The 115,343-nt window shown below is 66.8% G+C and carries 88 protein-coding genes and 1 pseudogene (1 of these 89 running past the window's edge); 47 read left to right on the forward strand and 42 right to left on the reverse strand.

Going from position 1 to position 115,343, the window contains the following annotated elements:
• Positions 1–84 precede the first annotated feature (84 nt).
• Genes IE191_RS13135 through purU form a run of 3 tightly spaced genes read right to left on the reverse strand, consistent with a single transcriptional unit; the run spans position 85 to position 2,815 of the window.
• A complete protein-coding gene (locus IE191_RS13135) occupies positions 85–1,461 on the reverse strand; it encodes an L-serine ammonia-lyase (RefSeq protein ID WP_308432908.1) in 1,377 nt (458 codons plus the stop codon).
• On the reverse strand, positions 1,458–1,955 hold the full coding sequence (locus IE191_RS13140; protein WP_191324830.1) for a prolyl-tRNA synthetase associated domain-containing protein: 498 nt from the start codon (positions 1,953–1,955) through the stop codon (positions 1,458–1,460). The genes IE191_RS13135 and IE191_RS13140 overlap by 4 nt, the downstream gene beginning before the upstream one ends.
• An 8-nt stretch (positions 1,956–1,963) precedes the next feature.
• Positions 1,964–2,815 (reverse strand): formyltetrahydrofolate deformylase, encoded by an 852-nt coding sequence (gene purU, locus IE191_RS13145; RefSeq protein WP_229815369.1) that lies wholly within the window; start codon positions 2,813–2,815, stop codon positions 1,964–1,966.
• A gap of 201 nt (positions 2,816–3,016) precedes the next feature.
• Here purU and IE191_RS13150 point away from each other — a divergent pair, with 201 nt between their 5' ends.
• Positions 3,017–3,967 carry a LysR family transcriptional regulator gene (locus IE191_RS13150; RefSeq protein ID WP_191324832.1) on the forward strand — a complete coding sequence of 317 codons (951 nt, stop codon included), beginning with the start codon at positions 3,017–3,019 and terminating at the stop codon, positions 3,965–3,967.
• Positions 3,968–4,107: 140 nt separating this feature from the next.
• On the forward strand, positions 4,108–5,100 hold the full coding sequence (locus IE191_RS13155) for a PAS domain-containing protein (protein ID WP_191324833.1): 993 nt from the start codon (positions 4,108–4,110) through the stop codon (positions 5,098–5,100).
• A 6-nt stretch (positions 5,101–5,106) separates the two neighbouring features.
• On the opposite strand, the gene IE191_RS13160 is transcribed toward IE191_RS13155, so the two are convergent.
• Genes IE191_RS13160 through IE191_RS13185 form a run of 6 tightly spaced genes read right to left on the reverse strand, consistent with a single transcriptional unit; the run spans position 5,107 to position 13,807 of the window.
• Positions 5,107–5,637, reverse strand: a complete 531-nt coding sequence (locus IE191_RS13160) for a sarcosine oxidase subunit gamma (RefSeq protein WP_191324834.1) — start codon at positions 5,635–5,637, stop codon at positions 5,107–5,109.
• Positions 5,630–8,512, reverse strand: coding sequence for a 2Fe-2S iron-sulfur cluster-binding protein (locus IE191_RS13165; RefSeq protein WP_191324835.1), 2,883 nt, complete (start codon positions 8,510–8,512; stop codon positions 5,630–5,632). The genes IE191_RS13160 and IE191_RS13165 overlap by 8 nt, the downstream gene beginning before the upstream one ends.
• Entirely contained in the window at positions 8,509–8,781 is a 273-nt protein-coding gene (locus IE191_RS13170; protein WP_191324836.1) for a sarcosine oxidase subunit delta, read from the reverse strand. The genes IE191_RS13165 and IE191_RS13170 overlap by 4 nt, the downstream gene beginning before the upstream one ends.
• Positions 8,782–8,803: 22 nt before the next feature.
• Complete coding sequence (locus IE191_RS13175; RefSeq protein WP_191324837.1) at positions 8,804–10,057, reverse strand: sarcosine oxidase subunit beta family protein; 1,254 nt, start codon at positions 10,055–10,057, stop codon at positions 8,804–8,806.
• A 1-nt stretch (position 10,058) separates the two neighbouring features.
• Positions 10,059–11,294, reverse strand: a complete 1,236-nt coding sequence (locus IE191_RS13180) for an aromatic ring-hydroxylating oxygenase subunit alpha (protein ID WP_191324838.1) — start codon at positions 11,292–11,294, stop codon at positions 10,059–10,061.
• 5 nt (positions 11,295–11,299) lie between these two features.
• Positions 11,300–13,807 (reverse strand): GcvT family protein, encoded by a 2,508-nt coding sequence (locus tag IE191_RS13185; protein ID WP_191324839.1) that lies wholly within the window; start codon positions 13,805–13,807, stop codon positions 11,300–11,302.
• Positions 13,808–14,260: 453 nt separating this feature from the next.
• On the opposite strand from IE191_RS13185, the gene IE191_RS13190 reads away from it, so the two are divergent.
• The 4 genes from IE191_RS13190 (at position 14,261) to IE191_RS13205 (ending at position 22,467) form a co-directional block, all read left to right on the forward strand.
• On the forward strand, positions 14,261–16,780 hold the full coding sequence (locus IE191_RS13190; protein ID WP_229815351.1) for a TonB-dependent receptor: 2,520 nt from the start codon (positions 14,261–14,263) through the stop codon (positions 16,778–16,780).
• 79 nt (positions 16,781–16,859) lie between these two features.
• Positions 16,860–19,049: a PQQ-dependent dehydrogenase, methanol/ethanol family gene (locus IE191_RS13195; RefSeq protein ID WP_191324840.1), complete on the forward strand. Its 2,190-nt coding sequence runs from the start codon at positions 16,860–16,862 to the stop codon at positions 19,047–19,049.
• A gap of 2 nt (positions 19,050–19,051) precedes the next feature.
• On the forward strand, positions 19,052–20,419 hold the full coding sequence (locus IE191_RS13200; protein ID WP_191324841.1) for an amino acid permease: 1,368 nt from the start codon (positions 19,052–19,054) through the stop codon (positions 20,417–20,419).
• Between the two features lie 206 nt (positions 20,420–20,625).
• A complete protein-coding gene (locus tag IE191_RS13205; RefSeq protein ID WP_191324842.1) occupies positions 20,626–22,467 on the forward strand; it encodes a DUF885 domain-containing protein in 1,842 nt (613 codons plus the stop codon).
• A 117-nt stretch (positions 22,468–22,584) separates the two neighbouring features.
• On the opposite strand, the gene IE191_RS13210 is transcribed toward IE191_RS13205, so the two are convergent.
• Genes IE191_RS13210 through IE191_RS13225 form a run of 4 tightly spaced genes read right to left on the reverse strand, consistent with a single transcriptional unit; the run spans position 22,585 to position 26,234 of the window.
• Positions 22,585–23,487, reverse strand: a complete 903-nt coding sequence (locus IE191_RS13210; RefSeq protein WP_191324843.1) for an MBL fold metallo-hydrolase — start codon at positions 23,485–23,487, stop codon at positions 22,585–22,587.
• A 13-nt stretch (positions 23,488–23,500) separates the two neighbouring features.
• Complete coding sequence (locus tag IE191_RS13215) at positions 23,501–24,250, reverse strand: SDR family NAD(P)-dependent oxidoreductase (protein WP_191324844.1); 750 nt, start codon at positions 24,248–24,250, stop codon at positions 23,501–23,503.
• On the reverse strand, positions 24,250–25,875 hold the full coding sequence (locus IE191_RS13220; RefSeq protein WP_191324845.1) for an FAD-binding oxidoreductase: 1,626 nt from the start codon (positions 25,873–25,875) through the stop codon (positions 24,250–24,252). The genes IE191_RS13215 and IE191_RS13220 overlap by 1 nt, the downstream gene beginning before the upstream one ends.
• On the reverse strand, positions 25,872–26,234 hold the full coding sequence (locus IE191_RS13225) for a c-type cytochrome (protein WP_229815352.1): 363 nt from the start codon (positions 26,232–26,234) through the stop codon (positions 25,872–25,874). Before IE191_RS13225 ends, IE191_RS13220 begins: the two co-directional genes overlap by 4 nt.
• A gap of 197 nt (positions 26,235–26,431) precedes the next feature.
• Between IE191_RS13225 and IE191_RS13230 the strand changes: the two genes are divergently transcribed.
• The 8 genes from IE191_RS13230 (at position 26,432) to IE191_RS13265 (ending at position 34,226) form a co-directional block, all read left to right on the forward strand.
• On the forward strand, positions 26,432–27,340 hold the full coding sequence (locus IE191_RS13230) for a LysR family transcriptional regulator (protein WP_191324846.1): 909 nt from the start codon (positions 26,432–26,434) through the stop codon (positions 27,338–27,340).
• A 103-nt stretch (positions 27,341–27,443) separates the two neighbouring features.
• Positions 27,444–28,559 (forward strand): FAD-dependent oxidoreductase, encoded by a 1,116-nt coding sequence (locus IE191_RS13235; protein WP_191324847.1) that lies wholly within the window; start codon positions 27,444–27,446, stop codon positions 28,557–28,559.
• A gap of 29 nt (positions 28,560–28,588) precedes the next feature.
• Positions 28,589–29,491 (forward strand): VOC family protein, encoded by a 903-nt coding sequence (locus IE191_RS13240; RefSeq protein WP_191324848.1) that lies wholly within the window; start codon positions 28,589–28,591, stop codon positions 29,489–29,491.
• Between the two features lie 5 nt (positions 29,492–29,496).
• Positions 29,497–30,654 carry an alpha/beta hydrolase family protein gene (locus IE191_RS13245; protein WP_191324849.1) on the forward strand — a complete coding sequence of 386 codons (1,158 nt, stop codon included), beginning with the start codon at positions 29,497–29,499 and terminating at the stop codon, positions 30,652–30,654.
• Between the two features lie 94 nt (positions 30,655–30,748).
• The gene (locus IE191_RS13250; protein ID WP_191324850.1) at positions 30,749–31,528 is read left to right on the forward strand and encodes a cyclase family protein; all 780 of its coding nucleotides are present in this window, start codon (positions 30,749–30,751) and stop codon (positions 31,526–31,528) included.
• Positions 31,529–31,533: 5 nt separating this feature from the next.
• The gene (locus IE191_RS13255) at positions 31,534–32,502 is read left to right on the forward strand and encodes a fumarylacetoacetate hydrolase family protein (protein WP_191324851.1); all 969 of its coding nucleotides are present in this window, start codon (positions 31,534–31,536) and stop codon (positions 32,500–32,502) included.
• A gap of 267 nt (positions 32,503–32,769) precedes the next feature.
• A complete protein-coding gene (locus IE191_RS13260) occupies positions 32,770–33,132 on the forward strand; it encodes a WYL domain-containing protein (RefSeq protein ID WP_229815353.1) in 363 nt (120 codons plus the stop codon).
• A 179-nt stretch (positions 33,133–33,311) separates the two neighbouring features.
• Positions 33,312–34,226: an SDR family oxidoreductase gene (locus IE191_RS13265; RefSeq protein WP_191324852.1), complete on the forward strand. Its 915-nt coding sequence runs from the start codon at positions 33,312–33,314 to the stop codon at positions 34,224–34,226.
• Between the two features lie 62 nt (positions 34,227–34,288).
• Here the strand turns inward: IE191_RS13265 and IE191_RS13270 are convergent, their stop codons facing one another.
• Positions 34,289–34,522 (reverse strand): hypothetical protein, encoded by a 234-nt coding sequence (locus tag IE191_RS13270; protein WP_191324853.1) that lies wholly within the window; start codon positions 34,520–34,522, stop codon positions 34,289–34,291.
• Positions 34,523–34,718: 196 nt separating this feature from the next.
• Between IE191_RS13270 and IE191_RS13275 the strand changes: the two genes are divergently transcribed.
• The 5 genes from IE191_RS13275 to IE191_RS13295 all read left to right on the forward strand — a co-directional run bounded on the left by IE191_RS13275 (position 34,719) and on the right by IE191_RS13295 (position 44,739).
• Positions 34,719–35,471 (forward strand): Crp/Fnr family transcriptional regulator, encoded by a 753-nt coding sequence (locus tag IE191_RS13275; RefSeq protein WP_191324854.1) that lies wholly within the window; start codon positions 34,719–34,721, stop codon positions 35,469–35,471.
• Positions 35,472–35,631: 160 nt separating this feature from the next.
• Positions 35,632–36,915, forward strand: a complete 1,284-nt coding sequence (locus IE191_RS13280) for an efflux RND transporter periplasmic adaptor subunit (RefSeq protein WP_191324855.1) — start codon at positions 35,632–35,634, stop codon at positions 36,913–36,915.
• Positions 36,912–40,064 (forward strand): efflux RND transporter permease subunit, encoded by a 3,153-nt coding sequence (locus IE191_RS13285; protein ID WP_191324856.1) that lies wholly within the window; start codon positions 36,912–36,914, stop codon positions 40,062–40,064. The genes IE191_RS13280 and IE191_RS13285 overlap by 4 nt, the downstream gene beginning before the upstream one ends.
• Positions 40,061–43,252 carry an efflux RND transporter permease subunit gene (locus tag IE191_RS13290; RefSeq protein ID WP_191324857.1) on the forward strand — a complete coding sequence of 1,064 codons (3,192 nt, stop codon included), beginning with the start codon at positions 40,061–40,063 and terminating at the stop codon, positions 43,250–43,252. The genes IE191_RS13285 and IE191_RS13290 overlap by 4 nt, the downstream gene beginning before the upstream one ends.
• On the forward strand, positions 43,252–44,739 hold the full coding sequence (locus IE191_RS13295; protein WP_191324858.1) for an efflux transporter outer membrane subunit: 1,488 nt from the start codon (positions 43,252–43,254) through the stop codon (positions 44,737–44,739). Before IE191_RS13290 ends, IE191_RS13295 begins: the two co-directional genes overlap by 1 nt.
• Here IE191_RS13295 and IE191_RS13300 read toward each other — a convergent pair.
• The gene (locus IE191_RS13300; protein WP_191324859.1) at positions 44,682–46,316 is read right to left on the reverse strand and encodes a tannase/feruloyl esterase family alpha/beta hydrolase; all 1,635 of its coding nucleotides are present in this window, start codon (positions 46,314–46,316) and stop codon (positions 44,682–44,684) included. The two genes, IE191_RS13295 and IE191_RS13300, sit on opposite strands and share 58 nt — an antisense overlap.
• Positions 46,317–46,607: 291 nt before the next feature.
• Between IE191_RS13300 and IE191_RS13305 the strand changes: the two genes are divergently transcribed.
• On the forward strand, positions 46,608–46,901 hold the full coding sequence (locus IE191_RS13305) for a hypothetical protein (protein WP_191324860.1): 294 nt from the start codon (positions 46,608–46,610) through the stop codon (positions 46,899–46,901).
• Here the strand turns inward: IE191_RS13305 and maiA are convergent.
• From maiA to IE191_RS13345, 8 genes are all read right to left on the reverse strand, one after another.
• The gene (maiA, locus tag IE191_RS13310; RefSeq protein ID WP_191324861.1) at positions 46,892–47,545 is read right to left on the reverse strand and encodes a maleylacetoacetate isomerase; all 654 of its coding nucleotides are present in this window, start codon (positions 47,543–47,545) and stop codon (positions 46,892–46,894) included. The two genes, IE191_RS13305 and maiA, sit on opposite strands and share 10 nt — an antisense overlap.
• Complete coding sequence (fahA, locus tag IE191_RS13315) at positions 47,536–48,831, reverse strand: fumarylacetoacetase (protein WP_191324862.1); 1,296 nt, start codon at positions 48,829–48,831, stop codon at positions 47,536–47,538. The genes maiA and fahA overlap by 10 nt, the downstream gene beginning before the upstream one ends.
• Positions 48,828–49,382: a VOC family protein gene (locus IE191_RS13320; RefSeq protein ID WP_191324863.1), complete on the reverse strand. Its 555-nt coding sequence runs from the start codon at positions 49,380–49,382 to the stop codon at positions 48,828–48,830. Before IE191_RS13320 ends, fahA begins: the two co-directional genes overlap by 4 nt.
• A complete protein-coding gene (hppD, locus tag IE191_RS13325; RefSeq protein WP_191324920.1) occupies positions 49,382–50,488 on the reverse strand; it encodes a 4-hydroxyphenylpyruvate dioxygenase in 1,107 nt (368 codons plus the stop codon). Before hppD ends, IE191_RS13320 begins: the two co-directional genes overlap by 1 nt.
• A 154-nt stretch (positions 50,489–50,642) precedes the next feature.
• Positions 50,643–51,110: an Lrp/AsnC family transcriptional regulator gene (locus IE191_RS13330; RefSeq protein WP_191324864.1), complete on the reverse strand. Its 468-nt coding sequence runs from the start codon at positions 51,108–51,110 to the stop codon at positions 50,643–50,645.
• A 202-nt stretch (positions 51,111–51,312) separates the two neighbouring features.
• Positions 51,313–52,047 carry a histidine utilization transcriptional repressor HutC gene (hutC, locus tag IE191_RS13335; RefSeq protein ID WP_191324865.1) on the reverse strand — a complete coding sequence of 245 codons (735 nt, stop codon included), beginning with the start codon at positions 52,045–52,047 and terminating at the stop codon, positions 51,313–51,315.
• Positions 52,048–52,105: 58 nt separating this feature from the next.
• The gene (locus tag IE191_RS13340; RefSeq protein WP_229815354.1) at positions 52,106–53,197 is read right to left on the reverse strand and encodes an HPP family protein; all 1,092 of its coding nucleotides are present in this window, start codon (positions 53,195–53,197) and stop codon (positions 52,106–52,108) included.
• Positions 53,198–53,249: 52 nt separating this feature from the next.
• Entirely contained in the window at positions 53,250–54,632 is a 1,383-nt protein-coding gene (locus IE191_RS13345; RefSeq protein WP_191324866.1) for a glycoside hydrolase family 130 protein, read from the reverse strand.
• 178 nt (positions 54,633–54,810) lie between these two features.
• Between IE191_RS13345 and tkt the strand changes: the two genes are divergently transcribed.
• The 4 genes from tkt (at position 54,811) to pncB (ending at position 61,011) form a co-directional block, all read left to right on the forward strand.
• A complete protein-coding gene (gene tkt, locus IE191_RS13350; protein WP_191324922.1) occupies positions 54,811–56,889 on the forward strand; it encodes a transketolase in 2,079 nt (692 codons plus the stop codon).
• Positions 56,890–56,950: 61 nt separating this feature from the next.
• Entirely contained in the window at positions 56,951–57,928 is a 978-nt protein-coding gene (gnd, locus tag IE191_RS13355) for a phosphogluconate dehydrogenase (NAD(+)-dependent, decarboxylating) (RefSeq protein ID WP_191324867.1), read from the forward strand.
• 150 nt (positions 57,929–58,078) lie between these two features.
• On the forward strand, positions 58,079–59,632 hold the full coding sequence (locus IE191_RS13360) for an aldehyde dehydrogenase (NADP(+)) (protein ID WP_191324868.1): 1,554 nt from the start codon (positions 58,079–58,081) through the stop codon (positions 59,630–59,632).
• Between the two features lie 74 nt (positions 59,633–59,706).
• Positions 59,707–61,011 (forward strand): nicotinate phosphoribosyltransferase, encoded by a 1,305-nt coding sequence (gene pncB / locus IE191_RS13365; RefSeq protein ID WP_191324869.1) that lies wholly within the window; start codon positions 59,707–59,709, stop codon positions 61,009–61,011.
• On the opposite strand, the gene IE191_RS13370 is transcribed toward pncB, so the two are convergent.
• Complete coding sequence (locus IE191_RS13370; RefSeq protein WP_191324870.1) at positions 61,001–62,389, reverse strand: nicotinate phosphoribosyltransferase; 1,389 nt, start codon at positions 62,387–62,389, stop codon at positions 61,001–61,003. The two genes, pncB and IE191_RS13370, sit on opposite strands and share 11 nt — an antisense overlap.
• Before the next feature lie 52 nt (positions 62,390–62,441).
• Complete coding sequence (locus IE191_RS13375) at positions 62,442–63,830, reverse strand: aminotransferase-like domain-containing protein (RefSeq protein ID WP_191324871.1); 1,389 nt, start codon at positions 63,828–63,830, stop codon at positions 62,442–62,444.
• A 122-nt stretch (positions 63,831–63,952) separates the two neighbouring features.
• On the opposite strand from IE191_RS13375, the gene IE191_RS13380 reads away from it, so the two are divergent.
• The 5 genes from IE191_RS13380 (at position 63,953) to IE191_RS13400 (ending at position 69,760) form a co-directional block, all read left to right on the forward strand.
• Positions 63,953–64,816: a DMT family transporter gene (locus tag IE191_RS13380; protein ID WP_191324872.1), complete on the forward strand. Its 864-nt coding sequence runs from the start codon at positions 63,953–63,955 to the stop codon at positions 64,814–64,816.
• Between the two features lie 96 nt (positions 64,817–64,912).
• Positions 64,913–65,449, forward strand: a complete 537-nt coding sequence (locus tag IE191_RS13385; protein WP_191324873.1) for a 2Fe-2S iron-sulfur cluster-binding protein — start codon at positions 64,913–64,915, stop codon at positions 65,447–65,449.
• The gene (locus IE191_RS13390; RefSeq protein WP_191324874.1) at positions 65,446–66,417 is read left to right on the forward strand and encodes an FAD binding domain-containing protein; all 972 of its coding nucleotides are present in this window, start codon (positions 65,446–65,448) and stop codon (positions 66,415–66,417) included. Before IE191_RS13385 ends, IE191_RS13390 begins: the two co-directional genes overlap by 4 nt.
• Before the next feature lie 5 nt (positions 66,418–66,422).
• Positions 66,423–68,660, forward strand: a complete 2,238-nt coding sequence (locus IE191_RS13395) for a xanthine dehydrogenase family protein molybdopterin-binding subunit (protein ID WP_191324875.1) — start codon at positions 66,423–66,425, stop codon at positions 68,658–68,660.
• Positions 68,661–68,674: 14 nt separating this feature from the next.
• Positions 68,675–69,760: a catalase family protein gene (locus IE191_RS13400; RefSeq protein ID WP_191324876.1), complete on the forward strand. Its 1,086-nt coding sequence runs from the start codon at positions 68,675–68,677 to the stop codon at positions 69,758–69,760.
• 61 nt (positions 69,761–69,821) lie between these two features.
• Here the strand turns inward: IE191_RS13400 and IE191_RS13405 are convergent, their stop codons facing one another.
• The 4 genes from IE191_RS13405 to IE191_RS13420 form a co-directional block, all read right to left on the reverse strand.
• The gene (locus IE191_RS13405; protein ID WP_191324877.1) at positions 69,822–72,101 is read right to left on the reverse strand and encodes an FdhF/YdeP family oxidoreductase; all 2,280 of its coding nucleotides are present in this window, start codon (positions 72,099–72,101) and stop codon (positions 69,822–69,824) included.
• Between the two features lie 185 nt (positions 72,102–72,286).
• A complete protein-coding gene (locus IE191_RS13410; protein WP_191324878.1) occupies positions 72,287–74,446 on the reverse strand; it encodes a catalase in 2,160 nt (719 codons plus the stop codon).
• Positions 74,447–74,599: 153 nt separating this feature from the next.
• Positions 74,600–74,791: a hypothetical protein gene (locus tag IE191_RS13415; RefSeq protein WP_229815355.1), complete on the reverse strand. Its 192-nt coding sequence runs from the start codon at positions 74,789–74,791 to the stop codon at positions 74,600–74,602.
• Between the two features lie 147 nt (positions 74,792–74,938).
• Entirely contained in the window at positions 74,939–75,520 is a 582-nt protein-coding gene (locus IE191_RS13420; protein WP_229815356.1) for a hypothetical protein, read from the reverse strand.
• Positions 75,521–75,718: 198 nt separating this feature from the next.
• Here IE191_RS13420 and IE191_RS13425 point away from each other — a divergent pair, with 198 nt between their 5' ends.
• Together IE191_RS13425 and dmeF are read left to right on the forward strand one after the other, a co-directional pair.
• The gene (locus tag IE191_RS13425; RefSeq protein ID WP_191324880.1) at positions 75,719–75,994 is read left to right on the forward strand and encodes a metal-sensing transcriptional repressor; all 276 of its coding nucleotides are present in this window, start codon (positions 75,719–75,721) and stop codon (positions 75,992–75,994) included.
• A gap of 18 nt (positions 75,995–76,012) precedes the next feature.
• Entirely contained in the window at positions 76,013–76,978 is a 966-nt protein-coding gene (dmeF, locus tag IE191_RS13430) for a CDF family Co(II)/Ni(II) efflux transporter DmeF (protein WP_191324881.1), read from the forward strand.
• Here dmeF and IE191_RS13435 read toward each other — a convergent pair.
• From IE191_RS13435 to IE191_RS13460, 6 genes are all read right to left on the reverse strand, one after another.
• Complete coding sequence (locus IE191_RS13435) at positions 76,959–77,747, reverse strand: HoxN/HupN/NixA family nickel/cobalt transporter (protein WP_229815357.1); 789 nt, start codon at positions 77,745–77,747, stop codon at positions 76,959–76,961. The genes dmeF and IE191_RS13435 overlap by 20 nt on opposite strands.
• Positions 77,744–77,938 carry a DUF1289 domain-containing protein gene (locus IE191_RS13440; protein ID WP_191324882.1) on the reverse strand — a complete coding sequence of 65 codons (195 nt, stop codon included), beginning with the start codon at positions 77,936–77,938 and terminating at the stop codon, positions 77,744–77,746. Before IE191_RS13440 ends, IE191_RS13435 begins: the two co-directional genes overlap by 4 nt.
• A gap of 151 nt (positions 77,939–78,089) precedes the next feature.
• Complete coding sequence (locus tag IE191_RS13445; protein WP_191324883.1) at positions 78,090–80,462, reverse strand: TonB-dependent receptor; 2,373 nt, start codon at positions 80,460–80,462, stop codon at positions 78,090–78,092.
• 93 nt (positions 80,463–80,555) lie between these two features.
• Positions 80,556–81,743: an MFS transporter gene (locus tag IE191_RS13450; RefSeq protein WP_191324884.1), complete on the reverse strand. Its 1,188-nt coding sequence runs from the start codon at positions 81,741–81,743 to the stop codon at positions 80,556–80,558.
• A gap of 101 nt (positions 81,744–81,844) precedes the next feature.
• On the reverse strand, positions 81,845–82,753 hold the full coding sequence (locus tag IE191_RS13455) for a LysR family transcriptional regulator (protein WP_191324885.1): 909 nt from the start codon (positions 82,751–82,753) through the stop codon (positions 81,845–81,847).
• Between the two features lie 128 nt (positions 82,754–82,881).
• Positions 82,882–84,045 (reverse strand): M20 aminoacylase family protein, encoded by a 1,164-nt coding sequence (locus tag IE191_RS13460; RefSeq protein ID WP_191324886.1) that lies wholly within the window; start codon positions 84,043–84,045, stop codon positions 82,882–82,884.
• Between the two features lie 208 nt (positions 84,046–84,253).
• On the opposite strand from IE191_RS13460, the gene IE191_RS13465 reads away from it, so the two are divergent.
• From IE191_RS13465 to IE191_RS13490, 6 genes are all read left to right on the forward strand, one after another.
• Positions 84,254–84,856 carry an RNA polymerase sigma factor gene (locus IE191_RS13465; protein WP_229815359.1) on the forward strand — a complete coding sequence of 201 codons (603 nt, stop codon included), beginning with the start codon at positions 84,254–84,256 and terminating at the stop codon, positions 84,854–84,856.
• Between the two features lie 2 nt (positions 84,857–84,858).
• Positions 84,859–85,857 (forward strand): FecR family protein, encoded by a 999-nt coding sequence (locus IE191_RS13470; RefSeq protein WP_191324926.1) that lies wholly within the window; start codon positions 84,859–84,861, stop codon positions 85,855–85,857.
• A 153-nt stretch (positions 85,858–86,010) separates the two neighbouring features.
• Complete coding sequence (locus tag IE191_RS13475; protein WP_229815361.1) at positions 86,011–89,127, forward strand: TonB-dependent receptor; 3,117 nt, start codon at positions 86,011–86,013, stop codon at positions 89,125–89,127.
• A gap of 111 nt (positions 89,128–89,238) precedes the next feature.
• Entirely contained in the window at positions 89,239–90,801 is a 1,563-nt protein-coding gene (locus IE191_RS13480) for a tryptophan halogenase family protein (RefSeq protein ID WP_191324887.1), read from the forward strand.
• A 23-nt stretch (positions 90,802–90,824) separates the two neighbouring features.
• Positions 90,825–91,541, forward strand: coding sequence for a SapC family protein (locus IE191_RS13485; RefSeq protein WP_191324888.1), 717 nt, complete (start codon positions 90,825–90,827; stop codon positions 91,539–91,541).
• Between the two features lie 22 nt (positions 91,542–91,563).
• Positions 91,564–92,208 carry a DUF6445 family protein gene (locus tag IE191_RS13490; RefSeq protein WP_191324889.1) on the forward strand — a complete coding sequence of 215 codons (645 nt, stop codon included), beginning with the start codon at positions 91,564–91,566 and terminating at the stop codon, positions 92,206–92,208.
• Here IE191_RS13490 and IE191_RS13495 read toward each other — a convergent pair.
• Positions 92,183–93,097, reverse strand: coding sequence for a LysR family transcriptional regulator (locus IE191_RS13495; protein WP_191324890.1), 915 nt, complete (start codon positions 93,095–93,097; stop codon positions 92,183–92,185). The two genes, IE191_RS13490 and IE191_RS13495, sit on opposite strands and share 26 nt — an antisense overlap.
• A gap of 155 nt (positions 93,098–93,252) precedes the next feature.
• On the opposite strand from IE191_RS13495, the gene IE191_RS13500 reads away from it, so the two are divergent.
• The gene (locus IE191_RS13500) at positions 93,253–94,692 is read left to right on the forward strand and encodes a carotenoid oxygenase family protein (RefSeq protein WP_191324891.1); all 1,440 of its coding nucleotides are present in this window, start codon (positions 93,253–93,255) and stop codon (positions 94,690–94,692) included.
• A 128-nt stretch (positions 94,693–94,820) separates the two neighbouring features.
• Entirely contained in the window at positions 94,821–96,152 is a 1,332-nt protein-coding gene (locus IE191_RS13505; RefSeq protein ID WP_308432910.1) for an FAD/NAD(P)-binding protein, read from the forward strand.
• Positions 96,153–96,155: 3 nt separating this feature from the next.
• Here the strand turns inward: IE191_RS13505 and IE191_RS13510 are convergent, their stop codons facing one another.
• The 3 genes from IE191_RS13510 to IE191_RS13520 all read right to left on the reverse strand — a co-directional run bounded on the left by IE191_RS13510 (position 96,156) and on the right by IE191_RS13520 (position 102,356).
• Positions 96,156–98,099 (reverse strand): methyl-accepting chemotaxis protein, encoded by a 1,944-nt coding sequence (locus IE191_RS13510; protein ID WP_191324893.1) that lies wholly within the window; start codon positions 98,097–98,099, stop codon positions 96,156–96,158.
• Positions 98,100–98,267: 168 nt separating this feature from the next.
• Positions 98,268–98,543: a hypothetical protein gene (locus tag IE191_RS13515; RefSeq protein WP_191324894.1), complete on the reverse strand. Its 276-nt coding sequence runs from the start codon at positions 98,541–98,543 to the stop codon at positions 98,268–98,270.
• 225 nt (positions 98,544–98,768) lie between these two features.
• Complete coding sequence (locus tag IE191_RS13520) at positions 98,769–102,356, reverse strand: hydantoinase B/oxoprolinase family protein (RefSeq protein ID WP_229815365.1); 3,588 nt, start codon at positions 102,354–102,356, stop codon at positions 98,769–98,771.
• A gap of 100 nt (positions 102,357–102,456) precedes the next feature.
• Between IE191_RS13520 and IE191_RS13525 the strand changes: the two genes are divergently transcribed.
• Genes IE191_RS13525 through IE191_RS13545 form a run of 5 tightly spaced genes read left to right on the forward strand, consistent with a single transcriptional unit; the run spans position 102,457 to position 106,045 of the window.
• Positions 102,457–103,002, forward strand: a complete 546-nt coding sequence (locus tag IE191_RS13525; RefSeq protein WP_191324896.1) for a winged helix DNA-binding protein — start codon at positions 102,457–102,459, stop codon at positions 103,000–103,002.
• Positions 103,003–103,013: 11 nt separating this feature from the next.
• Positions 103,014–103,673: a 5-oxoproline transporter, DUF969 family subunit gene (locus IE191_RS13530; RefSeq protein WP_191324897.1), complete on the forward strand. Its 660-nt coding sequence runs from the start codon at positions 103,014–103,016 to the stop codon at positions 103,671–103,673.
• Positions 103,670–104,632 carry a 5-oxoproline transporter, DUF979 family subunit gene (locus IE191_RS13535; protein ID WP_191324898.1) on the forward strand — a complete coding sequence of 321 codons (963 nt, stop codon included), beginning with the start codon at positions 103,670–103,672 and terminating at the stop codon, positions 104,630–104,632. Before IE191_RS13530 ends, IE191_RS13535 begins: the two co-directional genes overlap by 4 nt.
• On the forward strand, positions 104,629–105,630 hold the full coding sequence (locus IE191_RS13540) for a DUF2891 domain-containing protein (RefSeq protein WP_191324899.1): 1,002 nt from the start codon (positions 104,629–104,631) through the stop codon (positions 105,628–105,630). The genes IE191_RS13535 and IE191_RS13540 overlap by 4 nt, the downstream gene beginning before the upstream one ends.
• A gap of 13 nt (positions 105,631–105,643) precedes the next feature.
• Entirely contained in the window at positions 105,644–106,045 is a 402-nt protein-coding gene (locus IE191_RS13545; RefSeq protein WP_191324900.1) for a VOC family protein, read from the forward strand.
• A 4-nt stretch (positions 106,046–106,049) separates the two neighbouring features.
• On the opposite strand, the gene IE191_RS13550 is transcribed toward IE191_RS13545, so the two are convergent.
• Together IE191_RS13550 and IE191_RS13555 are read right to left on the reverse strand one after the other, a co-directional pair.
• Positions 106,050–108,758 carry a glycoside hydrolase family 2 TIM barrel-domain containing protein gene (locus IE191_RS13550; RefSeq protein ID WP_191324901.1) on the reverse strand — a complete coding sequence of 903 codons (2,709 nt, stop codon included), beginning with the start codon at positions 108,756–108,758 and terminating at the stop codon, positions 106,050–106,052.
• Positions 108,759–108,853: 95 nt separating this feature from the next.
• Positions 108,854–111,223 carry a TonB-dependent receptor gene (locus IE191_RS13555; protein ID WP_191324902.1) on the reverse strand — a complete coding sequence of 790 codons (2,370 nt, stop codon included), beginning with the start codon at positions 111,221–111,223 and terminating at the stop codon, positions 108,854–108,856.
• A 525-nt stretch (positions 111,224–111,748) separates the two neighbouring features.
• On the opposite strand from IE191_RS13555, the pseudogene IE191_RS21355 reads away from it, so the two are divergent.
• A pseudogene (locus tag IE191_RS21355) lies at positions 111,749–112,026 on the forward strand (family 1 glycosylhydrolase); the annotation flags it as partial.
• A 63-nt stretch (positions 112,027–112,089) separates the two neighbouring features.
• Here the strand turns inward: IE191_RS21355 and IE191_RS13565 are convergent.
• Positions 112,090–112,686: a TetR/AcrR family transcriptional regulator gene (locus tag IE191_RS13565; RefSeq protein WP_191324903.1), complete on the reverse strand. Its 597-nt coding sequence runs from the start codon at positions 112,684–112,686 to the stop codon at positions 112,090–112,092.
• Positions 112,687–112,789: 103 nt separating this feature from the next.
• On the opposite strand from IE191_RS13565, the gene IE191_RS13570 reads away from it, so the two are divergent.
• Together IE191_RS13570 and IE191_RS13575 are read left to right on the forward strand one after the other, a co-directional pair.
• Positions 112,790–114,313, forward strand: coding sequence for an efflux transporter outer membrane subunit (locus IE191_RS13570; RefSeq protein WP_191324904.1), 1,524 nt, complete (start codon positions 112,790–112,792; stop codon positions 114,311–114,313).
• A 22-nt stretch (positions 114,314–114,335) separates the two neighbouring features.
• A protein-coding gene (locus IE191_RS13575) for an HlyD family secretion protein (protein WP_191324929.1) crosses the window boundary here: on the forward strand, positions 114,336–115,343 show its 5' portion. The gene runs 156 nt beyond the window's last position; the window shows 1,008 of its 1,164 coding nt (coding positions 1–1,008); its start codon is at positions 114,336–114,338; its stop codon lies beyond the right edge, outside the window.

Here is a 115,343-nt window from a genome sequence, read left to right on the forward strand (position 1 = left end):
CTTCACACGCGGCTTCACGTTGTAGTCGATCACCCGCTTCACGCAGACCAGGGCTTTCATCGATTGTGTCTCCTCAGAACTCGCTCAGCATGCCACGACGTTGACCGCGAGGCCGCCTTGCGAGGTTTCCTTGTACTTGTCACGCATGTCTGCGCCGGTTTGGCGCATGGTTTCGATCACCTTGTCAAGGCTCACCATGTGCTGCCCATCGCCCAGCATGGCCAGGCGCGAGGCGTCGATCGCCTTGACCGCGCCCATCGCGTTGCGCTCGATGCAGGGGATCTGCACGAGGCCACCAACCGGATCGCAGGTCAGCCCCAGATTGTGTTCCATGCCGATTTCGGCAGCATTCTCGATCTGGGCGTTGTTGCCGCCCAACGCCGCCGTCAATCCGCCCGCCGCCATCGAGCAGGCCACGCCCACTTCGCCCTGGCAACCCACTTCCGCGCCGGAAATCGAGGCATTGCGCTTGTAGAGCGCGCCGATCGCCGCCGCCGTCAGCAGGAACGTGCGCCGCCCGGCCTTGTCACCGCGATAGCAGCGTTCGTAATAGCGCAGCACGGCCGGAATGATCCCCGCCGCGCCGTTGGTCGGCGCGGTCACCACGCGCCCACCGGCGGCATTTTCCTCGTTCACCGCCATGGCCCAGAGGTTGATCCAGTCGAGCACGGCGAGCGGTTCGGACAGCGACATCTGCTGGCGGTGCTGCAATTCCTGCGCCAGCGCAGCGGCGCGGCGGCGCACCTTGAGCCCGCCGGGTAAAGTGCCGCCCTGGGCGCAGCCGCGATCGATGCAGGCGGCCATGGTATCGGCCAGCAGATCGAGTCCGGCCTCCACTTCCGACGGGCTGCGCCAGGCCAGTTCGTTGGCCAGCATGATCTGCGCGATGGAGAGGCCAGTCCTCTCGCCAATCTCGATCAATTCGCCAGCAGAGGCAAAGGGATAAGGCGGCGCCGGCAGATCCAGAGCCGGCGCATTGCGGATCACTTCGTCCTCGTCCAGCACGAAGCCGCCACCCACCGAATAGAACAACCGGCGGGTGAGCATCTCGCCTGCCGCGTCGAACGCCGCCAGGGCCATGGCATTGCTGTGATAGGCCTGCCGCTCGCGCTGGAGAAAGCGCATGTCCTGCGCCGGGGCAAAGGCCACCTCGTGGCGCCCGAGCAGGGCCACGCGGCCCGACTGTTCCACGGCCGCGACGATGCCGGGCACGGCATCAGGATCGGTCGTGGCGGGAATTTCCCCGGCCAGCCCCAGGATCACCGCCACGTCGGTGGCATGGCCCTTGCCGGTCAAGGCCAATGACCCATAGAGATCGACCGAAACCCGCGCAGTGCGGGTCAGCAGGCCCGCAGCCTCCAGCGCTTCGGTAAAGCGCCGGGCCGCCACCATCGGCCCCACGGTGTGGGAACTCGACGGGCCGATGCCGATCTTGAACAGGTCAAAGGTGCTGACGATCATGGCCGCTCCGGAATGCCCGCAATCATCGCGGGGTGGTTCCAGCTTGCCAGAGCGCGCAACAAATCACCACCGGAAAGACCGATCGTTGCGGTATTGCGCAAGGGATGAACGTGGACCTGCGCCGCGTCGGCCAGGTCGGTGTCGATCACCACGCGCACCGCGCCATCGGCATCGTTGATCGCCGCCAGCGGCGTGACCGCGCCGGGCGTCACGCCGAGCAGGCGCTCCATGTCTTCGGCCTTGCCAAAGCTGAACTTCTTGGCGCCCACCGCCCCGGCCAGGGCTTTCAGGTCCACCCGCTTGGCGTGATCGACTGTCACCAGCCAGAAGCTGCCATCGGCGTTCTTGAGGAACAGATTCTTGGTATGCGCGCCGGGCAGCGCGGCGTGGATCGCCTCGCTTTCCTCCACAGTGAACACCGCCTCGTGCTCCAGGCTGGTCCAGGCAATGCCCAGCGCCTCGAGATCGGCATAAAGCCGCGTTTCGCTCATCATCCCGGCCCTTACTTGAACACGATCGTGCGATGGCCATTGAGCATCACACGATGCTCGCAATGGGCCTTGACCGCACGGGTCAGCACGCGGCTTTCGGTTTCCTGACCCTGGGCGATCAGGTCATCGACAGTGTCGGCATGGTCCACCATCGAGACATCCTGCGCGATGATCGGGCCTTCATCCAGATCGGGTGTCACGTAGTGGGCGGTCGCGCCCACCATCTTCACGCCACGCTCATAGGCGCGGTGATAGGGCATGGCGCCCTTGAACGCGGGCAGCGAAGAGTGGTGGATGTTGATCACCCGGCCTTCCAGCACGCGGCAGGTGGCATCGGACAGCACCTGCATGTAGCGCGCCAGGATCACCAGATCGACCCGCTGCTCCTCGATCAGGGCCAGCAGGCGGGCCTCCTGCTCGGCCTTGGTCTCGGGCGTGATCGGCAGGTGGTGGAACGGGATGCCTTCGTGCTCCACCCGGCGCTGCCAGGTGGTGTGGTTGGACACCACGCTGGTCACTTCCATCGGCAGATAGCGCGTGGCGGTGCGATAGAGCAGATCGTTGAGGCAATGGCCGCCCTTGGAGACCATGACCAGCGCCCGGACCTTGACCGACAGGTCGAACACTTTCCAGTCGATGCCATAGGCACTGCCGACCGACAGGAACGCCTCGTCGAAGCGTTCCACCGTCATCCCCGGCGGCGCAGTGAAGGCCACGCGCATGAAGAAGCGGCCGGTCACTGCATCGTCGAACTGCGCGCTTTCGACGATGTTGCAGTCCTGCGCCGAAATCGACGTGGCGATGGCCGCGACGAGGCCCTTGCGATCGACGCACGAGACCAGCAGCACGAAATCGGGTTTCAAAAGCGCCACGTCAGTTCCCTTTTGCTGGTTGTCGTTGCGGATGGCCCCGCCCTGATGAACTGCCTGATAAAGCGAATGCCGGGCAACCGGAACGGGCCAGCTTCCACAATAAGCAGATATAATCTGGTAGTTCAGGCATCATGATGGCACAAGAGTGTCTGACCGCGGCGCGGGAGGGTGCGCCGCGCAAGGATCATGCCCATGCGCCTGCCCGCCGAATTCGATCTGCACGGCTTGGAAGTGTTTGTCCTGACAGTGGAACTGGGCGGGATGACGGCCTGCGCCCAGCAATTGCGGATCACCCAGTCGGCCGTTTCGCAAACCATCACGCGGCTGGAACAGGGCATCGGCGCGCCGCTGTTCGATCGCTCGCTGCGGCCACTGGGCCTGACCCCCTCGGGCCGCGCCCTGCACGAACGCGCGCGCAAGCTGCTGGCCAATGCGCGCACCGCCTATGACGAAGTGCGCGAAGGGGCGCAGCAGCCGATCGACCAGTTGACCGTGGGCATGAGCGAAAGCCTGGCCAACCTGCTCACCGCCCCGCTGCTCCGCCGCCACGGCATGCGCGTCGGCTCGTGGCGGGTGCGCTCGGGCATATCGCTGCGCCAGCAACAGGAATTCCTGGCCCGGCGTTGCGACATGCTGGTAACGGGCAGCAATACGCTGGAAAAGCATCCCGGCATCGAGCACCACGACGTGATCGACGATCCTTTCGTGATGATCTTTCCGGCCGATCACAATGGCAGCATCGATCCCGCCGACGTGGCCGAGCGCATGCCGTTCGTGCGCTATTCGCTCGACACCGGCATGGGCCAGCGGATCGAAAGCCAGCTCACCCGCATGAAGCTGCGGCTGCCCAACGTGATCGAGGTGGAGATCATCCACCAGCAATTGACCACCGTGGGCATGGGCATCGGCTGGAGCATCACCTCGCTGCTGTGCCTGGCCGCCCTGCCCCAGTTGATGCCGCAACTGCGGGTAGAGCCGCTGCCGCGCGGCCGCTTTGCCCGCCGCATCCAGGTGGTGGCGCGCATGGGCGAGCTTGGCGATCTCCCCGGCCAGACCGCTGCGCTGGCGCGCGAAACCCTGCTAGACCAGGTGCTGCCCCCGCTGATCACCACGTTGCCCTGGGCGGGGCCGCTGTTGGGCTGAGGACAGGCGGAGAATTACGAAATTTAGTTTATCTATCCGTTTTGAAGGGAACCATCGCCCGGCATGGCGATTGTGCCGACAACGCGATGGTGCGCGTGGGGCACGCCTGACCGGGTGTTTTGGGGAACTCCGGCCAAATCATGACGAATATTCCACTTTCCAGGCAGGTTGCCGGGATTTCCCATGTTTCGCTGGCCGCCGCGATCGATCAGAGCGTCGATTGCGTCAAGGTGGTCAATCTGGACGGCACCGTTGCCTACATGAATCCCAACGGCCTCTGCGCCATGGAGGTGGATGATCCGGCGCAAGTGCTGGGCAAGCCATGGGCCTTGTTCTGGCCTGAGGACAGCCGGGACCGGATCGAAGGTGGCTATGCCGTGGCCCAGGCTGGCGGCATCTCGCGCTTTCGCGCGTTCTGCCCCACCGCCAAGGGCAGCCCTCGCTGGTGGGACGTGAGCGTGTCCGGCCTGCGCGACGACAGTGGGAAGCTGAGCAGCTACCTGGCCGTCTCGCGCGACGTGACCGAGGCGGAACTGGCGCGCCAGGTGCTGGAAACCGCCACGCGCGAATTGCACCACCGGCTCAAGAACACCTATACGATCATATCGAGCCTGATCCGCAGCTTCGCGCGCGGTGACACGCACAACAGCGCCTTTGCCGCGCATATGGCCGAGCGCCTGCTGGCGATGGGCCGCGCGCAGGCGCTGTTCACCAGCCAGGACGTGCCGTGCAGCCTGGTCGATCTGATCGACGCGCTTACCGCGCCTTTCAGCACGGAGTTCTGCCCGGTCGAGACAACCGAGGTGGCCGACATGCCGATCGCCCGCGCCCTGGCCGACACGATCGCCCTGGTCGTGGGGGAACTGGCGGTCAATTCGTCCAAGCATGGCGCCATCGCCCATGGCGGCCGCATCACGCTATCCAGCCAGTTGGACGGTGGCGACATCATCCTGGTCTGGCATGAGATTTCGAAGCGCGCGGTTCAGGCCACCACGCGCGAGGGCGGGCAGGGCCTCAATCTGATCAACCGCATCGTGCTGTTGCGCGATGGGGCGATCGACCTGGACTGGCAGGCCGACGGCCTCACCGCCACGCTGCGCTTCAAGGACGCCGCCCCCGCCCCTATTGACTGACGGTCGTCAGGCGCGCTCGCAGGCTTTCAAAGCGTGCCACAGCCAAGGGGCAAAGCTGCGCCAGACGAACACGCGGAAGGCGGTTTCGCTTTCGCGCCACAGGATCACTTCGACGGTTTCATAGACGGTGCGTGTGGCCCGGCCCACGGCAAACCGCTCCACATCGAGTGGACAGCCCGACGCCACGGTGCGCGCCGCGCCGGCGCCTTCCACCCGGATCACCACCCCGCGCGCGGAAATGTCCACCACGCTGACCGGCTGCCCGGCGCCATCGGGCAGCACGGTGCCGGCGGGCAGGTCCGCCAGCCATTCGTCCGGACCCAGGCAGGCCAGCCCATCCCGCGTTTCGCCGATCCGCGCTGGCACGGGGCGGCCGATCACGGCGGCCAGCGCGTCGGCCGTGCGCGCACGCAACGACCAGCGGCTTGCCGGCGGCTCCAGCGTGAGCGCCACGCCCGCAGCGGTCGTGGCCTGGCTTTCGAGCGCCAGATCGGTGCCGGCCACCGCCAGCGCAGGGATCGCAATGGCTTCAGACATCAAGGCGGCTCCCTTCGGGATCATAGAACACGGTGCTGGCGGTCACCCGCGCGCGGATCGTGCGCCCCGGCATCGGCACGTGGATCACCTGCCCATCGCGCGCGCGGCCATCGGCAATCACCGCCATGGCGATCGAGCGGCCCAGCGTGGCGCTGTGGTAAGACGAAGTGACATGGCCCAGCATCGTCATCGGCACCGGCTGGTCGGGATCGGCCACGATCTGCGCGCCTTCCTCCAGCACGTCCTGCGGGTCTTCGGTCAAGAGGCCGACGAGCTGCTTGCGGCCCGGCGCGGCCATGTCTGGCCGGGAGAGCGAGCGCTTGCCGACGAAATCGGGCTTCTTGGTGCCCACTGCCCAGGCCATGCCGGCGTCATCGGGCGTGAGCGTGCCATCGGTATCCTGACCGACGATGACATAGCCCTTTTCGGCGCGGAGCACGTGCATCGTCTCGGTGCCATAGGGGGTGATGCCATGGGCCTGCCCGGCGGCGTGGATCGCCTGCCACACCATGCGCCCGTGCTCGGCCGGGACGTTGACTTCAAAGCCGAGTTCGCCGGTAAAGCTCACGCGGAACAGACGGGTGGGAACGCCGCAGATGCGCCCTTCGCGAATGGCCATGTGGGGGAACGCCGATGGGCTCAGGTCGATGCCTTCCACGAGCGGGGCGATCACGGCGCGGGCCAGCGGGCCTTGCACCGCAATCACCGCCCACTGTTCGGTCGTGCTGGTCAGCCAGACGTCGAGATCGCTCCATTCGGTCTGGAGATAGTCTTCCATCATCGCCAGCACGCGCGCCGCGCCGCCGGTGGTGGTTGTCAGGTGAAAGCGATCGGGCGCCAGGCGCGCAGAAACGCCATCATCGGTGATGAACCCATCCTCGCGCAGCAGCAGGCCATAGCGGCAGCGGCCCGGCTGCAAGGCTTTCCACGGGTTGGTGTACATGCGGTTGAGGAATTCGGCGGCATCGGGGCCGACCACTTCGATCTTGCCGAGGGTGGAAGCGTCGAACATCCCCACCCGCTCGCGCACGGCCAGGCATTCCCGCGCCACGGCGGCGTGCATGTCTTCGCTCCCTTGCGGGAAATAGCGCGCGCGGCGCCACTGCGCCACGTTCTCGAACACCGCGCCATGGTCGGCGGCCCAGCCATCGATCACCGTCTTGCGGATCGGCTGGAACAGCGCATCCTTATGGTGCCCCATCAAGGCGCCAAAGGTCTGCGGCGTATAGGGCGGGCGGAACGTGGTGAGGCCGATATCGGTGACCGGCTTCGCCAGGCTGCCCGAGGCGATCTGCAAACCGTTGAGATTGCTGGTCTTGCCCTGGTCGGTCGCCATGCCGTTGGTGGTATAGCGCTTGATGTGCTCGATCGAGCGCATGCCCTCGCGCACGGCCAGGTCGATGTCGCGCGCCTTCACGTCGTTCTGGAAATCGACGAAGGCCTTGGTCTGCCAGATCGGCTTGGGGCCGGGCAGCGTGCCGAGCGCCAGGCCCGATCCCATGTCCCAGGCCCCTGCCCCGGCGCCCACGGCGCGGCAGTTTTCCTGCGCCACATCGGGCAGATAGGCCCCCCAATCGGCGTCCCAGCGCAGGCTGCCCTTGGCGTGGCTCCACAAGTGCACGGTCGGCGTCCAGCCGCCGGCCATCAGCAGGGCATCCACCGCCAGTTGCTGGGCATGGCCGGTGCCGTTGGCGGCAAAGGTCACGCCGCTCACCCCATGGCGCCCGGAAACGCTGGTGACGGCATGGCCGAGGTGCAAGGCAATCCCCGCCGCGCGCGCCGCCGCAACCAGATCGGGCGCCACATCGCTGCGCAGGTCGATCACGGCGACCACGCCCACGCCCGCCGCCTTCATCGCCATGGCATCGCGCCAGCCGCTGTCGTGCACCGCCATCACCGCCACGGCGCGGCCCACCGCCACGCCATAGCGCACAGCCAGGGTGCGCCCGGCGCTGCTCAGCATCACGCCCGGCACATCATTCCCATCGAACACCAGCGGGCGTTCGATCGCGCCCTGGGCCAACACGACTTCGCCCGCGCGGATACGCCACAGGCGTTCGCGCGCACCCTTGGCCTGTTCCGGCGCGAGGTGGTCGGTCAACTGCTCCACCGCGCCCACGAAGTTCTGGTGGTAATAGCCGAACGCCGTGGTGCGGGTAAGCACGGTGACATTGCCGAGCCGGCGCAGCGCCATGGTCTTGTCGGCCAGTTCGCCCCACAAGGCGCGGTCAGCCAGGGCGCCGCCACCCAGTTCGTCCTGCTCGTCGATCAGGATCACCCGGCCGCCGTCTTGCGCCGCCGACAGCGCTGCCTCGATGCCGGCCAAGCCGCCGCCCACCACCAGCACTTCGCAATGGGCATAGGTGGCATCGTAGTGATCGGGATCGCGCGTCGTCGGGCTGGCCCCTAGCCCGGCCATGCGACGGATCGCCGGCTCATAGAGCTTTTCCCAGGCCGAGCGCGGCCACATGAAGGTCTTGTTGTAGAACCCGGCGGGAAACAGCGCGCCCAGCCGATCGTTGACCGCGCCCAGATCGAACCTGAGCGAGGGGAAGCGGTTCTGGCTCTGTGCGTTGAGCCCCTGATAGAGCGCAACCGACGGCGCGCGCAGATTGGGCGTGGCGCGGCCCCAGCCCGGTGCCGTTGCGCCGCGATCAACCGTGACCAGCGCATTGGGCTCTTCCGTGCCCATGCCGAGAATCCCGCGCGGGCGGTGATACTTGAACGAACGGCCGAACAGCATCTGGCCCGACGCGACCAGCGCGGAAGCCAGATTGTCGCCGGCAAAGCCGCGATAGGCGCGGCCATCGAAGGTGAAATCCAGCGGTGCGGCGCGGTCGATCCGCCCGCCGGCAGGAAGACGATAGCCGCTCATCTGCGCGGTTCTCCGGCCTTGTAGGTCTGCTCGAAACGGTCGCTCACGGTATCGCGCACCGCGTTGAAAAAGCGGCCGCAGCCATGGGTGTGGCGCCAGCGTTCATGGTGGCGCCCGCGCGGGTTGCGGCGGATATAGAGGTAATGCTCCCAGTCCTCATCGCTCAGCGCGGCAGGATCGAGCGGGCGGGCGATATGCGCCTCTCCGCCATAGACGAATTCCACCTCGGGGCGGTCTTCCTCGCAATAGGGGCAATGAATCAACAGCATGGCTTGGTTCCCTGCGCCTTGCTCAGTGGGCCACGGCGGCGGCCGCCGCCTCGTCGATCATCCGCCCGTTGCGGAACCGGTCGAGATTGAATGGTGCGTTGATCGCATGCGGCGCATCGTGGGCGATGGTATGGGCCAGAAGGTCTGCCGCGCCCGGCGTCGCCTTGAACCCGCCGGTGCCCCAGCCGCAGTTGGCATAAAGGCCCGGCACCGGGGTCTTGCCGAGGATGGGGGAGCGGTCGGGCGTCACGTCCACGATCCCGCCCCAGGTGCGCAGCATGCGCATGCGGGTGAAGATCGGGAATATCTCGCAGATCGCCGCCAGCGTGTGCTCGATGATGTGGAACGCGCCGCGCTGCGAATACGAGGTATATTGGTCCGTCCCCGCGCCGATCACCAGCTCGCCCTTGTCGGACTGGCTGATATAGGCATGCACGGTGTTGGACATGACCACACAGGGGAAGATCGGCTTCACCGGCTCCGACACCAGCGCCTGGAGCGGATAGCTTTCCAGCGGAAATTCCAGCCCCGCCATGTTCATCACCACCGACGTGTTGCCGGCCGCCGAAACGCCGATCTTCTTGGCGCCGATGAAGCCGCGCTCGGTCTCCACCCCCAGCACCGCGCCATCCGCGCCACGGCGAATGCCGGTGACGGCGCAATTCTGGATGATGTCTACGCCCAGCGCCGTCGCCTTGCGGGCATAGCCCCAGGCCACGCTGTCGTGCCGCGCGGTGCCGCCGCGCCGCTGCAATGCCCCGCCCAGCACCGGATGGCGCGCGTTGGGCGAGATATCGAGCGGCGGGCAATAGGCCTGGCACTCTTCCGGGCTGAGCCATTCGTTGTCCACGCCGTTCAACCGGTTGGCGTGGATGTGGCGCTTGAAGCTCTGGATATCGTGCACGTTGTGCGCGAGCATCAGCACGCCACGCTTGGAATACATCACGTTGTAGTTGAGCTCCTGGCTCAACCCGTCCCACAGCTTGACCGCGTGGTCATAGAGATGGGCGCTTTCATCGTAGAGGTAGTTGGAGCGGATGATCGTGGTGTTGCGCCCGGTGTTGCCGCCGCCCAGCCAGCCTTTCTCGATCACCGCCACATTGGTGATCCCATACTTGGCCGCCAGATAATAGGCCGCGCCCAGCCCGTGCCCACCGGCGCCCACGATGATCACATCGTAAGACGCCTTGGGAGCCTTGTCCGGCCATTGCTCCGGCCAGGCCTGATGCCCGGAAAAAGCCTGCGCGATGAGATTGAGCCCGGAAAAGCGCATCATCTTATGGCCGTCCTGCCGCTTCCAGCGCAGCCTTGCCGCGCTCCACGTAAAAGGTCTTGAACGCATCGACGAGGTTTTCTTCCAGGGCGTACATGCCTGGGCGATAACCATCGGTGGCGATGCCGGCGTGGTTGATTTCGGCCAGGTGCCGGTCCTGCCGGTTGGTCGCCTTCCACACGCGGGTGAGGTTCTCGACCGTGTAGTCCTCGCCCTCCACCGCATCCTCGTGCACCAGCCAAGACGTGCGGACAAGGGTGCGGCCCGGCGCCACCGGCATCACGCTGAACGTCACGACATGGTCGCAGCAGAAATGGTGCCAGGAATTGGGATGGGTCCACACCGAAACGCTGGTCGGCTCGGCATGGTCGATCGGCCAGATCAGCTTCTTCGAGGCCGGCTGCCCGTCGATGGTCTGCGACAGAGCACCGTTGGCCAGGCCCAGCCGGCCCACGCGGTGCCAGCCCTTGTCGGGAAACTCCACCAGGTCCTGCCAGATGCCCATGGCCTGCCAGCGCTTGCGCTCGGCATCCACGTCCGCCTCGGCACTGGCCACGCCGTCTTCGGGATTGCCCCGGCCAAAGCCCGATCCGCTCAGCGACTGGAGCAGTTCGGGATGGTTGCTTTCGCAGTGATAGCATTCGCGGTTGTTTTCCATGACGAGCTTCCAGTTGGCCTCGTCATGAAGATCCTCGGTCGCCGCCACTTTCAGCTTGTCGAGGTTGTAGAGCGCAATGCCGGCGGCAATGTCCGCCTTGGCGCGGTCGATCGGCGGCGGATTTTCGGCAAAGCACACGAACAGCAGCCCGCCGCAGTTTTCCAGCGCCACCTCGCGCAGGTTGTGCGCGCTCTTGTCGAACGCCTCGGGCATGCCGCGCGCGGCGATCAGCTTGCCATCCAGGCCGAACGTCCAGAAGTGATAGGGGCACATCACGCGCGGCATCGTGCCGCTCTGCGCCTCGCACAGCCGCGACCCGCGATGGGTGCAGGTGTTGTAGAACGCGCGGACCACGCCATCCTTGCCGCGCAGGATCACGACCGAATTGTTGGCCATCTCGAACACGTAGAAGTCACCGGGGTTCTTCACGTGCGCCACGGTGCAGGCATAGAGCCACACCGACTTGAGCATGACTTGCGTATCGAAGGCGAACGCCTCCTCGCTGGTGTAGAGGCGTTGCGGCAGGGTGTAGCCGGGGCGATCCTGGTTCAGCAGTTCGGCAATCGGTGCGAAATCGTGCATGGGGACTAGCTCCGCAGTGCAGTGTTTTCCGGGTCGAAGGGCGAGTCTGGGATCACCACGGCCTTGTGCGGGGCGCCGAGGATGGAAATTTCCAGCTCGGTGCCGATTTCTGCGTGCTCAGGTGCGATCATCGCCAGTGCCAACGACTTGGCCACACGCCAACCATAGCCGCCCGACGTGGCTCGGCCAACCAGTTGGCCGTCGCGATAGATCGCTTCGGAACCGCGCGCGTCCGCATCGCTGACGCCCAGCACTTCCAAAGTCACGAGTTTCCAGGAAAGCCCGGCTTCCTGCTTCGCCAGCAGCCCGTCACGGCCGACGAATTCGGGCTTCTTCATGGATATGAAGCGTTCAAGCCCGCTTTCCAGGGCATTGTATTCCACGGAAAGTTCACGCGGGATCAGCTTGTAGCTCTTTTCCAGCGCCATCGAGGTCATCGCGCGGATGCCGAAGGGCTTGATGTCGAATTCCGCGCCGGCGGCCATCAGCTTGTCGAAGATGTAGTTCTGCATCTCGATCGGGTGGTGGAATTCCCAGCCCAGTTCGCCGATGAAATTCACCCGCAGCGCATCGCAGGGCGCAGCACCGATGGAGATGCGCTTGCCGGTCAGCCAGGGGAACGCCTCGTTGGACAAGTCTGTATGCGTCACCTTGGCCAGCACGTCGCGCGCACGGGGGCCGGCCAGGACCAGCACGCCCATCGCCGTGGTCAGCCGCTCGAACTTCACCGAGCCATCGGCGGGCAGCGCCTTGACCAGGTAATCATGGTCGTGCGCTTCCAACGCGCCGGCGGAAACCAGATAATAGCTTTGCGGCCCGCGCTTGTAGACGGTGAATTCGCTGCGCACGCCGCCCGCAGGGGTCAGCAGGTAAGACAGCGAGACACGGCCGATCTTCTTCGGCACGGCATTGGACAGGAGCTTGCCCAGCCATTCTTCCGCACCGGGGCCGGAAATGAGGCACTTGGCAAAGGCACTCATGTCCTGGATACCAACCTTTTCCGTCACATGGCGGCATTCGTTGCCAACATGCTCGAAGTAGTTGGAGCGACGGAACGACCACTTTTCGCGGATCGGCGCACCGGGCACATCGGGATGGTTGTGGTTGAGCAGCGTCTCGGGCTTGTCGAGATCGGCCTCGCTCAGTTCATAGCCTTCGGGCGCGAACCAGTTGGGGCGTTCCCAGCCGAACACGCTGCCAAACACCGCGCCCAGCGCCTTCATGCGATCGTAGCACGGCGTCTGGCGCAGCGGCCGCGCGGCCTCGCGCTCTTCGTCCGGGTAGTGGACGGTAAACACCTTGGCATAGGCTTCCTCATTCTTTTCGATGAGATAGCCTTCGTCGGCATAAGTACCGAAGCGGCGCGGATCGACGCCCATCATGTCGATGGTGGGTTCGCCGTCCACGATCCAGTGGGCAAGCTGCCAACCCGCGCCGCCGGCTGCGGTGATGCCGAAGCTGTGGCCTTCGTTGAGCCAGAAGTTCTTCAGCCCCGGCGCAGGACCGACGATGGGCGACCCGTCGGGCGTGTAGGCAATGGCGCCGTTGTAGACTTTCTTGATGCCCAGTTCGCCGAAGGCGGGCACGCGCTCGATGGCCGAGAGAATGTAGGGCTCCAGGCGTTCGAGCGCATCGGGGAACAGTTCGTATTCGCTGTTGGCTGCCGGCCCCTTCACATAGCAGGCCGGCGCGCCGACTTCGTAAGGGCCAAGCAGCAGGCCACCGGCTTCCTCGCGCATGTACCAGCTCGAGTCGCTTTCGCGCAGCACGCCCATTTCGGGCAGGCCCTTGGCGCGGCGCTCCATGATCGCAGGATGCTGCTCGGTAACGATGTACTGGTGCTCGACCGGGATCACCGGCACGTCGAGCCCGACCATGGCGCCGGTCTGGCGGGCAAAGCTGCCGCTGGCCGAGACCACGTGCTCGCAGGTGATCTCGCCCTGGTCGGTTGCCACGACCCATTCGCCATTGGCCTTCTGGGTGATGCCGGTGACCGTGGTGTTGCGCAGGATCGTGGCGCCACGCTGGCGCGCGCCCTTGGCCAGGGCCTGGGTCAGGTCGGCGGGCTGGATATAGCCATCGGCCGGGTGCTGGATCGCGCCGAGCACGCCATCCATCTGCGCCAGCGGCCAGATTTCATGCACTTGCTCGGGCGTGAGGAAATTCACCTCGACGCCAATGGTCTTGGCCACGCCCGCGTAATAGCGGTATTCGTCCATGCGGTCCGGGCTGTTGGCCAGGCGGATGTTGGACACGCGCGAGAAGCCGACATTGAGATCGGTTTCGGCTTCCAGGCTGGGATAGAGATCCACCGAATACTGGTGCAGCTTGCCCACCGAATAGGACAGGTTGAACAGCGGCAGCAGCCCGGCGGCATGCCAGGTGGAACCCGACGTCAGTTCCTTGCGCTCGATCAGCACGACATCGGACCAGCCCATCTTGGCCAGGTGATACAACGTGCTGACGCCAACGACGCCGCCACCAATCACCACAACGCGCGCACTCGTCTTCATGTCATGCCTCGGCTTTGCTTGGCTGCCTATGAACCGAAGGGCTATGTCACTGCGGGAAGCTTCGCAATCACGCCGCAGCACCATTCCATAAACTTATGCAAGTGATTAGAAATAATGCTTCCCGAAAGGACAAGCGCGCTTTCGTCGCGAGTCCTTTTCCGGGCCGATCCGGGCTGCGCCGATGCGACCGCACGGCCGCTGGCGCGCGCCCTGCACGGCATTAGGCAAGTTAATGGGAATAGTAAGTAGGCATTATTCGTACAACGCCGTGAGCGGAGAATATAAATTAACGAATATCAGATACTTGCCCAAATTCCTCGAACCCGCCAACTGCTTATCGCCCCATCTTTCCGCGTGTTTCCTAAGTCTTGCTGCATCTGCGTTCCTGATGCACGATCCGGGTGCAGGTTATTGTGCCCCCGCAACGAGGGGCCGGCTTGGAGGGAAGCTGTCATGCGTCACCTGGTGCACTCGGGCCTTGGCCTGGATCAACAAATCCATCTCAACACGCGCAATCCCCGCTCGCACGCCGTCGGCCGGTTGAAGGCACTGGCGCTGAACGCCACTGCCCTGACCGCAACGATGCTGATGCCGGGCCTGGCCCACGCGCAAGCCGCCCCGGCCGATGCCGCGACCGTCGCGCCCCAGGGCGAAACCGGCACCGGCGATATCGTGGTGACCGCGCAGCGCCGCGAACAGAAGCTCAACGACGTGGGCATCGCCGTCTCGGTCATTTCGGCCAAGGACTTGCGCGCGCTCAACATCAACAACGCCACCGATATCGTGCGCGCCATCCCCAACCTGAAATACAACGCCTATGGCTCCAGCCAGGTGGTGTTCAACATTCGCGGCGTGTCGCAGAACGACTATGGCGACCAGCAGGAACCCCCGGTCGCGGTCTATCAGGACGACAGCTACGCCGCCTCGATCACCACGGCGAGCTTCCCGATCTTCGACCTGGCGCGCACCGAGGCGCTGCGCGGGCCGCAGGGCACGCTGTTCGGCCGCAATGCCACGGGCGGCGCGGTGCAGTTCATTTCCAACCAGCCGAGCCACGAATTCGGCGGCTATGTCTCGGCCACGACCGGCAGCTTCAACCAGTCGGTATTCGAAGGCGCGATGACCGGCGGGCTGACCGACACGCTCGCGGCGCGCATTTCCGGCGTCTATGATCGCGACTCCGGCTATATCAAGAACCTGCTGCCGGGTGGCGCAGACCTGGGGGCCAACAACCACTGGGCCACGCGCGGCATCCTGCAATGGGATCCGACCAGCGATTTCCACGCGCGCCTGACCGTGCGTTATTCCCAGGCCGACCATGAGCGCCAGGCCGGTGTCTATTCGCTCACCCCGGCCTGCCCCAACGCCCAGTACCAGGGCGAATTCCTCGCCGCCAACCAGGTCTGCGATTACTGGAACAACTACGGCGGCGTATCCTACAACGGCGGCGTGCCGGGCTCGGTCGCCAATGGCTATGCCAACCCGGCGATCGCCGCCAGCCAGGGCGGCAATCCGTGGCAGACCTATAGCGCCGGCGAAAACTACGTGAACCGCAAGACCTTTGCCGCCACGCTGCGGCTGGAAGGCAAGCTGGGCGCGTTCGATGTGACCTCGATCACCGATTACCAGAACCTCGCCAAGTTCTATATCGAGAGCGACGATGGCGTGCCGGGCCTGCCCTATGTGGAAGGCGCCGCGCTGCCGCCCTTCACCACCGGCCCTTGCGCCAGCGCGCCGACGATCACCTGCTATGCCTCGGGCACGGTGTTCTACCAGCGCGCCCGCACCCAGCAACTGACCCAGGAACTGCGCGCCGCCGCGCGCTTCGGCGCCAACTATCTGACGTTCGGCGCCTTCGGCATGCTGCTCACCGGCAATTACGGCGCAAAATATGCCACCCCGTTCGACCAGTACGATCCCACCGTCAACTTCTACCAGCGCACCAAGTCTTTCGCGGTCTTCGCGCAGGACGAATACAAGTTCGACGATCACTGGAAGCTGATCGTGGGTGCACGCTACTGGCGTGACAGCAAGCTGGCCTGGTATCACGCGGTCGAGAACATTTCCGGCCTCACCGTGAACTGGGGACCGAGCGGGATCAATTTCTACGATCCCACCGGCGCGGCCGATGCCGCCGGGATTACCGTCACGCCGGCGGCCGCCTCGCCCACCTATGACGGCGTCACCGCACGCGCCGAGCTGGATTACAAGCCGGGGCCGGACACGCTGCTCTATGCCAGCTACAACCGTGGTTCCAAGTCGGGCGGGTTCACGTTCTCCACCGGCACGCCCTATCCGGGCCAGGCGCTGATCGACACGATCAACAACATTCCCTACCGGCCGGAAACGCTCAACGACTATGAAGTCGGTCTCAAGACCAAGATCGGCCGCAACGTGCAGTTCAATCTTGCTGCATTCTACTATGATTACAAGAACTACCAGGCCTATGTTCAGGTCGGTTATACGCAGTTGGTGCGCAACCTGCCGGCCACGATCAAGGGCGTGGAAGCCGAGCTGACCGCGCACCCGATCGAGGGCTTCACGCTCCAGGCCTCCGCCGCCGTGCAGGACAGCAAGGTCAAGAACGTGCTGCTGCCCGATGGCGTCACGCTGGTGAATCACGACCTGCCGCAGGCGCCGGGTTTCTCCGGCAATGCGCTGGTCCGCTATGAATTCGGCATGGGCGGGGCGCGCGTCTCGCTCCAGGGCGATGCGCTCTACACCGGCAAGTTCTGCTTCTCGGTGCTTTGCGCGCCGGTCGAGCGGGAGAGCGCCTATCACGTGGAAAACCTGCGCGTCGGCGTGATCCCGGCAGGCGGCAAGCTGGAACTGGCGTTCTTCGTCAACAACGTGTTCAACCGGGTCTACCGCTCCTACACCTTCGACGGGTCGCTCTATTGGGGCGATGCGCTCAGCGTCTATGGCAAGCCGCGCACCTGGGGCCTGACCGCCCGCGTGAACTTCGGCAACTGACCTTTCAGCGGGACGATTGCAGCGCCGCCAAAACTGTGATCCAAGATACTGCAATCGTCCCACGGAAAGAGCCGAACCGATGAAACGCATGCGCCAGGCTGTTCCCTTGCTGCTCGCTTGCGCCGCCCTGGGCGCCAGCGCGGTGCTGCCTCGACCGCAAGCCTACGCCGATGTGCCGAACGATCGCGCCGCCGCGCCCGTGGCCGGGGCGGAATGGCCGCTGACCGGGGGCGATACCGCCGGCACCTGGTTCTCCTCGCTGGCCGATATCAATGAAACCAACGCGGCCGATCTGGGCTTTGCCTGGTCCTATGACATGGGCACCGAGCGCGGGCAGGAAGCCACGCCGCTGGTTGTCGACGGGGTGATGTATACCTCGGGCATCTGGGGCAACGTCTACGCGCTCAATGCCGCGAGTGGCGAACTGCTGTGGCAATACGATCCGCAGGTCGATGGCCAGTGGGGCCGCAATGCCTGCTGCGACGTGGTCAACCGGGGCGTTGCCTATCGGGACGGCGTGGTCTTCGTCGCGTCGGAAGACGGCCGGCTCCACGCCATCGATGCCAAGACCGGCCAGGCGCGCTGGATCGCCGACACGATCGTCAACCACAAGCAGCCCTATGCCTCCACCGGGGCCGTGATCCTGACCAAGGACAGCGTGGTGATCGGCAATGCCGGAGCCGACATCGGCGATGGCGACTTGCGCGGCTATATCTCTGCCTGGGACATCAGGACCGGTGCGTTCAAGTGGCGCTTCTTCACCGTGCCGCCGGCGCCGGGCCAGCCCTTCGAGCATCCCGAACTGGAACTGGCCGCCAAATCCTGGGGGCCGAACCGCGACGGTCGCACCCAGAACGGCGGCACGGTGTGGGACGGGCTGTCCTACGACCCCGTGACCGACCAGATCGTGTTCGGCACGGGCAATGCCTCCCCCTACCTCCGCTCGGCCGATGGCGTGCGCCACGACGATCTGTTCAACGCCTCAATCATCGCGGTCAACGCGCAGAACGGGCGGATGAACTGGTACTACCAGACCACGCCGGGCGACGAGTGGGACTATGACGCGGTCCAGAAGTTCGTCTTCGCGAACCTGCCCGTGGATGGCCAGCCCCGCCGCGTGGTGATGCAGGCGTGCAAGAACGGTTTTTTCTACACGCTGGACCTGAAAACCGGCAAACTGCTGGCCGCCGATCCGTTCACATACGTGAACTGGGCCAAGGGCGTGGACCTTGCTACCGGCCGCCCGCTGGTGACCGCGCAGGCCGACTACGCGCGCGAGCCCAAGAACGTCTATCCCTCGTGGGCCGGTGGGCACACCTGGAACCCGATGTCGTTCAGCCCGCAGACCGGCCTAGTCTACATCCCCGCAATCGATGCCGGCAATGTGCTGCTCAACATGAAGGCCAATGGCGGCTCGCTCACCCACCTTGAAGGGTTCTTCTCGTCGGACGGGATTTTCCCGGACGATCTCTATGATCCCGCCGCGCTCAAGCGGGTGTTCGGGCCGCTGCCGGCCAAGGACGCCTTGCAGAAGGAGCGCCCTGGCGTGAAGCTGGTGCGCGAAGTGCTGCGCGCCTGGGATCCAGTGGTGAAAAAGGTGGTGTGGGAACACGTTACCTCGCAAGGCGTGCGCGGCTATGACGGCGGGGTGCTGAGCACGGCGGGCAACCTGGTGTTCCAGGGGCGCGGCGATGGCAGCTTGTGGATCTACAACGCCCGCACCGGCGCGCCGATCAAGACGATCCAGACCGGCAGCCACATCATGGCCGCGCCGATGACCTACAAGGTGAACGGCGTGCAATATGTCGCCGTGCAGGCCGGCTATGGCGGATCGGGCATCACCTTCCCGATCCCGCCGTCGAGCGCGGCCTATGCCCATCGCAACGCCAACCGCATCCTGGTGTTCAAGCTGGGCGGCGGCGCGGTGCCGGCGCCCGACAAACGGGAGGTTCCGCCCTACCTGCCCCCGCCCCCGTTCAAGGCCACGCCCGCCCTGATCGCGCGTGGGGAGGACAAGTTCACCGAGAACTGCTCGCGCTGCCATGTGCTCGGCTCGCCCGGCGTGACGCCCGACCTGTCGCGCCTGCCGCCCGAGGTCCACGCCATGTTCAATGACATCGTCTTGAAAGGCGCGCTGGCACCGATGGGCATGGCACGGTTCGATGATGTGGTGACAAAAGCCGATGTGGAGGCCATCCATGCCTACCTCATCGACCAGCAGCGCCAGGGGTACCGGGCGCAGCAGTCTGCCAGGAAAGCGAGCCACTGATCATGTCTGCAACCCCGCCGGGCGAAGCGCTTGCCCATTCGCTCAAGCCCCGCCACGTTGCCATGATCTCGATCGGGGGGATCATCGGCGCGGGCATTTTCGTAGGGTCGAGCGCTGCGATCCATATCGCCGGTCCGGCCGTGCTGCTGACTTATGCGCTGTGCGGCACGCTGGTCTTCGTGATCATGCGCATGCTGGGTGAAATGGCCATGGCGCGGCCCGGTGTCGGCTCGTTCACCGGCTATGCCGCGCTGGGCCTGGGGCCTTGGGCCGGGTTCACCACGGCCTGGCTCTATTACTATTTCTGGGTGATCACCATCGCGGTGGAGGCCATTGCCGGGGCGCAGATGCTGATGCCGTTCGTGCAGCTACCGATGTGGGCACTGGCCGCGCTGCTGATCGCGGCGATGACGCTGGTCAACCTGTTCTCGGTCAAGACTTATGGCGAGTTCGAGTTCTGGTTCGCCTCGCTCAAGGTGATCACCATCGTCGGCTTCATGGCCCTGGGCCTTGGCTACATCTTCGGCTTTGGCCCGGGACTGGCGCGGCTTTCGGCCAATTTTGCCGGGCATGGCGGGGCCTTCCCGGCCGGGGTGGGCGCGATCTTCACCGCGATTCCGGTGGTGATCTTCTCGATGATGGGTTCGGAAGTGGCGACCATTGCCGCGGTCGAGACCGAAGACCCGGCGCGCAACATCGTGCGCGCGGCGCGCACGGTCACCTTGCGCATCATGTTCTTCTATATCGGTTCGATCGCGGTGATCCTGGCGATCCTGCCGTGGGACCGCGTGGTTTCTGGGCAATCCCCGTTCGTCGCCGCGCTGTCCATCATCAAGGTGCCGGGCGCGCAGGCGCTGATCGGCGCGGTGATCTTCACGGCGATCGTCTCGTGCCTCAATTCGGCGATCTACGTCACTTCGCGCATGCTGTTTGAAATGGCGCAGCGCGGGGATGCGCCCGCCGCGTTCGGCCGGGTTTCCGCGCGGCGCGTTCCGGCGCTCGGGATCGTGGTCTCGGGCCTGGCCGGCTTTGCCGTTGTGCTCAGTTCGGTGTTCTCGCCCGACGGGCTGTTCACGTTCCTGCTGCAATCGTCGGGCGCGACGATCCTGTGCGTCTATCTGCTGATCTCGCTCAGCCAGATCGCGCTGCGGCGCCGGCTGGAAGCGGGGGGCGAGCGCCTGACGGTGAAGGTCTGGGCCTTTCCGCTGGTCTCGTGGACAGCGGTGGGCGGCATTCTCGCCGTGCTGGTGATGATGACCCTGATGCCCGACCAGCGCCTGCAAGTGGCGCTGAGCCTGGCGGTGTTCGCCGCCTGCGTCGGCGCGCATTTCCTGCGCAAGCAGCAGGCCCGCAACGCGCAAGTGGCCTGATCGACTGTTGTAGGCAACCATCCGCCACGGTTCTGCAAACGACATGCTGGCATCGACCAGCGTCTTTGCTTTCATTGGAAACCATCGGCTAACGCACGGGCGTGGCTGCCGTGCCCTGGCAGCCCTCCCCCGCTGCCGCGCCCGGTGCCCCCCCCTCAATGCGGGCGCGGCAGCCCCCCTGGAATGCACTTGCGATGGATACGCCGATGAACCGCCGTCACATCCTCAAGGCCGGCGCTGCCGGCGCAGGGCTGGCCGCCCTTTCCACCCTGGGCAGCGCCCGCGCCGCCGCCACTGCACCGGGTGCCGCGCCCGCTGTCGGCAGCGCAGAAGACCAGCGCCTCAACGCCCTGTTCGAGACGATGCTGGCCGATCAGCTTGCCCATTCGCCGGAAATGGCCACCAGCCTGGGCGTGGACAGTGGCGCCCATGCCGGGGCCAAGGCGCGGCTCGATGATCGGTCGCTGCATGCCTGGGAAAATGCCAAGGCCCGCACCGCGCGCGATCTGGCCGCCCTGCGCAAGATCGACGCTGCCAAGCTGACCGGAAACAACCGCTGGAACCTTGCCAGCATTCTCTATTCCACCCAACTCAACGACACGATGAACCGCTCGTTCGCCACCGTCGGTTCGCCCTATGTCGTCAGCCAGCTCACCGGCTGCTATCAGCAGATCCCCGATTTCCTCGATAGCCAGCACACCATCGCCGATGCGGCCGATGCCGATGCCTATCTGTCGCGTCTCGATGCCTTTGCCACCGCGATCGACCAGGACAGCGCCGCCGTGCGCCACGACGTGGCCGCCGGGGTCATTCCGCCCGATTTCATCCTCGCCAAGGCGCTCACGCAGTTGAAAGCGCTGCGCAACGTGCCCGCCGCGCAGTCCAACATGGTCGCCTCGATCACCCACCGTACCGCTGCGCAGCACATTGCCGGCGCCTGGGACAAGCGCGCCGAAACCATCGTGGCGCGCCGCGTGCAGCCCGCACTCGATCGCCAGATCGCCCTGCTCGAAAGCCTGCTGCCCAAGGCGGTCCACACCGCCGGGGTTGCCCGCCTGCCCAAGGGCGAGGAACTCTATCGCCTGTCGCTGCAAAGCTATACCACCAGCGACATGGCGCCCGACGAGATCCATCGCACCGGGCTGGACCTGATCGCCCAGCAGAGCGCGCAGGCCGACGCCATTCTCAAGGCGCAGGGGTACACCCAGGGCACCGTCGGGCAGCGCCTGCGCGCGCTCTATGACGATCCCAAGTTCCGCTATCCCAATACCGACGAAGGCAAGGACAAGCTGCTGGCCGACCTCAACCGCCAGGTCGAGGCGATGGAAGCGCGCCTGCCGCAGTATTTCGGCACTCTGCCCAAGACCAAGCTCGACATCCGCCGCGTGCCCAAGGCCACCGAAGCGGGCGCGCCGGGCGGCTATTACCAGAACGGCTCGCTCGACGGCACGCGCCCCGGCGCCTATTACATCAACCTGCGCGACACCGCCGAAGTGCCGAGCTGGACGCTGCCCACGCTGACCTATCACGAAGGCGTGCCGGGCCATCACCTGCAACTCTCGCTGGCGCAGGAAGCGGGCCTGCCGACGCTGCGCAAGATCCAGTTCTTCTCCGGCTATGGCGAAGGCTGGGCGCTCTATGCCGAACAGCTTGCGGTGGAAATGGGCGTCTATGAAAACGACCCGCTGGGCCATGTCGGCCAGTTGCACGACAGCATCTTCCGCGCCGTGCGCCTGGTGGTGGACAGCGGCATGCACGCCAAGGGCTGGAGCCGCGAACAGGCGGTGAAGTTCTACACCGATACCATCGGCGATCCCGAGACCATGGCGATCACCGAAGTGGAACGCTATTGCGTGTGGCCGGGCCAGGCATGCAGCTACATGCTGGGCAAGCTGGACTGGCTGCGCCTGCGCGACAAGGCGCGCGCGGCGCTGGGCAGCAAGTTCGACATCCGCAAGTTCCACGATGCCGGCCTGCTGCCGGGCGCGATGCCGCTGCCGGTGCTGGACCAGTGCATCGACGGCTATATCGCTGCGGCGATGGCTTGATCGAGCGGGTGGCTTGAGGCGTAGCGGAGGGCCCCGGATCAAGTCCGGGGCGACGCCCTCGCTTCAGTAATTTTCGTCGCCCGGGGCTTGACCCGGGGCCCCACGCGCCGTTTCGGTTCACTCATCCCACGGCGGAATTTCACCCGCGCCCACTTTGCTCGACGTGCCGAGCAGGAAGCCGCCATAGACCTCGGTGGCGTCGGGATAGGCCTTGTTCATGGCCGCCGCGATCTCTGCCGAGGAATGGCTGGCAGCGCGCGCGGCGACGAACGTCTTGATGTAATCGCGCGTCCAGCCGATCGCGCCATTGTCGTTGGCCACGCCGGGATGGCGATGGCCGGCCACCACGGTGACCGGGTGCAGCGCGTCTAGGCGGTCGAGCGTGGCCAGCCACGCGGCATAGCGTTCCGGCGTGTGCTCGCCCAGCCAGACATGGACGCCGTTGTAGAGGACGTCGCCCGCCACCAGCGTGTGGCTCTGCGCATCCCACACCACGGTGGAATCGACATGGTCGCCCTGCATCGGGCCGAGCACCTGCAAGCGATGCCCTTCCAGATCGATGCTGTCGCCGGTCATCGCCTGGGGCTGCACCGGGCGGCGCGGGGCATTGGTACCCAGTTGCCCGCTCCAGCGCTTGAACTTGATCGGGATGGAGCGCGCCATGTCGCGCGCAGCCACTGGGTTGGCCACGATCCTGGCATCGGGAAAGGCATCGGCCAGCACGTCCAGCCCGAAGAAATGATCGGGATGATCATGGGTGATCACGATGGTCTGGAGGTGCTTGCCGCTGTCGAGCACGGCGGCGGCCACGCGATAGGCGTCAGACCGGGCAAAGGGCACGTCGACCAGCACCGCCTCCTTCTCGCCCTTGATCAGGGTGACATTGGCAAACATGCTGATGGGGCCGGTGGGAATGACTTCGTATTCCAGCGGCCCAGTGGCGGACTGGGTGGCGGATTGGGCCAGGGCCGGACTGCTCGCCAGCAGCGCTAACGCCAGCGCCATGAAACGCATTTTCATTGCACGGTCTCCCTCAATGCGCGGTCTGGCCGCCGTCGATCACGAACAGTGCGCCGTTGCAGAAGCTGGCGGCGTCGGAACACAAGTGCAGCACGGTGCCCGCCACTTCCTCTGGCGCCCCGGCGCGGCCGGAAACGTTGTGGGCAAAGAACGCGGCCTTGAAATCCTCGCTGTCGAGCCAGGCCTGGGTCATCGGCGTGGCGATGAAGCCCGGGGCGATGGCGTTGATGCGGATGCCGCGCGCGGAATATTCCACGGCCGCTGCCTTGGTCAGGCCCACCACGGCGTGCTTGGCGGCCACATAGTGCGACATGTTGGGATCGGCGACCAGGCCCGCAACCGACGCGGTATTGACGATGGCCCCGCCGCCCACGCGCAGGAAATGACGGATCTGCGCCTGCATGGCATAGAACACGCCCTTGATATCGACGTCGAAGATCAGGTCGAGGTTTTCGGGCGGCACTTCGTGCAACGGCAGTGGCGGCGGCAGGACGCCGGCGTTGTTGAACGCCATGTCGAGCGAGCCATAGGTATCGAGCGACAGGGCGACGAGATCGGCGTGGCTGGCGGGATCGCGCACGTCGGCCTTGTGGAACGTGGCCCGGCCCCCGGCTTCGGCAATGGCGCGGGCAACGTGGGCGGCCTCCTCGTTCCAGTCACCGATCACCACGGCGGCGCCTTCGCGGGCGAATGCCATGGCGGTGGCCGCGCCGATGCCGGTGGCGCCGCCGGTCATGACCACGGTCTTGTTGGAAAAGCGCATCAGATGATCCCCGATTTGCCCGGCGACAGAATCCCGTTGGGATCGATCGCGTGCTTGAGCGTGGCGTTGAAGCGGCGGTTCACCTCGCCATATTGCCGGGCCACCAGGTCCATCGAATTGACCCCGGTGCGATAGCTGGCCCAGCCCTGCGCGCCAAAGCGCACGACGAGATCCTTGTAGCAGGCATCGGCTCGCGCATGTTCGGCGGCGTCGGCCTTGTCGAACAGCAGGGCGATGATGTGGTGCAGGTCACGCCAGCCGATCGCGTAGGCAGCCGTATAGTCGAAGCCATGGCTTTCGACGATCTGGCGCGCCAGCGCAGTCTGCCGCTCCGCCTCCACCCCGCGCGCGGCGGCGACCGGAGCGAACCAGGCCAGTCCGCCTCCCGATCCACGCCAGCGCAGAAGGCCGATCTCGTCGAGATTGAGGCCGCCCTGCATCAGCGTCTGGTGGTGATGGAACCAGGGATTGTCGCCCATTTCGGCGGCGGTAAGCACTTCCCCGCCGCTGGCGGAGAGGCTGGCGCGGATGATCGGCTCCACCCCGGCGATGGTCTCGTCGGTGCCATAGAGCGCGAAATAGGTGTTCCACATGCCCAGGCCATTGGCCTTGGCCGCCTTCTTCACGCTGGCATCATCAAGCGGGGCGCCATCGGGCACGATCTCGTTGCGCCGCTTGAACATGGCGAGCTGATAGCTCGCGCTCATCATCAGGTTGCAGTTGGCCACCAGGTTCGACACGCGCAGCGGGCGCATCGCCTCGATGATGCGGGGCACGTCGGCCATCTCGCCGTGCCGCACCATGAACGGCTTGTAGACCGGCGGCCGGGGCATCAGCCACAGGCCCATCTTGGTGACGATGCCGAAGTTCGACTGGGTGAACAGCCCGTCGAGATAGGGGCCATAGCCCCACTTGAACGCCTGCCACGCCGTGCTGCCCTTGATGCTGCCCATGCCGGTGCGCATCACCTCACCGCTGGGCAGCACCACTTCCATGCCGCACTGGAACATGAAATGCTCGCCATAGGGCGTGTAGCCCACCCCGCGATCGAGCGTGTTGCCAACCGGCGAGGCAATCGGGCCAACCGTTGGCACGTCGATCCACAGCGGGATCCTGTTCTCGTCGAGATAGTCCTTGAGCTGCTGATAGGTAACGCCTGGCTCCAGCAGGCAGGTGCCAAGCTCGGCATCAACCTCAAGAATGCGGTTCATCCGCTTGAGATCAAGCACGACCTGCCCCGGCGTGGCCGGAGACGTCATGCCATAGCCCATGTTCTTGCCGGTGGAGACGGTCCACAGCGGCTGACGATACTGGTTGGCGATGCGCACGATCGCCTGGACTTCCTCCAGCGATTGCGGGCAGACCGCGCCCACCGGTTTGTAGCGGTGCGCCGGATCGGGGATATAGGCCTTGTCGTAGGGAGCGACGGCCTCTTCATCGCCGAATACCCATTCCGCGCCGACGACGCCGCGAAACGCTTTCATCGCGCCCGCAAAGTCCGCCATGCTGCGCCCCGGCGCAAGCGGCGCCGGGCTGGCGGCGCTCGCGCCCGTGCCAAGACCGATGCTGGCAGCACCGGCCAGGCCCGCGCCGAGCAGGCCACGGCGATCGAGATCGAGGCTCATTGTCCGTGCTCCTCCTTGCGGGCCGGGCTTTGCGAGACCCATGGCGACAGGGCATCGAGTTCGGCCGGAGTGATTTCGGTGGGCCGGAACGCCGGCATCGCGTTTTGCCCGTGGCGCACGATGTAGTGGACCGCTTCGGCCGGCAGGCCCCGCCCGAGGATGATCGGGCCGACGTTGCGGCCATGGCAATAACCGCAAACCTTGGCATAGACCTGCTCTGGGCTGCGCTTGGGCAGAACCTGGCCCAATGCCTGGTGCACGGGTGTGGCCACGGCCGGAGCGCCTCCCTGCTGGGCAAGCGCGGGCATCGCCGGCAGCGGCAGGGCAGCCGCCAGCATGATCAGCATGGACCTTGTCATCATCCCCTCTTGTCTGCCGGGCCGTGCGGTTCTGTCGGCGCGTGCCCTTGCCCTTCAGGGTGTATCCCCCACCCTGCCCACGCGCCACGACCACCGGCGCCCTGCGTTTCACGCGGTGAAAACGGCGCGAAGAGGCAGACAGGCCCATCAATCCACTCTATGGATCGATATTCCACCTAACGATCGACGAATGGCAGATGCGCTTCAAAGGTCTCGATCTCAACCTGCTGGCCGCGTTCGATGTGCTGCTGGAAAGCCGCAGCGTTTCGGCCGCCGCCCGGCAAATGAACCTGAGCCAGCCGGCAATGAGCGCCGCACTGACCCGGCTGCGCGACTATTTCGCCGACGATCTGCTCGTGGCCCAGGGCAAGCGCATGTATCCCACCGCCTTTGCCGAGGCGCTGGTGCCGCAAGTGCGCGAGACCCTGCGCACGGTGGAAGCGATGCTGGCGACCACCAGCCGGTTCGATCCCGCCGCCACGCAGCGCACGTTTCGCCTGGTCGCGTCGGACTATGTCGTCACAGCCGTGCTCGCGCCGGTACTCCAAGCCCTGCCGCGCCTGGCCCCGGGGCTGCGCATCGAACTGGTGCTGCCGAGCGACGCCGCCCAATCGGATCTGCGCGACGGCCGCGCCGATCTGCTGATCGCACCGGAGCAATTCATCCTGTCGGACCACCCCAGCGAACTGCTGTGCGAGGAACGCCACGTCGTCGTCGGCTGGGCGGACAATCCCGCGTTTGCCGCCGGTGGGCCGAATCTCGACGCTTTCCTCGCCGCCGGCCATGTTTCGGTGCGGATCGGCGCCTCGCGCGATCATGCCTTTGCTGATCGCCAACTCAACCAGATGGGCATTGTCCGCCGCGTGGAAATCGAAGCGCCCTCGTTCAGCACGATCCCGTGGATGCTGATGAGCACGCAGCGCATGGCCGTGATGCAGGAACGCCTGGCGCGCCGGCTGATGGCAGCCTTTCCACTGGCGATGGCGCCCTTGCCGTTCGCGTTCCAGCCCATGCGCGAGATGGTGCAATACCATCGCACCCGCACCAGCGACGAAGGGTTGCGCTGGCTGATGGCACGCCTGCGCGAAGCGGCCTACCGCAGTTGATCCATTCCATGGATGGATCATGATAAAAACAATCTAGTATCCAAATTCCTGTTCCGCCTTACGGTGTCTCCGCAAGAACCAACCCTTCCGGGAGAGACCTGACGTGCAAGACTTGCCCATTCTGGTGGTGGGTGCCGGTATCGGCGGCCTATCGGCCGCGATCGCGCTGCGACGCGCCGGCCACCGCGTGACCATCATCGAAAAGGATCCGACCTGGTCGGTCTATGGCGTGGGCATCATCCAGCAATCCAACGTGATCCGGGCGATGGACCAGTTAGGCGTCCTCGATGCCTTTCTGGACGCCGCCTGCGGCTTTGACGCGGTGGAAATCTACATTCCCGATGGCACCCGCGTGGCGCGCGTGCCCACGCCCTCGCTGGTCGAAGGCCGCCCGTCCAACGTCGGCATCGGCCGCCGCGCGCTTCAGCGCGTGCTGGGCGACAGCGCCAGGGAACTGGGCGCGGACATCCGGCTGGGCCTGACCGTGGCTGCGCTGGACGAGGATGCCGATGGCGTCACCGTCACGTTCTCGGACGGCAGCACCGATCGCTTTGCCGTGGTGGTGGGCGCCGACGGCGTCTATTCACAGCTTCGCCAGATGATCCTGCCCGACGCGGAAAAGCCGCAGTTCACCGGCCAGGCGGTGTGGCGCTACAACTTTCCGCGCCCGGCCGATCTGGATGCACTGCACGTTTACAACGGACGCACCGGCGTGGGGCTGGTGCCGATCTCGGCCGAAACGATGTACATGTACGTCACCACGCCCGAGCCGGACAATCCGCGCTATCCCACGGAAGGTCTCGCGGCGGCCATGCGCGGCAAGCTGGCCGGCACCGCGCCGCAGATCCAGGCGCTCGCCAGCCAGATCACCGACGACGAAGGCGTAGTCTATCGTCCGCTGGAAGGCATGATGCTGCATGGCCCGTGGCACAAGGGCCGCGTCGTGCTGCTGGGCGATGCCGTGCATGCCACCACGCCGCACCTCGGCCAGGGCGCCGGCATGGCGATCGAGGATGCGCTGGTCCTGGCCGAGGAACTGACCGCCGCGGGCAGCGTGGACGAAGCCTTCACCGCCTATCGCGCGCGCCGCTACGAACGCTGCCGCTATATCGTCGAAAGCTCGCTGGCGATCTGCATGGGCCAGTTGGGCAAAGGCCCGCAGATCGACAACCACAAGGCCACGGCCGAGATGTTTGCCATGGTCGCGCAGCCCATCTGACCCCGATTTATCTGCAAGGATTCAAAACAATGAGCCGAGTGACCGAAATCCGCTATGTCGGCTATGGCGTCGACAACTTCGACGCCGAACGCGCCTTTTACGCCAACGACTGGGGCCTGACCGAAGTGGCCGCCACCGACGACATGGCATGGTTCAAGGCGCAGGGCCATGACGAGCACCACGTGGTGCGCCTGCACAAGGCCGAAGTGAACCATGTGGAAGTGATCGCCTTTGCCGCCGATAGCGCGGCCGATGTCGACGCGCTGCACGACAAGGTGGCCCAGGCCGGGTGCAAGATCATCCATGCGCCGGCCACGCTCGATGCGCCCGGCGGCGGCTATGGCTTCCGTTTCTTCTCGCCCGATGGCCTGCCGTTCGAGATTTCGGCCGATGTCGCGCGCGGCGACCAGCGCACGCTGGAGCGCTGGGAAGGCGTGCCGGTGAAGATCAGCCACATCGTGATGCACTCGCCCGATCACCAGGCGCTGGTGACGTTCTTCACCGACGTGCTGGGCTTCAAGGTTTCCGACTGGCTGGGCGATTTCATGTGCTTCCTGCGCTGCAACGAAGCGCACCACCGCGTCGCCATCCTGCCTGGGCCGCCGTGCCTCAACCACGTGGCCTATGACATGCTGACGGTGGATGACATGATGCGCGGCGCCAGCCGCCTGAAGAAGCGCGGCACCGACTTGCGCTGGGGTCCGGGTCGCCACACCGCCGGCAACAACACCTTCAGCTATTTCACCACGCCCGCCGGCTTTGCCGTGGAATACACCGCCGATCTCGAAGTGGTCGATTTCGAGACCCACGAAGCCAAGGTTCACGCGCCCGCGCCGACGATCATGGACCAGTGGGGCATCGGCGTGGGTGGCCCGCAGACCATGCCGCATCCCGCGCCTGACGCGCGCCTGTTCCAGCCGGCCGGAGTCTGATCACCATGGCGCTGTTTGAATATTTCCCGAACTATATCTGGAACCTGTCGGTCGCCATTGCCATGGAATCGGGCGGCAAGATCGGCGAGATCGTCGACATGTGCCAGCCGATCAAGGATGCGGCGGCCAACGGTTCCGACGCCGGCACGCCGCAGTTCATGAAGGCCTGGGCAGCCATGGGCGAAAAGCTGCTGGAACTGGCCGGCGAAGACGAAGCCAAGGGCCGGCTGTTTTCCGCGTCGAACAAGCTGGAGCGGGCCTCGCTCTATCTGTTCACGGCCGAGCGGATGCAGGGCCACGGCGCGCCCGGCCGCAAGGAAACCTATGCCAAGGCGCGGGCCGCGTTCGACAAGTCCACGCAACTGGGCAAGATCAACCGCGAGCGGGTGGAAATCCCGCTGGACAACGGCACGATGCCGGCGCTGTTCACCCGTGCTCCGGGGAACGGGCCTAAGCCGGTCGTGGTGTTCTGCAATGGCCTCGATAGCTGCAAGGAACTGCTCTATTGGACCAACCTTCCGGTGGAACTGGCGCGGCGCGGCATTTCCACCCTCTGCGTCGACCAGCCCGGTTCGGGCGAGACCCTGCGTCTGCAAGGCCTGCCCGTCGATCCCCATTCGGAAAGCTGGGCATCCAGGGCGGTCGATTGGCTTGAGCAGCAACCCGAGGTCGATCCCAAGGCGATCGGCATGACCGGCATCTCGCTGGGCGGCCACTTTGCCCCGCGCGCGGTGGCCTATGAACCGCGCTTTGCCAGCGGCGCGGTGTGGGGCGCCAACCACAACTGGCGCGAAGTGCAGGACAAGCGCATGCAGCGCGAGGGCGAAAACCCCGTGCCGCACTATTGGGCGCACGTGCATTGGGCGTTCGGCGCCACCGATCAGGACGATTTCCTCGCCAAGTCGGAAGCAATGAACCTCAATGGCCACATGGACCGCATCCGCGTGCCGTTCCTGGTGACGCATGGCGCCAACGACCGCCAGATCAGCGTGGCCTATGCCGACGATCTCTATGACCAGCTCGTCAACTCACCGCGCCGCGAAAAGGTGATCTTCACCCCGCGCGAAGGCGGCGTGGAGCATGTCGGCGCGGACAACATGTCTTATGGCAGGGACTTGCTGGCCGACTGGTTTGCCGAGACACTGGGCGGCCAAACCGCCTGACGAGAACGCACCGCCTGACATAATGCAACCGATGCCGGCCGGTCCGGGCGCCAAGGCGCCGGGCCGGCCGCTTCGCCAAGAGAGGATCCCCCCGATGGCCCGCCGTTTCATCGACCTGTCGATCACCCTGTGCAACGATGTGGTGAGCGACCCGCCGTTCATGCGGCCCGAGATCACCTATCAGACCCACCCCGAAACCGTGGGCGAACTCGGCCATTTCTTTCCCGGCGTGACGCAGGAAGATACCATTGATGGCGCCGGCTTTGCCGCGGCCGAATGGGTCAAGCTGACCACCCACAACGGCACCCACCTGGATGCACCGTGGCATTTCCACCCCACCATGGACGGCGGCAAGCGGGCCATCACCATCGACGAAGTGCCGCTGGAATGGTGTTTCCAGCAGGGCGTGAAGCTCGATTTCCGCCACTTTCCCAATGGCTATGTCGTCACCGCGCAGGACGTGGAAGACGAGCTGGCGCGCATCGGCCACGATCTCCAGCCGCTCGATATCGTGCTGGTCAACACCGCCGCCGGCGCCGCGCTGGGCCGGCCCGATTTCGTCAACGTGGGCTGCGGCATGGGCTATGAAGCGACCATGTACCTGACCACGCGCGGCGTTCGCGTCACCGGCACCGACGCCTGGAGCTGGGACGCACCGTTCAGCTATACCGCGCAAAAGGTGAAGGAAACCGGGGATACCTCGCTGATCTGGGAAGGCCACAAGGCCGGGCGCGACATCGGCTATTGCCACCTCGAAAAGCTGCACAACCTGGAAAGCCTGCCAGCCAACGGCTTCATCGTCAGTTGCTTCCCGCACAAGATCCAGGGCGCTTCGGCAGGCTGGACCCGTGCCGTGGCGATCATCGAGGAGTGATGCCGATGCGTCTGGCAACCTTGCGCGACGGCACGCCCGATGGCCGGCTCGTGGTCATTTCGGCCGACGCCACCCGCTATCTGGCGGGCGGGCCGGCCCTGCCCAATCTGCTGGCAGCGATCGAGAACTGGGCTGTGGCCGAACCCGCGCTGGCCGCACTGGCCGATGAACTGGCCACCGGCGCGGGCGAGCTACTCGATCCCGCCCTGCTCGCCGCGCCGCTGCCGCGCACCTGGCAGTGGCTCGATGGCTCGGCTTTCGGCACCCATGGCGAACTGATGCAGATCGCATTCAACATGCCGCCGATCGAGACCGACCTGCCGCTGATGTATCAGGGCATGTCCGATCGCTTCTATGGCCCGGCCGACCCTGTGCCGTTCGGCGACACCGCCCACGGCATCGATTTCGAAGGCGAGTTCGGCGTGATCGTCGACGCCGTGCCGATGGGCACCAGCGCGCAGGATGCCGCCGCGCACATCAAGCTGGTGGTACAGATCAACGATTGGTCGCTGCGCACCCTCGCCCCGATCGAGATGAAGACCGGGTTTGGCTGGATTCAGGCCAAGCCAGCGTGCAGCATGGCGCCCTTTGCCGTCACGCCGGCGGAGCTGGGCCAAGGCTGGAAGGATGACCGCGTCGCGCTGGACCTCGTGATCGATTGGAACGGCCAGCGCTTCGGCCAGGCCAATGGCCGGGCGATGGATTTCAGCTTTGTCGAGCTGGTGGCCCATGCCGCCCGCACCCGCGACCTGGTGGCCGGCACCGTGATCGGATCGGGCACGGTGTCCAACCCGGAATATGCCACGGTCGGTTCAAGCTGCATTTCCGAACGCCGCGCAATCGAGATCATCGCCGATGGCAAGCCGACCACCGCGTTCATGGCCTTTGGCGACACCGTGCGGATGGAAGCGCGTGGGCAGGACGGCACCACGCCGTTCGGGGCGATCGCGCAACAGGTTGTGCAGGCCGGCTGACCCGGTACGAGAATGGACGGAAAAAAATGGCGGGGCGAAGTGCGGCGCCCCGCCAAAGGTTCAGGGAGATCAGGATGGCAGCCAGCCATCCGCAAGCGGGCGGGAGGGTTCGGCCCGTTGCTTCCCTCCCTTTATTGATAATGGATCGCATTTGCAAGCGATAAAGCGCAGCGTGATGCGGCCTGTTTTGTTGTGCGCGCAATCGCGTCTCGGCCTTTTCCCCTCGCCATGATTGCCCTGTCGCGTCGATTCGCCTAGAATGTTGCGATGCAGCAGAATCAGACTTCTTCCGGCAACCCTGGACAGGCGGATAGCGCGCCCGATATCGAACAGTCCGTCCACATGCTGGGCTTTGCCATTGCCAACAAGCTGTGCGTGCGCGCCGTCTACAATCGCGGCGACGTGACGCTGGCCCCGCACGCCCTGTTCGAGCGGCACGGCGCACCCCATGTCGATGCCGTGGTCCACGAACGCGACGGCGTGGCGCCGGCCGAGGAAAAGCTCGGCACGTTCCGCCTTTCCGGCCTGCGCGACGTGGTGCTCACGTCCGAGCCGGCGCGCGTCTTTGCCGGCTTCGACCCCAACGACGAACGCTATGGGGAAAAGCTGCTGGCCGCGATCGCCGTCTGATCCGCCCGATCTTCAAGCCAAGGGGCTGGCTCCGAAAGGGGCCGGCCCCTTTTTTTCGTTCTGGCGCGGATCCGCGCCAACTTATGTAAGGCACTGACACTTTTTGCCGTTTGGCGGGTTTGCAAGGCATTCCCGGTGGGCACATCGCGCCCGCCATCGCAGGCCAAGGAACCCCTGTCATGAACGATCTGCACCACGCCAGTCTTGGCAAGACCGGCGAAACCCACACCGAGCACGCGGCCAAGCAGGCCGACGCCAATCAGAGCGAGAAGGGCAAAACCAGCGGCCAGGAACAGGCCCTGACCAGAGAGCCCAAGTGGCAGCCGGTCTATCCCGGATCGGGTCGCCTCGCCGGCAAGGTCGCCATCGTTACCGGCGGCGACAGTGGCATCGGCCGCGCCGTGGCTGCGCTGTTCGCGCGCGAAGGGGCCGACGTGGCGATCGTCTATCGCCACGACACGCAGGATGCCCAGGCGACTGCTGCCATTATCGCGCAGGAAGGCAGCCGCGCCCTGCTGCTGCAAGGGGATGTCGGCGATCCGGACTTCTGCCGTCATGCGGTGGCGACCACCATCGACCGCTTCGACCGCATCGACGTGCTGGTCAACAATGCGGGCGAGCAGCACCCGGCCGAGGATATTCGCGATATCACGCCAGCCCAGCTCGACGCCACGTTCCGCACCAATATCTTCGGCATGTTTCACATGGTGCAGGCCGCGCTCGATCACCTGGAACGCGGCAGCGCGATCATCAACTGCACCAGCGTGACGATGTACAAGGGCGCGCCGCAACTGCTCGATTACAGCGCCACCAAGGGCGCGATCACGGCGTTCACCCGTTCGCTCAGCCAGAACCTGGTGGACAAGGGCATTCGCGTCAACGCGGTCGCCCCCGGACCGATCTGGACCCCGCTCAATCCCATGGGCGGCGCCGATCCCGAAAAGGTCCGCCATTTCGGGGAGGATACCCCGATGGGCCGTCCGGGCGAACCCAACGAAGTCGCCCCCTCGTTCCTGTTCCTGGCCTGCGCCGACGGCAGCTACATGACCGGACAAGTGCTCCATCCCAACGGCGGCATCGTCGTCAACGGCTGATGGCGAGATGGCGCTCCCGAACCAGGCCTTGCTTGGCCCTGTCCGGGAGCGCCCCGCTTGCCTCAACGCTCTGCGGTCTGATCCTCACCGCGGCTTCCCGGCGGGTAGCGGACCGGATCGGGCACAGGCTCGTCGATCGGTGTTGGATCGGGTGGCGGCGCCCCCATACCGCCGGTGCCGCCCGTCGTCTGGCCGGGATTGTCACGCTCTTCCGCGCGGGAGGCCTGCTGGCCATCAGGCGTGGCGCGCACCGGGCGCAGCGGGATCGGTGGTTGCGCAGACGGGGTATCGGACATGGTCGGGCTCCTCCAGCTTGGGCTTGCGTTCGGTGCCAACGGACCGCAACGCCGGATGGTTGCAGATTGCAGCTTGTATCAAGGCCGGGAACCATCGCGGGGCTTGTGTGTTTGTCCCGCAGCCAGAGAGCCGGGGAGCACTGCGCCTGGCTTCATGGTCATGCTCCGCAGCCCACTCCCTTGCCATCAGGCGATGATGAACCCGCTCAAGGCCAAATTCGAACGCTATGTCGCGCTGGAGCAGGCCGAACACGATCTGCTCGACCATCTCGTTCGCACCGATGCCCGCGTAGTGCCCGCCGGCAGCGATCTCATCCGCGAAGGAGAGGGCATCCATTTCGTCAAGCTGGTGCTGGATGGCTGGGGCTGTCGCTACAAGTTGCTGGAGGATGGCCGTCGGCAGATCGTGGCATTCCTGCTGCCGGGAGACTTGTGCAATCCCGATGCGCTCGCCGTGGGCGAAATGGACCATTCGATCGGCGCGATCAACGAGCTGCATTGCGCCCTGATCCAGCCCGAGCTGTTCGACCAGGCCTGCATCGAGTCTCACCGCCTGCGTCAGGCCATGGCCTATGATGCTGGCGCCATGCTCGGCATGCAGCGCGAATGGACGCTCAATCTCGCGGCGCGGCCGGCTTTCGGGCGTATCGCGCACATGTTGTGCGAGTTGCACTATCGCCTCGCCGCGATCGGCCTGGCCGTGGATGGCAGCTTTTTCGCGCCGATCACCCAGATCACCCTGGCCGAGGCGACCGGCCTCACCCCGGTTCACGTCAACCGCGTGGTCCAGGACCTGCGCGGGCGGGGGTTGTTGAGCTGGCGGGGGCGCCAGATCACGCTGCATGATCCCACTCGCCTGGCTCTGCTCAGCGGTTTTTCCCCGCGCTATCTGCACCTGCCGCGCTTTGCCCTGGGCGCCACGCCGGCCAGCCAGCAATTGCCGGCGTGAACAGGTATTTGCCCCTTCCCGTCAAGGCCCATAGGCAGGCTGCGACGTTCTGATACACATCGAGAGACAACGCGGCTTGCACCCTTTCAGACCTTGGCCGACAAACCGGGGCGCTCGATCCGGGACTGTCGAGTCGCACAGTCATGCAAGGGTTTCGTAGATGAGCGCTGACGAAGCGAGTACCCCCGTTTCCCCGGATCACCAGCCCTATGCACCGCCCCCGCGCAGCCGCAAGCGCACGCTGCTGATCGCACTGGCGATCATCGCGGTGTTCGTGCTGGTGGCGCTGGGCGCGCGCTGGATCGCCAAGAGCGGCGGGGACAAGCGCGGCGGTCGTCCGCCCGCAGCGGTGAACATCGCTCCGGCAACCAAGGCCGACATGCCGGTAACGGTGGCCGCGCTGGGGACCGTTCAGCCGATCGTCACCGCCACGGTGCGCACCCAGCTTTCCGGCGTGCTGTTCAAGATCCTGTTCCAGGAAGGGCAGATGGTCCGCCAAGGCCAGGTGCTCGCGCAGATCGACCCGCGCCCCTACAAGCTGGCGCTGGACCAGGCCCGTGCCAACCTCGCGCGCGATGAAGCACAGCTCGTCTCGGCCCGGCTCGATCTCAACCGCTACCAGACCCTGCTCAAGCAGGATTCGATCGCCAGCCAGCAAGTGGACACCCAGCGCGCCACCGTGGGCCAGCTCGTCGGCACCGTGGCCGCCGATCGCGCCGCCATCGGCACGGCGATGCTCAATCTCGATTACACCGCGATTAAGGCGCCGATTTCCGGCCGCGTCGGCATTCGCCAGGTGGATATCGGCAATTACCTCACCCCGTCGGACACCAATGGCGTGGTGGTGATCACCCAGGTCGATCCGATCGACGTCAGCTTTGCCGTACCGCAGGCGCAGCTTGCCGCCATCGGCCAGAGCGCCGGCGCCGGCCAGGGCCTGCCGGTGGACGCCAAGGACCAGAGCAACGCCACGCGCCTGGCCACGGGCCGCTTCCTCACGTTCGACAACCAGGTTGACGCCACCACCGGCACAGTCAAGGCCAAGGCGCGTTTTGCTAATGCCGGCAACGTCCTGTTCCCCGGTGCCTTCGTCAACGTGTCGATGCTGGTGCAGACGCTGCACGATGTGGTCACCGTGCCGGTCAGCGCGGTGCGCCATGGCAGCCAGGGCGATTTCGTGTTCGTGGTCAAGCCCGACAACACGGTCAAGCTCACCGTGGTGAAGACCGGCCCCTCGTCGGGCGATCGCATTGCCGTGCTGTCAGGCCTCGATGCCGGCGCGCCGGTGGTGATCGAGGGCGCAGACGGCCTGGAAGACGGCGCCAGCATCAACAAGGGCGGCAACCGTGGCGGCAAGGGCGGCCGTGGTGGTCAGGCTCAGGGCCAGGGTGGTGAAGCCGGCGGCCGGCACCACCGCCGCAGCGACACCGGCAACGCGGGATGAGCACGTCCGCGCCCGAAGCGCCTGCCCCTGCCCAGCCCGGCGGGCCATCCCGGCTGTTCATCCTGCGTCCGGTGGCTACCACGCTGCTGATGATCGCCATCCTGCTGGCTGGCCTGGTCGCCTATCGCGTGCTGCCACTTTCGGCCCTGCCGGAAGTGGATTACCCGACGATCCAGGTGACCACACTCTATCCCGGCGCCAGCCCGGACGTGATGGCGCTGACCGTCACGTCGCCGCTGGAGCGGCAGTTCGGCCAGATGCCGGGGCTAACGCGCATGACTTCGGCTTCGTCGGCCGGGGCATCGGTCATCACCATGCAGTTCCGGCTCGACCTGTCGCTCGACATTGCGGAGCAGGAAGTCCAGGCGGCGATCAACGCGGCCAACACCCTGCTGCCCACCGACCTGCCCGCGCCGCCGATCTATGCCAAGGTCAACCCGGCCGACGCGCCGATCCTGACGCTGGGCATCACCTCGAAAAGCCGCCCGCTGGGCGAAGTGCAGGGCATTGTCGAGCGCCAGTTCAGCAACAAGATCGCGCAGGTTTCCGGGGTCGGCCTCGTCTCGATGTCGGGCGGACAGCGGCCGGCGGTGCGTATCCAGGCCAATGTGCCGGCGCTCGCCGCGCGCGGCCTGTCGCTGGAATCGATCCGCAGCGCGATTGCCAATGCCAACGCCAATGCCGCCAAGGGCAGCTTCGACGGGCCGACCAAGAGCTGGACGATCGACGCCAACGACCAGCTTTCCGACGTGGCCAGCTATCGCAACCTGGTCATTGCCTTTGCCAATGGCGCCCCGGTGCGCCTGTCGGATGTCGCCCAGGTAGTCCAGGCCACCGAAAACACCCGCATCGCCTCGTGGATGAACGGCGAACCGGCGGTGGTGCTCGATGTGCAGCGCCAACCCGGCGCCAACGTCATCGGCACAGTGGACGCAATCAAGGCCTCCCTGCCCGAACTGGAAGCGCAATTGCCGGCCGACGTGAACGTGACGGTGCTGACCGACCGCACCGCCGGCATCCGCGCCTCGGTGTCTGACGTGCGGATGGAACTGGTGCTGGCCGTCGTGCTCGTCACGCTGGTGATCTTCCTGTTCCTGGGCTCGCTGCGCGCCACGGTGGTGGCCAGCATTGCCGTGCCGCTCTCGCTGGTCGGCGCGTTTGCGGCGATGTATTTCCTCGATTTCTCGATCAACAACCTGACGTTGATGGCGCTGACCATCGCCTCGGGCTTCGTGGTGGACGATGCCATCGTCGTGCTGGAAAACATCGCGCGACACATTGAGGATGGCATGAAGCCGTTCGAGGCGGCGCTGAAAGGCGCAAGCGAGATCGGCTTTACCATCATCTCGCTCACCGTCTCGCTGATCGCGGTGCTGATCCCGCTGCTGTTCATGGGCGACGTGGTCGGCCGCCTGTTCCGCGAATTCGCCGTGACGCTCGCCGTCACCATCCTGATTTCCGCGCTGGTTGCGCTGACTCTGGTGCCGATGCTTTCGGCCCGCTGGTTGAAACCCGAGCACGAGGAACGGCAATATCGCGTGACCCGCGCCACGCGCGACTGGTTCGATGGCCTCGCCCGCCGCTACATGTCCGCGCTCGATTGGGTCATGGCGCGCAGCGGGCTGACCATGCTGGTCTTTGCCGCCACCCTGGTGATCACCGCGCTGCTGTTCTGGATCATTCCCAAGGACTTGTTCCCAGAGCAGGACACTGGGCAGATCGCCGTGACGACCGTGGCCGGGCAGGACATCGGCTATACCCGCATGACGCAGTTGCAGAACCAGGTGGCGCAGGCGCTGCTGGCCGATCCGGCGGTGGACAGCCTCAGTTCCTCGGTCGGCGTCGACGGGCAGAACCCCACGCTTTCGCAAGGGCGCATGGTCGTCAATCTCAAGAGCGAGGGCGATCGCGGCAATCTGCAACAGGTGATCGACAGCCTGACCCAGGCGACCAGCGGCATCGTGGGCGTGAAAACCTATTTCCGCCCGGTGCAGGACCTGACCATCGACACCTCCACCGGAGTCAATGCCTATCGCTTCTCGCTGCAAGGCGCTGACGAAGCGCTGGTCAACCAGTGGGGCGAAAGGCTGGCCGCCGCGCTCAAGGACGATCCGCACCTGCAAAACGTCACGTCCAACGTGATGGGCGGCGGGCAGGCGGTGACCGTGGATATCAACCGCGACATCGCCGGGCGCCTCGGCTTGTCGGTGCTGACCATCGACAACGCGCTCTACGATGCCTTTGGCCAGCGCATCGTTTCCACGATCTACACCCAGTCGAGCCAGAACCGCGTGATCCTGGAGGCGCAGCCCGGCTCCGTCACCAGCCCGCAGGCGCTGGGCGACTTGCGCATTCCCCTGCCCGGCGGCACCACTGTGCCGCTGTCCACCGTGGCCACGATCCGCACCGGGCCGACCGCGCTGGTCGTCAGCCGCGAGGCGCAGTTCCCGGCCGCCACGATCGGCTTCGACCTGGCCCCGGGCGTGTCGCTGGGCAAGGCGGTTTCGGCCATCGAGCAGACCGAGCAGGGCATCGGCATGCCCGCCGCGGTCAGCACCAATTTCGCTGGTGCCGCCTCGGCCTTCAAGTCTTCGCTGTCCAACGAACTCTGGCTGATCCTGGCCGCGATCGTGGTGGTCTATATCGTGCTGGGCGTGCTCTATGAAAGCTTCGTCCACCCGATCACGATCCTCTCCACCCTGCCTTCGGCGGGGATCGGCGCGCTGCTCGGCCTGTGGCTGACGGGATCGGGCCTGGGGGTGATCGGCATCATCGGCATCGTGCTGCTGATCGGCATCGTCAAGAAGAACGCGATCATGATGATCGACTTTGCGCTGGAAGCCATGCGCGAAGAAGGCGCCGATCCGGCGCAGGCCATCCGCCAGGCGGCGCACTTGCGCTTCCGCCCGATCATGATGACCACGTTTGCCGCACTGTTCGCCGCGCTGCCGCTGATCTTTGGCGGCGGCATGGGCCACGAATTGCGCCAGCCGCTGGGCATCGCCATTGCCGGGGGCCTGATCTTCAGCCAGGTGCTGACGCTGTTCACCACGCCGGTGATCTTCCTGGGGCTGGAACGCTGGCGCGAGCGGCGTGAGGCGCAGCGTCGGGACCGGCCGACGCCCACCGCAGAGCCGGGCCAGGCATGAACATTTCCGGGCCTTTCATCCGGCGCCCGGTCGGCACGCTGCTGCTGACGATCGGGCTGATGCTGGCGGGCGTGGCGGCGTTCTTCAACCTGCCGGTGGCGCCGCTGCCGGCGGTTGATTTCCCCACGATCATGGTGCAGGCCAACCTGCCCGGCGCCAGCCCGTCGACCATGGCGTCGAGCGTCGCCGCCCCGCTCGAACGCCATCTCGGCACGATCGCGGGGGTCAACGAAATGACCTCCCGCTCGGGCGTGGGGTCCACCCAGATCACCCTGCAATTCGATCTGTCGCGCAATATCGATGGTGCTGCGCGCGATGTGCAGGCCGCGATCAACGCCTCGCGCGCCGATTTGCCGGCCACGCTCAAGGCCAATCCCAGCTATCGCAAGGCCAACCCGGCCGAAGCCCCCGTGCTGATCCTCGCCCTCACCTCGGACACGCGCAGCCCTTCGGAAATCTATGATGCGGTGTCCAACGTGGTGCAGCAGAAACTGCTCCAGGTGCAGGGCGTGGGCAACGTGGAACTGGGTGGGGCCGCGCTGCCTTCCGTGCGGATCGAGGTCAACCCGCTGGCGCTGTCGCGCGCCGGCATCGCGCTGGAAGACGTGCGCACCGCGCTGCAATCGGAAAGCGCCAACCGCCCGCGCGGTGTGCTCGATACCGGCAACGGCAGTTTCCAGGTCTATTCCAACCAGGCCGGGCGCCACGCCGCCGATTATCGCGACACCGTGATCGCCTGGCGCAACGGCGCGGCGGTGCGCCTGTCGGATATCGCCACCGTCATCGACGGGCCGGAAGACATCCGCACCATCGGTCTGTTCAACGGCAAGCGTGCCGTGCCGATCCTGATCAGCCGCCAGCCCGGCGCCAACATCGTCGAGACCGTCGACGCGCTCAAGGCGCAACTGCCCGCGCTGCAAGCCGCGCTGCCGCCCGACATTCACCTCTCGATCGGGTCAGACCGCACCGCCACGATCCGCGCCTCGCTGCACGAAGTGGAAGTCACCCTGCTGATCGCCACGTTGCTGGTGGTTCTGGTGGTCGGGCTGTTCCTGCAATCCTGGCGGGCCACGCTGATCCCGGCAGCGGCAGTGATTGCCTCGCTGCTCGGCACGCTGGGCGTGATGTACCTGGCCGGCTTTTCGCTCGACAACCTCTCGCTGATGGCGCTGACCGTCGCCACCGGCTTCGTGGTGGACGATGCCATCGTGGTGGTCGAAAACATCAGTCGGCACGTGGAAGAAGGCATGGCGCCGATCCCTGCCGCGCTGCGCGGGGCGCGCGAAGTGGGCTTTACCGTGATGTCCATCTCGGTCAGCCTGGTGGCGGTGTTCGTGCCGCTGATCTTCATGGGCGGCCTGGTCGGGCGCCTGTTCCGTGAATTCGCCCTTACCATGTCGGTCGCCGTGGCGATCAGCCTGGTCGTCTCGCTCACCACCACGCCGATGCTGGCGGCGCGCCTGCTCGATGGTCAGGAAAGCCAGAGCTGGATCATGCGCAAGGCGCGGCGCGCAGTCGAATGGTCGGAAGCGCGCTATGCCCGCAATCTCGATTGGGCGCTGGCCCATCGCGGGCTGGTCATGCTCGTGCTGCTGCTCACCGTGGCGCTCAACATCTGGCTGATCGCCATCGCGCCCAAGGGCTTTTTCCCGCAGCAGGATACCGGCGGACTGATGGGCGGCGTGCGCGCCGACCAGTCGATCTCGTTCGCCGATTTGCAGGACAAGCTCACCCGCATCACCCGCATCGTCAAATCCGATCCGGCGGTCGATACCGTGGTCTCGTTTGCCGGCGGTTCGCGCGCGGGCGGCGGTTTCCTGTTCGCCACGCTGAAGGATCGCTCGCAGCGCCCGCCCGCCACCGAAGTGATCGGCCGGTTGCGGCCCAAGCTTGCCCGCGTGCGCGGGGTCAGCCTGTTCCTCAATCCGGTGCAGGATCTCCAGGCGGGCGGCCGACAGACCAACAGCACCTATCAATACGTGCTCAAGGCCGATCACGCCGACGTGCTCCAGGCCGCTGGGCAAAAGCTGGTCGATGCGCTCAAAACCCATCCCGATCTGATCACCGATGTCGATATCGACCAGCAGGACGCGGGCGCCGACGCCTTTGTCGAAGTGGACCGCGACGCCGCCGCACGGCTGGGCATTCCGATGCAGACGGTCGATGCCACGCTCTATGATGCCTTCGGCCAGCGCCAGGTGGCCAACATCTACTCCGGGCTCAACCAGTATCACGTGGTGATGGAAGCCGATCGCCAGTTCAACGGTTCGCCCGAAGCGCTGAACAACATCTACCTGCCCGTCGCCGGTACGATCAGTTCGGCCAGTTCCACCGCCAATCTGACTGGCTCGGGCGGCGCGGCGGCGGGCGGATCGCTGGTCGCCAGCGGCAGCGCGGTCAGCACCACGGCCCGCACGATGACCCCGCTTTCGGCCATCGCCCGCTGGAACACCGGCTCTACCGACGCCTCGGTCAGCCATTCCGATGGCGAGCCTTCGGCCACGATCTCGTTCAACCTGCCGCAGGGCGTTTCGCTGGGCCAGGCATCGGCGCTGATCGCGCAAGTGCAGGCCAGCCTGGCCCTGCCCGCCACCGTCCACGGCGAATTCGGCGGCACGGCCAAGGTCTTTGCCCAGTCCACCTCCAGCATGCCGCTGCTGATCGTGGCGGCGCTGGTGGCGATCTATATCGTACTCGGCATTCTCTATGAAAGCGCGATCCACCCGCTCACCGCGCTCTCCACCATTCCCTCGGCCGGGGTGGGCGCGATGATCGCGCTGATCGCCAGTGGCGGCCAGTTCGATATCATTGCCCTGATCGGCATCATCCTGCTGATCGGCATCGTGAAGAAGAACGCGATCATGATCATCGATTTCGCACTGGAGGCGGAACGCAACGAAGGCCTGTCTCCGGTCGAGGCGGTGCGCGAGGCCTGCCTCAAGCGCTTTCGCCCGATCCTGATGACCACGCTGGCGGCCGCACTGGGCGCCCTGCCGCTGGCGATCGGCTTTGGCGATGGCGCCGAACTGCGCCGCCCGCTGGGCATCGCCATCTTCGGCGGCCTGGTCGCCAGCCAGGTGCTGACGCTGATGACCACCCCGGTGGTCTATCTCGCGCTCGACCGTTTCCGCAGCCGCCGGCGCCGCCGCGCTGCCCCGCCGCCCCCCGTTCAAGGAGTACCCGCCTGATGCGCGCGCCCTCTTCCCGCCTTCTCGCGCTCGCACTGCCGGCCTTTGCGCTGTCCGCCTGCTCGATGGCGCCGGCCTATCGCGTGCCGACCACGGTGGCGATCCCTGCGCAGTTCAAGGAGGAACCCGGCTGGGCGGCGGCGAGCCCGTCGGACGCAGTGGCGCGCGGTGCCTGGTGGGACTTGTTCCGCGATCCCGTGCTGGACGATCTGGAGCGCCGCGTCGAGGTGACCAACCAGAACGTTGCCAGCTATCGCGCGGCATATCTCGCGGCGCGCGGTCTGGTGCAGGTGCAACGCTCGGGGCTGTTTCCCACGCTGGATCTGTCGGCCAGCGGCACCCATTCCAAGACATTCGAGGGGCAGACCGTTTCGGGCGGCACCGGCGCCACGACCACGACAACCGGGGCGGCGGTCTCGCGCTATTCGCTGTCGATCGGCGCGAGCTGGGAGCCGGACCTGTGGGGCCGCCTCGGCAACACGCTGAGCCAGGCCAAGGCCAATGCCCAGGCCAGCGCGGGCGACCTTGCCAATGCCACCCTCTCGGCGCAGGGCGAACTGGCCACCAACTATGTCCAGTTGCGCGGTATCGACGCGCAGCGCGTGTTGCTCGATCGCACGGTGGTGGACTATACCCGCGCCCTGGCGATCACGACCAACAAGTATCACGCCGGCACGGTTTCCCGCGCCGACGTGTTCGAGGCGCAGACCAATCTCAGCAACGCCCAGGCGACCCGCGCCGATCTCGATCGCCAGCGCGCGGTGCTGGAGCATGCGATCGCGGTGCTGGTCGGCGAAAATCCCTCGACTTTCGCGCTGGCGCCGGTGGATTGGCAGCCAGTGGTGCCCGATATCCCCGCGCAAGTGCCCGCTGCCCTGCTCCAGCGCCGGCCCGACATCGCCGCCGCGGAGCGCCGCGTTGCGGCCGCCAACGCCAATATCGGCATTCAGAAGGCCGCCTATTTCCCAGACGTGACGCTTTCGGGCAGCGTGGGCACCAACAGCAGCGTGCTCAACCAGTTGTTCCAGGCCGCTACCAGCCTGTGGTCGCTGGGCGTAAGCGGAGCGATGACGCTGCTCGACTTCGGCGCCCGCCACGGCGCCGTGGTCCAGGCGCGCGCGCAATATGACCAGACCGTGGCGACCTATCGCCAGACCGTGCTGACCGCGTTCCAGCAGGTGGAAGACAACCTGGCCGGCACCCGCGTGCTGGCCCAGGTGGCGCAACGCCGCACCGAGGCGACAGCCGCCGCGACGCAGGCCGAAACCATTGCCAACAACCAGTATCGCAACGGCATCGTCGATTACACCTCGGTAATCACCGCGCAGACGGCTGCGCTCTCCGCCCGGCAGACCGAGATCCAGTCGGTAATCGATCGCCAGACCGCCGCCATCGCCCTGGCCCAGGCCGTGGGCGGGCGCTGGACGGATCAGCCCCCCGCGCCCGGAGCGACTGCTCCTGCATCAGGCGCACCGGCGCAGGAATAACTGGCCGCCACGGCAGGATCGCCGCCGTTGTAGCGGGCATAGGCCGGCCAGGGGCATAGCGGGCGGGCCACCCCGCCCTGCGCGCGGTGGGCAACGATCGCGTCTGGCGCCTTGTCCCGCTCCACCCAGGCGACCACGGCATCGAGCAGATCGAAGCGATCGAACGCATCGCCGCCACGGCAATGGGCCATGCCCGGCACCATGTAGAACCGGCTGGACTGGCCCCAGGCGGTGCCATTGGCCTGGCCCGCCCGCTGCCAGTAATCCAGCGTGTCGAGCGCGGAAAACCAGGGATCGCTGACGCCGTGATAGAACAGCACCTTGCCGTGGTGCCCCAGGAACGTGCCGAGATCGGTCCAGCCATCGGTGTCGGTCAAGGCCTGCATCCAGTCTGCGCGGATCGCGGCCGCGCGGGCGTCCAGGTCGATCGCCAGGTCGCGGTTGGGCGGCCCGAGGATATCGGCCCGGCCATCGACGATGTAGCCGGAAATCGGCCCGTCCGTCGCCACCACGCCGGTATCGAACGGCACCGGCGCATAGAGCGCGTGGCCCGCCGCATCGCGCGGACCGGCAAAGGCCCGGGTCAGCGCATCGACCTGCGCCGCATTCAGGCATCCGCTGTGCTGTCCTTCGCGGCATTGCAGCGTGGCCGGGCGGAACCGGCACTGCGCCACGGCCATGACCATGCCGTCGGCCAGGCCATCCAGCGCATCGCACTGCGCCAGCAAGCCATCGCGGATGGTCTTGCGATCGGCCGCTGAAAAGGCCTTGTCCGGCATCGGCTGCCCTTCCCCATCGCGCGGCGCGGCCTGGTTGAACATGACCTTGGCATAGGCCGTGCCCAAGTTGGAGAAGCCGGTGCGCATCGCCGGTGCGCCGATCACCAGTCCATCGAACAGAGCGGGGTAGCGCTCCATCGCCAGCATCGTCTCGCGCCCGCCGGTCGAGCATCCAGCCATGTAGCTGTGGGCCGGCGCGCGGCCATAGAACCGCGCGGCAATGGCCTTGCCGACCTGCGCCACGGCCGGCACCGCAGCCTGGGCAAAATCGAGCGTGGCCTGCTGATCGCTGCGGAACGAGGCATCGAACACGGCCCCTTGATGGCCGCTGTCGTGGCTCGCCACGGCAAAGCCCTGCGCCAACGCAGGCCTATCGCCCGCAGCAACATCGCCCAGGGCGGGCCGCACACTGCCATTCAGCCCGCCACCACCCTGCAACAGGAAGCGGCCGTTCCATGCCAACGGCAGGTTCACTTCAAAGCGGATGCCATAGGGGCGCCCATCCTTCCCCTGGCGCGGATCGATCACACCAGCGACCTGGCAATGCGCCGGCAGGGCGGCGGCGCCCCCTGTGCCCGCAGGGCTTGCCGCGATTACCTTGGCGCTCAGGATCCGCACAGGGCGGGCGCCATCAGCCGGGGCAAACGCAGCGCTGGCCAGACGCGGGCATTGCTGCACCAGCGACACCGGCGTGACCTGCCTGGCATGGGCCGTGCCGGACCAAGGCAGCACCGCGCCCAACGCAACACCCGCCATGGCCGTGCCCGTCGCTCGGCAAAGCTGCGCTCCCTTTGTCATCCCTGCTCTCCCGCAATACCCCAATCATCACGATTGTTAAGGTATGTGCTTGCGTCATTCCACGAATGACCTTGCTCTTCAAGCCCATGAGGGAGCACAGGCCCGAAACCCTGGACTGCTTGTTAGCGGAGGGGCCATTTCGCCGCAGTGCAGCAAGAGTTGCACAGTCAGTGTGTCTCAACTCGTCGCAAAGTTTGCATTATTCCCCGAAACGACTAAGCTTTGCGACGGGACCATTTATTTTGCCGCGCAGAAAGTTTCATTTGGCACCGCAATAACACGGGGGCAGTCATGATGATTGACTGGACGCAACGTGCCTGGCTGGAATGGTCCGCTTCGACCGGCGAAGCCGATCGCGATCCCAAGCCATTCGAAAGAGTGGAAAGTGTCAGGCCAGAACCGCTGGCCAAGATCGTCCGGCTGATGCTGCGCTGGAACCTGGACACCCGCCGCAGCTTTCGCATCGTCACCGAAAAAGGCCTGGTCCTCGATGCCAGCGCGCTGGAACAGACCGTGCAGGATGGGCGATTCCCGTTCCCCCTGGCCGTGCCCGATGCGGCTCCCCCGGCCGACGACTACGCCTGATCCGCATCGGCTTGCGCTGCCGGATGGGCGGCCGCAAAAGCCGACAACATCGCGCAGCGCGCATCGATCTCGACCAGGCGCGGCCAGGCCTCCAGGCCCACGCCAAAGCGGCGCGCGGCATAGAGTTGCGGGACGAGGCAGCATTCCACCAGCCCCGGTGCATCGCCATAGGCAAAGCCTTGGCCCCAGCGCGCCACCATGGTTTCGAGCGCGGCCAGCCCCTCCCCCATCCAGCGTGCCAGCCAGGCGTGGACCTGCGCGTCGTCCGCACCAAGATCGCCTTTCAGCGCCTGGAGCACGCGCAGGTTGCCCAAGGGGTGGACGTCACAGGCGATCACCTGCGCCATGGCCCGCACCCGCGCACGGCCCAGCGCGTCGCCAGGCAGCAGCGCGGGCGCCGGGTGGGTTTCCTCCAGCCACTCGATGATCGCCAGCGACTGGGTCAGCGGCGCCTCTCCCGCCATGCCCGGATCGAGCGCGGGCACCAGGCCCTGCGGGTTGAGCCGGCGATAGTCGGCATCGCGCTGTGCCCCGCTGCGCAAGTCGTGCGAGCACGCATCATGGGCCAGCCCCTTCAGCGCCAGCGCGATCCGCACCCGCCACGCGGCGCCGGAGCGCCAATAGCCGTGAAGGGTCAGGCCCATTCCGGCCGCGCGGGCGCGATACGGCCCAAACAGGGGCCAAAGCCGATGCTGGCAAAGCCTTCGCGCTCGGCACGGGCATGCAGCGCCAGTTCGTCGCCATCGGCCAGGAACGTGCGGGTTTCCCCGCCCGGCAGCGTGATTGGCGCCTTGCCCCCCTGGCTCAGTTCCATCAGGCTGCCCGCGCTTTCCGGCGTGGGGCCAGACAGCGTGCCGGTGCCGAGCAGGTCACCGGCATGCAGATCGCAGCCGTTGCTGGCGTGGTGGGCCACGATCTGCGCCGCCGTCCAATACATCGCCTCGCGCGCGTTGCCATGGCTCAGGCGATGGGGTGGCAGGCCGGCCTCGCGCATCGCGGCGGTGCGCAGCGTGGTTTCCAGCGTGATTGCCAGCGCGCCGTCACCGCTTTCGCGCAAATAGGGCATGGGCGCCGGATCGCCATCCGGACGCTGCGGCGGCGCAAGGCGGAACGGGGCGAGCGCCTGCGCCGTGATCACCCAGGGCGAGACCGTGGTGGCAAAGTTCTTGGCCAGGAACGGCCCGAGCGGCTGATATTCCCAGGCCTGGATATCGCGCGCGGACCAGTCGTTGAGCAGGCACAGCCCGCCGATCCGGCTCCACGCATCGGCAATCGGCACCGGCTGGCCCAGGTCGTTGTCGCCAGCGATCCACAGCCCGAGTTCCAGCTCATGGTCCAGCCGCCGGCACGGCGCATGCTCGGGCGCGGCGGCATCGGGCGCCTTGAGCTGGCCCCACGGCCGCGTGACCGGTGTTCCCGAAACCCGCACGGACGAGGCGCGGCCATGATAGCCGATCGGCACATGCTTGTAGTTGGGCAGCAGCGGATTGTCCGGCCGGAACAGCTTGCCGATCGCCGTGGCATGATGGATGCCGACATAGAAATCGGTGTAATCGCCGATCGCGAAGGACAAGTGCAGCGTGACAGCGTCGCTGGCATGCAGGTGCGGCGTCACTTTCAACCGGCAGCGTTCGCTCGACAGCAGCGCGAACAGCGCGTGGCGCAGCGCGATGCGGTCTGCCTCGGGCAGGCGGAACAGCGCGTTGAGCGTGGGCTGCGCCAGCGCGGCAGACAGCCCCTGCGGCAAGGCGCCATCCTCTGCCAGCCCCGCCAGATCGAGCACATGGTCACCGATCGCGGTGGCGATGCGCCGCGCCCCATCGCCCCGCGAAAACACGCCGAGCGGCAGGTTCTGTACCGGGAAATCGGCATGGCCGGCGGCGCCTTCCACCCAGCTTTGCGCGCGCGGGTCGTGGGTATGGTCGATCACGCCTGCGGCTCCTTATGCAGCCAGGCGGCATGGCGTGGGGCGCGGCGGGTCTGCGCCCATTCCTCCAGCATCGCCGGGGCCACGGCACGCGCCTGCTCCACCTGCTCGCTGGTGCCGATGTCGCAGGCCAGTTCCAGCCGGTGGCCATTGGGATCGAAGAAATAGATCGACTTGAACAGGCCGTGCCAGGTGGGGCCAAGCACGTCGATGCCCTGCGCCTCGATATGGGCCTTGGCGCTCAGCAGCGCGGCTTCGTCGGCCACCTTGAACGCCAGGTGCTGCACCCAGGCCGGCGTTGCCGGATCGCGGCCCATCTCAGGCTGGTTGGGCAGCTCGAAAAACGCCAGCACGTTGCCGCCCCCGGCATCGAGGAACACGTGCATGTAGGGATCGAACGCCCCGGTGGAGGGCACATGATCCTCGGCAAAGGCCGTGGTATAGGCCATGCCCAGCACGCGGCCATACCATTCCACGGTTTCCTTCGCGTCCTTGCAGCGATAGGCCACATGGTGCACCCCGCCCAGCAGCGGCGCGGTGGTTGCCATTGCCATCAGGCGTCCTCCCCCACTTTCAGCACGCCCCGGCGAAGCTGGTCACGCTCCATGCTCTCGAACAGGGCGGTGAAATTGCCTTCGCCAAAGCCTTCATCCTTCTTGCGCTGGATGAATTCAAAGAACACAGGGCCGATCTGCGTTTCCGAAAAGATCTGGAGCAGCAGGCGCGGATCGCCTTCCACGGTCGATCCATCGAGCAGGATGCCGCGCTGTTGCAGTTCGTCCACCGGCTCGCCATGGCCGGGCAGGCGTTCTTCCAGCATTTCGTAATAGGTGGCAGGCGGCGCGCTCATGAACGGGGTGCCGCTGGCCTTGAGCGTGTCCCACCCGGCGATCAGGTCATCACAGGCAAAGGCGATGTGCTGGATGCCCTCGCCATTGTAGGCACGCAGGAATTCCTCGATCTGGCCGCCGCCCTTCTGCGATTCCTCGTTGAGCGGGATGCGGATCTTGCCATCGGGCGCGGTCATCGCCCGGCTGGTGAGGCCGGTATATTCGCCCTTGATGTCGAAATAGCGGATCTCGCGGAAGCCGAACACACGCTCGTAGAAGCTGGCCCAATGCGCCATGCGCCCGCCATAGACGTTGTGCGTCAGGTGATCGATGGTGTGGAACCCCGCGCCCTTGGGCTGGCGGTCCACGCCGGGGAGGTAGACGAAATCGATGTCGTAGATCGACAGGTCACCAAACTGCCCGCCGTGATAGCGATCGACCAGATAGATGATCGATCCGCCGATGCCGCGAATGGCGGGAATACGCAGTTCCATCGGCCCGGTCTTCACGTCGACCGGCTCGGCCCCACGCTCCAGCGCGGCGGCATAGGCCTTGGCTGCATCATGCACGCGCCAGCCCATGCCGCAGGCCGAAGGGCCATGCTCGGCGGCGAACCAGGCCGCCGGGCACGCGGGCTGGTAATTGGCGATCAGGTTGATGCCGCCCTGGCGCCACAGCTCCACATCCTTGCTGCGATGGTTGGCGATATGGGTGAACCCCATGCGCGCGAACACCGGCCCCAGGCTGCCGCGCTCGGCGCTGGCGAACTCGATGAATTCAAAGCCATCCAGGCCCAGAGGATTGTCAAACAGATCGGTCGATGCGGCCATGGCGCGTGTCTCTCCAGCAGCACGGGTGCCGGCCTTCTTTCCGGCCGACTTCATGGCCGCAGTCTAGCGCAAAGACGATGCACGATCCGCGCGAAGTTTGGGCGAAAAGCCCCTATTTCCACGTCACTGTTGCACGAAAAACGCCATTGGCGCGTCAACCATGCGGCGCTGGCAATGGCAGGGCCGTAGTGCGCTTGATCCGGTCGAGCACGATCGAGGAGCGCAGGCTGGCCACGTCGCCATGGCCCAGGATTTCGTCATTGAGCATGCGGGTGAACGCGGCGAGATCGACCGCGACGATGCGCAGCAGGTAATCGGCGTCTCCGGTCAGGGCGCAGCAATCGACCACCGCCGGCAGTCCGGCAATGCGCTCGTGAAAGCCGCCGACCACCTCGCGCGCATAAGAGGCCATCGTCACGGTGACATAGGCTTCCACCCCCAGGCCCAGCGCCGCTTCGTCAAGCAGGGCCACCTGGCCGCGGATCACCCCGGTCTCGCGCAGCCGCGCAATCCGGCGCGAACACTGCGAAGGGGACAAGTGCACCGCCTCTGCCAGATCGGCGTGGCTGGCCGACGCATCGGCCTGAAGATGCGCGAGTATGCGAAGGTCCGTACGATCCATGCGTGAAACTTGCGGCAAAAGCGCAGGATATGCAACTCTTCGCCAGTATTCCCCTTCGTCACCCCGGACTTGATCCGGGGTCCAGCTTGAAGCCCTCTCCCCAGTTGCGAGCATGAGCCGGTTGGGCGGGACAGGGGGACGGCTGGCCCCCGGACCAAGTCCGGGGTGACGAGTGGGAAAATTCCGACGACGTCACCAACCGCTACCGCGCCGGTCCAAACCGCGCGACCAGTTCATAGGCACCGGCCACGAAGACCTGGCGCACGAACGTCACGCTGTCAGCTCCACGCCAGGTGTGCCGCGCCACTTCGAGGCAGGCGGCGCCCGCCGCAACGCCAAGCGCGCGGGCCTGCACGCGGCTGGCGGCCACCGCGCCGATGCGGTTTTCCGCCTCCGTCCAGGGAATGTGCCGCAAAAGCCACCCCCCCGGCGGATCGGCGGTGAAATCGACATCGGCAATGCCGGGCACCAGCGCCAGGTTGATCACGCGCTCTTCCAGGGCCAGCGGCGCACCATCGGCCAGATGCAGGCCGGACAGGCGCAGGATTGGACCAACCTGGCCCAGCTCGACCGCTGCCTCGGCATCGCTGGCCGTGTCACCCACCTGCCGCGCCAGCAGGCGAAAGCCATAGGCCTGCCCGCGCCCCTGCACTTCCTGTGCCAGATCGGGAATGTCGAGCACCATCGACACCGTGCGCGGCCGCGCCACGAACGTGCCCGCCCGCTTGCGCCGGTCGAGCAAGCCACTGGCGGCCAGCCGCGACAGCGCCTTGTTCACTGTCATCCGCGAACAGCCGTAATGCGCCATCAGTTCCAGTTCCGACGGGATGCGCTCCCCAGGGCGCAGTTCGCCAAACAGGATGCGCCCCTCGATGTCCTGGCGGATGCGCTCGTGCATCGGCAGGGCGGGCGGCGATGGATCGTGCGATGCGGTCATTGCCCCAGCACTGCGGGCGCGGGGGCAATCCTGTCAAGCGCGCGCAACAGGCGCCGCATCACCCCGCATGGTGCGCAATCTGTTCGGCAATGTGCCCGCGCCACAAGGCGGCAAGCAAGTCGGTCTGGGCAATCAGGCCCAGGAACTGCCCCTGGCCATCGACCACCACCGCCTCGCGATAGAGTCCGCCCGAAAGGATAGGCAGCAGTTCGTCGATCGCCGTGTCGGCCGCTGCCAGGCAGGGGGAGCCATCCATCACCGTGGCCACCGTGGCCGGCGTGCCATCGGCCAGGGCCAGGCGATCGGCCCGCAGCAGGCCCTCGACATGGCCATCGGCGTCCACCACCGGCAGGCTTTCACCATGAACGGCGAGCGCCTGGCGCGCCTCGTCCAGCGTGGCCTCGGGCGCGATCGTGGTGGCATCGGTGCGCATGATCTGGCCGCAGCGGATCACCCCGTGCAAGCGGCGATAGGCGCGTCCTTCCACCTGGCGGAACAGCGTGTCGAGGTCTTCGCTGCTCACGTCGAGCAGTTCGTCATATTGTGCCAGCACCGCTTCCAGATCGGCGATGGTATAGCCTGCCGCCGGGGCCGTGGCCGGCGCGGTGAAATGCTTGGCGTGGTGCGGATAATTGCCCCGGCTGGCGGCGTTGTAGAGCCAACCCGCGCCCACCAGCAGCAGGCAGTTGAGCGCCACCGGCATCACTGCAAAGCTCCAGCCTGCCGCCACGATCGCCGGGCCGCCGATCACCGCCGTCAAGGCCACGGCCCCGCCTGGCGGATGCAGGCAGCGCAGCAGGCTCATCATCACGATCGCGCTGGCCACGGCCAGCCCGGCGGCATAGGCCGGGTCACCCAGCACCCGCATCCAGAATACGCCGCACAGCGCCGAAACGGTGTTGCCGCCGATGATTGCCCAGGGCTGCGCCAATGGGCTGGCCGGAACGCCGAACAGCAGCACGGCCGATGCGCCCATCGGCGCCACCAGCAGCGGCACCGAAACCGGCTGCCCCGCCGCCCAGCGATGCATGACGAACCCGGTCATGAAAATGCCGAACACTGCCCCGATGAAGGCATGGACCATGCGCCCCATCGCTGGGCGCGGCTGCACCCCGGCCCAGGCGGCCACCCCGCGCAAACGCTCGATCATCCCCATCCTCTCACCGGCAGCCCCACGGCCCTGCCCCGCCGCGAGCCGCGCGTCAACCAAGGTGCGCGAGCAGCCGGTCGAGATCGCCACTGACGAAGCTCGCGAAATTGTCGGCAATGCCATAGGGCACCAGAAGGCGGCGCCCCAACGCCAGGCTGCCGCAGCTATAGACCACATTGGGCACATAGCCGTCGCGCTGTTCCGGGCCGGGACGCAGCAGCGGCAGCGTGGCGCGGGCGAGCACGCGCGCGGGATCGTCGCGATCGAGCAGCACGGCGCCGATCGTGTAGTTGCGCACGGGGCCAACGCCGTGGGTCATCACCAGCCAGCCCTCGTCGATCTCTATCGGCGATCCGCAGTTGCCCATCTGCACGAATTCCCAGACGTGGCGCGGGCAGACGATCTTCTCCGCCTCGTCCCAGTGCCACAGGCTGTCAGACCGCATGAGCCAGAGGTTCTCGTTGTCCTGCCGTCCGATCATGGCGTAGCGGCCGCCCACTTTGCGCGGAAACAGGGCCATGCCCTTGTTCACCGCCACCCGCCCGGTGAGAGTGCGGATATCAAAGCGGCGGAAATCGTGGGTGGAGAGCATCTGCGCCCGCCCGGTCACGCCATCGAAGGCGGTGAACGTGCCGTGGTAGCACTGGGCGCCATCGTCCTGCGTGAACTGCACCAGGCGCAAGTCTTCCAGCCCGCGCGCCTGGGCGGCGGTCATCGGAAACAGCACGGCTTCCGACACGTCCTGCGCGGCATCGAAGTGCAGGCGCAGGGCGTTGCCATCTTCATCCTGCATGTCGATGCGCGGAGAAGCGGCGAGCCCGGCCGGCGGATCGATCGTGACGCCGGCGTCCCCGTCCCAGCAGCCGGTGCGGAACGTGATCGACGAGACATGGCCCTCGCCAATGCCGCGCAGGGCGCAGATGAAGCGCATGCCCCCGGCCGGCGCATCGGCCTGGTCGGGCGCCGGCACGATCGAGGGATTGAACAGCGCCGCCGCCTCGAACGCATATTCCTGAAGGAACATGCCGCCCACCAACATGCGGCGATCGAGGCCCAGCCGCGCGGCGTCGGGCGCGATCGTGGCGATTTCGGCTGCGCGCCGCTCCACCGTGGCCACCACGTCGCGATGCCGCGCGTCGAGCAGTTCCTTCATGTAGGCCAGCGCCTGGGTCACGCCATCGTCGTCCAGCGCGGCGACCCGCGCCACGATCGCCCGCACCCGCTCCCCCGGCTCGGTGGCATAGCCTTCGGGATAGGACAGGTCGAACGGGCGCAGCACCGTGCGGGTCGCATCGGGCTTGAGCTGCACATGCGCGCGGCGCCAGAATTCCACGATCGGCGGCGGCAGCACGGCGGCATCCACGCGGGCGCGCAGGGCGTCTGCATCCGTGGCGTCGGCAGGGTGGTGCGAGGAACGGGGCTCGGCATCAGACATCTGGGGCATCCTTTCGGCGTGAAGCCATGCCGCACCAAACGCCGCTGGGGTGGCTAAGGCTCCTGCACAAAAAGGCAAAAAAGGCTCGCCCCGGCGATCCGGGCGAAACCGCGCCGGGCCTCGTCCGTTGCTTCTCGCACAATCCTCCTCCCCGCGCCGCGCCATCGAAAGCCAGTTCATGCCCCACCATGATGCCCCCGCCGCCGATCAGCCCCCCGCCGACCAACAGCGCCTGGCGATCGACACCATCCGCACCCTGGCGATGGACGCCGTGCAAAAGGCCAACTCGGGCCACCCCGGCACGCCGATGGCGCTGGCACCGGTCGCCTATGCCCTGTGGCACGATGTCTTGCGCACCGATCCCGCCTGCCCGGATTGGCCCAACCGCGATCGCTTCGTGCTGTCGGTGGGCCATGCCTCGATGCTGCTCTATGCCGTGCTGCACCTGGCCGGGGTGGAGGAAATCGACGCCGATGGCCGCAAGACCGGGCAGCCGGCGGTCAGCCTGGCTGATATCGAGCAGTTCCGCCAGCTTGGCAGCAAGACTCCGGGCCACCCCGAATATCGCATGACCACCGGGGTGGAGACCACCACCGGCCCGCTTGGGCAGGGCGTGGCCAACGCGGTGGGCATGGCCATGGCAGAGCAGGCCCTGGCCGCCCACTTCAACCGCGACGGTTTCCCGCTGTTCGATCACGCCGTCTATGCGCTGTGCGGCGATGGCGACATGATGGAGGGCATTTCCGGCGAAGCGGCCTCGCTCGCCGGGCACCTCGCGCTGTCGAACCTGTGCTGGATCTATGACAGCAACACGATCTCGATCGAAGGCTCGACCCAGATCGCCTTTACCGAGGATGTCGGCGCACGGTTCCAGGCCTATGGCTGGCAGGTGCTGCACGTGGACGATGCCAACGACCTTGCCGCGCTGCGCACCGCCTTCGACCGCTTCCGCGCCACCACCGACAAGCCCACGCTGATCGTGGTGCGCTCCGTCATCGGCTGGGGCAGCCCCCGCGCCGGCAGCGCCAAGGCCCACGGCGAGCCGCTGGGCGAAGACGGCGTGCGCGCCACCAAGCAAGCCTATGGCTGGCCGCAGGACAAGAGCTTCTACGTGCCCGACGGCGTGAAGGAGGCCTTTTCGCAGGCGGTCGCCACGCGGGGCCGCCCCTTGCGCGAAGCCTGGGAGGCGCTGCTGGCGCGCTATCGTGCCGTCTACCCCACCCTGGCTGCGGAACTGGATCAGTTGCGCAGCGGCCACCTCCCGCAGGGCTGGCAGGATGCGCTGCCCACCTTCGCGCCCGATGCCAAGGGTCTGGCCTCGCGCGAGGCGGGCGGCAAAGTGCTCAACGCCGTGGCGCCGCACCTGCCCAGCCTGATCGGCGGGGCGGCCGACCTTTCGCCTTCGACCAAGACCGAGATCACCGGTGCGCCATCATTCGGACCAGGCGAGCGTAGCGGGCGCAACCTGCATTTCGGCGTGCGCGAACATGCCATGGGCGCGATCGCCAATGGCCTGGCGCTGTCCTATCTGCGCCCCTACACCGCCACGTTCCTGGTCTTTGCCGACTATATGCGCGCGCCAATCCGCCTTGCCGCGATCATGGAACTACCCACGATCTTCGTGTTCACGCACGATTCGATCGGGGTGGGCGAAGACGGGCCGACGCATCAGCCGATCGAGCACCTCGCCACGCTGCGCGCCATTCCCGGCCTCGACACGATCCGCCCCGGCGATGCCAACGAAGTGGCGGTGGCCTGGCGCCTGGCACTGGAAAGCACCCACACGCCCACCGCCCTGATCCTCTCCCGCCAGGCCATCCCCACGCTTGACCGGGCCGAGCTGGCATCGGCGCAAGGCGTCGCGCGCGGCGCCTATGTGCTGGGCGATTGCGAGGGCACGCCGGAGCTTATCCTGATCGGCACCGGCTCGGAATTGCCTTTGGTGGTGGAGGCTTGGCGCGATCTTGCGGCACAGGGCATACGCGCCCGCGTCGTTTCGATGCCAAGCTGGCACCGCTTCGAATTGCAGGATGCGGCCTATCGTGAAAGCGTGCTGCCGCGCAGCGTGCGTGCCCGCATCGCGGTGGAACAGGGCGGATCGCTGGGTTGGGACCGCTATGTCGGCCTCGACGGCGCCACGGTGACCATGTCCACGTTCGGGGCATCGGCACCGCTCGCCAAACTTCAGGAAAAGTTTGGCTTCACCCGTGACAACGTGATCAAGCTGGCGCACGAGGCACTCGCGAAAAGCCGCTGAACACCGTTGCCCCAAGGCCGGATCGCGGCCGGACAGACAAGATCGACAGGAGATAACCCAGATGCGTGTTGCCATCATCGGCCTCGGCCGCATGGGCGCCGGGATCGCCCGCCGCCTGATGCGGGCCGGCCATGACGTGATTGCCTATGATGTGTCGGAAGAGGCCGTGGCCAGGCTGGTGGAACAAGGCGGGATGGGCGCCGGCTCGCTGGAAGAGGCTGCCAGCAGGTTCACGGGCCAGAAGGTGTTCTGGGTCATGCTGCCGGCGGGCGAGATCACCGAGACGACGATTGCCAGGCTGGCCGATCTGGCCGCACCGGGCGATATCGTGATCGACGGCGGCAACTCGTTCTACAAGGACGATATCCGCCGTGCCAAGGCCTTGGCGGCCAAGGACATCGCCTATGTCGATGTCGGCACTTCGGGCGGGGTCTGGGGCCTTGACCGTGGCTTCAGCATGATGGTCGGCGGGCCGGACGATGCCGTGGCGACGATCGATCCCATCCTCGATGCCCTGGCTCCGGGTCTCGGCACGATCGAGCGCACCGCAGACCGCGCCGCCGATGCCGATCCGCGCCCGGAAAAGGGCTATATCCACGCCGGCCCGGCCGGTGCGGGCCACTTCGTGAAGATGGTCCACAACGGCATCGAATACGGCATGATGGCCGCCTTTGCCGAAGGGTTTGATATCCTCAAAAGCAAGGCGTCGGACAAGCTGCCCGAAGACGAACGCTTCGATCTCAACCTGCCCGACATTGCCGAGGCATGGCGCCGGGGCAGCGTCGTCTCGTCGTGGCTGCTGGACCTGACCGCCGAGGCGCTCGCCCGCGACCATGCGCTCGATGGCTTTGCCGGCAACGTGGCGGATTCGGGCGAAGGCCGCTGGACGGTGGAAGCCGCGATGGAAGAAGCCGTGCCGGCCTATGTGCTGTCTGCCGCGCTCTATGCCCGCTATCGCAGCCGCAGCGAAACCACGTTTGGCGACAAGGTGCTTTCGGCCATGCGCTTTGGCTTTGGCGGCCACGTGGAAGGCAAGTAAGCTGCCCCGAATTCTCCGGCGGGAAAACGCGCTCAACGTGTTTTATCGCCGGAGCGCGATATTGATGATAGCGCAACCACCGGCAATTTCCTATCTGGCAGGCCACACCCGCGCGGGGATCCGCGCGCAACGGCAAAGGAGCATGCGCCCATGAACGGTGCCTATCTGATCGGCGGCGAAAACCGCACCAGCAGCGAAACCTTCGGCGGGATCGAAGCCGCCACCGGCCAGCCGCTCGACGGCGCGTTCTCGATCACCCCGCAGGGCGATATCGCCCAGGCCTGCGCTCTCGCCGCCGCCGCGTTCGACGCCTATCGCGAAACCACGCCCGCAGCGCGCGCCGCGTTTCTGGAAGCCATCGCCACCGCGCTCGAAGCCCGTGCCGAGGCGATCATCGCGCGCGCCATGCTGGAAACCGGCCTGCCGCAGGGCCGCCTTGCCGGCGAACTGGGCCGCACCACCGGCCAACTCCGCCTGTTCGCCACGGTCGTGCGCGAAGGCGCCTGGGCCGGCGCAGTGATCGAGGCGGCGCTGCCCGATCGCCAGCCGCTGCCCCGCCCGGCACTGGCCTCGCGCACCATCCCGCTCGGGCCGGTGGCCGTGTTCGGTGCTTCCAACTTCCCCCTCGCGTTCAGCGTTGCGGGCGGCGACACCGCCTCGGCCCTCGCCGCCGGCTGCCCGGTGGTGGTCAAGGCGCATCCCGCGCACCCCGGCACCTCGCGCCTGGCCGGTGAAGCGATTGCCGAAGCGGTGGCCCAGTGCGGCCTGCCCGGCGGCGTGTTCAGCCTGGTCCAGGGGCCGGGCAACGACATCGGCACCGCGCTGGTGGCCGATCCGGCGATCAAGGCGGTCGGCTTCACTGGGTCGCGCCGGGGTGGCGTGGCGCTGATGGCCGTGGCCGCCGCCCGGCCCGAACCGATCCCGGTCTATGCCGAAATGTCGTCGATCAACCCGGTGCTGCTGTTCCCCGGCGCCCTGGCAGACCGCGCGGAAGACCTGGGCAAGGCCTATGTCGGCTCGCTCAGCCTGTTCGCCGGGCAGTTCTGCACCAATCCGGGCCTGGTCATCGCGCTCGACAGCCCCGATCTCGATCGCTTCCTCGCCGCTGCCGCGCAGGCGCTGGCGGGCGTGGCGCCGCAGGTGATGCTGACCGGCGCGATTGCCGCCGCCTATGCCAAGGGTATCGCAACCCTTACGGCGGGCGAAGGCGTGTCGATCGTCGCCGCCGGGCCTGACGGCAACGCGCAGAGCGGCGCCGCGCGCCTGCTCACCGTCGATGCCGCGCATCTGCTGGCCAACCCGGCGCTGACCGAAGAAGTCTTCGGCCCCTCCTCACTGGTCGTGCGGGCCAAGAGCACGGACGAAATCGCCGCGCTGCTCGAAGGGCTGGAAGGCCAACTCACCGCCACGCTGCATATCACGGACGCCGACCATGCCCTGGCCGCGCCGCTGATCCCGGTGCTGGAACGCAAGGTTGGCCGCATCCTCGCCAATGGCTGGCCCACCGGCGTGGAAGTGAGCCGCTCGATGGTCCATGGCGGGCCGTTCCCCGCCACCAGCGACGGGCGCTCCACCTCAGTCGGGGCGATGGCGATCCACCGCTTCCTGCGCCCGGTCTGCTATCAGGCGCTGCCCGACGCGCTGTTGCCGCAAGCGCTCCAGGCCGCCAATCCGCAAGGCCTGCCGCGCCAGACTTTTGCCTGACACCCGCGCGCCCGCCGGCTCTCCTGCCGGCGGGCGCATCTTTCCATTCGCGAACAATGGCGTATGGACGGGGCATGACGTTTACCGACATCGCCCGGCGCACGTATGATCACAATTTCCGGCTCGATCCGATCGTGCGCAGCCTGCTCGACACGGATTTCTACAAGCTGTTGATGTTGCAGATGATCCGGCATGTGCACCCGGATGTTGCGACCACCTTTTCGCTGATCAACCGCACCACCAGCGTGCGCCTGGCCGATGTGATCGACGAAGCCGAACTGCGCGCGCAGCTCGATCACGCGCGCACCGTGCGCTTTACCAAGAAAGAGCTGATCTGGCTGGCCGGCAACAGCTTTTATGGGCGCCAGCAGATGTTTGGCCCCGATTTCCTGGCCTGGCTCGCCGATTTCCGCCTGCCCGAATACGAGTTGCACCGCCGCGACGGGCAATACGAACTGCATTTCGCCGGCCCCTGGACTCACACCACGATGTGGGAAATCCCGGCCCTCGCAATCATCAACGAACTGCGCTCGCGCGCCGCGCTGCGCGACAAGGGCAAGTTCGCGCTCGATGTCACGTTCGCCCGCGCCAAGGCCAAGCTGTGGAACAAGGTGGAGCGGCTGCGCGCCCTGCCCGATCTGGTGCTGTCGGATTTCGGCACGCGCCGCCGCCATGGCTTCCTGTGGCAGCGCTGGTGCGTGGAGGCGCTGAAGGAAGGGCTGGGCGATCGCTTCATCGGCACGTCCAACGTGCTGCTGGCGATGGACGCCGATCTGGAAGCGATCGGCACCAATGCCCATGAATTGCCGATGGTGGCCGCCGCGCTTTCCCGCAATGATGCCGAACTGGCCGCTGCGCCCTATCGCGTGCTGGAGGAATGGCGCCAGCACTACAACGGCAACCTGCTGATTGCCCTGCCCGACGCATTCGGCACCGCCGCGTTCCTGCGCAATGCCCCCGATTGGCTGGCGGGCTGGACCGGCTTCCGCCCCGACAGCGCCCCGCCGATCCCCGCCGGGGAACAGATCATCGCGTGGTGGCAGGCCCATGGCGTCGATCCGCGCCAGCGCCTGCTGATCTTTTCCGATGGCATGGACGTGGATTCGATCGAGCGGACCTATCACCACTTCCACGGCCGCGTGCGGCTCAGCTTTGGCTGGGGCACCAACCTGACCAACGATTTCCGCGATTGCGCGCCCGATGGCGATAGCGCGCTCGAACCAATCTCGCTGGTCTGCAAAGTCACCAGCGCCAATGGCCACCCGGCGGTCAAGCTGTCGGACAATCCGGCCAAGGCCACCGGCGACCCGGCCGAAATCGCCCGCTACTTGCGCGTATTCGGCCGCGAAGGGCTGGCCCCGGCGCCAGTCACGGTCTAGCCGCCGCCCGCGCGCGCACCTGTGCAAAGGTGTGGCGCACCAGCATCTGGCCATTGCGCCATACCGGCCGCATCAGGTCTTCGTCTGCCGCCACCGTATCGCGCCGCGCGGCGACCATGGCGCCATCGCGCAAGACCACGGCCTGGCGCCCGGCCTTGCTCGCCTTGGCTGGATCGGTCGCGGGGCTTTTGAACACATCGTGCCACACCCCGTCGGCGTCGCGCATGGCATTGGCTTTCATGGCAAAGCGCAAGGTGTCGCGGTTCACTTTCTGGAGCAGCCCAGCGCCCATGCCGAAAGCGATGTTGTCGATGGCAAAGCCCGTCTCGACCAGCCGATCGATCAGGCGGCCGATGGTCTCCAGCGTCATCCCGTCGCCCTGGATCACCCGCACGTGCGGATCGAGCACGCGAAAGCCCTTCGCATTGACCGAGCCGCCAAACGCCTCCCACAGCGCGGCGATCGTGCGCAGCGGCGTTTCGATCGGGTCGCCGCTGTCGGGCCGCACCACCAGCGTGCCCTGGCGGCCCAGCACTTGCGCGCGCAAGCTGCCGCCCCAGATATCGCGCACTGCCGCATCCAGGTCATAGCTGTCGGACACCACCGCCACCAGCCGCCCCTGGCCATCGAAAGCGTCGAGCATCGTGCGATAGGCCTCCGCCTCGCGCGCGCGGCCCCAACTGGTGATCGTGCTGTGTTCGGCGGCGGGGATCGAGAAGCCGGCAATATCGGCATCGTAATAGCGGCGCGCCGCCAGCAGCGCTTCCATCGTGTCGGTGCCCTGGAAATTGACGAGGTGGGCCATCCCGCCCAGCCCGGCGCTTTCCGCACTGCTCACCCCGCGCGCGCCGAAATCGTGCAGTTTGAACGGCAACTGGCCTTGCGGATCGTCGCTGGTACGTTCCAGCCCGGCCAGGATCACCTGGCGGCATTGCCAGCTCATCGTCGCCACCGTGCTGGGATACCACACCGCGCGCAGCAGCGCCGTTTCCACGAAAGTGGTCAGCCAGGGCATGCGCGGATCGGTGTTTTCCACCTGCACCAGCGGCACGCCGGCGGGCACCACCATGCCTTCGGGCAAGGCGCGGATCTCCAACGGCAGGTGCCCGCCATGATCGGCCACGATCGTGCTCCACCCGGCGCGGTTGAACGGCACGCCATGCGCCGCGCAAAGTGCCTCTGCCTCGTCCACATCGGCGCGCGTCACCGGCCGTCCGAGATAGTCGATCAGATAGGGTTGCAGGCCCAGGAACAGCACCTGGTCGCTGGCCCCGCCCGGCCGCGCCTCGACATAGGCGCTGATCATCTCCGCTTCGGGCGGATATTGGCGGAAATGGCTCTGCTTGTAGCTGTCGGTGGCCAGGATCGGATTGGTCATGATCCCCCTCCCTCACACGCCGCGCGCCCTGCGGCAAGACTCAAGGGCGGCGCTATCCGGCGCTTTCGGCCGCCATCGCCTTGGCTAGGGCATCCAGCGCCGCCGGGCTGGTCTGCGCCACGTTCCAGCGCAGGAACGGCGCGGCGCTCTGGCTGGGGCTGAACACGTTGCCGGGCGCCAGGATTACGCCATGGGCGAGGCAGCGCTGCGCCAGGGCGGCGCTGTCCAGCCCGGCCGGCAGGCGGCACCACAGCGTAAAGCCCGCCCCGTCTGCCCCGCTGACGGTCAACCCCAGGCTCGCCAGCGCCTGCGCGCTGTGCCGCCGGGCGCGGTCCAGCTTGCGGCGCAATTGCTCCATGTGGCGGCGATAGGCGCCCTGGCCCAGCACATGCCCGATTGCGGCACTTGCCAGCGGGCTCGGCCCACCAAAGCCGGTGGCAAGCTGCAAGTCGGCCAGGGCATCGATCCATTCCGGCCGCGCCGCGATATAGCCACAGCGCACGGCGGCGGAGATCGTCTTGGAAAAGCTGCCGATGCGGATCACGCCGGACAGGCCATCGAGCGCTGCCATGGTGGGGCGCCCAGGTGCGAAATCGGCGAAGATATCGTCCTCCACGATCACCATGCCGTGCGCCGCCGCCAGCCCCGGCAGGCGATGCGCGGTGGGCAGCGCCAGTGCGCCGCCGGTGGGGTTGTGCACGCCGGAATTGGTAAGATAGAGGCGCGGCCGCTCTGCCGCGACAACGGCGGCAAACACCGCCGGATCCGGGCCACTCGGGCCGAAAGGCACGCTCACCGCGCGCGCGGCATGGGCCGCCACCAGCGCCTGGTAATTGAAATAGCACGGATCATCGAGCAGCACCGTGTCGCCGGGGCGCAGCAGCAGGCGGCAGATCAGGTCTGCCGCTGCCGAACCAGATGCCGTCAGCAGGATGCGATCGGGATCGCAGACCAACCCCTCTCCGGCAAAGCGCAGGGCAATCTGCCGGCGCAACGCGGGATCGCCGGCAGTCGAACCATAGTGCAGCAGGTTGGCCGGATCGCGCATCGCTTCACGCAGACCGCGTTGCAGCGCCGCCTGCGGCATCCAGTCCGCCGGCAGCCAGCCGCAGCCCGGCATCGCCACCGCGCCGCTCTCGTCCAGCGACTGGCGCGAAACCCAGAACGGATCGATCGCATGGTCGCGGCGGGGGGCGTTGGCCGCCGGGCCGGCCGGGGCGCTGGCCAGGTGGCTAACGAAAAAGCCCGATCGCGGCACGGCTTGGATCACCCCGTCGGCCACCAGCCGGTCATAGGCCTCCACCACCGTCGCCGGCGACACGCCAAAGCGCGCTGCGCTCTGCCGCACCGAGGGCAAGCGATCACCGGCGCAGAGCAGGCGCGCGGCAATGCGGCTGCGAATGCCGTCGATCACCTGTTGCGTGCGGGGTGCCGTTGCCACCTGTATTGCCTTCAGAACCGATACAGAAAGGCATAACTGTATAGCTCTGTCTCTGGCATGGCTACCCTCTTCGCGGCAAGGCGCTGCTTCCAGCAAAGCAATCACGGAAGGAAGCGGGAACCATGCAGGCGCGCCACAAGGGCTGGGCGAACGGATTGACGGCAGTGGTGTTGTTCGGCGGATCGATGCCGGCCACGCGCCTGGCCATCACCGGCCTGGCGCCACTGCTGCTGACCAGCGCGCGCGCTCTTATTGCCGGGCTGCTGGGGTGCGCGCTGCTCGCGCTGGGTCGCCAGCCCTTGCCGCGCGGCCGGCAGTGGCGCGCCCTGGCGATTGTCGCAGGCGGCTGCGTGCTGGGCTTTCCGCTGCTCTCGGCGCTGGCGCTCCAGCACATCTCGGCCACGCGCTCGCTGGTCTTTACCGGGCTGCTGCCACTCAGCACCGCCAGTTTTGCCGTGCTGCGCGGCAAGGAACGCCCCTCCCCCGCGTTCTGGGCCTTTGCCGCACTGGGCGCGGCGGCGGTGGCCGGATTTGCCCTGGCGCGCAGCAGCGGCGGCTCGCTGGCCGGCGATGCGCTGATGCTGCTGGCCGTGGCTGTCTGTGGCTTGGGCTATGCCGAAGGCGCCGTGCTGACCCGCGCGCTGGGCGGCTGGCAAGTGATCTGCTGGGCGCTGGTGCTGTGCCTGCCCGCCGCGCTCATCGGCACGCTGCTGCTGCGCCCGGCCACCGGCCTTGCCGCTATCGGCTGGGCAAGCTGGGCGGGGCTTGCCTATGTCTCGATCATCTCGATGCTCGTCGGCTTCATCTTCTGGTATCGCGGGCTGGACCTGGGCGGGATCGCCAGCGTCGGGCAGTTGCAATTGCTCCAGCCTTTCGTCGGCCTCGTCCTCGCCGGCCTGGTGCTGGGGGAAGCCGTCAGCCCGGCGACGCTGCCGGTCATGGCCCTGGTCGCCGCCAGCGCGCTCGGCGCGCGGCGCTTTGCCTGACGGCGCCATTCAGCACTTTCGGCCGTACTCAGGATCATTGCGGCCCATTGCGCGTTCCCACCGGACCTTCCCCCCAAACGAGGATTGCATCCGGCCATGGCCTCCCTTCCGCCGACCGCGCATGTCAACGGCCTGCCGCAGGCTTTGCCAGACGATCCCCGCCGCACCCTGCTCGACTGGCTGCGCCATGACCTGGGCCTGACCGGCACCAAGAAAGGCTGTGACCACGGCCAATGCGGCGCCTGCACCGTGCTGGTCGATGGCCGGCGCATCAATTCCTGCCTGTCGCTCGCGGCGCTGCACGATGGCGACCACATCGAAACGATCGAGGGCATCGGCCAGCCCGAAGCACTGGCGCCGTTGCAGCGCGCCTTCGTGACCCACGACGGCTTCCAGTGCGGCTATTGCACGCCCGGCCAGATCTGCTCGGCCACGGCGCTGATGGCGGAACTGAAGGCGGGCTGGCCCAGCGCGGTCAGCGCCGATGTCGCCGCCCGCCCCAACCCCACCCGCGAGGAACTGCGCGAGCGGATGAGCGGCAATCTCTGCCGCTGCGGCGCCTATTCCAACATCATCGCGGCGCTCGAAGAGGTGATCGCGAACGAGACCACCGAGACGGGAGCCCCGGCATGAAGCCCTTCGCGCTTGATCATGCCGCCAGCCCCGACGCCGCGCTTGCCGCGCTGGGCAAAGGCGCCACGGCGATTGCCGGCGGCACCAACCTGATCGATCTGATGAAGCTTCAGATCGCCACGCCGGAACGGCTGGTTTCGATCCGCCGCACCGGGCTCGACCGGATTGCGCCGGATGGCGATGGGCTGCGCATCGGCGCGCTGGTCACCAATGCCGATTGTGCAGCCGATCCCCGTGTGCGGCAGGACTGGCCGCTGCTGTCCCAAGCCATCCTGGCCGGCGCCAGCCCGCAATTGCGCAACCGCGCCACCACCGGCGGCAACCTCTGCCAGCGCACCCGCTGCGGTTATTTCTACGACACCACGCAGGCCTGCAACAAGCGCGAGGCCGGTTCGGGTTGCGCCGCGCGCGATGGGTTCAACCGCATCCATGCCGTGCTCGGCACCAGCGACGCCTGCATCGCCACCTATCCCGGAGACATGGCCGTGGCGCTGCTGGCGCTTGATGCCGTGGTGCTGACGCAAGGCCCCTACGGCCCGCGCCAGATTCCGCTCGCCATGTTCCACCGCGAGCCGGGCGATGATCCGACGCGCGACAACGTGCTGCAACCGGGCGAATTGATCACCGCGGTGCGCCTGCCCGCGCCCACTGGCGGGCGCCAGATCTATCGCAAGGTGCGCGATCGCGCTTCCTATGCCTTCGCGCTCGTCTCGGTGGCGGTGGACCTGACCATGGAGGAAGGCCGCATCGCCCGCTGCGCGCTGGCGTTCGGCAGCCTGGGCACCGTGCCTTGGCGCGATCCTGCGGTGGAAGAGGTGCTGATCGGGCAAGAGCCTTCCCCCGCGCTGTTTGCCCGCGCCGCCGAGGTGCTGCTGCACCACGCGCGCGGCTTTGGCGCCAACGATTTCAAGATTCCCCTTGCCGCGCGCGCCCTGGCCGCGACGCTGGCGCAAGCGACGAAGGTTTGACCGCGATGCACCTTCCCCTCTCCGAAATGTACAACGAGCCCGACGATCGCAACGTGCTCGATCGCATGCGCCAGGGCGTGATCGGCCAGCCGCTGGATCGCCCGGAAGGCGCGCTCAAAGTGAGCGGCCAGGCGACATACGCTGCCGAATGGCGGATCGATGGCTGCGTCGAAGGCGTGCTGGTCCTGGCCGAAATTGCGCAAGGGCAGGTTACCGCGATCGACCGCGATGCGGCGCTGGCGCGTGACGGCGTACTGGCGGTGATTGCCGATCCGGCGATGACCCGCCGCTCCGCACAGGGCATGGCGGCCAAGGCGCCGCAGCAGGATGCGGCCAAGGTGGAATACTTCGGCCAACCCGTCGCGCTTGTCGTCGCCCGGACCTTTGAACAGGCCCGCGATGCTGCTGTGGCGCTGCGCGTGGACTATGCCGATGCCGCAGAGCCCGTGCCGTTCGACCCGCATGCGCCGGACGTGAAGGTTGAGGCGCCGTCAAGCAGCAAGCCGGTGGAAGGCGGCGACCTGGACCAAGCCATGCGCGACGCCGCGTTCAGCGTGGACGTAGAATACGATACCCCCGGCCACGCCAGCGCCGCGATGGAACCCCACGCCACCATCGCGCAGTGGCAGGGCGATAGCCTGATCCTCCACGGCAGCTACCAGATGCTGGCCTACAACGTGAAGGAAATCGCCGATTGCCTGGGTATCTCGCCCGACAAGGTGCGGATCATCGCGCCCTATGTCGGCGGTGGCTTCGGCTCCAAGCTGGGCATCACCCATGAAGCCGTGGCCGCTGCGCTGGCCGCCCGCGAGCTGGGCCGCCCGGTGCGCGTGGTGATGAGCCGTCAGCAGGTGTTCCAGACGGTGATGCGCCGTTCCGAAACGCGCCAGCGCGTGCGCCTGGCGGCCGATGCCGGCGGCCGGTTGATCGGCCTGGGGCACGAGGCGCTGGTTTCCAATCTGCCGGGCGAAAAGTTTGCCGAGCCGGTCACCCAGGCGACCGAGTTCCTCTACGGCGGCGAAAACCGTTTGCTCAAGGTGGAGGTGGCGCGGATCAGCCGGCTCACCGCCGGATCGGTGCGCGCGCCGGGCGAAGCGGTGGGCATGCAGGTGCTCGAAGCCGCGATGGACGAACTGGCCGAAAAGATCGGCATCGATCCGATCGAACTGCGCAAGCGCAACCTGCCCGCCACGGTGCCGGTGCAGGGCACGCCCTACTCCTCCCGCATGCTGACCCAGGCGCTGGAGCAGGGTGCGCAAGCCTTTGGCTGGAGCGCGCGCCAAGACCGGCCGTGCCAGACCCGCGATGGCGACTGGTGGGTCGGCATGGGCGTGGCCAGCGCGGCCCGCGTCAACATGATGGTGCCGGCGCAGGCCCGCGTCACGCTGCGCGCCGATGGCAGCGCACTGGTCGAAACCGACCAGACCGATATCGGCACCGGCTCTTACGCCATCCTTGGCCAGATCGCCGGCGAAATGCTGGGCCTGCCGATGGCGCGGGTGGACGTGAAGCTGGGTGACAGCGCCCTGCCCCCCGGCGCTGGGTCGGGCGGCAGCTTCGGCGCGATATCCACCGGTTCGGCGGTACTCTACGCCTGCGAGGAAATCCGGAAGCGGCTGGCCAAGATCCTGGGCTGCGCCGCCGAAGAGCTGGTGCTCAAGGACGGCACCGCCAGCCATGGCGATGCCGCGCCGCGCCCGCTGCGCGACGTGCTGGGCGGCGAAGACCTGACCACGACCGGCAAGATCAAGCCGGGCAAGACCGCCAAGGCCTTTTCCCAGGCCAGCTATGGCGCGTTTTTTGCCGAAGTGGGCGTGCATGCGTTCACCGGCGAAGTGCGCGTGCGGCGGATGACCGGCGTGTTCGGCTTTGGGCGTGTGCTCAACGCCAAGACGGCGCGCTCGCAGTGCCTGGGCGGCATGGTTTGGGGCATCGGCAGTGCCCTGACCGAGGAACTGGCCTTCGACACCCGCGACGGTCACCTGGTCAACCACGACCTCGCCGAATATCACGTGCCGGTCCATGCCGACGTGCCGGCGATCGAGGTGATCCTGCTGGAAGAACGCGATGCGGCGGCCAGCCCGCTCCAGGCCAAAGGCGTGGGCGAACTGGGCATCTGCGGCGCGGCCGGCGCCATTGCCAACGCGGTCTACAATGCCTGCGGCGTGCGCGTGCGCAGCTTCCCCCTCACGCTCGACAAGATCGTGCCCTCGCTGCCCGATCCGTTTGCCCAGACGCTTTGAAAGGACGCCCTTCGATGTTGCAGCCCCCCGTGCGCTACACGCCCGATCTGGAACAACCCCAAGCCGACGAGGCCGAAACCGACGCCTCGCTGGAAAAATCGTTCGATCATATCCTGGAAACCACGGCCAAGGATTACGGTCGCCCGGTGCGCGCGGTCCATGCCAAGGCCCATGGCCTGTTCGAGGGCACGCTGACGGTCGATGCGCACTTGCCGCCGGAACTGGCGCAGGGCCTGTTCGCGCAGGCCGGGCGCTATGCTGCGGCGCTGCGCGTCTCGACCAATCCGGGCGACATCCTCGACGACAACGTCGTGCTGCCGCGCGGCATGGCGCTGAAAGTGGAAGGCGTGAGCGGCGATTTCCTGCCCGAGGCGGAAGGCGGCGCGCAGGATTTCCTGTTCGTCAACAGCCCGGTCTTCGCCACGGCGAGCGCCAGCCAGTTTGCCAGCAAGCTCAAGCTGCTGGCCGCAACCACCGATCGCGCGCCGGGCGCCAAAGTGGCGCTGTCCACCGTGCTGGGCTTCATCAACAGCGCGCTGGGCAAGGTCGGGCTTGAGTCGGGTGCGCTCTCCGCGATGGGCGGAGCGCCGCAAGTCCATCCGCTGGGCGAAACCTATTTCTCGACCACCCCGTTCCGCTATGGCGAGCACGTCGCCAAGTTCCGCCTGCGCCCACTGTCTCCGGCGCTGACCGCGCTCACCGGCCAGGTGATCGACACCAGCGGGCGCCCCGATGGCCTGCGCGAAACCCTGCGCGAGGATGCCGCAAACCTGACCGGCGAATGGGCATTCGAGGTGCAATTGCTGCGCAACATGGACAAGCAGCCGGTCGAAGACGCGAGCGTCGAATGGCCCGAGGATGTCTCGCCGTTCGTGCAGGTCGGCACGCTGCGCATCGAGCCGCAGGATAGCTGGAGCGCCGACAAGGTGCAGCGGATCGACGAGACACTGCACTTCTCGCCGTGGAATGCCCTGGCCGCGCACCGCCCGCTCGGCGGCATCAACCGTGCCCGGCGCCGCGCCTATCGCCATTCCGCCGATTTCCGCGTGGCGATGCAGCAGGGCTGCCCGGTGGCCCACGCGGAGGAAACGGCTCCATAATTCGGTCGTCGCCCCGGGCTTGACCCGGGGCCCCGCACAACTTGGCGGGTGGAGGTCGGACTTAGGCCTCCACGCGCACCGGCACCCCCTTCGAGGCCGGCGTGTCGGACAGCTTCTCGCGCAGGCTCAGCGGCACCAGCGCATTGAGTTCAGGGAAATAGCCGGCCACTGTGCCGGCAGGCAGATCATAGGCCACCACTTTCAGCCCTTCCACCGCGCGCCGGGTCTCCGGCTCTGCTGCGGTTACCAAGGTGATGCGCTGCCCTTCGGCCAGACCCAGGCGCGCGATCTCCGCAGGCGCCATCAGCGCCACGGTGCGCTCGCCCGAGAGCCCGCGCAGCCGGTCGTTCATGCCATAGATCGTGGTGTTGAACTGGTCGTTGGAGCGCAGCGTGATCAGGCGCAGCGTATCGGCGGCTTCATCCTGCGGCCCGGCGTTGAGGACGCTGGGGTCGGTGAATTCGGCCTTGCCGCTCTGCGTGTGCCACACCCGGCGCCGCGCGTCGTTGCCGCGAAAAAACCCGCCCGGCTCGTGCATCCGGCGGTCCATGTCGTGGAATTCCTTGGGATAGGTCTGTGCGATCAGATCGCGGATGCGCGCATAGTCGCCGCGCCATTCGTCCCAGCGCCAGCGCGGGTTGGCCGGCAGGCTGGCCTTGGCCAGTTCGCACAGGATCGCGGTTTCGCTCAGCAGGTGCTCGCTGGCCGGCTTGCGCCGCCCCATCGAGCTGTAGATGTGGCTGAAGCTGTCCTCGATGCTGACGAACTGGTTGCCGCTGCCCTGGATGTCTTCCTCCGACCGTACCAGGCAGGGCAGGATCCAGCTTTCCTTGCCCGGCAGCAGATGCGTGTGGTTGAGCCGCGTGGCAATATGGACGGTCAGGTCCATCCCGCGCCATGCCGGATGCACGCGGCTGTGGTCGGGCACCGCCATGGCCAGGTTGCCACCAAGCCCCACGTAGACGCGGTTGCGGCCTTCCAGCAGCGCCTCCAGGAACTGAGCGGTGTTGTGGCCATCCTCCGGCGGCGTTTCCAGCCCGAGCACCTCGCGGTATTTATCCACCGGCGCCAGCGCGACTTTCTCGGTGATACCCACGGTACGTTGCCCCTGCACGTTGGAGTGGCCACGGATGGGCGAGCAACCAGCGCCGGGCCGGCCGATATTGCCGCGCAGCAAGAGCAGGTTGACCAGCAGGCCGATCGCCTCGCTGCCGTGGACCTGCTGCGTCAGGCCCATGCCATAGATGCCGATGACTGCCTTGGCCTCGGCGTAGACATCGCCGGCCGCTTCCATTTCGGCGCGGGTGACGCCGCTTGCCGCTTCCAGCGCGTCCCACCCGGTCGCGTCCAGCTTGGCGCAAAAGGCAGCGAAGCCGTCGGTATGCTGCGCAATAAAATCCTGGTCGAGCAGGCCTTCCTCGCGCCCGGCGCGGGCCAGCACATGCTTGCAAACGCCCATCAGTGCGGCAATGTCGCCGCCCGGGCGCACTTGCAGGTAAAGGTGGCTGAGCCGGGTCGCCTTGCCGGTCAGCATTTCCAGCGGGCTTTGCGGGTTGACGAATTCGACCAGCCCCGCTTCCTTGAGCGGGTTGAAGGTCACGATCTTGCAGCCGCGTTTCACCGCCTGTTGCAGCGGGTGCAGGATGCGCGGCGAGTTGGTGCCAGGGTTCTGCCCCAGGTAGAAGATCGCGTCGCACTGCTCCAGGTCTTCAAGCTGGCACGTGCCGACCGGCGAGCCGATCACTTTCTTCAGGCCCACCGAGGTGGTCTCGTGGCACATGTTGGAGCTGTCGGGCAGGTTGTTGTGCCCCAGCGCCCGCGCCCATACCGCATAGAGATAGCTCGGCTCCAACGCCGCCTTGCCACTGGCGTAGAATGTCATCGCCTTGGCCGGAATGGCTTTCAGCTTGCTGCCGATCGCGGCAAATGCCTCGTCCCAGGTGGCGCGCACATAACGGTCCGTCGCCGGATCATAGCGCAGCGGCTCGATCAGCCGGCCTTCCCGCTCCAGTTCGTTGGCGCTCAGGTGCCACAGCTCGCTGACCGTGTGCGCCTCGAAAAAGGCGGGCGTGCACCGCGCGCTGGTCAAGTCCCACAGCGTGGCCTTGGCCCCGTTCTCGCAAAACTCGAAAGCCGCCGGATTGGGCGGCTTGATCCAGGCGCACGAGGTGCAGGCCGTGCCATCGGGCTTGTTGAGGTGCCGCAGCGTTTCCAGCGCGCCCGGCCCGGCGCGCTGCGACAGTTCGGTGGCGGCAATGCCTTCCAGCGATCCCCAGCCCCCGGCCGCTTCGGGCACCTCGATCGCGCGTGCCTCTGCTTCCGGGGTCTGGCGGTCGGTCATGGTCGGGTCGTCCTGTGTCAGGGGTTGGGCGGCGCACCTAAAGTTACAGGCACAAAACTGTCGTCACCCCGGACTTGATCCGGGGTGACGCTAATTTTCTTTCCCGGCCCACGACAAGACGCGTAACCGGGAGCTAGCCCAGGTTACGATGATGGAAGGTGGACGCCAGCGCCCACCCCCAACCATCACGCCAAGGCGCGGACCTTCGGCTCGCGGGCGAAGTGGCGAACCGGGCCGACCTTGAGCAGGTCCGCGTTCGGCACCACGCCGTCGTCCTTTTCCACGCCGGCCTTGTCCAGGATCACTTGCGTGCCGGGGCAATGCGCGATGGTCTTGCAGTGGCCATAGGCATCCATGAACCACTGCACCGCCGCGCCCTGCTGCGCCAGCTTGGCCGCTTCATCGGGCATGAGCACCGAGGCCACGGCATCGAACATTACCGAAGGCGAGCCGTCGAGCTGCCCATCGGCCTTGAGCGTGCCGCCCTTTACCGCGATGCCGCCAACCTTGGGCGCCACCAGGAACGCCGTGCCGCCGGCCTTTTCGATGCCCTGCCTGAGCTCGTCGATCGTGGCCTTGTCCGATCCTTGTGCAAACAGGATGCCCACCTTGCGGCCGGCAAACGTGGCCTTGGCCTGCTTCTGGATGGACAGCGCATCGGACGGCTTCATCTTCACCAGCTTGCGCGCCGCCGGGGCCTTTTCCGGCAGGTCCATCGCCAGCCCGTCGGCCACGCGCGCAGCCAGGCTTTCATCCACATTGCGCAGGCGCGACAGCACGCGGGCACGCACGTGTTCGAGGCTCACTTTCGACAGCTCGAAGACCAGCGCCGAGGCCATGTGCGCCTGCTCGCTCTCTGTCTGCGAGTGGAAGAACAGCGCCGCCTGGCTGTAGTGATCGGCAAACAGGTCGGCGCGCACGCGGACCTTCTCGGTGGGATCGTTGCGCTCGCCGTTTTCGCGGAACGAGGTGAAGCCGGTGTCCTGGCTGGCACGAGGGCCGCTGTCCTCGCCCGCTTCGTCCAGCGAGTTCGGCTCGTAGTTGGCGCGGCCCTTGGGCACCAGCGTTTGCATCAGCCCGTCACGCTGCATGTTGTGGAACGGACACTTGGGCGCGTTGATCGGGATTTGGTGGAAATTGGTGGTGCCCAGGCGCGATTTCTGCGTGTCGAGATAGGAAAACAGGCGTCCCTGGAGCAGCGGATCGTTGCTGAAATCGATGCCGGGGATCACATTGGAAGGCAGGAACGCCACCTGCTCGGTCTCGGCAAAGAAATTGTCGACATTGCGGTTGAGCGTCATGCGCCCCACGATCTCCACCGGCACATCTTCTTCGGGGATCAGCTTGGTGGCATCGAGCACGTCATAGGGCTGCTTGGCCGCCCATGCCTCGTCGAACACCTGCACGCCCAGATCCCACGCGGGGAACGCGCCGCTCGCGATGGATTCATGCAGGTCGCGGCGGTGGAAATCGGGATCGGCCCCGGCGATCTTGACCGCTTCGTCCCAGATCAGCGACTCCATGCCCTGCACCGGCTTCCAGTGGAACTTGACGAAACGCCCTTCGCCCTCGGCATTGACCAGGCGGAAGGTGTGGACGCCAAAGCCTTCCATCATGCGCAGCGTGCGCGGAATGGCGCGGTCGCTCATCGCCCACATGATCATGTGCATCGATTCCGGCATCAGGCCGACGAAATCCCAGAACGTGTCGTGCGCGCTGGCCGCCTGGGGATAGCCGCGATCGGCCTCCATCTTCACGGAGTGGATCAGGTCGGGAAACTTGATCGCATCCTGGATGAAGAACACCGGAATGTTGTTGCCGACCAGATCCCAGTTGCCTTCGTCGGTGTAGAACTTGACGGCAAAGCCGCGCACGTCGCGAGGGGTATCGACCGATCCGGCACCCCCGGCAACGGTCGAAAAGCGGGCAAACACCGGGCAGGTCTTGCCCGCTTCCTGGAACAGGCCGGCCTTGGTCAGTTCGGGGATGGCCTTGGTCACTTCAAACACGCCATGTGCGCCCGAACCGCGCGCGTGGACGATGCGCTCGGGAATGCGCTCGTGGTCGAAGTGGAAGATCTTCTCGCGCAGGACGAAATCCTCGAGCAACGCTGGCCCGCGCGCCCCGGCCTTGAGGCTGTTCTGGTTGTCGGCCAGGCGGTGCCCGAAGTTGTCGGTCAGATAGGCTTCTGCTGGCGCGCCCGTCGGCGCATCCTGATGGGTTTCCCCGCCGTTGCCGGCCGTGGTGGCATAGGCCGCGTGGCCCGCGCCGGGCTGGTGATCGTGCAGCGCGTGGTCGAGGGCCGGCGCAGTCTTGCCGGCAGTGTGCTTGGGAGGCTTGGCCATCAGGTAAAATCCTCTTGGGAACGGCGCGCACGGCCTTTCGCCTGGCGAGACGCGACGTCCCCGCACAGTGCGCTGGATAAATGAAACGAATGCGTTCAATAACGCAGAAGCCCCCGCGCCGCTTGGGACACGGGGGCTCTTAGTGAATGTTTGTCAGTACACCGTGCCCTGCTGGCGAGCTTGGCGCTTGGCCATGTAGCGGGTCGCGAGCCAGCCGCCAGTTGCGGCCGCGACAAAGCCCACAGCGCCCATGCGGCGCAGCACGGTGGCGGCCGCCACGCCAAGCAGCGCGCCGCCGCCTTCGCTCATGCCGGGGGTGCGCTCGGCAATCTTCTTGCCGACCATTGCGGATACGATCTTGCCAATCACGAGGCGCCCTTTCGCTCGATGGAAATCAAGGGCGTAAACGTTCGCAGCAAGGCATCGTTCCAGAATTCGCAGGCAGCGGCACCGGAGCGGACAACGCCTGAGCCCGCCCCGGCGCCGGCACGATCAAACCTTCTGGCCCACGCTCGGTGCCGGCGCGGCCGGGGCATCGGCCTTGGCAGGCACGGCCTGGGCGTTGGGCTTGACCGCGCTACAGGCATCCGAGGCGGCCTGCGTCACGCGCGGCGCTTCCGCTGTGCCGCCTTCGGAACTGTAGGAGATCGTGCGCGTGCATCCCGATGCGTCGGTCGTTGACGAAACATAGGTCATGTGCACACCCTTGGGCAGGTTGCGCATGTCTGCCACGGTCACGCCGGGCGCGCCATTGCCTGCGGCAGCCTGGGCCATCGCCGCGCGCTGCATCAGTGCGGCCTGCTGCATCATCGCCTGAGCCTGCTGGTCCATCATGGCCGAGAACATTGCCATGTGCGCAAATGGATCGGTTGCAGGATCGTCCGCGACCGGCTGGATGGCGATGCGCGGAGGCACTGCGCCCCGATACTGCACTTGCGCCACCGAACCATCGGGCAGGCTGACCAGCATGGTGTGAAGGTCCGCCGTCGCGGCCTGGGCAGCGCAGGCCCCGGCCACCGACAGCGCGGCGGCGCCGATCACGAACTTTGCCACAAACTTGGGAAATCCGGGCATGGATAGAGCTCCTTCTGCTTGTCCGCCGCAGAAATTTCCGCCGCCTGGCTGAACGCCCGATGAAGCCGATCGTCAGGTGCGACAAAGCGCGAGCGGCCCGCCGCAACCGGTCGTTGGATGAGACAACGCCGCGCAAGGTCAGCCCCTGCCAACGCATGTCGGTTGACTGGCTGGCCATATAGGATAGGGGGGTATCCTATGGGACATCTCAGCACGGACAATGACGCGCTCATCAAGCGGGTGCGGCGGCTTATCGGACAGCTCCAGGCGATCGAGCGCGCCCTGGCCGGTGGAGACGACTGCACCACCACCCTTCACCTGGCCGCGGCGGCGCGCGGGGCCATGGGCGGATTGATCGAGGAACTGATCGAATCCCACCTCAAGGCCCACGTTTCCGCCCCCGGCCTTTCCGCGCAGGAACGCGATGAGGGGGCGCAGGCGCTGATCGCCGCAATCCGCCGCTATGCCAAGTAAGCGCCAGGAACCGACACCATGACCACGCCCCTTTCCCACGATGCCGCTGGCCAGATGGCGCACGATCACGATTTCCTTGGCGCCACACACGATGCCAATGCGCGCCGCACGCGGCTGGTCGTGCTGCTGACCGCCACGATGATGGTGGGCGAAATCATTGCCGGCTATGCCACCGGATCGATGGCGCTGCTGGCCGATGGCTTTCACATGGCGACCCACGCCGGCGCGCTGGGCGTGGCCGCGCTGGCCTATGCCTATGCCCGCCGCCACAGCCACAATCCCGCCTTCAGCTTCGGCACCGGCAAGGTCGGTGACCTGGCGGGCTTTGCTTCCGCCCTCGTCCTGGCGCTGATTGCGCTGGCGATCGGCGTGGAGTCGCTGCTGCGCCTGTTCAGCCCGGCCAAAGTGGCGTTTGGCGAAGCCACCGTCATCGCCGCGATCGGGCTGGCCGTGAACCTGGCGAGCGCCGCGCTGCTGGGCCATGGCCACGATCATCATCACCATGGGCATCACCATGACCACGATCACGCCCATGGGCACGAGCATGACCATGGCCACCACCATGGGCACGGCGACAACAACCTGCGCTCGGCCTATGTCCATGTGCTGGCCGATGCGCTGACCTCGGTCATGGCCATCGTGGCCTTGCTCGCCGGGCGCTATCTCGGCTGGGTCTGGCTCGATCCGGTGATGGGCATCGTTGGCGGGATCGTCATCGCGCGCTGGGCCTGGACGCTGATGCAGGACACGGCTGCCGTGCTGCTGGACCGCACCGACGCGGGCATTGCCAAGGCGGTGAAGACCGCCATTGCCGCGCCGGGCGACGTGCACCTGACCGACCTGCACGTCTGGCGCATCGGGCCAGAGGCGCATGCCGCCATCGTCAGTGTGCGCCCGCTGGGCGAACCGCTCGACATCCAGGCGCTGCGCCATCGGCTGGCCGGGATTGCACCGCTGCGCCACGTCACGATCGAATTGCATTGATCCGGGCGGTTGCCAGCAGGGTGACGATGGCCAGGGCCGTGCCCGCACCCAGCGCGGTCAAGGCGGTCTCTGACAGCAGCAGTGGCCGCCCCAGCATTTCCGCCACGGCCAGCGCCGCCGAACCAAAGCTGAGCGTCACGACCAGCCAGCCGACCGCCCGGCGATAGCGCCGCACCTGGCCCGTGCGGCGGGCGGCCCCGCGCAGCAGGCGGCCCACGATCTGGCTGTCAAGCGTATCGGCCAGGACCATGCCCGTGGCAAAAGCAGCAGCAATCGCCAGCACGGCCGGCACGCCACCCCGCACAGTGGCCGCCGCACCCCAGGCCGCAGCCTGGGTGGCCGTATCGAACACCAGGCCAAAGATCAGGCCGATGGCGATGATCGCGGCGGGGTGCGTACTCTCCCGCAAGGGCCTGGGGATCAGCGCCGAACGCCAGCCCACCGGGACATAGTCGGCGCGGACAAGCAGCGCGCGCAGGTTCATGCTGCCCACCAGCAACAGCAGGGCAACCACCAAGCCATCGACCAGCGGCCCCGTCCAGGCCGGGATCGCCAAAGCCTTTGCCGCCAGGGCCATGGCCAGCGCCACCACCGCCACCGACAAGCTGTGCCCGCAGGCAAACAGCGTGCCGGTCCACAGCGCCAGGCGCGGCCGCGTCTCCGCAGTGCGAAACACGATGCTGTCGATCACGGCGATATGGTCGGGATCGAGCGCATGGCGCACGCCCATCACGAACATCAGCCAGAGCGCGGCGGTTTCCAGCATCATGGCTCTTCCCCCAGCCGCAGCCCGCGCGTTTCGAGACGCGCGAGGCGATCGGGCAAGGCCCGCGCGATCGCCAGGCGGCGCGGACGCGGCGCTTTCTTCCATTCGCGGCATTCGTCCAGCGTGCGGCCGCAAGCGCGGCACCAGCCGGAGCGCGCGTCGAAACGGCAGAGGCCAAGGCACGGGCTTTTCATGCCGGCAGCGGGGAACTGGAAACGGATGTCATGCAGATTTATGTAACGTTATATTATATCATTACAAGCTTGAAAATAGCCCCGCGAAACTTTGCCACGGGGATGCGACCGGAGCGGAAACGGCCAGTGCCGCCCCGCCCCGGCAGACCAATCAGAACCGCGCGCTCATCTCGATCCCGTACATGCGCGGTTCGCCCGCGATATAGGTGGGATCGCCAAAGCTGCCGCCGGTATTGCCGGCATCGAGCAGGTAGTGCCGGTTGAACAGGTTGCGGACATAGCCGCCAACCATATAGCGCGCTTCCGGCCCGAACTCGAAGCCGGCGCGCAGGTTGGTGAGCGAATAGGCCTGCTGGCTGATCGCTTCCTTGTTGGGCATTTCGAAATAGACCTTGGACCGCGTATTCCAGTTGGGCGCGAAGTAGAACAGCCGGTCCTGGCCCAGCGGCACCCGCAGGTTGACCGCCAGCGCCGCGCTGAAATCGGGCTGGAGGCGGAAGTGGTTGCCGGCATAGGCGGTCAGCGCATTGTTCCCATCGATGCGGCCATGCAGCCAGGCGGCCATGCCACTGATCGACAGGATCGGGCTGACCTGCCAGTTGCCTTCGAATTCCACGCCGGGGTTGTGCGCGCTGCCGGCAGACTGGGTGGTGGTCACCCCGTTGCTGGTTACCGTCACCTGGAACCCGCTGTAGACCTGGTAGAACGCCGAGAGGCCGCCGCTGAACGGCCCCACCCGGCCCTTGATCCCCGCTTCGTAGTTCCACAGCTTTTCTGCCGGGATCGGCAGCACGTTGGGCGTGGTGGCTGTCTTGGCAGTCACCTGCACCACCGGCGAATAGCGGCCTTCGCTGATCGTGGCATAGAGGTTGAGATCGTTGCTGAGGCGATAGAGCAGGTTCACGCGCGGCAGGATCGCGCTGTAGTCGCGGTCGGCCATGACCACGCCGCCATTGGTGCTGACCACGCCGAGCAGGCTGGTGTTGACGCCATAGGCGGCCAAAATCGCCGAATTGGGCTGGACCGAGCTGTATTCCGACTTGCGATGTTCGATCAGCACGCGCGCGCCGGCGGTGATTTCCAGCCGCGGCGTGGGCATGAACGTGGCATCGGCAAACAGCGAATAGGTCTTGTTGACGCCCTTGTTCACATAGCTGGAGGCATAGGGCACACTCGTGGCCTTACCGCCGGTTAGGATGTAGCTGGCGGTCTGCCCGGCCGCATTGGTGGCCACGCCATTGGCGTTGACGCAGCCAGTGCCCGTGCCCACGCCATAGCCGGACAGCACCTTTTGAAACGCGGCGAAGCTGCTGATCGCGGCGCAGGCCAGGTAGGTGCCTTCGTCTGTCGAAAACGGCACTTTCTGGAAGCTGTTCTCGACAAAGGCGTTCCACCCGAACGTGGCGCGCCAATGCGTGCTGTCGTAGTTGAAGCGCCCTTCGTGGCTATACTGTTCGCCCTGCGCATCCTCGGCGAATTCGAGGTAGAAGGCGCGGCTGCCGTCGGCATCGAACACTTCGTGCGAATGGAACGTGCGGAAACCATTGACCGTGGTGAACGTCAACCCCGGCGCGAGCTGGACGGTGCCGGTCAGGTTCACGTCGTGCACGTCGCGGGCAATGCCCAGCTTGGCCGCGCCCAGCACCGAGGCGCTATAGGGCGAGCCGGACAACTGCACCGTGCCAAACGGATCGGACGGCCCTTGCGTGGTGGGATAGACCAGGCTGGTGAAGCCGGTGCCGGGATCGCGCTGCCGATCGTAGGTATAGACGAGGTCGACCTTGACCGTGCTGGACGGCGTCCAGCGCAACGAGGCCCGCGCGCCCCAGTCGTTTTCGCCGTTCAGGTCATCCTGACCGGGCTGGATATTGGTGGTATAGCCGTGGCGATACTTGTGGGAGAACGCGACGCGCGCGGCGAGCGTATCGTTGCCGGCATTGACGAAGCCCGAGAGCCGCGTGCTGTTGTAGTTGCCGTAGGACGCATTGATGCCAGCGGCATAGCCCGGCTGCGGGCGGGCCGAGATCATCGAGACCGCGCCCACTTCGGCGGCCGTGCCAAACAGCGTGGCCTGCGGCCCCTTGACCACTTCCACGCGCTCCATGTCGAACAGGTCTTGCCAGGCGCCGCGCGCGCGGCTGATGTCCACGCCGTTGTAATAGACCGAAACGCGCGAGCCGGCCTGGGCCGAGCCGCTGTCTGACGTGATGCCGCGAATCACGAAGCCGGGGTTGTTGGCGCTCTGCTTCTGGATCTGGAGGCCAGGCACATAGGCGGCCATTTCGCCGAGTTCCGACACGCCAAGCTGGCTGAGCTTGTCCTGGGTCACCACCGATACGGTCAGCGGCACGTCCTTGAGCTTCTGCTCGCGCTTTTGCGCGGTCACGACGATATCGCTCTGCGCCGTATCGACGCCGGCAGAAGCATCGGGCGCGGGTGCAGCCGCTTCCGCAGCATGGGCCGTACCCTGGACGAGCGAAAACAGGCTGGCCGTGGCCAGCAGCGAGACAGCACGAAGACGCATGAGACCCCCCTTGTCGCCCGGCCCTACGCCAGGCCTTCGGTGGGCGCCTTCCCGCCATGCTCACGTGACATCTTGATGAAAGGGCAGGTTATTTCACTTCCTTTCAGCAGGCGCGCGCGGCACGCTGGCCCAGCCGAGCACGCCCGATGCCACCAGGAGCGCAGCAGCGGCGGCAAAGGCTGCGGGATAGCCCCAGCGATCGAACAGGCCGCCGCCCAGCGCCGCGCCCAGCGTGATCGCCAGTTGGATCACTGCCACCATCAGCCCGCCACCGGCCTCTGCATCATCCGGCAGCGCACGGGCAAGCCAGGTCCACCAGGCAACCGGGGCGGCCGTGCCGATCGCGCCCCACAGCGCGAGCAGCACGCCGGTGGCGAGTGGCACCCGGCCCCACGCCACAAGCCCCAGCGCGATCAAGGCCATCGCCACCGGCATGGCGAGCAACGCGCCGCGCAGCGAAGCCGCCACCGCGCGCCCGACCAGCGCGTTGCCGACCAGGCCGGCAAGGCCCAATCCGAGCAACATCGCCGAAAGCGTGGAGACCGACACGGCGGTTGCCTGCTCCAGGAACGGCCGGAAATAGGTGAAGGCGGCAAATTGCCCCATGAACAGCAACCCGCTGGCCAACAGGCCCAAGGCCACCTTGGGGCGCGTCAACACCCGCCACACCGCGCTTCGTGCGCTGTCCCGCGGCGGGGCGAGCGTGGGCAGGCTGTGCCACATCCATGCAAAGGTCACCACCGCAAGCGGCACGACCAGCAGGAACGCCCCTCGCCAACCGATATACTGGCCCAGGAAACTGCCCAGCGGCGCCGCGACCGTCGTGGCCAGCGCGTTGCCTCCGTTCAGCACGGCAAGCGCGCGCGGTACGTCTGCCGGCGGCACCAGGCGCATGACAGTGGCCGCTGACATCGACCAGAACCCGCCGATCACCACGCCCAGCATCGCCCGCCCAGCCATCAGCACGGTGAAATCCCCGGCACAGGCGACCACCGCGCCAGACAGGCCCATCAGGGCGACAAGGCCCAGCAGCAGATGGCGCCGGTCGAGCCGCGCCGCGATGCGCGCCACGCCCAGGCTGGTCACCACCGCGAACACGCCGGACACGGCAATCGCCTGGCCGGCCGTGCCCTCGCTCAGGTGCAAGTCGCGCGCCAGCGGCGTGAGCAGGCTGACGGGCAGGAACTCTGACGCGATCAGTGTGGAGACGCACAGGGTGAGCGCATAGACCGCGCTCCATGCGGGCAGCGCCTGGTGCGCCGGCGCCGGATCGGCGTGCATGGGAAAACCTCGGGATCGGGAATGGATACCTGCCCCTAGCCCGCCGACCATGCGCGTGGCACCACGCGCGTGGTTCATGCGGCGATGAGCCGGGCTCAGCGTCAGAACCCGAGGGGGCGCATTTCCCGGATCAGGTCGATCAGCAGGCGCAAGCCCAGCGGCAGATTGCGGCGCCCGGGATAATAGATGTGCAGCGCCGGGCCGGGGCTGACCCAGTCGGAGAGCACGGCCTGCAAGGCGCCGCTGGCCAGATGGGGGGCCACGCTGGCAGTCGGCAGGTAGACCAGCCCGGCCCCGCGCAGGGCCATGGCCGTGGCAAAGGCGGAATTGTTGTGGGTGATCGTGCCGGGCACGGCCAGGGCCAGGCTTTCCGCTTCGCGCTCGAACTCCCAGCGATAGGTGCGATCGTCCCCCAGCCGCACTTGCAGGCAACGGTGGCCGGCCAAGTCATGCGGATGGAACGGCACCCCATGCTGCGCGAGATAGGCGGGTGAGCCCGCAATGGTCCAGCCCACCTCGGCACTCAGGCGCTGTGCGATCATGTCGTCAGGCACGGTGCCGCCAAAGCGAACCCCGGCATCGAAACCTTCGTCGAACACATCGAGCAGGCGGTTGTCGACATAGATGTCCAGCTCGATTTCCGGCCAACGCCGCTGGAATTCGGGCAGGACCGGGGCCAGAAGGTGTTCGGCCACCATATCGGGCACGTTGACGCGAACCCGCCCGCGCGGGCTGTCGCGATGGCGGTTGAGCACGTCCTCTGCGGCGAGGACGGCCGCAAGCGGATCGCCCAGCGTGCGGAGCAGGTCTTCCCCGGCCGCCGTCAGCGTGACCGAGCGGTTCGTGCGGTTGAGCAGCTTGACCCCAAGCCGCTCCTCCAGCCCCTTGAGCGCATGGCTGAGCGCCGAGGCGCTGACGCCCAGCTCCACGCCCGCCTGGCGAAAATTGCGGTGCCGGGCAATCGCCGCGAATGCGGCAAGATCGGCGAGATCGGATCGGGCAAAGGCCATGGCGCGCAGTCAGGTTCCAGGGCAGCAGGCAGAGCAGCCGTCTCTATGCCACGCCGCGATCGAACGGGAAATGAGGGGCGCTCATTGCAGCCATGAAATCCGTTCAGGACACCAGGCGCGACGCGAGATCAGGCCAGCCAGTGGCGCGCCAGGGCACAGTGCAGGCGGATGCCGGTTTCCAGCACGTCGTCATTGAAATCATAGTGCGGATTGTGCAGCGGAGCGGGCCGTTCGCCCACGCCCTGGCCCAGCCAGATATAGGCGCCGGGCCACTGTTGCAGCATGAACGAGAAATCTTCGGAGGTGGCGGCCGGCTCTGGCGCGAGCTCGGCCTGGGCCACCGTGGCGGCCACGGCCAGGGCATCGGCCGCAGCGGCGGGATCGTTGATCGTGGCCGGGTAATAGCGATCGTATTGCACGTGCCCGCGCACTTCGAAGGCCGTGCCGATGCCTTCGACCATGGCGCGGATGCGCGCCTCGATCCGCTCCTGCACTTGCGGATCGAACGTGCGCACGGTGCCGATCACGGTCACTTCGGCCGGGATCACGTTGTGTGCCTCCCCGCCATGGATCTCGGTGACCGAAAGCACCGCCGCCTGGCTCGGCGGCACGGCACGGGCGACGATAGTGTTGAGCTGCTGCACCAGCGCGGCGGCGGCGAGAATGGCGTCGGGCGTATCCTGCGGGATCGCGGCATGGCCACCCTTGCCCGCGATCACGATGCGGAACTTGTCGGCCGCGCCCATGATCGGGCCGGGGCGCGTGGCAATGGTTCCGGCGGGCAGGCTGGGCCAATTGTGCAGGGCATAGACGCGGTCGCAGGGAAAGCGATCGAACAGCCCGTCCTCGATCATCGCGCTGGCACCGCCCTGCCCTTCCTCGGCCGGCTGGAAGATGAAATGGACCGTGCCGGCAAAGTCGGGATCGGCCGCCAGCACGCGCGCCGCGCCCAGCAGCATGGCGACGTGGCCATCGTGCCCGCAGCCGTGGAACGTGCCGGGGGTGCGGCTGGCCCAGGCCAGGTTGGTCTGCTCGGTGATCGGCAGCGCGTCCATGTCCGCGCGCAGACCCACCGTGCGCGTTCCTCCCGCCCGGACATTGGGCCGCCGGCCCTGCAACACGCCGACCACGCCCGTGCCGCCGATCCCTTCGTGCACCGCCAAGCCCAGCGCGCGCAGTTCCTGCGCCACGCGCGCGGCCGTGCGGTGCTCGCAAAAGCCCAGTTCGGGATGCTGGTGAATGTCGCGGCGCAGCGCGACGAGATCGGGGAGGATGGCGGCAAGATCGGTCATGGCGGCGCTTTCCGGCGAGCAAGTGATACCGGGCTACCCTAGGCCAAGCGTGGCGCCTGGCCATAGTCCCTTTCGCGCAGGGCCTGTGGAGCAATAAATTGCAACCATCGCGGCCGTCTGGCTTCCTTGCAGAAAATTTTTGGCGCAAGCGGAAGGAAAGCGTGCGCCCCGGTCTCTAGGGGCAGGAAAGAGGGAAAACCCAAAGCCGATGGAGGATGGGACGGGACCGGATCTGCGAGCGCAACTCGAGCGCCGCCGCGCCTTGGCGCAGTGGGTGGCGCGCGAGATCATGCCGCACGAACCGCGCCTGCGGGCCTGGTTCGTGAAGCGGCGGATCGCGCCCGATGTAGTGGATGAACTCATGCAGGACGCCTATTGCCGCATCGCCATGCTCGACACGGTCGACCATATCGACTGCGGGCATGCCTATTTCTTCTCGATCTGCCGCAATCTTCTGGCGCGGCGGCTCAAGCGCCAGACGGTCGCGCCGTTCGAGGCGATCAGCGAGATCGAAAGCTATCGCGACAGTGGCACCCCCACGCCCGAGGAACAGGTCGCCGCGCGCATGGCGTTCGAGCGGGTGCGCGCGCTGCTGGGCCAGTTGCCCGAACGCTGCCGCCGCATCGTGGAACTGCGCAAGATCGAAGGCTGGTCGCAAAAGGAAATCGCTGCGCACATGGGCATCACCGAAAAGGCGGTGGAGAAGCAGGTGTGGGTGGGCGTGCGCGCCATCCGCGAAGGCTGGGACCGCCTGGAACGCGAGGCCGATGGACTGACAACGCCGTTGCCGGCCGGGCGGAGGGCATCGTGACCATGGCCACCCCCCTGCCCCCGGCCGATCGTGATGCTGCCGCCGTCTGGGTGGCGCGCATGGACGATGCCGAGGCCTGGACCATGGCCGACGAGGCCGCGCTGCAAGCCTGGCTCGCGGCAGACCCGCGCCGCCATGGCCTGCTGCTGCAAGCCCAGGCTGCCTGGGAATTGCCCGGCGCAATCGCGGCTCCGGCGCAGATACCGGAAGCAGTGGACGAGCCGATAGCCGAACCGGCCCGTGACCGACGCCGCTGGGCGCGGCGCGGGGTGCTGGGCGGCATGGTGGCGGCCGGTGTCGCGGCCGTTGCCGCCACGCGCTATGTCCTGGCCAGCGGCGCCGAATATGTCACCCGGCTGGGTGAAATCCGCCGCGTGCCGCTCGACGACGGCTCGGTCATGACGATCAATTCCGACACCGCGCTGAAAGTCAACCTGACCAGCCACGCGCGCGAAGTGGAACTGGCGCAGGGCGAGGCCTGGTTCGAGGTCGCCAAGGATGCGCAGCGGCCGTTCGTGGTTGCGTCGGGCGCAGTGCGCGCCCAGGCCATCGGCACCGCCTTTTCGGTACGCAAGCGCGAGGATGGGGTGGAAGTGCTGGTGACCGAAGGCGTGGTGGAAACCTGGACTGCCGCCGATGCCAGCCAGCGCCTGCGCGTGCTGGCGGGAGAGCGCGCGATGGTCAATGCCCGCGCCCTGGTGCATTATCAGGCCAGCGAGACGGCACCGGTAGACCGCGCGCTCGCCTGGCGCAACGGCATGATCGATCTCAACGGCACCACGCTGCGCGAGGCAGCCGAGGAGTTCAACCGCTACAACAAGCGGCAGATCGTGATCGCCGATCCCGACGTGGCGGGCGAGCAGTTCGACGGCCTGTTCCGCATCGGCGATCCCGAAGGCTTTGCCGAAACGCTCAAGGCTACCCTCTCCGTGTCGATCGACAGCAGCGATCCGCGCATCATCCGTATCGAGCGGGGAGCCGAAAACAGCGCCATGAAATAATTTTCCGCAATCCAAGAAGGAAAATCGCCGGAGCATGTCTCTAGGCGGATACAGACCGAAACGGCCTGATACGTAATGAAATCCTGATGGGAGGGATATATGATGACGACCACATTGCGTGGCGTTCTATTTGCGTCGACCAGCGTTGCCTGCATGGCGACCATGCCGGTTGCCGCCCAGGCCAACACCGAACTGCGCCAGTTTTCCATTCCGGCCCAATCGGCTGAAACCGCCATCGGCCTGCTCGGCCATCAGGCCAATGTCCAGATCATCGCCTCGCGCAAGGTGACCCATGCGGTGCGCACCAACGAAGTGCGCGGCCGCCTGACCGTTTCCGACGCATTGGACCGCATGTTTGCCGGCACCGGCCTGGCCGCGCGGCAGACCGGCCCCGCCACCTTTGCCGTGATCGCCCGCCCGCTTTCGGCGCGCCCGCCGCTCGTCGCGGCCACGGTGGCCATGGCCAGCCAGGCCGCTGCCGCCGAACCGGCCGCCGCACGCCCCGCGCCCGAAGCGCCTGCCGTTGCCGAAGCGGAACCGCAAGCGATCGTGGTGACCGGCCTGCGCGCCAGCCTCGACAACGCGCGCGGGATCAAGCGCGCCTCGTCCGGCATCGTCGATGCCATTTCCACCAAGGATATCGGCAAGCTGCCCGACGCCAACTTGGCCGAATCCCTCCAGCGCATCACCGGCGTTTCGATCGACCGCTCCGGCGGCGAAGGCGCCTTCATCACGGTTCGCGGCTTTGGCCCGGAATTCAACACGGTTCTGGTCAATGGCCGCCAGGTGGCCACCCCTACCGACCCGAGCCAGGCCTCGGGTCGGGCCTTTTCGTTCGACACGCTGGCGTCGGAACTGGTTTCCGGGGTGGAAGTCTACAAGTCCTCGACCGCGCGCTATCAGTCCGGCGGCGTGGGTTCGACTGTCAACATCAAGACCGCGCGCCCTTTCGACTATCGCGGCCGCAAGTTCTCGGCCACGGTGGACGCGAACTATGACGGCAACGCCAAGAAGGCCGCGCCCGATGCCTCGTTCCTGTTTTCCGACACACTGGCCGACGGCAAGCTCGGCATCCTGGTTTCGGGCAGCTACCAGCACCGCTTCACCCGTCTGCAACAGGCGCAGACCGACGGTTGGCTGGTCAATCCGGCGGTTCCCGCCGGCGAAGTCAACGGCGGCAAGGGCACGGTGAGCGCCAGCAATCCGCAGGGCAACCTGTTCATTCCGCAGAACTTCGACACCAAGGTGACGCGCGAGGATCGCGAGCGGATCGGCGGCACCGTCGTGCTGCAATACCGGCCGAGCGATGCGGTGACGATCACCGCCGACGCGCTCTATACCAAGTTCACCAACAAGACCGAGACGCGGTCCTACGGCCACTGGTTCACCGCCTCGAACCTGACCGACGTGGTCACCGATGCCAACGGCACCGCCACCGACCTGACCCAGGCCAGCGGCATCGCCACCGACTTCCACTACAAGAAGTTCGACAAGCGCACCAACACGCGCGAGTTCGGGCTGAACCTGGAATGGAAGATGTCGCCCAACCTCACCGCCTCGTTCGACGGCACGTATTCGCTGGCGAAGGAAGACCCCAACGGCGGCCAGGAAGCCTATCTCGCGCTGCTGGGCTATCTCACCGGCTCGTCGCGCTATCAGTCGGATGGATCGGTGCTGCCGTGGCAGACCGAAACCCTGCCCACGTTTGCCAACCCGGCCAGCCCCTGTGGCAGCGCGGTGACCAATTCCGGCCAGCCCGGCAGCACCACGCCGGTGGGTGCAGGCCAGCCGATGTGCCAGCACGTGATGCTGCTGCGCGGCTATGGCATCCGTGACCAGGTGACGCAGGGCCGCGCCGATTTCGCCTACAAGGGCGATGGCAGCGAAGGCCTGGTGAACGCCAACTTCGGCCTCTATTACTCGCGCGACCGCAAGGACACCTCGCTCTATTCCAACGACGGAGGGACCGGCTGCACGACCTGCGGCTACAACCTGCCGGCACCGGCGGGCGTGCCGATCACCACGTTTAACGCCGGCAGCGGGTTCCTGTCGGGACTGGGCGGGGCCAATCGCCTGCCCACGCAGTGGCTGACGTTCGACGGACCGACGCTGTTCAACGCGATCACCGCGCAGCAGCGCGCCACCAATCCCAACTTCACCTTTGCCCCGCCGCTGGTCAACGACACGATCGTGACCGAGCGAGTGCTGGGCGCCTATCTCGAAACCGAGTTCAAGGGCGACGTGGGCGGCCGGCCGCTCTCGATCGTGGCGGGCGTGCGGTTCGAGGACACGCAGACCGACGTGAACGGTCTCGCCACGGCCTATACCGGCCTGGTCAAGCTGGCCAACGACCAGACGCAGTATGGCTCCGCCTCATCGGGCACGACGCGCACCGTGGGCAAGGCGCATTACCTCGACGTGCTGCCCAACATCGCGTTCAAGTGGCAATTGACCGATGCCGTCACGCTGCGCTTTGCCGCATCGCAGACGATCACCCGGCCAACGCTGGAACAGCTTTCGCCGGTGACCACGCTGGTCACGCTACGGCCGGGCAACTTTGCGGCGAGCCGGGGCAATCCCGATCTCAAGCCGTTCAAGTCCAGCAACCTCGATTTTTCGGCCGAATACTACTATGCGCCGGGCAGCTATGTCTCGATCGGGGCCTATCTCAAGAGCGTCAACAACTTCATCGTGCTGAACCAGACCACCGGCACGGTGGCCAATGCCAGCGGCGGCCCGCTGCTCGATCCCGGCACCGGCCTGCCGGCGCAGTTCACGGTGACGGCGCCGGTCAACGGCCAGGATGCCACGGTGAAAGGCATCGAGGCGGCCTGGCAGCACACGCTGGGCGACAGTGGCTTCGGCTTCCAGCTCAACGGCACGCTGGTGGGGTCTAACCGCCATCTCGATGCGCAGAACCTGGCCAACAAGTTTGCGCTGACCGGGCTGTCCAACTCCGCCAACGCGGTGGTGTTTTATGACAAGAACGGGATCGAGGCCCGCGTGGCGTGGAACTGGCGCGACCGCTTCCTGCAATACCTTGCCCCGCCGCCGCTCAATGGCGCCGGCCAGGCCGTGACGCAGGTTCGCCCCTATTCGCAGATCGACGCCAGCGCGACCTATCACGTCACGCCGCAGTTTTCGGTCTTTGTTGAAGGGGCCAATCTGACGGATTCCCGAACGCTGAAATACGCCTACTATACCAACCAGTTCCTCTATGCAGAGGACTCGGGTCGGCGCTTCAAGGTGGGGGCGCGGGTCAACTTCTGATCCGCATCCACACCAGCAGCGCCTGACAACCAGGGGCACGCGCGGGCATCGGCTTGCGCGTGCCCTTCGCGCCCCAACCAGCGGGCGGCAGGGAGGGAGAGAAAAACCGTGATGTCCGCCAGTCCAGATCGCACGCCAGATCGGGCGATCACCTCGGTGTGCATCGTCGGCGGCGGTTCGGCCGGGTGGCTGACCGCCGCGCTGATCGCCGCGCGCCATGGGCCTGACGTGGCCGTGACGCTGGTGGAAAGCGTGAGCCGCGGCACCATCGGCGTGGGCGAAGGCACCTGGCCCACCATGCGCAACACGCTGCGCAAGATCGGCATTGCCGAGACCGATTTCATGCGGGCCTGCCATGCTTCGTTCAAGCAGGGCGCCAAGTTCGCCCGCTGGCGCACCGGGGAGGACGATGACTTCTACTATCACCCGCTGGTGCTGCCCGAAGGCTTCCCCGATCTGGATCTGGCGCCCTACTGGAACGCGGCGGCCGAGCAGGACCATGGCGCCGCGCCATCGTTTTCCGACGCAGTGTGCTTCCAGGAATTCCTGTGCGAGCAGGGCCTGGCGCCCAAGCTGATCACCTCGCCCGAATATGCCGGCATCGCCAACTATGCCTATCACCTCGATGCGGTGAAGCTGGGCGAGCTGCTGGCCAGCCATGCCACGCAGAAGCTGGGCGTGCGCCACATCGACGATGAGATCGTGGGCGTCGAGCGCGCCGAGGATGGCGACGTGCGCGCGGTGATCGGGCAGCGCAGCGGGCCGATCGCGGCCGATCTGTTCGTGGATTGCACCGGCTTTGCCGCGCGGCTGCTGGGCGAAGCGCTGGAGGTGCCGTTCATCGACCGGTCCGACGTGCTGTTCATCGATCGCGCGCTGGCGGTGCAACTGCCGGTCGAGCCCGACAGCCCGATCGCCTCTCACACCATTTCCACCGCGCAGAAGCATGGCTGGATCTGGGACATCGGCCTGCCGACGCGGCGCGGCATCGGCTATGTCTATTCCAGCCGCCACGCCGGCGCCGATCGCGCCGAGGAGGAACTGGCCGCCTATGTCGGCCCCGGTTTCGCCAGCCTGACCCCGCGCGAAATCCCGATCCGCTCGGGCCATCGCGCGCTGTTCTGGAAAAATAACGTGGTGGCCGTGGGCCTGGCCGCCGGGTTCCTCGAACCGCTGGAAGCCTCGGCCCTGGTGCTGATCGAGCTGTCGGCCGACTATATCGCCACAAGTCTGCCAGCGACGCGCGGCGCGATGGATTTCGTGGCCCGCCGGTTCAACACCATGACCCGCTATCGCTGGGACCGGATCATCGAATTCCTCAAGCTGCATTACATCCTCTCGGAACGCAGCGACACGGCGTTCTGGCGCGACAACCGCGATCCCGCAACCATCCCGCAGGACTTGCAGGACCAGCTCTTGCTGTGGCGCGACACCCCGCCCGGCGAACACGACTTTGCCAGTGCGCACGAGATGTTCCCGGCCGCCAGCTATCAATACGTGCTCTATGGAATGGGTTTTCGCACCCGCCCGCGCGCCGGACAACTCGCCCGGCGTGACCAGGCTGAGGATGCCCTGGCGCACACCGCCGGGATGAAGCAGAAACTCGCCCGGATGATGCCGACCAACCGCGCCTTGCTGAGCACGCTGGCGCAGCACCGCTTTCCCCCGCTTTGACGCCACCTGCACGAGGCCCCGCCATGAAGCTTGCGCAACTCACCCGCACCGACCACGCCGGCGTCCGCATCGATCCCGCGCGCGCGGCGGCCAGCGCGGCAACGGTGCACCTCGTGCCGCTGGTGGCCGACGAGATCCGCACGGTCGCCCGCCAGTTCCCCGTGTTCCTGGCCAAGGATGCCGAGACCGGCGCGTTCTACCCTGCCGCGCTGATGGGCCTGGAGCCGCACGAGAACCTGTTTTGGAACGGCAATGCGCTGGAGGCGGACGTGCTGCCGCTCAACCTGCTGCGGCTGCCGTTCTTCGTGGGCGGCGAAGGCGAGGACTCGGTGATCTGCATCGACACCGAAAGCCCGGCAATCGATCCGTCCGGCCCCTGCCCGATCGTGGCCCCCGACGGCAGCGAAAGCGACTATTTCCGCTCGGTCCAGGCGATCCTCGGGCGGCTGGTGCAGGGACAGGAACCGACGCGGCGGCTGGTCGACCTGATGCTGACACACAAGGTGGTGCGCGAATACAAGCTGGACCTGGCCTTCCATGACGGCAGCACCAGCCTGCTGACCGGTCTCTATGGCATCGACGAGGTGGCCCTCGCCCGCGCCCGCGAGGCGATCACCGATTTTGCCGACCTGATGATCCTGGCGGCGATGTGCCTTTCGCACGATCATGTCGGCGCGCTGGTCCGCCGCCGCAATGCGCGCCTGGCTGCCCAGGCGGACTGGTTCGCGCCGGGTGCCTGAGCGGGACGGCGCCCGCTTGCCGATGCAGGTTCACCCGCTTGCCCGGCTGGGGCGCGAACACGTGCCGCTGTGGATCGTGGACGCGGCCCATCCTGACCCGGCCGCGCTGGTGGCAGCGGCGGCAGTGGCATCCTTTGCCGCGAGTGCCGGCGATCTCTATCCCGGCTTGCGCGCGCCCGCGCCGGCCGCCTGGGCCACCTGGCTGGCCGAAACGCTGCCGCAGTGGCCGGGGCTGGAGCGCGCCAAATTGCTGCGCGCCGATTTTGCCGTGGCCACGCGCGATCCGGCCAGCCTGGCCCCGGTGCAGCGCATACCCCACTTCGACGATCCGGCCGACGACATGCTGGCGCTGGTCCACTACCTCTGCGCTCCGCCCCATGGCGGCACCAGCTTTCACCGCCACCGCGCCACGGGTTTCGAGCGGATCACGGTGGCGCGCGCCCCAGCCTGGCGCCAGGCGCTGGCGGCCGATGCCACCCGCCATGGGTTGCCACCCGCCACCTATCACACCGGCGATACCGCCACGTTCGAGCGGATCGGCGCGGCGGCGCTGCGCCACAACCGCGTGATCCTCTATCCCGCCAATTGCCTGCACTGCGGCGACGTGGCCGCGTCGTGGCCCAGCGGCGACCGCCTGACCATCACCGCGCTGCTGCGGCTGCCATGAAGCGTTGCAGGCTGCCGATCAACCAGCGCAGCCCGGCATCCTGATCGCGCGAGCCATGCCATTGCACGCATTCGCGCATGGCCGGAAACGGCACCGGCAAGGGCACGCTGCGCAAGGGCAGGAGTTCCTCGTAGAAGGCGGCAAGGCGCGCAGCGACAATCGCGATGCGATCGGTGCCCACCAGCATCGGTGGCGCCAGGGCAAAGCTTTCCACCTGCACTTCGATGCGGTGCGCGATGCCCAGATGCTGCAACTGCACTTCGGGAAACGAGCGTGGCTGGCGCTGGCCCAGCTTGACCGCGACATGGCCGGCGCCCGACAGGGCCTCCACCGTCAGCGGGCGGTCGAACAGCGGATTGCCGCTCCAGCCCTGCACCACATGCTCCTCGGCATAGAGCACGTCTGACGGATGGTTGGGCGATAGGCCGGTTTCAGGCAGGATCACGCAGTCGATCGCACCGCGCTCCAGCCCATCGAGCAGGGCGTCGTTGGCAGCCAGGATTTCGAACCGCACGTGCGGGGCTTGCGCCTGGATAGCGCGCAGGAACGGCCCGAGCACGACCATCGCGACGTAATCCGAACAGCCGATGCGGAACCGGCGCTGGGACGTGGCCGGATCAAAGCGCGAGGCGGCCGCCATCAGGTGTTCAACCTGGCCCAGGATCGCGCGGATTTCCGGCCGCACCTGCAAGGCATAGGCCGTCGGTACCATGGTCTTGCCATGCATGACCAGGATGGGATCGGCAAAGGCCTCGCGCAGGCGGGCCAGAATCGTGCTCATCGCCGATTGGCTCACGTGCAGGTGTTCGGCCGCGCGGGTGACGTGGCGCAGTTCCACGAGCACGTCGAACGCGACGAGGAGATTGAGATCGAGCCCGCGAAACCGCATCGCGCCTGCCTTTCACCATCTGCGTGCCCAAGCAGCCATCGCAATTTTGGGTCAATGATCATCTTGATAATCTGTTTTTTGGATGATGCCAATCGACCTAATCCTCCACCCTAGCCGCGTCGCTTCCGAAGGCGTGGCGCGATGGAGAGGATCCCATGCAATTTCCCGATACGCTCGTGTTCCAGGGCTATGCCGCGCCGGTGCGCGCCGAAGTGGATGTCATCGACCTGGAGGTGGAAGGCACGCTACCGCCCGAACTGAGCGGCTACTTCCTGCGCAACAGCGCCGACCATGCCTATCCGCCGCGCTTCGAGAACGACATCTTCCTCAATGGCGACGGGATGATGCACCAGGTGCGCATCGCGCAGGGCCGCGCCCACTTGCGCACACGCTATGTCCAGACCGAAAAACTGGGGCTGGAGCGGGCCGCCGGGCGGGCGCTGTTCGGTGCCTATCGCAATCCCTTTACCGACGATCCGGCCGTGGCGGGGCGTGATCGCAACACGGCCAATACCTCCGTGGTGTGGCACGGCGGCAAGCTGCTTGCGCTCAAGGAAGCGGGGCGGCCGATGGAAATCGATCCCGTCACGCTGTCCAGCGTGGGCGTTCACGATTTCGGTGGGAAGCTGACCAGCCAGGCGTTCACTGCCCATCCCAAGCTGGACCCGGTGACCGGCGAAATGATCGCGTTCGGCTATTTCACGCAGATCGTGGCGGACAACACGATCGAGGTCTATTTCATCGCTGCCGACGGCACGCTGTCGCGCACCGAGACGATTGCCGCGCCCTATCCCTCGATGGTCCACGATTTCCTGGTCTCGCGCCATCATGTGGTCTTCGTGATCTGCCCGATGATCTGCGATTGGGACCGCGTGCGCGCCGGGCATCCGTTCTTCCACTGGGACGACCGCGAGGACACCTGGATCGGCATCATGCCGCGCACCCCGGGCGGCGCGGCGCAAGTGCAATGGATCAAGGCGCCGCGCCGGGCCATGCAGACCCACACGTTCAACGCCTGGGAGCAAGACGGCAAGCTGCACCTCGACCAGTTCCTCACCGAGACCGGATGGCTCTCGCAGTTTCCCGATCTCAACAATCCCGACACAGTGGAAAAGCCGCCGTTCGCGTTCCGCTGGACAGTGGACCTGGCCGACCTGGCAGCGCCGGTGGCCGAGCACATGCTGTTTCCCCACATCGGCGAGATGCCGATGATCGACTTGCGCTTTGCCATGGGCAAGACGCGGCACTTCTGGTTTGGCACCAACAACCCCAAACTGGGGCCGATGCTGCCCTGGGGACCCAAAGGCCCGCCGTTCACCTGCCTGGGCCATTTCGATGCCGAGACCGGCGCGCTCGATTTCTTCTATGCTGGCCCGGATTCCTCGCCGGAAGAGCCCTGCTTCGTGCCGCGTGCCGGCAGCAGCGAGGAAGGCGATGGGTGGCTGGTCTCGGTGGTCGGCCGCCGTGCCGAGAACCGCACCGACCTTGTCGTGCTCGACGCGCGTCGCCTGTCTGACGGGCCGGTTGCGGTGATCAGGATGCCGGTGCGCATCCACGAGGGCTTCCACGGCATCTGGGTGAACGAGGCCGGATAGAGTGGGCGCATCGCCCACCCGGCACGGCTCAAAGATTGGCTGTTGACGCTGAAGGAAAAACTTGTCAGCCTAAATTCAACTTAAAAGGTTGAGTTATGGCAAACTCGTTTCCGTTCCATGACTTGCCTGTGGCCATTATCGGCGGCGGGTTCAGCGGCACGCTTCTGGCGATTCACCTCGCGCGGCGCGGGTCGCGCGTGGTGATCGTGGAGCGCGATCCGCAGGCGCTGGCCCACGGCCTGGCCTATGGCGCATGCGGCCCGCAGCATCTGCTCAATGTGCGCGCCGGGAACATGAGCGCCTTTCCCGACGATCCGGGGCATTTCCTGCGCTGGCTGGGCCATGGCGAAGTGGACGCAGCCAACCGCTTTGCCACGCGGGCCAGCTATGGCGCCTATATCGCCAGCCTGCTCGCCACGGCGCGCGCGGCCATGCCGGAACGCATCACCATCGCCATCGCGAGCGCGCAGGATTTGCGCCCGCATGGCGATGGCACGCTGCACCTCACGCTCGACAGCGGCGTGGCTCTCCATGCCCGCGCCGTGGTGCTGGCGCAGGGCAACCTGCCGCCGCAACGGCACCGGGCGCTCGCCGGGCTGGATCAGCCGCAGGTTCTGCCCGATCCTTGGGCGCCGGGCGCGCTCGATGCCATTGCCGCCGATGCCCCGGTGCTGCTGCTCGGCACCGGCCTGACCGCGATCGACGTGATCCAGTCGCTGGAGGCGCGCGGCCATCGCGGGCCGATCGTGGCGCTATCGCGACGCGGCCTGGTGCCCCGCGCCCATGCCGAAAGCGGCCCGACCGTTTCGCCACAGCCCATGCCCGGTGCTCGCGGCAGTGCCCTGCTACGCCACATTCGTCGCCGCGCCGCGCAAGTGGGCTGGCGCCACGCGATCGACGAGTTGCGCCCGCACACCCATGCCCTGTGGCAAGCCCATGATGGCGCGGCCCAGGCCCGTTTCCTGCGCCATGCCCGGCCGTGGTGGGACGTGCACCGCCATCGCATGGCCCCTGCCATTGCCCAGCGCATCAACGCCTTGCGCGTGCAAGGGCGCCTGGCCGTGATCGCCGGCAATCTGGTCAGCGTGGAAGCCCAGCCCGATGGCGGCCTGCTCGCCCGGTGGCGCGACCGGGGCGGTGCAGAGACGACCGCGCTGGCGGTGGAGCATGTGGTGGTCTGCACCGGACCGGGTGGCGATCCGGCGCAAAGCCGCGATCCGCTGCTGCGGACCTTGCTGGCCAAGGGCCTGGCACGCCCCTGCCCGCTGCATCTGGGGCTGGATGTCGACAGCGGCTGGCGCCTGCGCGACGCGCAAGGGCGTGCCAGCCTGCCGATCCACGCCATGGGCGCGCTGTCCAAGGGCCTCAACTGGGAAATGGTGGCCGTGCCCGATATCCGCCTTCAGGCGCAGCGCCTGGCCGAACAGCTTGCGCCAACGCCGGCAGCAGCAGCGGCCTGACGATCAGGCCATATGCTGCCCGAAATCGGCGTCGTCCTCGTCCAGACCGCCGGACGAAAGATCGAGCGCAAATCCCTTGAGCCGGGCCTGCTGATCGCCGATCGATCCGGTTCGCGCCGGACGCGGCACCGCCACTGATGCCTTCCGGCGAGGGGGCGTGGTGGCGCCCGGCGCCGTGGCCCGTGTCTTGGGTTGAGCCGCAGCGCGACGGACCGGACGGCGGCCACTGTCCAGCGTGAAGTATGCCAACCCGGCCTGAAGTTCTTCGGACTGGGCAGCGAGTTGCTCCGAAGTGGCCGAGACCTGTTCGGAAGCACCGGCATTCTGCTGCGTGACCTGGTCGAGCTGCTGGATCGCCTCGTTGATCTGCGACGCGCCGATATCCTGTTCGCGGCAGGCGGCGCTGATCTCGCTGATCAGCTCGGCAGTGCGGCGAATGTCGGGGACCAGCTTGGCCAGCATGTCGCCCGCTTCGGTTGCAGCCTTCACCGTGTCGGACGAGACCGCACCGATTTCCGAGGCCGCCGTCTGGCTGCGCTCGGCCAGTTTGCGCACTTCGCTGGCCACCACGGCAAAGCCCTTGCCATGCTCACCGGCGCGGGCGGCTTCCACCGCGGCATTGAGCGCGAGCAGATCGGTCTGGCGGGCGATTTCCTGGACGATGCCGATCTTGTCGGCAATCGTGCGCATGGCTTCCACTGCACGATTGACCACCACGCCCGAGCTTTCGGCGTCCTTCGACGATTGCCGCGCGATCTTTTCGGTCTGGGCGGCGTTGTCAGCGTTCTGCTTGATGTTGGCCGCCATCTCTTCCATCGCGGAAGAGGCCTGCTCGGCCGCAGCGGCCTGCTCGGCAACCCCTTGCGAGACCTGTTCGGAGCTTGCCGCCAGTTCCTGGCTTCCGGCCGACACGCTCTCGGCTGCCTCACCCACCTGGGCGGCAAAGCCGCGCAGATTGTCGATCAGCGTGTTGATGGCCTCCTTCATGCGCTGGTGATCGCCATCGCAGGCAATCTCCACCTTTTCACGCAGATCGCCTTCGCTCACTTTGGTCAGCACCCGGTTGCCCTCGGCGATCGGCAGCACGATCGCATCGAGCATCCTGTTGATGCCCCGCACCAGCGCGGCAAAGTCACCGGAAAAGCGGTCTGCCTCGCCACGCTGGTCCAGTTCGCCGGCGGTCGCGGCCCGGATCAACCGCTGGATTTCGGCGGTGATGTCACGCAGATTGCGGCGCAGGCTTTCGATATTGTCGTTGATGAATGCCTTCTTGCCCGGGAACTGCTCGATCGGCGCATCGAAATCGCCTTCGCCGAAGGCCTTGATGCAGGCCATGGCCTTTTTCTTGACCGCGATATGTTCGCCAACCATCCGGTTGATGCCCTGCGCCATCGTGGCGAAGTCACCATGGAAGCGCTCTGTCGGCAGGGTCACGTCGATGTCGCCCTGGTCATGAGCGGCGCTCATCTGGTTGATCTCGCGGATCAGGCCGAGCAGATTGGCCCGCAGCGTTTCAATCACCTCGTTGATGAACGCCTTCTTGCCCGGGAAGGCTTCGAGCTGAGCGTTGAAATCGCCGACACCGATGGACTTGACGCAGGCCATGGCCTTTTTCTTGACCGCGATGTGTTCGCCGACCATCGCGTTGATCGCCTTGGCCGCCTGATGCAGATCGCCCTGCAACCGCTCCACCGGCACGATGACGTCGATATCGCCGCGTTCGTGCTCCGCCGCCATGGTGCGGATGCTGCCAATCAGCTCTGCGGTCGGCAATGTTGCCCGGTCGAGCAGGCGATTGATCGCCTCGACCAGCGCGCCGGCGCGCCCATGGCCCGGCGGCACAGCCAGGCGCGCGGCCAGATCGCCACCCGCCAAGGCGGCCTCGACGCGCTCGATTTCCACAAACGTCGGCGCCAGCGACCCGAAATAGAACGTGTATGGCGGCATTGATCCTGGCCTTTCCCTGCGGCGTTTGCGGGTACCGATCGATAGCGCCACGGCCTGTTCGCCGGGACGCTAGAAACGCCGCCCGATCCAATGGGCGCCAGCCTAGATCGCGGCGTTGAAAGCGCCGTAAAGCCCCGGCGCGTCATTCTACGCATCCACGCGGTGCGATCACGATCCGGGCGTTACCCCGGTTGGCAGCGGAATGGCGGTGCCATCTTGGGTGATCAGCCGGGATGGTTGCCCAAAGCGATCGATCGTGATCGGAAGGCCAAACAGGCGGTTGGACCGCGGATCGCGGGGAACGATGGCGAACACCGCGCGCTCGGCCTGCAACAAGCGCCAATCCGCCTCGGTCAGCCACCAGCGAACCGGGCGCGTACCCGTTCCGGGCAAGCCTCTGACCACGCCATGGAGCAGGTATTCGGCGCGCACCAGAATGCTCATCGCCGGCCGTCGAACCTGCCGCTTCCGCTGGTCTCCCCTCGGGTAGCGATGCAGGACACCGGGATCGCGCGCGTGATCATCGCCTGCCTTGTGCTCCCTCTTCCTGCGACCAAGCGCGAGATTAGCGCAAGGAAACAGGCGGTCGCTACCGGCAAAGCCGAAGGTGGCGGCTTTCGGCGCGATGCTTTTCCGGGCAAGGCTGGGCTTTTCCCGGCAAGGCTGGCGCTAGGCCAGCCTAGCCGGCTCGCCATAGCCGCCCCCGCCCGGTGTCTCGATCACCAGGCGATCGCCGGCATCCAGTTCGGCGCGCGCGGTGCCGCCGATCGGCTCGATCCGGCCGTCGGCCCGCTCGATCCGCTGGGTGCCCGGAACGCCGGGCGCGCCACCGGCGAGGCCGAAAGGCGCCACCGCGCGGCTCGACGCGACCAGCGTGACGGTCATGGGTTCGAGCATGGTGACAGCGCGAATGGCGCCGTCGCCGCCCGGCCATTGCCCGGCCCCACCCGATCCGCGTCGGATCGCGAAGCGGTCGAGCCGCACCGGATAGCGCTGTTCGAGAATTTCCGGGTCAGTGATCCGCGTGTTGGTCATGTGGGTGTGCACTGCGCTGGCGCCGGCAAAGCCTGGCCCTGCCCCTGCGCCGCCGCAAATCGTCTCGTAATACTGGTGAGACGCATTGCCGAACAGGAAGTTGTTCATCGTGCCCTGCGATGCAGCCGCCACCCCGAGCGCGCCGAACACCGCGTTGCACAGCGCCTGGCTCACTTCGGTATTGCCCGCCACCACCGCGCTGCCCGGCGGCGGCGCCAGGAACGAACCCTGGGGCACGACGATCCGCAGCGGCGCCAGGCAGCCTTCGTTGAGCGGGATCGCCTCGCCGGCAAGGCAGCGGAAGGCATAGAGCACGACCGCCCGCGTGACCGAGGGCGGCGCATTGAAATTGCCGGGGCTGGCCGGCCCGGTTCCGGTAAAGTCGATCACCGCCGTCCGCGCTACCGGATCGATCGTGACCGCCACGCGGATCGGCGCGCCGCTGTCCAGCCGGGTTTCGAACACGCCGTCGCGCAAGCCCGCCACCACGCGGCGGATGCTTTCCTCGGCATTGGCCATGACATGGCCCATGTAGCCGCGCACCATCGGCCAGCCGCGCGCGGCAACCAGCGCCTGAAGCTCTGCCACGCCGCTGGCATTGGCCGCCAGTTGCGCCTTGATGTCGGCCACGTTGACATCAGGATTGCGCGCCGGCCATTCCGCCTCGGTCAGCAGGCGGCGAAACGCCTCCTCCTGGAACACGCCGCCATCGACCAGCAGGAAATCGTCGATCACCACGCCTTCTTCGGCCAGGCGCCGGGACTCGGGCGGCGTGGAGCCGGGCGTCATGCCGCCGATATCGGCATGGTGGCCGCGATTGGCCACGAAGAAGCGCAATTCGCCCGCGTCGAATACCGGGCTGATCACCGTGACATCGGGCAAGTGGGTGCCGCCATGGAACGGATCGTTGAGCGCGATGGCGTCGCCAGGCTTGAGCGTGGCGCCGCGCCGCGCGAGCACGGCGCGCACACTGTCGCTCATCGCGCCCAGATGCACCGGAACATGCGGCGCATTGGCGATCAGGCGCCCCTGCGCGTCAAACAGAGCGCAGGAAAAATCGAGCCGTTCCTTCATGTTGACGCTGCTCGACGTGTTGCGCAGGACAACGCCCATGCGCTCGGCAATGCCCATGAACTGGGTGTTGAACAGTTCGAGTTGCACCGGATCGGCCACGGCCGGATCGTCCAGCGCGCGCGCAGCGGCACCGTCGTGATGAAGCAGCAGTTCGCCGTGCTCGCCCACTGCCAAGCGCCAGCCAGGCTCGACCATCGTCGTGGCGGTTTCTTCGCGCACCAGGATCGGGCCGTCCAGCCGGTCCCCCGGCCGCAACGCCGCGCGATCGAACACTGGGACGGCGTGCTCGGCGCCGCCGGTCCAAATGGGGACTGTGGCGATCGGTGCAGGAAGCGCGCCATCGCGCACCGGCAAGGGCAGTGGCGCGGCCGTGTCACCGGGCAGCAAGACCTCGACCATCAGGCTCTCGATCACGATCGCGCGATCCGGGCTGGTGAAGCCGAAGCGGGCCTGGTGCGCTGCCTCGAACGCCGCGCGCATCGCCACGGCATCGCCCAGCGGCACGCCCAGCGCGGTATCCGTGCCGGCATAGCGCAGATGCGCCGTGGCGCTGCACCGCACGGCATCTCCGCCGCCAAGGTCGGCTGCGGCCTCGTCACCCAGCGCGCGGGTCAGTCCATCAAGCCGGGCCACCGCTGCCGCATCGAGCGGCTGTTCCACCGAACGCTGGCGCAAGGCCGCGCGATCGGCCAGGCCCATGCCATAGGCTGACAGCACGCCTGCCAGCGGATGGATCAGCACCTGCCGCATGCCCAGCAATTCGGCAACGCGGCAGGCGTGCTGCCCGCCTGCCCCGCCAAAGCATTGCAGCACGAAACCAGCCACGTCCTCGCCGCGCTCCAGCGCCACGCGCTTGATCGCGGCGGCCATGTTGGCCACGGCGATGGACAGGAACCCTTCGGCCACCGCGCGGGGATCCTGCGGAGCGCCCGTCGCCGCCGCGATCCGCTGCGCCAGGGTGGCAAAACCTTCGGCCACCGCTCCGGCGTCGAGCGGCTGGTCCCCGCCTGGCCCGAACACCGCCGGAAAATGCTCCGGCCGGATCTTGCCGACCAGCACATTGGCATCGGTCACCGTCAGCGGCCCGCCGCGCCGGTAGCAGGCCGGGCCGGGATTGGCCCCGGCGCTGTCCGGCCCGACGCGATAGCGCGCGCCGTCGAACTGCAGGATCGATCCGCCGCCGGCCGCCACCGTATCGATCGCCATCATCGGCACGCGCATTTCCACCCCGGCGACGACGGCATCGAGCACACGCTCGAACGCGCCGGCATAGAGCGCCACGTCGGTGGAAGTGCCGCCCATGTCGAACCCGATCACCCGCGTGAACCCAGCCTGCTCGGCCGTGCGCGCGGCGGCCACCACGCCGCCCGCCGGGCCGGAAAGGATCGCGTCCTTGCCCTGGAAATGCGCGGCATCGGCCAGGCCGCCGTTGGACTGCATGAAATGGAGCGGCACCGCGCCCAGCGCCCCGGCCACGCGATCGACATAGCGGCGCAGCACCGGCGAGAGATAGGCATCGACCACGCTCGTCCGCCCGCGCGAGACCAGCCCGATCAGCGGGCTGACCGCATGGCTGGCCGAAACCTGCGCGAACCCCGCCTCCCGCGCCAGCCGCGCGACCCTGGCTTCCATGCCGGGATGGGCCCAGGCGTGGGCCAGCGCAATTGCCACGGCGGCATAGCCCTGCGCCCGCGCCGCGCGCAGATCGGCCAGGACTTTGGCTTCGTCGAGCGGCAACACGGCGTGGCCGTCACGGTCGATCCGGCCGCCCACTTCCAGCACACCTTCATGCAGCGGATCGGGCTGGCGGATCGCCAGGGCGAACAAGTCGGGACGGGTCTGGTCGCCGATCGTGAGCAGATCGGCAAAGCCGCGATCCACCACCAGCAGCGTGCGCGCGCCCTTGCGTTCGAGCAGGGCGTTGGTGGCCACGGTCGTGCCCATCTTCACTTCATCGATCGCCCCGGCCGGCCAGGGCTCATCCGCGCCCAGGCCCAGAATCTGGCGGATGCCGGCAATCGCGGCATCGGCATAGCGCTCCGGGTTTTCGCTCAACAGCTTGGCCGTGGAAAGCCGTCCCTCGGGCGAGCGCGCGACAATGTCGGTGAACGTGCCGCCACGATCGATCCAGAACCGCCATCCGCTCACGCTGCCCACCCTCACTGACAATTTATCGACGAATCGCAGCGTAAATGTTGACAGTTCATTTGCATAGGGCACAGATGCTTCATCGCGCAGGAGGGCAGGCATGGCAGGGCAGCACTGTGGGGAACAGCACCGGGGGGAACAGCGCCGGTGCACAGCGATCGTCTCTTCCGCGCATCTTGCCGACGGCGCGGCGCCGACCCTGTCGGAGCTGGAATTCAGCCTGACGCTCGCCGCCACGGCCTATCACCGCTGGATCGCGCGCTGTGCGGCGGCCAGCGGGATGGCGCTGGCCCCGCTCGAAGTGCTGATCCTGCACACCGTCCGCCACCGCGACCGGCCCAAGCGCATGGCCGATATCGCCCTGGTGCTCGATATCGAGGACACCCACCTGGTGACTTATGCCATCCGCAAGCTGGAAAAAGCGGGGCTGGTCTCAACCCGGCGCATGGGCAAGGAAAAGCTGATCGGCGCCACCGAGGCGGGAATCGCCTTCTGCGCCACCTATCGCACGATCCGGGAAAGCGTTCTGGCTGAGCCGGTTGCCGCCGATGGCCCGGACGCCGCCGCGCTGGCCCAGGCCGCCAGCGTGCTGCGCCGCCTGTCGGAGCGGTACAACCAGGCGGCGCGCGCCGCCGCAACGCTCTGAGCGGCGCTGCGATGCTGGTCCTGTCGGGCATCGTCATCATCGTCGCCGGCTTTGCGATGCGCGTCCATCCGCTGCTGGTGGTCACCGTCGCCGCCTTTGCCAGCGCCGCAGCGGCCGGCATGGCGCCGCTTGCGGTGGTCGCGCTGATCGGCAAGGCTTTTGTCGATGCGCGGTTCCTGGCGGTCGCCTGGCTCGCCCTGCCGGCGATCGGCCTGCTCGAACGCGCGGGATTGCGCGAACAGGCGCGTGCCATGGTGCAGCGCTTGCGAGGCGCCACCGCAGGGCGCGTGCTGCTCGGCTATTTCGTGCTGCGCCAGGCCGCCGCCGCGCTGGGCTTGACGGCGCTGGGCGGACATGTGCCGATGGTGCGCCCGATCGTCGCCCCGATGGTGGAAGGCGCGGCAGAGCGCGATGCCGAGGCGCCGCTTGATGAAGACGAGCGCCAGCGCCTGCGCGCCCATGCCGCCGCCGTTGACAACATCGCGCTGTTCTTTGGCGAGGACGTGTTCATCGCGGTCGGCTCGATCCTGTTGATCCGGGCGATCCTGCAACAGGAAGGCGTGACCATCGCGCCACTATCGGTGGCGCTCTGGGCGATCCCCACCGCCCTGGCGGCCCTGCTGATCCATGGCCTGCGCCTGCTCCGCCTCGATCGCAAGGCAGCGCGATGATCGGGCTCGACGCCATCGGCCTTGCCGCCGCCGCGCTGCCGGCAACGGTTGCCCTCCATCATGCGCTCGATCGGCACGGCGCGCGGCGCTGGCGCAATGCCGCGTTCTGGGCCGCATTTGCCACCACCCTCGGCGCCGGCCCCTGGCTGCCCGATCTGGCCAATGGATGCCTGGTCCTGGCCATGGTGGCACTGGCCACGCTCGGCCTGCGCCCCGGTGCGGTGACCAGCAGCGACGAGACCACGCGCGCGGCCGGCGCGCGTCGCTGGGGTGCGCGGCTGTTCCTGCCAGCCCTGGCCCTGCCGCTGGTGACGCTGGGCGGCACGCTGGGCCTGCCCGATGGGCGGATTGCCGGCATCGCCCTGATCGAACCCAAGCAGGTGACGCTGGCCGCGCTGGTGGCTGGCGCCGCCGTCGCGCTCGGGCTCGCTCTGCTGCTCACGCGCCCGCCGCGCGGCACCACGCCGGCCGAAACGCGCCGCCTGGCCGATGGCATCGGCTGGCCGATGATCCTGCCGCAGATGCTGGCTGCGCTGGGCGGCGTCTTCGCGCTTGCCGGCGTGGGCAAGGTGGTGGCCGACGGCGTGCTCGGCGTAGTCGCGGTCGATACGCCACTGGTCGCCACGCTGGTCTATTGCCTCGGCATGGCGCTGTTCACCATCGTGATGGGCAATGCCTTTGCCGCGTTCCCGATCATGACCCTGGGCATCGGCGTGCCGATCCTGATCCACAAGCTGGGCGGTGATCCGGCTGCGGTCGCGGCGCTTGGCATGCTGTCGGGCTTTTGCGGCACCCTGCTCACGCCGATGGCGGCCAACTTCAACATCGTGCCGGTCGCCGCGCTGGAGTTGCGCGATCGCTTTGCCGTGATCCGCGTCCAGGCGCCCACGGCGATCCTGCTTCTGGCCTTCAACATCGCCGCCCTCGCTCTGCTCGCCTTTCCCGGAACTCCACGATGACTCCAGATCTTGCCGCCCGCTTCGCCCGGATCGCGCTTGGCCATGTCGAGCGGCCCTATCCGCACAAGGCCGACCACGTGATGGACGGCGATGCCGACAGCTATCGGCCGCAGGCGGTCCACCCGATCTTCTACGGCAGCTTTGACTGGCATAGCTGTGTCCACGGCTACTGGCTGCTGGCACGGGTGCGGCGGCTGTTCCCCGATCTTCCCGAAGTGGCCGCGATCGACGCGCTGTTTGATCGCGCGTTTACCGCTGCCAAGGTGGAGGCGGAGCGCGCCTACCTCGATCGCCCCAGCGCGCGCGGGTTCGAGCGGCCCTATGGCTGGGCCTGGGCACTGATGCTGGCCAGCGAACTGATCGTGCAAGACAGCCCGCATGCCGCACCGTTGGCGCCGCTGGCCGATGCCTTCGTCGCGCGGTTCGAAGGCTTCCTGCCCAAGCTGGTCTATCCCGTGCGCGCGGGTGTCCACGCCAACACCGCCTTCGCGCTGGTGCTGGCCGAACGCCATGCGCGGGTGACCGGAAACACTGCGTTTCGCGCCCTGCTGCGGGACCGCGCCGAGGCCTGGTTCGGGCAGGACCGGGCCGCGCAGGCCTGGGAACCGAGCGGCGAGGATTTCCTCTCCCCCGTCCTGACCGAAGCCCTGGCGATGCAGGCGCTTTTGCCTGCCGACGCCTTTGCGCCGTGGTTTGCCGCGTTCCTGCCAGACCTTGCCAACAGCCAGCCGGACACGCTGTTTGCGCCCGCGCAGGTCAGCGACCGCAGCGACGGGAAAATCGCCCATCTCGACGGCCTCAATCTCAGCCGCGCCTGGGCCATGGGCAGCCTTGCCAGCGCAGTGCCCGGCGCGGCCGGCGCCGTGCTGCGCGAGGCTGCCGCCCGGCACCTTGCCGCCGCGATCGATGAAGTCGCGGGCGACTACATGGGCGAGCACTGGCTGGCGAGCTTCGCCATGCTGGCGCTGACCGGAACCGACGGCGCCGTTGCTGCATAAAGGAGACGCACCCATGCCCCATGTCGACGCATTCGATCACATCGTTCTCAACGTGCGCGACGTCGAAGTAGCGGCCCGCTGGTATGGCGACGTGCTCGGGATGCAGCGCGAGGACCGCGCCAGCCCTGGCGGGGCCACGCGCACCAGCCTCCATTTCGGCCAGAACAAGATCAACCTGCGCCCGATCTCGGCAACGCAGGAAGACTGGTTCACCGGCCACGCGCCGACACCGGGCAGCGACGATCTTTGTTTCCTGACCCAGGAGACGCCCGACCGCGTGGTGGCCGACCTGGCGCGCCATGGCGTGCCGATCGAACTCGGCCCGGTCACCAAGGCTGGTGCACGCGGACCGATCCGCTCGGTCTATGTGCGCGATCCCGACGGAAACCTCATCGAGATCGCGTCCTACCCCTGACCCATCACATCGGCTCGACCCGTAGGGCCGAAACGATCGCTTTCCCGACCAGCGGACGGAACCACAGGTCGAGGCCCCCTGCCTTCACGTCGACCGGGAAGCTGCGCTCCAGCGCCGAAGTGCGGCCTGCCCCGGCGGCAGCCAGATCGAGCTTGCGCAGCATCGGCTTGCCATTGGCCAAGACGTCGAAACGCCGCTCCCCCGGCCGCGCCGAAGGCTCGATGAACGTGAGCGACACGCGATAGCGGCCGGGGCCAACCGGCATCCGGTAGTGGAACGCGCCCTCGCGATACGTCGCGGCGATGGCACTGTCGGGCGTGCCGGCGATCACCACGGGCTTTTGCGGCTTGCCGTAGTCCGCCGGTTCCACCACCGTGCCGGCCTCGCCGCCATCAAAGAAAGCGTCCGAGCCATGCCGCCCGTTGGCGCTCGGGCCGGCGACCAGCGTGCCGCTGTCGATCCGATAGGCCCGCGCGGCATCGGCACCAAGCTGCCAGGTCAGGCTGTCTGCCACGCTGCTGGCACCAAACTGTCCCACCGCGCGCACCACATTGGCGCCTTCGCGCAAGGCGATGCCCGGCCAGGTGCAGACGTGCTCGGGACAATCGGCGCGCGTGCCGATCCTCACGTCGTTGACGAACAGGGTGGTCTCCGGCGCGTTGGAATAGACCCGCACATCAGTGCTGGCATAGGCGCGGTCACGGTAATGGCGGCCGGTGACGTAGACCGTCGGCTGCTTGCTCCAGTTCGCCTTGTAGAAGTAGAACACGTCCTTGCGGGTCTGGTGGTCGTAGTCGATCATCCCCTTGGTGTTGATGTCCACCGCATCGCCTTCCTGGCGCACGGTCGAGGCGAAGTCGAACCCGGCCCAGATCCAGGTGGCCCAGAGATAGGGCTTGCGCGACAGCACCGCCCAGTTCTGTTCGTGGACGTAATCGAGGATTTCCTCGGGCTGGTTGCGCCCACGCGAATCGACCGGGCCGCCCAGGACATTGTCGGTATGGATCGAGATCGCGCCGCCCGCGCCATATTCGGTCACGGCCAAAGGCTGGGCCGGGCGCTTCTGGCGCAGCGCATCGAGGTTTTCCGAAACTTCCGGCGCCTTGCCATAGTACCAGCCGAAATAGCGATTGGCCCCAGCCACGTCGACGGCAGTGGCGGTGATCGGCACGTCGACACCGGCGCCGAACAGGCGGCCTTCGCAGCACGTTGCCAGCGCGGTCGGCCGGCTCGGATCGAGCCGCTTGGCCAATGTGCCCAGTTCGGCCAGCAGCGGCGCGGGATCGGGCGGCGTACCGCTGCCGCCGGTCAGGAACATCGGCAGGGAGTTGCCGAAATCCACTTCGTTGGCGATGCTCCACACCGCCACCGAGGCATGGTTGCGGTTCTGCGCGATGAGTTCGGCCAGTTGTTGCCGCGCGTTGGCGCGCAGCCCATCTGAAGCGGTCTTGGCGCCGCCCAGCGTCCATTGCGAAACCAGCGGTATCTCGTCCCACACGATCAGGCCCAGGCGATCGGCCAGGTCATGGATCGTCGCGCCATGCTGATAATGGGTCAGGCGGATGCTGTTTGCCCCCATCTCGCGCAGGGTGCGCACGTCTGCCTCGACATCGGCGGGCTGGATCGCCCAACCGTGCGCCTCGTTGTCCTGATGATAGCCGACCCCGCGCAAGGGATAGGGACGGCCGTTGAGAAAGAAGCCCTTCTCCGGGTCGATGGTGAACTGGCGGATGCCATAGCGCTGGTCCAGCCGGTCAGCGACCGAGCCGCCACGGGTGACGATCTCGGCGCGCAGCGTGTAGAGGTAGGGATCGTCGACACCCTGCCACAGGTGCGCGGCCGGCAACGCCAGCGTGGCCTCTGCCATGCTCGCGCTACCACCTGCCAGGCGCAACGGGCGCTCTACCGAAGCGGCGACTGCCCCGCTGGCGTCGAGCAGCGCAAGGCGGACCAGCGCGGTCTTCCCCGCCCTGCCGGCATTGACGACGCGGGCAGACAGGTCGATCTGTGCGCGGCCACCTTCGATCGAGCGGGTGGTGGCATAGACGGCCGGCCCGCCGGAATCGAGCATGTCGAAATGCAGCGCATCGGTGGTGACCAGGCGCACCGGGCGATAGAGCCCGCCGGGAACGAAGAAGTCGCCGGCCAGCGGCAGAACATCGGCCGTAGGGCTGCCCGGGGCAGGCTTGCTGTTGTCGGTCTGCACCACAAGGACGTTGGCCTTGCCCGGAATCAGGGCATCGGTCGCGTCGAGGCGAAAGCGGGAATAGCCGCCATGGTGTTCCCCCAGCCGCTGCCCGTTGAGCCAGACCGTGGCAATCCGGCTGGCCGCGTCGAACTCCAGCCAGACCCGCTTGCCCGGCGCCGCGGTGGGCGCGGTGAAATGGAGGCGATACCAGCCCTGCCCCTGGACCTTGTTGACGTCTTCCGCCCGGTTGATCCGGCCTGGCGTGCCCGGCCCGTAATAGCCCACCCGGTTCCAGCTATGGGGCACCGAGACCACTTGCCAATCGGCGTCCGCATAATCGGGTGCCTGGGCCGACGCATCCAGCGTGCCGAGTTGAAAGCGCCAGCCATCCTTGAGTTCGACGGTCTGGCGAACGGCCGGCGCCGCGTCAGCCTGGGCCGCCGGCGCCGGATCGGCCAGCGCCGGATGGCCAAGGCCGGCGGTGACCAGGGCGGCCATGGCCGTGGCTTGGAGAAGCGTCTTCATCGGAAACCAGTCCTTCCCTGCGGAGCTGCCGCAACGATGTTCGCAGGAGCCGCCGGGGCGGTCTCCTGCGAGCATGTCATGTCCTTGATCCAGGCTTAAAAGTCGAAGCGCAAGTTGAGGCCGATCGTGCGCACCGAGTCCAGACCGAATTGCTGGGTATAGCTCAGCTTCGGGCTGGCCTGCCCGCGCGCGTTGCGGGCATTGGCATCCCCCGAGTCCACGCCGATCGCGGTGGGCGAAATCTCGTTGGTGCAGTTCTTGCAGAACAGCGAGACGCGCAGGTTGTTGCCGACACGGGCGCCGACATTGGCGCCGAACACATCGATCGGTGCCACGAACGTACCCGGCGCCTGGTTGATGGCATAGAACACCGAGGAGCGGTGATACCAGTTGCCCTCGATGAACGGCGTCACGCTGCCCCGCGTCGGCGCTTCATAGCGCGCCTGCACCGTGGAGGTGAAGCTGGGCGCAACCGGCAGGCGCAGGCCGGAGGCATCGAACAGGCTCACGGTGGCCGAACAGCCCATCGTGGTCTGCGTGGGATAGCATTGCGCGCCGGCAAAGCTGTCGAACTTGGACGAGAGCAGCGAGGCCGAACCGCTCAGCGTCAGGCCGGTGAACGGCAGGACCGTGACATTGGCCTCGATACCCTTGGAGGTGACCTGCGCCGCGTTCTGGACAACGAAGGTGGCCAGCGTCGGATCGAACGACTGCACCTGGAAATTGTTGAACTTGGTGTGGAAGGCGGAAATATTGAGCACGAGGTGACGGTTCAGCAGGCTGGACTTCACGCCTGCCTCGGCGGTGTTGGAGGTTTCCTGGCGCACCACGACATTGGCAGTTGCGGTGGGGAAACTGTCGTTGAAGCCCGGCCCCTTGTAGCCCCGGCCATAGAAGCCATAGAACATCACCGTCGGCGTGGCCTGGAACTGGGCACCCAGCTTCCAACTGAAATCGGTGTTGTCATAGCTGGACGTGAAGTGCCCGCGTGGGCCGCTCAGCGTCTGGTAATAGTTGAGGCGGTTCTGGTAGAGATCGAGATCGATCTTGTCGTGCGTCACGCGGCCGCCGGCGATCAGCTTGAAGGCGTCGGTCACGGCGTAGGTCAACTGGCCGAACGCGGCATAGCTCTTGGTATCGAGCACGTAATCGCGATCACTGCCGACCTGCGCCACGTTGCTGCGCGTGCAGGTGGACGGCAGCGAAGCGATCGGGCCGACGCAGAAGCGGTTGATGAGATTGGCAGCGGAGCTGTAGGAATTGCCACCAAGCTGGCGATGCTGGTCGAGCGAAGACTGCATGTAGAACAGGCCGACCTGGCCGCTGAGCCGGTTCTGCGCGGGCAAGGCGATCCGCAATTCGTTGGAATATTGGTCATAGCGCGCCTGCGTCGCATTGATATTCAGGCCATTGGCCGAGAGATAGTCGCCATCGACCGCCTGGTTCTGGGTGTAGAAGCGCCAGGCAAACAGGTTGCTGATCTCGATCCCTGAGTTGAGGGTATAGGCCAGCCGCGCCTGCGCCCCGCCGGTCTTGATGTCGCGGAACTGGTCTGCGTCGCCACCGTACTCGAAATTCCTGGCGCCGGCGGTGATGCCATCGGCTGCGAGCGGCGCGAGATTGGTGCTGTCGGGCGCCACCTGGCGATAGGTGTTGTCGAAAATGCCGGCAATGCCGTGGTTCTCGTTGTAGTCGGCGATCACATAGAGATTGAGCGCGCCCAAATCGGCCAGGTACTTGCCCTTCAGCGAGTAGCTGCGCGCGTTGAGATCGTGGCGCGTGCCGGCGTTGGGCTTGCCAACGTAGGTCGTCGCCGGTTCCTGGTAGGAATAGAGACCGCTCAGGCGCAGCGCCGAATTGGCCGTCACCGGGATATTGAGGGTTTCGCGGGCAATGACACCCTTGGCCGAACCCGAGGCGCCAGGCGTTTCCCGACTGTCCAGCTCGATGTTCGTGGAACTGGCATAGACGCCGAGCTTGGGACGCGCGGTGACGATGTTGAGCAACCCGGCCGAGGCGTTCTTGCCGAACAGCAGGCCTTGCGGCCCGTTCAGCACTTCCACGCGCTCAAGGTCGTTGAGCAGCGGACTGTTGAGCAGCGGACGGCCGAGATTGACCTCATCGATGGCAATGGCAACGCTGCTGTCGATCGTGCCGGCAAACGCCAGGGTGCCGATGCCACGCACCGCAAACGAATTGTCGGTACCCACCTGCAACGAAGGCGCCGCGCGGGCGATCTGGGTGAGATCGTTGAGGTTTTGCGACGTGATCTGATCCGCGCTCAGCGCGGTCACGCTGACCGGTACGCGCTGGATGCTTTCGCTGCGCCGCTGGGCGGTAACGATGATTTCTCCGGGCGCGGCAGCCTCAGCCGCCCCGGAGCCGTTCGTCGTCTGCGCGAAGGCGGGGGCAGAACCTGCCAGGATGGTTGCTGACAGCAGCGTGATGGCAACGGATGCGCGCATGTTGATCCTCTTCCCTGCAATGGTGCCAATTTTGGCCTTACCATTTTCCGATGGCCGATAGACCAATCTTTGTAAACTAAATAGATCGAATACGTTTTCATTCACAAACCTGATGGATCGCAATCCCTGGCTTGCCATCCACAGGCCCGATCGCTTGCCGCCAGCTCGGCCAGCAAGCCCTGCGCTCGGCCACGAGCGTCAATCTGATAATATACATTTCAATGATTTGTTACAATTCACGATCGATGGATCGCCTTTCCTCCACATGCTTCGATAGAAATTTGATTTCCTTCGCGCGCGAAGCACCCTATCAATTGGCCCGACCAATAAGCCAGCAGTGCCCGGCATGGCCAATCGGCACCATAATTTTGGTAAGACATATCTGCGGGATCAGCCAATGGCGCATCAATGCGGTGGCAGCATGCAATGCCCGCAAGATGGGCAACAATAGCGGAGTGCTTGGGCGGAGCCATGCAGCAGCTTGGCCGGATCAACCTGCGCGATGGGGAGATATCTGTGTGATGGGTGAGCGAGCACGGCATCGGCACTTCGATCGACAGCCAGCGCGCCGCCCTGATCCCTGCGGCGCTGCGCCTCTGCGACAGGCCATGGCCAGCGGCGTGCCCCTGCTGGGCTATATCCACTGGTCGCTGCTGGACAACTTCGAATGGATATTTGGCTACAAGCCGCAATTCGGCTTGGTCAGCGTCGATCGGCAGACGTTCAAGCGCAGCCTCAAACCCAGCGCCTTGGTGCTGTCACGGATCGCCCGAGCCAACGGTGTTCCCGCCGACCTTGGCTGAAAGATGCGCCCCGCCAGGCCGTGGCGGGGCATGGTATCGTGCCGATTTTCCGAAACGCCTTGATCACCCGGCGGCATAGGCCCGCAGGAAGCAGTCGACCGCTTCGGCAATGCCGGTATCGGCCGGGAATTCCATCGGTGCACCGAACAGCATGGGTTCCATCACCCCGGCTTCCAGCAAGCCCTTGAGGTGCCCGGCGGCGAAGTGCGGATCGCATGGGCGCAGCGCGCCACGTTCCACCAGGGCGCGCATGTAGGTTTCCACCGCCCCCCAGCCCCGGCGCGGACCCAGTTCATACAGTTCAGTGCCCAGCCCGCTGGCGGTGCCTTCGGCGATTGCGGTGCGCGTGATCGCCAGGGCATCGGCGGACGTGAGCAGCGCAAGGTAGGCATGGCCGAAGCGCACCAGCACCGCGCGCAGATCTGTATCCTCGGGATCGAGCAGATTGAGCAGGCCCTGCGCCTGTTCTTCCATCGCCGCGATCATGGCGGCGGCAAACAGCGCCTCCTTGGATTTGAAGTAGCTGTAGAGCGTGGCTTTCGAACCACCCACCCGCGCCGAGATCATCGCCATCGAGGCGCGCTCGTACCCCACCTCGCGGAACAGATCCTTGGCGATCTCCAGGATGGCCTCTCGCCGCGTGTCGGATTTTACCCGCATCTTTTTCTCCTTATCTGAACCCAACTGTACACTTTTCCGTTGACGGCGCAAGACTCGAAGAATACTGAACCGTTCAGTACGGTTATTCCGCCGGAGTCGTCCCATGCTTTTCACCGCCCGAACGCAGGAATTCCGCCGCGCCTCCGCGCTGGCCCTGCTGCATGCACCTGCCCCGTCCGATCCACCGCAGCGCCTGCCGCTGCGCCCCACGCTGGCCCTGGCCGTGGCCGGCCTTGCCCTGCTGACCGGCGGCTGCGCGGTGCCCCCGCCCCGCGCGCAACTGGCCACCATGGCCACGCCCGAAACGCTCGGCACGCGCCAGAGCCTTGCCCCGGCAGCCGGAACCCCGGCCGCGAACTGGCCGTCGGACGGCTGGTGGCAGGCCTATGGCGACAGCCAACTCGACGCGCTGATCGCCGAAGGGCTGGCCGGCGCCACCGACTTGCGCGTGGCGCAGGCCCGCTTTGCCAAGGCCCAGGCCGTGGCGGGCGAAAGCCGCAGCGCGCTGCTGCCCACCCTGACCGCCGGGGCGCAGGGTGGCTTCACCCAGCAGAGCAACAACTATCTGTTTCCCCATGGATTGAGTCCGCGCGGCTGGCCCGATTACGGCCAGGCCTCGCTGAGCCTGTCCTGGGACCTGGATTTCTGGGGCAAGAACCGCGCCGCGCTGGCCGCCGCCAAGTCTGACGCGGCAGCGAGCGGGGCGGAAGCGGCCGCCGCGCGGCTGACCGTATCGGCCGGCATTGCCGCCGCCTATGCCGATCTGGCCAGCCTCTATGCCCAGCGCGATGCCGCAGTCGATGCCGTGACGGTACGCGAGAAGACGCGCGACCTGATGGCCGATCGCCAGCGCCAGGGCCTGGAAAACATGGGCGCGGTGGAACGCGCCGCCTCGTCGCTCGAAACCGCGCAAGGCGATCTGGCCAACCTGGACGAAAGCATCGCGCTGGAGCGCAACCAGATTGCCGCGCTGATGGGCGCCGGCCCCGATCGCGGCTTGTCGATCGCCCGGCCACAGATCGACCTGGCCAAGTCCACCGCCGGCCTTCCCGCCAACCTGCCAGCCGAACTGATCGGCCGCCGGCCTGACGTGATCGCCGCCAAGCTGCGCGTGCAATCCAGCGACAGCCGCATCCGTCAGGCGCACGCGGCGTTTTACCCCAGCGTCAATCTCGCCGGGCTGATCGGCATGCAGGCGCTGGATATCGGCAAGGTGTTCCAGGCCGGATCGGATTATGGCTCGGTCGGCCCGGCGCTCAGCCTGCCAATCCTCGATGGCGGGCGCCTACGCGCGCAATATCGCGGAACCGAGGCCGACCACGACGTCGCCGTGGCGCAATACGATGCCACGCTGGTCCAGGCCCTGCACGACGTGGCCGATGCGGCCACCAGCCAGCAGGCGCTGGGCCAGCGCCTGGCCCGCGCCCAGGCGGCCGAAGTTTCCGCCCAGGCGGCCTGGACCGTTTCCAACAACCGCTATCGCGGCGGCCTGGCCACTTATCTCGACGTGCTCAATGCCGAAGATTCCTTGATCGCGGCGCGCAAGACCGTCGCTTCCCTCAAAACCCGCGCTTTTGCCCTCGACGTCGCCATGGTGCGCGCGCTCGGCGGCGGCTTCCGTTCGTGAAAGGATCCCTGCGATGACCGTGATGACCAAGGTTGCCGACGCGCAAACCTATCTGGACGAAACGCCCGATCGGGCACCGTCCGCCGCCAAAACCCCGTCCAATCCTCGCCGCGCCCGCCTCTTTGCTGGCCTGGCCGGTGCGGTGGCGATCGCCTCCGTTGGCGCCTGGGGCTACGAACATTTCGTGGCGGACCGCCACGTGGTGACCGACAATGCCTATGTCGGTGCGAACCTCGCGCAAGTGACGCCGCAGATCGGCGCCCCCGTGGCACAAGTCCTGGTGGACGACACCCAGACGGTGAAGCGCGGCGACGTGCTGGTGCGGCTTGACGATACCGATGCACGCATTGCCGTGGCCCAGGCCGAAGCGCAACTGGCGCAGACCGAGCGCAAGGTGCGCGGCCTGATGGCCACCGGCAGCGGGCTGACCGCGATGATCGCCAGCCGCGCGGCGGACCAGGCCCGCGCCGATGCGCAGCTCGCCTCGGCCCAGGCCGATCTGGACAAGGCACGGATCGATCTGGATCGGCGCCAGGCGCTCGTCGCTTCCGGCTCGGTCTCGGGCGAGGAACTGACCAGCGCGCGCAGCGCCTATGCCAGCGCGCTGGCCAACGTGAAATCGGCCCAGGCCGCCCGTGCGCAGGCCGCTGCCAACCGGATGAGCGCCACGGGCGATCGCGATGCCAACAGTGCGCTGATCGTCGATACCACGGTCGACACCAATCCCGAAGTGCTGGCCGCCCGCGCCACGCTGGACCAGGCTCGCGTCAACCTGGAACGCACGGTGATCCGCGCCCCGGTCGATGGCGTGGTGTCCAAGCGGCAGGTGCAGGTGGGGCAGCGCGTCCAAGCCGGGCAGACGCTGATGACCATCGCTCCGCTCCAGGCCGCCTATGTCGATGCCAATTTCAAGGAAGTGCAGCTTGCCCACGTGCGCCCCGGCCAGCCGGTGACGCTGACATCGGATCTCTATGGCGATGACGTGACCTTCACCGGCCATGTCGTGGGCTTTGCCGGGGGCACTGGCTCG

Origin of the sequence: Novosphingobium pokkalii, from assembly GCF_014652855.1 — a bacterium.
Classification (GTDB): domain Bacteria; phylum Pseudomonadota; class Alphaproteobacteria; order Sphingomonadales; family Sphingomonadaceae; genus Novosphingobium; species Novosphingobium pokkalii.

Excerpts from the sequence above, each read along its gene's own strand:
- pncB (WP_191324869.1), top strand. The coding sequence starts at position 59,707 with ATGACGTTTACCGACATCGCCCGGCGCACGTATGATCACAATTTCCGG.
- IE191_RS13220 (WP_191324845.1), bottom strand. The coding sequence starts at position 25,875 with ATGAGCCTCGATCTCGATCGCCGTGGCCTGCTCGGCGCGGGCCTGGCC.
- IE191_RS13155 (WP_191324833.1), top strand. The coding sequence starts at position 4,108 with ATGACGAATATTCCACTTTCCAGGCAGGTTGCCGGGATTTCCCATGTT.
- IE191_RS13415 (WP_229815355.1), bottom strand. The coding sequence starts at position 74,791 with ATGGTCGGCAAGAAGATTGCCGAGCGCACCCCCGGCATGAGCGAAGGC.
- IE191_RS13435 (WP_229815357.1), bottom strand. The coding sequence starts at position 77,747 with ATGATGCTGGAAACCGCCGCGCTCTGGCTGATGTTCGTGATGGGCGTG.
- IE191_RS13425 (WP_191324880.1), top strand. The coding sequence starts at position 75,719 with ATGGGACATCTCAGCACGGACAATGACGCGCTCATCAAGCGGGTGCGG.
- IE191_RS13445 (WP_191324883.1), bottom strand. The coding sequence starts at position 80,462 with ATGCGTCTTCGTGCTGTCTCGCTGCTGGCCACGGCCAGCCTGTTTTCG.
- IE191_RS13205 (WP_191324842.1), top strand. The coding sequence starts at position 20,626 with ATGAACCGCCGTCACATCCTCAAGGCCGGCGCTGCCGGCGCAGGGCTG.
- IE191_RS13390 (WP_191324874.1), top strand. The coding sequence starts at position 65,446 with ATGAAGCCCTTCGCGCTTGATCATGCCGCCAGCCCCGACGCCGCGCTT.
- IE191_RS13135 (WP_308432908.1), bottom strand. The coding sequence starts at position 1,461 with ATGATCGTCAGCACCTTTGACCTGTTCAAGATCGGCATCGGCCCGTCG.
- IE191_RS13245 (WP_191324849.1), top strand. The coding sequence starts at position 29,497 with ATGGCGCTGTTTGAATATTTCCCGAACTATATCTGGAACCTGTCGGTC.
- IE191_RS13530 (WP_191324897.1), top strand. The coding sequence starts at position 103,014 with ATGCTGGTCCTGTCGGGCATCGTCATCATCGTCGCCGGCTTTGCGATG.
- IE191_RS13485 (WP_191324888.1), top strand. The coding sequence starts at position 90,825 with ATGAAGCTTGCGCAACTCACCCGCACCGACCACGCCGGCGTCCGCATC.
- IE191_RS13490 (WP_191324889.1), top strand. The coding sequence starts at position 91,564 with ATGCAGGTTCACCCGCTTGCCCGGCTGGGGCGCGAACACGTGCCGCTG.
- IE191_RS13410 (WP_191324878.1), bottom strand. The coding sequence starts at position 74,446 with ATGGCCAAGCCTCCCAAGCACACTGCCGGCAAGACTGCGCCGGCCCTC.
- IE191_RS13360 (WP_191324868.1), top strand. The coding sequence starts at position 58,079 with ATGAACGGTGCCTATCTGATCGGCGGCGAAAACCGCACCAGCAGCGAA.
- IE191_RS13420 (WP_229815356.1), bottom strand. The coding sequence starts at position 75,520 with ATGCCCGGATTTCCCAAGTTTGTGGCAAAGTTCGTGATCGGCGCCGCC.
- IE191_RS13470 (WP_191324926.1), top strand. The coding sequence starts at position 84,859 with ATGGCCACCCCCCTGCCCCCGGCCGATCGTGATGCTGCCGCCGTCTGG.
- IE191_RS13305 (WP_191324860.1), top strand. The coding sequence starts at position 46,608 with ATGATGATTGACTGGACGCAACGTGCCTGGCTGGAATGGTCCGCTTCG.
- hppD (WP_191324920.1), bottom strand. The coding sequence starts at position 50,488 with ATGGCCGCATCGACCGATCTGTTTGACAATCCTCTGGGCCTGGATGGC.
- gnd (WP_191324867.1), top strand. The coding sequence starts at position 56,951 with ATGCGTGTTGCCATCATCGGCCTCGGCCGCATGGGCGCCGGGATCGCC.
- IE191_RS13170 (WP_191324836.1), bottom strand. The coding sequence starts at position 8,781 with ATGCTGTTGATTCATTGCCCCTATTGCGAGGAAGACCGCCCCGAGGTG.
- IE191_RS13465 (WP_229815359.1), top strand. The coding sequence starts at position 84,254 with ATGGAGGATGGGACGGGACCGGATCTGCGAGCGCAACTCGAGCGCCGC.
- IE191_RS13190 (WP_229815351.1), top strand. The coding sequence starts at position 14,261 with ATGCGTCACCTGGTGCACTCGGGCCTTGGCCTGGATCAACAAATCCAT.
- IE191_RS13290 (WP_191324857.1), top strand. The coding sequence starts at position 40,061 with ATGAACATTTCCGGGCCTTTCATCCGGCGCCCGGTCGGCACGCTGCTG.
- IE191_RS13255 (WP_191324851.1), top strand. The coding sequence starts at position 31,534 with ATGCGTCTGGCAACCTTGCGCGACGGCACGCCCGATGGCCGGCTCGTG.
- IE191_RS13175 (WP_191324837.1), bottom strand. The coding sequence starts at position 10,057 with ATGATGCGCTTTTCCGGGCTCAATCTCATCGCGCAGGCTTTTTCCGGG.
- IE191_RS13545 (WP_191324900.1), top strand. The coding sequence starts at position 105,644 with ATGCCCCATGTCGACGCATTCGATCACATCGTTCTCAACGTGCGCGAC.
- IE191_RS13185 (WP_191324839.1), bottom strand. The coding sequence starts at position 13,807 with ATGAAGACGAGTGCGCGCGTTGTGGTGATTGGTGGCGGCGTCGTTGGC.
- IE191_RS13250 (WP_191324850.1), top strand. The coding sequence starts at position 30,749 with ATGGCCCGCCGTTTCATCGACCTGTCGATCACCCTGTGCAACGATGTG.
- IE191_RS13515 (WP_191324894.1), bottom strand. The coding sequence starts at position 98,543 with ATGAGCATTCTGGTGCGCGCCGAATACCTGCTCCATGGCGTGGTCAGA.
- IE191_RS13495 (WP_191324890.1), bottom strand. The coding sequence starts at position 93,097 with ATGCGGTTTCGCGGGCTCGATCTCAATCTCCTCGTCGCGTTCGACGTG.
- maiA (WP_191324861.1), bottom strand. The coding sequence starts at position 47,545 with ATGGGCCTGACCCTTCACGGCTATTGGCGCTCCGGCGCCGCGTGGCGG.
- hutC (WP_191324865.1), bottom strand. The coding sequence starts at position 52,047 with ATGACCGCATCGCACGATCCATCGCCGCCCGCCCTGCCGATGCACGAG.
- IE191_RS13300 (WP_191324859.1), bottom strand. The coding sequence starts at position 46,316 with ATGACAAAGGGAGCGCAGCTTTGCCGAGCGACGGGCACGGCCATGGCG.
- IE191_RS13535 (WP_191324898.1), top strand. The coding sequence starts at position 103,670 with ATGATCGGGCTCGACGCCATCGGCCTTGCCGCCGCCGCGCTGCCGGCA.
- IE191_RS13480 (WP_191324887.1), top strand. The coding sequence starts at position 89,239 with ATGTCCGCCAGTCCAGATCGCACGCCAGATCGGGCGATCACCTCGGTG.
- IE191_RS13260 (WP_229815353.1), top strand. The coding sequence starts at position 32,770 with ATGCAGCAGAATCAGACTTCTTCCGGCAACCCTGGACAGGCGGATAGC.
- IE191_RS13270 (WP_191324853.1), bottom strand. The coding sequence starts at position 34,522 with ATGTCCGATACCCCGTCTGCGCAACCACCGATCCCGCTGCGCCCGGTG.
- IE191_RS13230 (WP_191324846.1), top strand. The coding sequence starts at position 26,432 with ATGCGCTTCAAAGGTCTCGATCTCAACCTGCTGGCCGCGTTCGATGTG.
- dmeF (WP_191324881.1), top strand. The coding sequence starts at position 76,013 with ATGACCACGCCCCTTTCCCACGATGCCGCTGGCCAGATGGCGCACGAT.
- IE191_RS13225 (WP_229815352.1), bottom strand. The coding sequence starts at position 26,234 with ATGACAAGGTCCATGCTGATCATGCTGGCGGCTGCCCTGCCGCTGCCG.
- IE191_RS13450 (WP_191324884.1), bottom strand. The coding sequence starts at position 81,743 with ATGCACGCCGATCCGGCGCCGGCGCACCAGGCGCTGCCCGCATGGAGC.
- IE191_RS13140 (WP_191324830.1), bottom strand. The coding sequence starts at position 1,955 with ATGATGAGCGAAACGCGGCTTTATGCCGATCTCGAGGCGCTGGGCATT.
- IE191_RS13440 (WP_191324882.1), bottom strand. The coding sequence starts at position 77,938 with ATGAAAAGCCCGTGCCTTGGCCTCTGCCGTTTCGACGCGCGCTCCGGC.
- IE191_RS13525 (WP_191324896.1), top strand. The coding sequence starts at position 102,457 with ATGGCAGGGCAGCACTGTGGGGAACAGCACCGGGGGGAACAGCGCCGG.
- IE191_RS13455 (WP_191324885.1), bottom strand. The coding sequence starts at position 82,753 with ATGGCCTTTGCCCGATCCGATCTCGCCGATCTTGCCGCATTCGCGGCG.
- IE191_RS13265 (WP_191324852.1), top strand. The coding sequence starts at position 33,312 with ATGAACGATCTGCACCACGCCAGTCTTGGCAAGACCGGCGAAACCCAC.
- IE191_RS13400 (WP_191324876.1), top strand. The coding sequence starts at position 68,675 with ATGTTGCAGCCCCCCGTGCGCTACACGCCCGATCTGGAACAACCCCAA.
- IE191_RS13195 (WP_191324840.1), top strand. The coding sequence starts at position 16,860 with ATGAAACGCATGCGCCAGGCTGTTCCCTTGCTGCTCGCTTGCGCCGCC.
- IE191_RS13180 (WP_191324838.1), bottom strand. The coding sequence starts at position 11,294 with ATGCACGATTTCGCACCGATTGCCGAACTGCTGAACCAGGATCGCCCC.
- IE191_RS13160 (WP_191324834.1), bottom strand. The coding sequence starts at position 5,637 with ATGTCTGAAGCCATTGCGATCCCTGCGCTGGCGGTGGCCGGCACCGAT.
- IE191_RS13550 (WP_191324901.1), bottom strand. The coding sequence starts at position 108,758 with ATGAAGACGCTTCTCCAAGCCACGGCCATGGCCGCCCTGGTCACCGCC.
- IE191_RS13150 (WP_191324832.1), top strand. The coding sequence starts at position 3,017 with ATGCGCCTGCCCGCCGAATTCGATCTGCACGGCTTGGAAGTGTTTGTC.
- IE191_RS13240 (WP_191324848.1), top strand. The coding sequence starts at position 28,589 with ATGAGCCGAGTGACCGAAATCCGCTATGTCGGCTATGGCGTCGACAAC.
- IE191_RS13330 (WP_191324864.1), bottom strand. The coding sequence starts at position 51,110 with ATGGATCGTACGGACCTTCGCATACTCGCGCATCTTCAGGCCGATGCG.
- IE191_RS13285 (WP_191324856.1), top strand. The coding sequence starts at position 36,912 with ATGAGCACGTCCGCGCCCGAAGCGCCTGCCCCTGCCCAGCCCGGCGGG.
- tkt (WP_191324922.1), top strand. The coding sequence starts at position 54,811 with ATGCCCCACCATGATGCCCCCGCCGCCGATCAGCCCCCCGCCGACCAA.
- IE191_RS13275 (WP_191324854.1), top strand. The coding sequence starts at position 34,719 with ATGAACCCGCTCAAGGCCAAATTCGAACGCTATGTCGCGCTGGAGCAG.
- IE191_RS13320 (WP_191324863.1), bottom strand. The coding sequence starts at position 49,382 with ATGGCAATGGCAACCACCGCGCCGCTGCTGGGCGGGGTGCACCATGTG.
- IE191_RS13395 (WP_191324875.1), top strand. The coding sequence starts at position 66,423 with ATGCACCTTCCCCTCTCCGAAATGTACAACGAGCCCGACGATCGCAAC.
- IE191_RS13500 (WP_191324891.1), top strand. The coding sequence starts at position 93,253 with ATGCAATTTCCCGATACGCTCGTGTTCCAGGGCTATGCCGCGCCGGTG.
- IE191_RS13570 (WP_191324904.1), top strand. The coding sequence starts at position 112,790 with ATGCTTTTCACCGCCCGAACGCAGGAATTCCGCCGCGCCTCCGCGCTG.
- IE191_RS13295 (WP_191324858.1), top strand. The coding sequence starts at position 43,252 with ATGCGCGCGCCCTCTTCCCGCCTTCTCGCGCTCGCACTGCCGGCCTTT.
- IE191_RS13460 (WP_191324886.1), bottom strand. The coding sequence starts at position 84,045 with ATGACCGATCTTGCCGCCATCCTCCCCGATCTCGTCGCGCTGCGCCGC.
- IE191_RS13565 (WP_191324903.1), bottom strand. The coding sequence starts at position 112,686 with ATGCGGGTAAAATCCGACACGCGGCGAGAGGCCATCCTGGAGATCGCC.
- IE191_RS13280 (WP_191324855.1), top strand. The coding sequence starts at position 35,632 with ATGAGCGCTGACGAAGCGAGTACCCCCGTTTCCCCGGATCACCAGCCC.
- IE191_RS13165 (WP_191324835.1), bottom strand. The coding sequence starts at position 8,512 with ATGAGCGGCTATCGTCTTCCTGCCGGCGGGCGGATCGACCGCGCCGCA.
- IE191_RS13340 (WP_229815354.1), bottom strand. The coding sequence starts at position 53,197 with ATGATCGAGCGTTTGCGCGGGGTGGCCGCCTGGGCCGGGGTGCAGCCG.
- IE191_RS13475 (WP_229815361.1), top strand. The coding sequence starts at position 86,011 with ATGGCGACCATGCCGGTTGCCGCCCAGGCCAACACCGAACTGCGCCAG.
- IE191_RS13555 (WP_191324902.1), bottom strand. The coding sequence starts at position 111,223 with ATGCGCGCATCCGTTGCCATCACGCTGCTGTCAGCAACCATCCTGGCA.
- IE191_RS13380 (WP_191324872.1), top strand. The coding sequence starts at position 63,953 with ATGCAGGCGCGCCACAAGGGCTGGGCGAACGGATTGACGGCAGTGGTG.
- IE191_RS13510 (WP_191324893.1), bottom strand. The coding sequence starts at position 98,099 with ATGCCGCCATACACGTTCTATTTCGGGTCGCTGGCGCCGACGTTTGTG.
- IE191_RS13370 (WP_191324870.1), bottom strand. The coding sequence starts at position 62,389 with ATGACCAATCCGATCCTGGCCACCGACAGCTACAAGCAGAGCCATTTC.
- IE191_RS13345 (WP_191324866.1), bottom strand. The coding sequence starts at position 54,632 with ATGTCTGATGCCGAGCCCCGTTCCTCGCACCACCCTGCCGACGCCACG.
- IE191_RS13215 (WP_191324844.1), bottom strand. The coding sequence starts at position 24,250 with ATGCGCTTTTCCAACAAGACCGTGGTCATGACCGGCGGCGCCACCGGC.
- IE191_RS13200 (WP_191324841.1), top strand. The coding sequence starts at position 19,052 with ATGTCTGCAACCCCGCCGGGCGAAGCGCTTGCCCATTCGCTCAAGCCC.
- IE191_RS13385 (WP_191324873.1), top strand. The coding sequence starts at position 64,913 with ATGGCCTCCCTTCCGCCGACCGCGCATGTCAACGGCCTGCCGCAGGCT.
- IE191_RS13405 (WP_191324877.1), bottom strand. The coding sequence starts at position 72,101 with ATGACCGACCGCCAGACCCCGGAAGCAGAGGCACGCGCGATCGAGGTG.
- IE191_RS13210 (WP_191324843.1), bottom strand. The coding sequence starts at position 23,487 with ATGAAAATGCGTTTCATGGCGCTGGCGTTAGCGCTGCTGGCGAGCAGT.
- IE191_RS13540 (WP_191324899.1), top strand. The coding sequence starts at position 104,629 with ATGACTCCAGATCTTGCCGCCCGCTTCGCCCGGATCGCGCTTGGCCAT.